Annotated in this window: 97 protein-coding genes and 1 tRNA gene (1 of these 98 running past the window's edge); 43 read left to right on the top strand and 55 right to left on the bottom strand. The window is 72.0% G+C overall.

The window, feature by feature from the left end; all coding sequences use genetic code 11:
• The 22 genes from DEI85_RS07235 to DEI85_RS07130 form a co-directional block, all read right to left on the bottom strand.
• Position 1: a 1-nt sliver of a hypothetical protein gene (locus DEI85_RS07235; protein ID WP_111123637.1), read on the bottom strand. It extends 761 nt beyond the left edge of the window; a 1-nt sliver of its 762-nt coding sequence is all that appears in the window; its start codon straddles the left edge of the window (only 1 of its three bases is visible, at position 1); its stop codon lies beyond the left edge, outside the window.
• A gap of 64 nt (positions 2 to 65) precedes the next feature.
• The gene (locus DEI85_RS07230; protein ID WP_111123636.1) at positions 66 to 2,078 is read right to left on the bottom strand and encodes a zinc-ribbon domain-containing protein; all 2,013 of its coding nucleotides are present in this window, start codon (positions 2,076 to 2,078) and stop codon (positions 66 to 68) included.
• On the bottom strand, positions 2,075 to 4,552 hold the full coding sequence (locus DEI85_RS07225) for a transglutaminaseTgpA domain-containing protein (RefSeq protein WP_111123635.1): 2,478 nt from the start codon (positions 4,550 to 4,552) through the stop codon (positions 2,075 to 2,077). The genes DEI85_RS07230 and DEI85_RS07225 overlap by 4 nt, the downstream gene beginning before the upstream one ends.
• The gene (locus DEI85_RS07220; RefSeq protein WP_258376345.1) at positions 4,549 to 5,862 is read right to left on the bottom strand and encodes a DUF58 domain-containing protein; all 1,314 of its coding nucleotides are present in this window, start codon (positions 5,860 to 5,862) and stop codon (positions 4,549 to 4,551) included. Before DEI85_RS07220 ends, DEI85_RS07225 begins: the two co-directional genes overlap by 4 nt.
• 98 nt (positions 5,863 to 5,960) lie before the next feature.
• Positions 5,961 to 6,932: an AAA family ATPase gene (locus DEI85_RS07215; protein WP_110859004.1), complete on the bottom strand. Its 972-nt coding sequence runs from the start codon at positions 6,930 to 6,932 to the stop codon at positions 5,961 to 5,963.
• Between the two features lie 58 nt (positions 6,933 to 6,990).
• Complete coding sequence (locus DEI85_RS07210; protein ID WP_284183497.1) at positions 6,991 to 12,840, bottom strand: Ig-like domain-containing protein; 5,850 nt, start codon at positions 12,838 to 12,840, stop codon at positions 6,991 to 6,993.
• The gene (locus DEI85_RS07205) at positions 12,837 to 14,249 is read right to left on the bottom strand and encodes a serine/threonine-protein kinase (protein ID WP_111124236.1); all 1,413 of its coding nucleotides are present in this window, start codon (positions 14,247 to 14,249) and stop codon (positions 12,837 to 12,839) included. Before DEI85_RS07205 ends, DEI85_RS07210 begins: the two co-directional genes overlap by 4 nt.
• Positions 14,250 to 14,379: 130 nt before the next feature.
• Positions 14,380 to 15,201 (bottom strand): PP2C family protein-serine/threonine phosphatase, encoded by an 822-nt coding sequence (locus DEI85_RS07200; protein ID WP_017885739.1) that lies wholly within the window; start codon positions 15,199 to 15,201, stop codon positions 14,380 to 14,382.
• A 3-nt stretch (positions 15,202 to 15,204) separates the two neighbouring features.
• Positions 15,205 to 15,990 (bottom strand): FHA domain-containing protein, encoded by a 786-nt coding sequence (locus tag DEI85_RS07195; RefSeq protein ID WP_258376404.1) that lies wholly within the window; start codon positions 15,988 to 15,990, stop codon positions 15,205 to 15,207.
• A gap of 55 nt (positions 15,991 to 16,045) precedes the next feature.
• Positions 16,046 to 16,603 (bottom strand): hypothetical protein, encoded by a 558-nt coding sequence (locus tag DEI85_RS07190; RefSeq protein ID WP_111124235.1) that lies wholly within the window; start codon positions 16,601 to 16,603, stop codon positions 16,046 to 16,048.
• A 107-nt stretch (positions 16,604 to 16,710) separates the two neighbouring features.
• Positions 16,711 to 17,463, bottom strand: a complete 753-nt coding sequence (locus tag DEI85_RS07185; RefSeq protein ID WP_258376405.1) for a YaaA family protein — start codon at positions 17,461 to 17,463, stop codon at positions 16,711 to 16,713.
• Positions 17,464 to 17,477: 14 nt separating this feature from the next.
• Positions 17,478 to 17,741 carry a F0F1 ATP synthase subunit epsilon gene (locus DEI85_RS07180; RefSeq protein WP_027465776.1) on the bottom strand — a complete coding sequence of 88 codons (264 nt, stop codon included), beginning with the start codon at positions 17,739 to 17,741 and terminating at the stop codon, positions 17,478 to 17,480.
• Between the two features lies 1 nt (position 17,742).
• Positions 17,743 to 19,197, bottom strand: coding sequence for a F0F1 ATP synthase subunit beta (gene atpD / locus DEI85_RS07175; RefSeq protein ID WP_017885744.1), 1,455 nt, complete (start codon positions 19,195 to 19,197; stop codon positions 17,743 to 17,745).
• Between the two features lie 47 nt (positions 19,198 to 19,244).
• Entirely contained in the window at positions 19,245 to 20,147 is a 903-nt protein-coding gene (locus DEI85_RS07170; RefSeq protein ID WP_027465777.1) for a F0F1 ATP synthase subunit gamma, read from the bottom strand.
• On the bottom strand, positions 20,148 to 21,776 hold the full coding sequence (gene atpA, locus DEI85_RS07165; protein ID WP_110859011.1) for a F0F1 ATP synthase subunit alpha: 1,629 nt from the start codon (positions 21,774 to 21,776) through the stop codon (positions 20,148 to 20,150).
• A gap of 108 nt (positions 21,777 to 21,884) precedes the next feature.
• The gene (locus DEI85_RS07160) at positions 21,885 to 22,679 is read right to left on the bottom strand and encodes a F0F1 ATP synthase subunit delta (RefSeq protein WP_111124234.1); all 795 of its coding nucleotides are present in this window, start codon (positions 22,677 to 22,679) and stop codon (positions 21,885 to 21,887) included.
• A gap of 2 nt (positions 22,680 to 22,681) precedes the next feature.
• Positions 22,682 to 23,236: a F0F1 ATP synthase subunit B gene (locus tag DEI85_RS07155; protein ID WP_110859012.1), complete on the bottom strand. Its 555-nt coding sequence runs from the start codon at positions 23,234 to 23,236 to the stop codon at positions 22,682 to 22,684.
• A 9-nt stretch (positions 23,237 to 23,245) separates the two neighbouring features.
• Positions 23,246 to 23,482, bottom strand: a complete 237-nt coding sequence (gene atpE / locus DEI85_RS07150) for an ATP synthase F0 subunit C (RefSeq protein ID WP_027465781.1) — start codon at positions 23,480 to 23,482, stop codon at positions 23,246 to 23,248.
• A 61-nt stretch (positions 23,483 to 23,543) separates the two neighbouring features.
• Positions 23,544 to 24,404 (bottom strand): F0F1 ATP synthase subunit A, encoded by an 861-nt coding sequence (gene atpB, locus DEI85_RS07145; RefSeq protein WP_027465782.1) that lies wholly within the window; start codon positions 24,402 to 24,404, stop codon positions 23,544 to 23,546.
• Between the two features lie 107 nt (positions 24,405 to 24,511).
• A complete protein-coding gene (locus DEI85_RS07140; RefSeq protein ID WP_258369795.1) occupies positions 24,512 to 25,003 on the bottom strand; it encodes a Cg1360 family ATP-synthase-associated protein in 492 nt (163 codons plus the stop codon).
• Positions 25,000 to 26,226 carry an MraY family glycosyltransferase gene (locus tag DEI85_RS07135; protein ID WP_027465783.1) on the bottom strand — a complete coding sequence of 409 codons (1,227 nt, stop codon included), beginning with the start codon at positions 26,224 to 26,226 and terminating at the stop codon, positions 25,000 to 25,002. Before DEI85_RS07135 ends, DEI85_RS07140 begins: the two co-directional genes overlap by 4 nt.
• Entirely contained in the window at positions 26,223 to 26,897 is a 675-nt protein-coding gene (locus tag DEI85_RS07130) for an L-threonylcarbamoyladenylate synthase (RefSeq protein ID WP_111124233.1), read from the bottom strand. The genes DEI85_RS07135 and DEI85_RS07130 overlap by 4 nt, the downstream gene beginning before the upstream one ends.
• 37 nt (positions 26,898 to 26,934) lie before the next feature.
• Here DEI85_RS07130 and DEI85_RS07125 point away from each other — a divergent pair, with 37 nt between their 5' ends.
• Positions 26,935 to 27,588, top strand: coding sequence for an HAD family hydrolase (locus DEI85_RS07125; protein WP_181419980.1), 654 nt, complete (start codon positions 26,935 to 26,937; stop codon positions 27,586 to 27,588).
• A 494-nt stretch (positions 27,589 to 28,082) separates the two neighbouring features.
• Here the strand turns inward: DEI85_RS07125 and prmC are convergent, their stop codons facing one another.
• From prmC to argS, 9 genes are all read right to left on the bottom strand, one after another.
• Entirely contained in the window at positions 28,083 to 28,958 is an 876-nt protein-coding gene (prmC, locus tag DEI85_RS07120; protein ID WP_111024548.1) for a peptide chain release factor N(5)-glutamine methyltransferase, read from the bottom strand.
• 25 nt (positions 28,959 to 28,983) lie between these two features.
• Entirely contained in the window at positions 28,984 to 30,066 is a 1,083-nt protein-coding gene (gene prfA / locus DEI85_RS07115; RefSeq protein ID WP_110859015.1) for a peptide chain release factor 1, read from the bottom strand.
• A gap of 3 nt (positions 30,067 to 30,069) precedes the next feature.
• Positions 30,070 to 32,403, bottom strand: a complete 2,334-nt coding sequence (gene rho / locus DEI85_RS07110; protein ID WP_111124232.1) for a transcription termination factor Rho — start codon at positions 32,401 to 32,403, stop codon at positions 30,070 to 30,072.
• 180 nt (positions 32,404 to 32,583) lie between these two features.
• Complete coding sequence (thrB, locus tag DEI85_RS07105; protein WP_027465788.1) at positions 32,584 to 33,522, bottom strand: homoserine kinase; 939 nt, start codon at positions 33,520 to 33,522, stop codon at positions 32,584 to 32,586.
• A 77-nt stretch (positions 33,523 to 33,599) separates the two neighbouring features.
• Complete coding sequence (gene thrC, locus DEI85_RS07100) at positions 33,600 to 34,679, bottom strand: threonine synthase (protein WP_111124231.1); 1,080 nt, start codon at positions 34,677 to 34,679, stop codon at positions 33,600 to 33,602.
• Positions 34,680 to 34,765: 86 nt separating this feature from the next.
• Complete coding sequence (locus tag DEI85_RS07095) at positions 34,766 to 36,073, bottom strand: homoserine dehydrogenase (protein ID WP_027465790.1); 1,308 nt, start codon at positions 36,071 to 36,073, stop codon at positions 34,766 to 34,768.
• Positions 36,074 to 36,138: 65 nt separating this feature from the next.
• Complete coding sequence (gene lysA, locus DEI85_RS07090) at positions 36,139 to 37,560, bottom strand: diaminopimelate decarboxylase (protein ID WP_110859017.1); 1,422 nt, start codon at positions 37,558 to 37,560, stop codon at positions 36,139 to 36,141.
• Between the two features lie 58 nt (positions 37,561 to 37,618).
• Entirely contained in the window at positions 37,619 to 38,374 is a 756-nt protein-coding gene (locus DEI85_RS07085) for an LmeA family phospholipid-binding protein (protein ID WP_111124230.1), read from the bottom strand.
• A 142-nt stretch (positions 38,375 to 38,516) separates the two neighbouring features.
• Positions 38,517 to 40,187 (bottom strand): arginine--tRNA ligase, encoded by a 1,671-nt coding sequence (gene argS, locus DEI85_RS07080; protein ID WP_110859019.1) that lies wholly within the window; start codon positions 40,185 to 40,187, stop codon positions 38,517 to 38,519.
• 59 nt (positions 40,188 to 40,246) lie between these two features.
• Here argS and DEI85_RS07075 point away from each other — a divergent pair, with 59 nt between their 5' ends.
• The 5 genes from DEI85_RS07075 to DEI85_RS07055 all read left to right on the top strand — a co-directional run bounded on the left by DEI85_RS07075 (position 40,247) and on the right by DEI85_RS07055 (position 47,625).
• Complete coding sequence (locus tag DEI85_RS07075; RefSeq protein ID WP_110859020.1) at positions 40,247 to 40,822, top strand: hypothetical protein; 576 nt, start codon at positions 40,247 to 40,249, stop codon at positions 40,820 to 40,822.
• A gap of 147 nt (positions 40,823 to 40,969) precedes the next feature.
• A tRNA-Arg gene (locus DEI85_RS07070) sits at positions 40,970 to 41,041 on the top strand.
• A 223-nt stretch (positions 41,042 to 41,264) separates the two neighbouring features.
• Positions 41,265 to 42,341, top strand: a complete 1,077-nt coding sequence (locus tag DEI85_RS07065; protein WP_258376403.1) for a Gfo/Idh/MocA family protein — start codon at positions 41,265 to 41,267, stop codon at positions 42,339 to 42,341.
• 44 nt (positions 42,342 to 42,385) lie between these two features.
• Complete coding sequence (locus DEI85_RS07060) at positions 42,386 to 46,282, top strand: Pls/PosA family non-ribosomal peptide synthetase (RefSeq protein WP_111124229.1); 3,897 nt, start codon at positions 42,386 to 42,388, stop codon at positions 46,280 to 46,282.
• A 14-nt stretch (positions 46,283 to 46,296) separates the two neighbouring features.
• Entirely contained in the window at positions 46,297 to 47,625 is a 1,329-nt protein-coding gene (locus tag DEI85_RS07055; RefSeq protein WP_258376402.1) for a M1 family metallopeptidase, read from the top strand.
• A 21-nt stretch (positions 47,626 to 47,646) separates the two neighbouring features.
• Here the strand turns inward: DEI85_RS07055 and DEI85_RS07050 are convergent, their stop codons facing one another.
• Positions 47,647 to 47,916 carry a helix-turn-helix domain-containing protein gene (locus DEI85_RS07050; RefSeq protein ID WP_111124239.1) on the bottom strand — a complete coding sequence of 90 codons (270 nt, stop codon included), beginning with the start codon at positions 47,914 to 47,916 and terminating at the stop codon, positions 47,647 to 47,649.
• Between the two features lie 32 nt (positions 47,917 to 47,948).
• On the opposite strand from DEI85_RS07050, the gene map reads away from it, so the two are divergent.
• Complete coding sequence (map, locus tag DEI85_RS07045; RefSeq protein ID WP_111124238.1) at positions 47,949 to 48,716, top strand: type I methionyl aminopeptidase; 768 nt, start codon at positions 47,949 to 47,951, stop codon at positions 48,714 to 48,716.
• On the opposite strand, the gene DEI85_RS07040 is transcribed toward map, so the two are convergent.
• On the bottom strand, positions 48,700 to 49,254 hold the full coding sequence (locus DEI85_RS07040) for a 4'-phosphopantetheinyl transferase superfamily protein (RefSeq protein ID WP_181436442.1): 555 nt from the start codon (positions 49,252 to 49,254) through the stop codon (positions 48,700 to 48,702). The genes map and DEI85_RS07040 overlap by 17 nt on opposite strands.
• Positions 49,255 to 49,326: 72 nt before the next feature.
• Positions 49,327 to 49,530, bottom strand: a complete 204-nt coding sequence (locus DEI85_RS07035) for a hypothetical protein (RefSeq protein ID WP_017885770.1) — start codon at positions 49,528 to 49,530, stop codon at positions 49,327 to 49,329.
• Between the two features lie 283 nt (positions 49,531 to 49,813).
• On the opposite strand from DEI85_RS07035, the gene DEI85_RS07030 reads away from it, so the two are divergent.
• From DEI85_RS07030 to DEI85_RS07010, 5 genes are all read left to right on the top strand, one after another.
• On the top strand, positions 49,814 to 51,736 hold the full coding sequence (locus DEI85_RS07030) for a TPM domain-containing protein (RefSeq protein ID WP_284183495.1): 1,923 nt from the start codon (positions 49,814 to 49,816) through the stop codon (positions 51,734 to 51,736).
• A 113-nt stretch (positions 51,737 to 51,849) separates the two neighbouring features.
• Positions 51,850 to 52,575 (top strand): PspA/IM30 family protein, encoded by a 726-nt coding sequence (locus DEI85_RS07025; protein ID WP_110859024.1) that lies wholly within the window; start codon positions 51,850 to 51,852, stop codon positions 52,573 to 52,575.
• Positions 52,576 to 52,619: 44 nt separating this feature from the next.
• Positions 52,620 to 53,441 (top strand): arginase family protein, encoded by an 822-nt coding sequence (locus DEI85_RS07020; RefSeq protein WP_111123429.1) that lies wholly within the window; start codon positions 52,620 to 52,622, stop codon positions 53,439 to 53,441.
• Between the two features lie 55 nt (positions 53,442 to 53,496).
• Positions 53,497 to 54,900: a dihydrolipoyl dehydrogenase family protein gene (locus DEI85_RS07015; protein WP_111123430.1), complete on the top strand. Its 1,404-nt coding sequence runs from the start codon at positions 53,497 to 53,499 to the stop codon at positions 54,898 to 54,900.
• A 2-nt stretch (positions 54,901 to 54,902) separates the two neighbouring features.
• Positions 54,903 to 55,259: a Fe-S oxidoreductase gene (locus tag DEI85_RS07010; protein ID WP_175330772.1), complete on the top strand. Its 357-nt coding sequence runs from the start codon at positions 54,903 to 54,905 to the stop codon at positions 55,257 to 55,259.
• Between the two features lie 1,003 nt (positions 55,260 to 56,262).
• Here the strand turns inward: DEI85_RS07010 and DEI85_RS07005 are convergent.
• Positions 56,263 to 57,081, bottom strand: a complete 819-nt coding sequence (locus tag DEI85_RS07005) for an ABC transporter ATP-binding protein (protein WP_111123431.1) — start codon at positions 57,079 to 57,081, stop codon at positions 56,263 to 56,265.
• Positions 57,081 to 57,980 carry a siderophore-interacting protein gene (locus DEI85_RS07000; RefSeq protein ID WP_258376336.1) on the bottom strand — a complete coding sequence of 300 codons (900 nt, stop codon included), beginning with the start codon at positions 57,978 to 57,980 and terminating at the stop codon, positions 57,081 to 57,083. The genes DEI85_RS07005 and DEI85_RS07000 overlap by 1 nt, the downstream gene beginning before the upstream one ends.
• A gap of 65 nt (positions 57,981 to 58,045) precedes the next feature.
• On the opposite strand from DEI85_RS07000, the gene DEI85_RS06995 reads away from it, so the two are divergent.
• The 7 genes from DEI85_RS06995 to DEI85_RS06965 all read left to right on the top strand — a co-directional run bounded on the left by DEI85_RS06995 (position 58,046) and on the right by DEI85_RS06965 (position 65,698).
• Positions 58,046 to 59,056 carry an alpha/beta fold hydrolase gene (locus DEI85_RS06995; RefSeq protein ID WP_181435505.1) on the top strand — a complete coding sequence of 337 codons (1,011 nt, stop codon included), beginning with the start codon at positions 58,046 to 58,048 and terminating at the stop codon, positions 59,054 to 59,056.
• Complete coding sequence (locus tag DEI85_RS06990; protein ID WP_111123434.1) at positions 59,053 to 60,597, top strand: ABC transporter substrate-binding protein; 1,545 nt, start codon at positions 59,053 to 59,055, stop codon at positions 60,595 to 60,597. The genes DEI85_RS06995 and DEI85_RS06990 overlap by 4 nt, the downstream gene beginning before the upstream one ends.
• Positions 60,598 to 60,643: 46 nt before the next feature.
• Positions 60,644 to 61,597, top strand: coding sequence for an ABC transporter permease (locus tag DEI85_RS06985; protein WP_110859030.1), 954 nt, complete (start codon positions 60,644 to 60,646; stop codon positions 61,595 to 61,597).
• A complete protein-coding gene (locus DEI85_RS06980; RefSeq protein ID WP_110859031.1) occupies positions 61,594 to 62,460 on the top strand; it encodes an ABC transporter permease in 867 nt (288 codons plus the stop codon). The genes DEI85_RS06985 and DEI85_RS06980 overlap by 4 nt, the downstream gene beginning before the upstream one ends.
• On the top strand, positions 62,457 to 63,284 hold the full coding sequence (locus DEI85_RS06975; protein WP_111123435.1) for an ABC transporter ATP-binding protein: 828 nt from the start codon (positions 62,457 to 62,459) through the stop codon (positions 63,282 to 63,284). The genes DEI85_RS06980 and DEI85_RS06975 overlap by 4 nt, the downstream gene beginning before the upstream one ends.
• Entirely contained in the window at positions 63,281 to 64,066 is a 786-nt protein-coding gene (locus DEI85_RS06970) for an ABC transporter ATP-binding protein (RefSeq protein WP_111123436.1), read from the top strand. The genes DEI85_RS06975 and DEI85_RS06970 overlap by 4 nt, the downstream gene beginning before the upstream one ends.
• Before the next feature lie 153 nt (positions 64,067 to 64,219).
• A complete protein-coding gene (locus tag DEI85_RS06965) occupies positions 64,220 to 65,698 on the top strand; it encodes an aminotransferase class I/II-fold pyridoxal phosphate-dependent enzyme (RefSeq protein WP_111123437.1) in 1,479 nt (492 codons plus the stop codon).
• 93 nt (positions 65,699 to 65,791) lie between these two features.
• On the opposite strand, the gene DEI85_RS06960 is transcribed toward DEI85_RS06965, so the two are convergent.
• A complete protein-coding gene (locus DEI85_RS06960; protein WP_111123438.1) occupies positions 65,792 to 67,237 on the bottom strand; it encodes an amidase in 1,446 nt (481 codons plus the stop codon).
• A gap of 70 nt (positions 67,238 to 67,307) precedes the next feature.
• Between DEI85_RS06960 and DEI85_RS06955 the strand changes: the two genes are divergently transcribed.
• From DEI85_RS06955 to DEI85_RS06945, 3 genes are read left to right on the top strand one after another with little or no spacing between them, the layout of a single operon-like run.
• On the top strand, positions 67,308 to 67,607 hold the full coding sequence (locus DEI85_RS06955; protein ID WP_110859035.1) for a hypothetical protein: 300 nt from the start codon (positions 67,308 to 67,310) through the stop codon (positions 67,605 to 67,607).
• A gap of 43 nt (positions 67,608 to 67,650) precedes the next feature.
• Positions 67,651 to 69,324 (top strand): ABC-F family ATP-binding cassette domain-containing protein, encoded by a 1,674-nt coding sequence (locus DEI85_RS06950; RefSeq protein ID WP_111123439.1) that lies wholly within the window; start codon positions 67,651 to 67,653, stop codon positions 69,322 to 69,324.
• Positions 69,325 to 69,348: 24 nt separating this feature from the next.
• Positions 69,349 to 70,260, top strand: a complete 912-nt coding sequence (locus tag DEI85_RS06945; RefSeq protein WP_111123440.1) for a L,D-transpeptidase — start codon at positions 69,349 to 69,351, stop codon at positions 70,258 to 70,260.
• Between the two features lie 7 nt (positions 70,261 to 70,267).
• On the opposite strand, the gene DEI85_RS06940 is transcribed toward DEI85_RS06945, so the two are convergent.
• From DEI85_RS06940 to DEI85_RS06930, 3 genes are read right to left on the bottom strand one after another with little or no spacing between them, the layout of a single operon-like run.
• The gene (locus tag DEI85_RS06940) at positions 70,268 to 71,563 is read right to left on the bottom strand and encodes a cytochrome P450 (RefSeq protein WP_110859038.1); all 1,296 of its coding nucleotides are present in this window, start codon (positions 71,561 to 71,563) and stop codon (positions 70,268 to 70,270) included.
• Positions 71,564 to 71,590: 27 nt separating this feature from the next.
• Positions 71,591 to 72,163, bottom strand: a complete 573-nt coding sequence (locus DEI85_RS06935) for a gluconokinase (RefSeq protein ID WP_110859039.1) — start codon at positions 72,161 to 72,163, stop codon at positions 71,591 to 71,593.
• Complete coding sequence (locus tag DEI85_RS06930) at positions 72,160 to 73,716, bottom strand: GntP family permease (protein ID WP_220036872.1); 1,557 nt, start codon at positions 73,714 to 73,716, stop codon at positions 72,160 to 72,162. Before DEI85_RS06930 ends, DEI85_RS06935 begins: the two co-directional genes overlap by 4 nt.
• 207 nt (positions 73,717 to 73,923) lie before the next feature.
• Here DEI85_RS06930 and DEI85_RS06925 point away from each other — a divergent pair, with 207 nt between their 5' ends.
• Positions 73,924 to 74,622 carry a FadR/GntR family transcriptional regulator gene (locus DEI85_RS06925; RefSeq protein WP_181430093.1) on the top strand — a complete coding sequence of 233 codons (699 nt, stop codon included), beginning with the start codon at positions 73,924 to 73,926 and terminating at the stop codon, positions 74,620 to 74,622.
• 124 nt (positions 74,623 to 74,746) lie between these two features.
• Here DEI85_RS06925 and DEI85_RS06920 read toward each other — a convergent pair whose 3' ends face one another.
• The 5 genes from DEI85_RS06920 to DEI85_RS06900 all read right to left on the bottom strand — a co-directional run bounded on the left by DEI85_RS06920 (position 74,747) and on the right by DEI85_RS06900 (position 78,182).
• Entirely contained in the window at positions 74,747 to 75,352 is a 606-nt protein-coding gene (locus tag DEI85_RS06920) for a GNAT family N-acetyltransferase (RefSeq protein WP_110859041.1), read from the bottom strand.
• Positions 75,353 to 75,361: 9 nt separating this feature from the next.
• Complete coding sequence (locus DEI85_RS06915) at positions 75,362 to 76,045, bottom strand: uracil-DNA glycosylase (protein WP_110859042.1); 684 nt, start codon at positions 76,043 to 76,045, stop codon at positions 75,362 to 75,364.
• 5 nt (positions 76,046 to 76,050) lie between these two features.
• Complete coding sequence (locus tag DEI85_RS06910) at positions 76,051 to 76,770, bottom strand: Type 1 glutamine amidotransferase-like domain-containing protein (RefSeq protein ID WP_110859043.1); 720 nt, start codon at positions 76,768 to 76,770, stop codon at positions 76,051 to 76,053.
• Positions 76,767 to 77,294, bottom strand: a complete 528-nt coding sequence (locus tag DEI85_RS06905) for a phosphoribosyltransferase (RefSeq protein ID WP_051596753.1) — start codon at positions 77,292 to 77,294, stop codon at positions 76,767 to 76,769. The genes DEI85_RS06910 and DEI85_RS06905 overlap by 4 nt, the downstream gene beginning before the upstream one ends.
• 114 nt (positions 77,295 to 77,408) lie before the next feature.
• Positions 77,409 to 78,182, bottom strand: a complete 774-nt coding sequence (locus tag DEI85_RS06900; RefSeq protein ID WP_110859044.1) for an SDR family oxidoreductase — start codon at positions 78,180 to 78,182, stop codon at positions 77,409 to 77,411.
• Positions 78,183 to 78,305: 123 nt separating this feature from the next.
• On the opposite strand from DEI85_RS06900, the gene DEI85_RS06895 reads away from it, so the two are divergent.
• The 6 genes from DEI85_RS06895 to DEI85_RS06870 all read left to right on the top strand — a co-directional run bounded on the left by DEI85_RS06895 (position 78,306) and on the right by DEI85_RS06870 (position 85,828).
• Positions 78,306 to 79,394, top strand: a complete 1,089-nt coding sequence (locus tag DEI85_RS06895; protein WP_110859045.1) for an acyltransferase family protein — start codon at positions 78,306 to 78,308, stop codon at positions 79,392 to 79,394.
• A 279-nt stretch (positions 79,395 to 79,673) separates the two neighbouring features.
• On the top strand, positions 79,674 to 81,005 hold the full coding sequence (locus DEI85_RS06890; protein WP_071404574.1) for a bifunctional o-acetylhomoserine/o-acetylserine sulfhydrylase: 1,332 nt from the start codon (positions 79,674 to 79,676) through the stop codon (positions 81,003 to 81,005).
• Between the two features lie 252 nt (positions 81,006 to 81,257).
• On the top strand, positions 81,258 to 82,460 hold the full coding sequence (metX, locus tag DEI85_RS06885; RefSeq protein ID WP_110859046.1) for a homoserine O-acetyltransferase MetX: 1,203 nt from the start codon (positions 81,258 to 81,260) through the stop codon (positions 82,458 to 82,460).
• A gap of 133 nt (positions 82,461 to 82,593) precedes the next feature.
• Positions 82,594 to 83,751 carry a sensor histidine kinase gene (locus DEI85_RS06880; RefSeq protein WP_110859047.1) on the top strand — a complete coding sequence of 386 codons (1,158 nt, stop codon included), beginning with the start codon at positions 82,594 to 82,596 and terminating at the stop codon, positions 83,749 to 83,751.
• Positions 83,748 to 85,070, top strand: a complete 1,323-nt coding sequence (locus tag DEI85_RS06875; RefSeq protein ID WP_111123441.1) for a hypothetical protein — start codon at positions 83,748 to 83,750, stop codon at positions 85,068 to 85,070. Before DEI85_RS06880 ends, DEI85_RS06875 begins: the two co-directional genes overlap by 4 nt.
• Before the next feature lie 86 nt (positions 85,071 to 85,156).
• Positions 85,157 to 85,828 (top strand): response regulator transcription factor, encoded by a 672-nt coding sequence (locus DEI85_RS06870; RefSeq protein WP_017888182.1) that lies wholly within the window; start codon positions 85,157 to 85,159, stop codon positions 85,826 to 85,828.
• 169 nt (positions 85,829 to 85,997) lie between these two features.
• Here the strand turns inward: DEI85_RS06870 and DEI85_RS06865 are convergent, their stop codons facing one another.
• Both DEI85_RS06865 and DEI85_RS06860 read right to left on the bottom strand, forming a co-directional pair.
• A complete protein-coding gene (locus DEI85_RS06865; RefSeq protein ID WP_110859049.1) occupies positions 85,998 to 87,263 on the bottom strand; it encodes an MFS transporter in 1,266 nt (421 codons plus the stop codon).
• Between the two features lie 399 nt (positions 87,264 to 87,662).
• Positions 87,663 to 87,848 (bottom strand): hypothetical protein, encoded by a 186-nt coding sequence (locus tag DEI85_RS06860; RefSeq protein ID WP_111123442.1) that lies wholly within the window; start codon positions 87,846 to 87,848, stop codon positions 87,663 to 87,665.
• Positions 87,849 to 87,973: 125 nt separating this feature from the next.
• Here DEI85_RS06860 and DEI85_RS06855 point away from each other — a divergent pair, with 125 nt between their 5' ends.
• On the top strand, positions 87,974 to 88,162 hold the full coding sequence (locus tag DEI85_RS06855; protein ID WP_111123443.1) for a hypothetical protein: 189 nt from the start codon (positions 87,974 to 87,976) through the stop codon (positions 88,160 to 88,162).
• Between the two features lie 3 nt (positions 88,163 to 88,165).
• On the opposite strand, the gene DEI85_RS06850 is transcribed toward DEI85_RS06855, so the two are convergent.
• Together DEI85_RS06850 and DEI85_RS06845 are read right to left on the bottom strand one after the other, a co-directional pair.
• The gene (locus tag DEI85_RS06850) at positions 88,166 to 88,474 is read right to left on the bottom strand and encodes a thiamine-binding protein (protein ID WP_071404568.1); all 309 of its coding nucleotides are present in this window, start codon (positions 88,472 to 88,474) and stop codon (positions 88,166 to 88,168) included.
• Positions 88,471 to 89,784 (bottom strand): glycosyltransferase 87 family protein, encoded by a 1,314-nt coding sequence (locus DEI85_RS06845; RefSeq protein WP_111123444.1) that lies wholly within the window; start codon positions 89,782 to 89,784, stop codon positions 88,471 to 88,473. The genes DEI85_RS06850 and DEI85_RS06845 overlap by 4 nt, the downstream gene beginning before the upstream one ends.
• A gap of 83 nt (positions 89,785 to 89,867) precedes the next feature.
• On the opposite strand from DEI85_RS06845, the gene DEI85_RS06840 reads away from it, so the two are divergent.
• A complete protein-coding gene (locus tag DEI85_RS06840) occupies positions 89,868 to 90,578 on the top strand; it encodes a YceI family protein (RefSeq protein WP_111123445.1) in 711 nt (236 codons plus the stop codon).
• A gap of 265 nt (positions 90,579 to 90,843) precedes the next feature.
• Here the strand turns inward: DEI85_RS06840 and DEI85_RS06835 are convergent, their stop codons facing one another.
• Positions 90,844 to 91,704 carry an ADP-dependent NAD(P)H-hydrate dehydratase gene (locus DEI85_RS06835; RefSeq protein ID WP_111123446.1) on the bottom strand — a complete coding sequence of 287 codons (861 nt, stop codon included), beginning with the start codon at positions 91,702 to 91,704 and terminating at the stop codon, positions 90,844 to 90,846.
• A 24-nt stretch (positions 91,705 to 91,728) separates the two neighbouring features.
• Here DEI85_RS06835 and DEI85_RS06830 point away from each other — a divergent pair, with 24 nt between their 5' ends.
• The 4 genes from DEI85_RS06830 to DEI85_RS06815 all read left to right on the top strand — a co-directional run bounded on the left by DEI85_RS06830 (position 91,729) and on the right by DEI85_RS06815 (position 96,085).
• Positions 91,729 to 92,361, top strand: coding sequence for an HAD family hydrolase (locus DEI85_RS06830; RefSeq protein WP_111123447.1), 633 nt, complete (start codon positions 91,729 to 91,731; stop codon positions 92,359 to 92,361).
• A gap of 9 nt (positions 92,362 to 92,370) precedes the next feature.
• Positions 92,371 to 93,453, top strand: a complete 1,083-nt coding sequence (locus DEI85_RS06825) for an NADH:flavin oxidoreductase/NADH oxidase (protein WP_110859056.1) — start codon at positions 92,371 to 92,373, stop codon at positions 93,451 to 93,453.
• A gap of 156 nt (positions 93,454 to 93,609) precedes the next feature.
• Positions 93,610 to 94,992: a hemolysin family protein gene (locus DEI85_RS06820; protein ID WP_110859057.1), complete on the top strand. Its 1,383-nt coding sequence runs from the start codon at positions 93,610 to 93,612 to the stop codon at positions 94,990 to 94,992.
• A gap of 55 nt (positions 94,993 to 95,047) precedes the next feature.
• Positions 95,048 to 96,085: a hemolysin family protein gene (locus tag DEI85_RS06815; protein WP_111123448.1), complete on the top strand. Its 1,038-nt coding sequence runs from the start codon at positions 95,048 to 95,050 to the stop codon at positions 96,083 to 96,085.
• A 97-nt stretch (positions 96,086 to 96,182) separates the two neighbouring features.
• On the opposite strand, the gene guaB1 is transcribed toward DEI85_RS06815, so the two are convergent.
• Positions 96,183 to 97,622: a GMP reductase gene (guaB1, locus tag DEI85_RS06810; RefSeq protein ID WP_111123490.1), complete on the bottom strand. Its 1,440-nt coding sequence runs from the start codon at positions 97,620 to 97,622 to the stop codon at positions 96,183 to 96,185.
• A 177-nt stretch (positions 97,623 to 97,799) separates the two neighbouring features.
• Here guaB1 and DEI85_RS06805 point away from each other — a divergent pair, with 177 nt between their 5' ends.
• Positions 97,800 to 101,582 (top strand): multifunctional oxoglutarate decarboxylase/oxoglutarate dehydrogenase thiamine pyrophosphate-binding subunit/dihydrolipoyllysine-residue succinyltransferase subunit, encoded by a 3,783-nt coding sequence (locus DEI85_RS06805; RefSeq protein ID WP_181436347.1) that lies wholly within the window; start codon positions 97,800 to 97,802, stop codon positions 101,580 to 101,582.
• 79 nt (positions 101,583 to 101,661) lie between these two features.
• Here DEI85_RS06805 and DEI85_RS06800 read toward each other — a convergent pair whose 3' ends face one another.
• Positions 101,662 to 102,102, bottom strand: a complete 441-nt coding sequence (locus DEI85_RS06800) for a GNAT family N-acetyltransferase (protein ID WP_110859058.1) — start codon at positions 102,100 to 102,102, stop codon at positions 101,662 to 101,664.
• 115 nt (positions 102,103 to 102,217) lie between these two features.
• Here DEI85_RS06800 and DEI85_RS06795 point away from each other — a divergent pair, with 115 nt between their 5' ends.
• Positions 102,218 to 102,799, top strand: a complete 582-nt coding sequence (locus DEI85_RS06795) for a hypothetical protein (RefSeq protein WP_111090464.1) — start codon at positions 102,218 to 102,220, stop codon at positions 102,797 to 102,799.
• Between the two features lie 56 nt (positions 102,800 to 102,855).
• Positions 102,856 to 104,304, top strand: coding sequence for a LamG-like jellyroll fold domain-containing protein (locus DEI85_RS06790; RefSeq protein ID WP_110859060.1), 1,449 nt, complete (start codon positions 102,856 to 102,858; stop codon positions 104,302 to 104,304).
• Between the two features lie 6 nt (positions 104,305 to 104,310).
• On the opposite strand, the gene DEI85_RS06785 is transcribed toward DEI85_RS06790, so the two are convergent.
• Together DEI85_RS06785 and DEI85_RS06780 are read right to left on the bottom strand one after the other, a co-directional pair.
• Positions 104,311 to 104,553 carry a zf-HC2 domain-containing protein gene (locus DEI85_RS06785; protein ID WP_027465838.1) on the bottom strand — a complete coding sequence of 81 codons (243 nt, stop codon included), beginning with the start codon at positions 104,551 to 104,553 and terminating at the stop codon, positions 104,311 to 104,313.
• Positions 104,550 to 105,347 carry a sigma-70 family RNA polymerase sigma factor gene (locus DEI85_RS06780; RefSeq protein WP_216852363.1) on the bottom strand — a complete coding sequence of 266 codons (798 nt, stop codon included), beginning with the start codon at positions 105,345 to 105,347 and terminating at the stop codon, positions 104,550 to 104,552. Before DEI85_RS06780 ends, DEI85_RS06785 begins: the two co-directional genes overlap by 4 nt.
• Before the next feature lie 135 nt (positions 105,348 to 105,482).
• Here DEI85_RS06780 and aroA point away from each other — a divergent pair, with 135 nt between their 5' ends.
• The 4 genes from aroA (at position 105,483) to hisN (ending at position 110,166) form a co-directional block, all read left to right on the top strand.
• The gene (gene aroA / locus DEI85_RS06775) at positions 105,483 to 106,868 is read left to right on the top strand and encodes a 3-phosphoshikimate 1-carboxyvinyltransferase (RefSeq protein WP_111123449.1); all 1,386 of its coding nucleotides are present in this window, start codon (positions 105,483 to 105,485) and stop codon (positions 106,866 to 106,868) included.
• Positions 106,869 to 106,871: 3 nt separating this feature from the next.
• Positions 106,872 to 107,918: a ribosome small subunit-dependent GTPase A gene (gene rsgA / locus DEI85_RS06770; protein WP_110859063.1), complete on the top strand. Its 1,047-nt coding sequence runs from the start codon at positions 106,872 to 106,874 to the stop codon at positions 107,916 to 107,918.
• Positions 107,919 to 108,185: 267 nt separating this feature from the next.
• Complete coding sequence (locus DEI85_RS06765; protein ID WP_146248990.1) at positions 108,186 to 109,358, top strand: ABC-2 transporter permease; 1,173 nt, start codon at positions 108,186 to 108,188, stop codon at positions 109,356 to 109,358.
• A 19-nt stretch (positions 109,359 to 109,377) separates the two neighbouring features.
• Complete coding sequence (gene hisN / locus DEI85_RS06760; protein ID WP_111123451.1) at positions 109,378 to 110,166, top strand: histidinol-phosphatase; 789 nt, start codon at positions 109,378 to 109,380, stop codon at positions 110,164 to 110,166.
• A 17-nt stretch (positions 110,167 to 110,183) separates the two neighbouring features.
• Here the strand turns inward: hisN and DEI85_RS06755 are convergent, their stop codons facing one another.
• The gene (locus tag DEI85_RS06755; protein ID WP_111123452.1) at positions 110,184 to 111,743 is read right to left on the bottom strand and encodes an MFS transporter; all 1,560 of its coding nucleotides are present in this window, start codon (positions 111,741 to 111,743) and stop codon (positions 110,184 to 110,186) included.
• Positions 111,744 to 112,268: 525 nt separating this feature from the next.
• Here DEI85_RS06755 and DEI85_RS06750 point away from each other — a divergent pair.
• Positions 112,269 to 114,968, top strand: coding sequence for a helix-turn-helix transcriptional regulator (locus DEI85_RS06750; protein ID WP_111123453.1), 2,700 nt, complete (start codon positions 112,269 to 112,271; stop codon positions 114,966 to 114,968).
• Positions 114,969 to 115,343: the final 375 nt, after the last annotated feature.

Genomic DNA, 115,343 nt, shown 5'->3' with positions numbered 1-115,343 from the left:
TGTCCCCATCGCACCAGGTACGAAGGGCCCAGCGCTGGTCCGCGACGGGTCTGTGGAGAAGTCGCCTACTGCACGAGGAAGAACTGCTCACCGATGTCGACGCGGGCGCCACGCTCGACGCGGTACCGCCGACCGGGCTCGCAGCGGCGGATCGATCCATCGATGTGCCGGACCACCGTGCCGTTGCCGGAGAACCGGTCGGAGACCCACAGATCGTCGCCGTCGCGGCCGAGCTCAAGGTGGGTCTTCGACACGGACTTGCCCGGGTCGTGCACGGTCAGCAGGTCGTCGTACCGCTCCCCCGGCTGCGGTCGCGGCAGGCGTCCGAGCAGGCCGGTGCCGTGCACCCCGAGCCGTTCACCCGTGCTGAAGTGCAGGACGAACGGCGCCCGGGTCGGGGTCTTCGCGACGATGCGGGTCTCGTCGACGTCGTCGTCGTCGGCGGCGTCGTCGTCGGCGGCGTCGTCGTCGTCGAGCGCATCGGCTCCGGCGTTCGACTCCGACCGGCTCGCCGCCGGGAACGGCAGCGCGGGTCCGGTCGCTCCGGGGATCGGGGGCAGCGGTGCAGCCAAGGGCGCACCGGTGGTGGTGGCGGACGGCGCGGAGGACGGGACGGTCGCGGAACCGGGCACCGGCGGGAGTGGGGTGCGCGGCACGGCGGACGCCTCGGGCTCGCCCACCGGGGCAGCGTGCGCCCCTCGGGGGCGACGGCCCGCACCGGACTGCTCGACCCCGGCGCGGAGCGACTCGTCGTCCACCCGGACCTCGTCGTTCGGCTCGTCGCCCTGCTCGTCGCGTGCAGTGATCTCGTCGGAGCTGTTCTCGTCGGAGCCGCTCCCGTCGGACTCGTCCGAGCTCGCGGACTCAGACGATCCACCGGCCGGCTCGTCCGCATCGTCGGTCGTTCCGGACGTCTCGGTGCCGTCAGACCCCTGGGCGCCGTCAGACCCCTGGGTGCCGTCGGATCCCTCTGCTGCCCAGTCGGGTCGGGTCATCGGCAAGGGCATGACGGGGCCGGTGAAGGCCGCGGTGACCGCCGGGCGGACGGCTCCGCACTCGCCGCAGAAGATGTCGTCGGGCTCGAGCCGGTTGCCACAGACGTGGCAGATGGTCGTCTCGTGCATGCCGGGGGTGACGAGCGGGGCCGGACGCGGCGGCCGTCGATCGATGAGCGGCTCGACCACGGCGGTGTCCCCGGGCTGCGGGGGCGACACGACGGCGGGGCGGTCGTCTGCGGCACTCGTCTCCGACGCCGCCACGATCACCTCGTCGCGCTCCGGCTCGGAGCCGGCCTGGGCATCCTGTTCGCGCTGTGCGCCCTGTGGTTCCGACGCAGGAGCCGCGGCGCCTTGCTCGGCGGCCGGTTCGGCAGCTGCTCCTGGCACCGGCGGAACGACCGGCTCGGACGGCGTCTCGGCAGCCGGGGTACCGCGGCCCACCCACCAGGACGGACCGGCGGGTGCCGCTGGGGGTGCGGTGGCGGCTGGCGGCGCCCACACGGGCAGAGCGGGCTCCGCGGGGTGCGGAGGTGCGACGGGCTGCTGCGCCGTCTGCTCAGGAGCGGGCGACGCGGCATCACGCACCGGGGTCGCGGGCGTCGCTGGGCGACCGGGAGCCGGGGCGATGCGGGTGCGCTCGGGATCGTCGGCGTCGAGGGGCTCGGACGGGTAGGCGTCGGGGTCGAGAGCCGGCTCCGGATCCGACTGGCCCGGCGCACCCGACCAGTCCCCGAGTCCGGATCCGGCGCCGTGCACGTGTGAGGGCGCCTGGCGCGGTGCGAAGTCGTCGGGACGCTGCACCGGCACGGGTGCCGGCGGTTCGGTTCCACGGCGGTCGGCACCGGTGAGCCAGGCGCGGGTGGCGGGATCGAGCGTGGCTTCGGGCAACCAGGCGTCGGAGGCCGGGTCGGACCGTCGGCCATGGGCGTCGGGCTGCTGCAACGGTGGCGGCGGTGCCTGTTCGACGGGGGTCGGCGCGACCGGGCGACGGCTCGCCGCGGCGGTGACCGCGCGTCCGCACTCACCGCAGAAGATCGCTCCGTCCGGGAGCATCGATCCGCAGTGTTCGCATCTGATCACGTGGTGCCTCTGTCCTCACTCGGCCGTCCACGACGCTCGTCCGGCCTCTGGACATCGTAGTCGCCGTGCCCCGACGCAGTCTGGCCGTCGGTCACACGACGGGACCGTGGCGTCGGACGACGCCCGGTTCCCCGCAGCGACCGGAGTGACACGGCGGTGCGGAACCGTTCCCGACGGCTCCGCCCGGTCCGGAGCGAAGCGATCGCGTCGTCCGTCGCCGCCCACATGCGATCGGCGGTCGTCTGGTCGGCGTCGCTCGGACCGAACACCGCACGGTCGGCCAGTGCCGCGAGTCCGGCGCCGCCGTCACCCGGTGCACCGACCACGGCTTCACGTCGGGTGGCGGAACGCCGCACGTCGTGCCCGCGGTCGAGCAGCGCGTCGCGGTACTCGTCCCAGGCACCGACGATGCGACCCCGGTGCGTGGTGGCGTTCCGTCGTCGTCGCCGTCGCAGTCGCTTCAGCAGCACGATCACGGCGAACGGCAACAGGACGAGTGCGACCACGCCGAGGGTCCCGAGGGCCCAGGGCAGCACGGCGAGCAGGATCCGGAGCCAGAGCGGCTGCACCGGCGGCGTGTTCCGGTCGCTCTCGGGCGGCGTCTGCTGGTCCTGGTCCTGCTGGTCCACCGGGGGCGGCGGCACGACCGTCTCCGGTCGGGTCACCGGCTGCGGGGTCTGCTGCTGCTCGTCCGGGATCTCACGCACCTCGGGGTTCGGGTTGAGCATCACCCACCCCCACTGCGCGGTGTCCACCTCGATGCGTGCCGTGACGTCGGACCCACGGAAGGTCGTCGTCCCGCCACGCGCTGCGGTGCCGTCGCTGCCCGAGTCACCCCCGGCCGTGAAGCCCATCACGACCCGCGCGGGGAACCCGAGCTGGTCGGCCATCAGCGCGGCCGCCGCGGCGTACTGTTCCTGGTCACCGATCATCAGGGGCGCGGTGAGGAGCTCCTGGACGCGGTCGGCGCCGTGGCCGGACCGACTCATCCGGTCGTCACCGACACCGTGACTGACGTACCCCTTCCGCTGCAGAGCCTGCACCGCGGCGAGGAGCTTCGCGCCGGGTGCCGACACGTCCTCCGTCGTCGACTCCACGGTGTCGCGCACGGCGTCGGGGACGTTCCGGGCGGTGGGAACCGCGGCGCTCCCTGGCCGCGCGGTGGCCAGCTGCCGTTCCGTCGGCTGGTCGGGCAGCACCGCCGTCAGGTCGTAGGACGTGCCGTCCCCCACTCCGCCGACCACGGCGCCGGTGCCGGTCGATCCGTTGTAGAAGAAGGCGCCGCGCTCGTCGTCCGCGTCCTGCCCGGTGAACTCCACGCGCTCCAGGGCGCCGACCGTCGGCAGCCACACACCGCGGTACCCGTCGACCGTCACACCGACGTCGACCGTGGTGCCCCGGACGCCACGGACGTCGACCGCGGTCGGCACGCGTTCGAAGGTGCCCGAGCCCGCCGAGCCGTCGGCGCCGCCGACCCGGTAGACCACGCCGTCGTAGGTGTCGAGCGTCGCGATGCGGACGAACCCGCCCTCGGGCAAACCGGTCACCCGGAGCTGGATCGCGTCCGAGGCAGTGGATTCCTCGTAGGCGCGGAACCCGCTGAGCGGACTGACGTAGTCGCGGGGGTCGAACGGCTTCACGACGTCGGTGCGCGCGACGGTGCGGTCACCGGAGGGCGGTGCGACCAGGCCGAGGCCGGTCGCGACGACCGCCGCGGCCACGATGGTGCCGGTGCCCACGAGCGCGGGTCGGACGATGGACCGTGCGACCGGCACCCGTGAACCGATGGTGGTCGCCACGGCGACCGCACGACGCGCGTGCCGGACCGTCAGCGCCCAGACGAGGGCGAGACCGACCAGGACGACCGCCGTCACGATCGACGTGTCGAGCCGGCTCGGCCCGACGACCACCCCCACCGCGAAGAGCACCAGCGCCGGGATGCTCGCGAGTTCCTGCCGGGAGGCGCGGGTCGCCACGCTCACGGCGGTCACCGTCGCCACGAGCAACGTCACGAAGTAGGGCACGAGGAGCGCTTCGTAGGAGCCCACCGGGAGGCTGATGGTCACCAGCTGCTTCCAGCCGAGGGCGACGCCGGCGAAGAGGTCGAGGAGTCCGTGTCCGGTGGGCAGCAGGCCGTTCGCCTGGCTCGGCACGGCGGCGGGGACGCCGGTCAGCGTGAACGCGGCGACGGTCGCGATCGCCACGACGGCCGTCGGGAGCCTGAGCAGGGTGCCGAGGAGCGCGACGATCGTGCCGATGACGATCGCGGTGACCGCGGCGGTGATCATCGCGCCGTCCCGGTACACCGGCCACCAGGACGTGCTCGCGACGGCCAGCAACAGCCAGACCGCCAGCGTGCCGCCGGCGAGGCGGAACGGGACGAGCCGACGGGCATCGCGACGGTCGGATCGTCGGGTCGAGCGTCTCGCCCGGTCCGCCGCAGGGGCCGTGTTGGTCACGGGTGCGGCGCTCACGCTGCCGACGCCGATCGGTGCAGGGCGTGCCGGAGGTCGTCCAGGTAGCCGATGGTCATCACGGTCAGACCCGCGACACGCAGGAACCGCGGCTGGGCCTCGGGCTCGCAGATCACCGCGACGACCTCCACCCCGACGGGGAACCGCGTGGCGGCGAGTCGGAGCGCGGGCAGGCCGACGGTCGAGCCCACGACGAGGAACGCGACGGAGATGCCGTCGGTGTCGCTCCCGACGATCCGGGAGACCTCGGCGATCGGCAGGCACGCGTCGGCGAGGCCGACCGAGGCGAAGTCGTCGAGCAGGCGCGTCGGCGTGACGGTGGGGAGCGTCCGGACGGCGTACACCGCACGCTTCGCGAACTCCGGCGTGCGCTGGGACACCACGACCGAGACCTCACGGCCGTCGCGGATCGCCCGCGCACCGAGGGACGCGGCGGCGCTCACCGCGAGCTCGAACTCCTCGTCGTCGGCGAACTCACCGCGAGCGATGCCGAGCGCGACGACGAGGTGCGAGCGACGGGTGTCCTCGAACTGCCGGACCATGAGCGCGCCGGACTTCGCGGTCGACTTCCAGTGGATGGTGCGCGGGTCGTCGCCGGGCATGTACTCGCGGATGGCGTGGAAAGCGATGTCCGCGGGCGACAGGTCGGTCGTCGCCTGCCCCTCGAGGTCACGCACCAGGCCTGTGCTCGTCGACGGGATCGCGATGGTGCGCGGGTGCACGATGACCTGCTCGCGGGCGGTCCAGACGAGCTCACGGCGGACGAGTCCCACCGGGTCTGCGCGGACCCCCGTCACGGGCCCGACGTCGAGCACCCCGCGGCGGAGCGTCGGGACCGGGACCTGGCGCTCGAAGGTGCCGTGCGGCCCGATGGCCGGGATCGCGACGTCGACCAGCCCTGATCCGACCGGCACCTCGACGGTGGTCGGCACCGACGGCAGGCGCGTGGGGTTCTCGGCCGTGATGATCACGCCAGCGTCGTCGCCGACCGCCACACGGTGCTGCGGCAGCCGCATCCGGATCGCCAGCCGCGACCGGCCGATCAACGCCACCGCAGCGACCACCGCGAGCACGGCGCCGGCGAACCCGACGACGACGACCTCCCGCAGGCCGAACCGGTAGCCGGCCACGAACGCGACGAGCGTCAGCGCGGCGACCGTCCACCCGAGCCCGGTGACGACGGACGAGACCTCGCCCCGGAGACGCAGGACGAGCCTCCAGGCCGTTGCCCAGAGCCGGACGATCCCGATGACCGCATCCGCTGCGACGCCCTCGCGGTCACCGACGATCCTCGTCCGGACGTTGGTCATGCCGGTGACCGTCCCCGTGCGCTCGTACGCCGCTGTGCCACGACGCGACCGCGTCGAGGACGGACGGCGTGAGCGCGTGGAGACGGGCCGGCGGTCCGTCACGTCGTGACTCGGTCGGCGGGCGGCGGGGTCTCCACCAGGAGCTGCGCGATGACGCTCGGTGCGCTGACGCCGTCGAACTCGGCCTCGGCGTCGAGCACCAGGCGGTGCGCGAGGACCGGGACGGCCAGCGCCTTCACGTCGTCCGGTGTGACGTAGTGGCGACCACTCAGCGCCGCGAGGACACGGGAAGCACGGATCAGACCCATCGCCCCGCGGACGCTGACGCCGAGTCGGACCTCGCTCGCGGAGCGGGTCGCGTCCACCAGGCGGGCGACGTAGTCGGCGATCACGGCGTCGACGTGCACGGTGCGCGCCAGGGCGGCCATCTCGGTGATGGTCGCGGCGGGCACGACGCTCGCCAGCGGGACTGACGCCGACGGAGCCGACGAGGTCTCGAGGATCTTCACCGTCGCGGCGTGGTCGGGGTAGCCGATGGACGTCTTCATGAGGAAGCGGTCGAGCTGCGCCTCGGGCAGGCGGTAGGTGCCGGCCTGCTCGATCGGGTTCTGGGTCGCGATGACCATGAACGGCGCAGCGAGACGGTGGTTGACGCCGTCGACCGTGATCGCGGACTCCTCCATCGCCTCGAGCAGCGCGGACTGGGTCTTCGGGCTCGCTCGGTTGATCTCGTCGGCGAGCACGATGTTCGCGAAGACCGGCCCGCGGTGGAAGTCGAACTCCTGCGTCCGCTGGTCGTAGACGCTGATGCCGGTGATGTCGCCCGGCAGCAGGTCGGGGGTGAACTGGATGCGGTTCGTGGAGCCCTGCACGCTCTGCGCCATCGCTCGGGCGAGGCTCGTCTTGCCCGTGCCGGGGACGTCCTCGAGGAGCAGGTGCCCCTCGCTGAGCATCGCCGTGACCGCGAGACGGATCACGAACGTCTTCCCGAGGAGCACCTGCTCGACGTTGGTCACGATGCGGCCTGCGACGTCGGCGAACCAGGTGGCCTGCTCCGGGGTCATGCTCATGCGGGGTGGTCCTTCGGTCGTGGCGGAGGGCGGCGTGGGCGGGTCCGGGCGGCGGGGGTCAGCCGCCGGGGGCTGGTTCCGGGGCGGGCTGTTCGGGAGCAGGCGCGTCGGCAACCAGGAAGGCCTCGGTGGGCTCACCTTCCTGCGAAAGATCGGACCCGTCAGCTGTCCTGACGGCCGCGCGGACCTTGACGGAGCTGGCACCGACCGGAGGGGTCGGAGCGGTCTCCCCCGCGTTCCAGCTGTCGGTGCCGCGGAACACGTTGCCGCCCTCGTCGAGGAACCAGTCAGCGGTGAACCGGACCGTCCCACCGGTGGGACCCGAGACCACGAGCGGCTGGCCCTGCTGCGCCGCGGTCACGGCCACGCGGGTGTCGAAGGCGGCGGCGGCACCGGTCCAGGACTGGTCGTCCGTCGTGCAGAACGTGCTCCCCGGTCCGCCGCACGCGCGGAGGACCAGCTGCGAGGAGACGTTGCGACCGCCGGTCCCGGGAACGCCCGCCCACGTCTGACCCGGCTGCAGCCTGACCGTCTGTCCGCCGGTGTCGAGCTGGTAGTGGTCCACGCTCCGCGACGGTGCCGTCACGGAGACGTTCCAGAGGTTGGTGCTCGTCTGGATCGTCCCCACGTCCGGCCGGTTCGTCCCCGACGGACGCTCGTAGGTCACGGCGTCGACGTACTCGACGTTGCAGAAGAAGCCGTTGGAGACGGTGACGGCGTACCGCGTCGAGCCGCCACCGACGCCCGAGTCACGCGCCGGGCTCGAGCTGCCGATCGAGTTCGAGGAGGCAGCTGCGCAGTCCACGTTGCCGGATCGGAACACGGCGTACCGGAGACCGGAACCGCCAGCGGAGTCGCCGGCGCTCCAGCTCACGGTCACGGTCGAGCGACCCGACGAATCCGCCTGGTCTCCGGCGACCGCCTGGAGGTTCGTCGGCTTGCCCGGCGTCCCGACCGCGCTCCCGGTGGCGGACGCGGAGTTCCACTGCACGACGGTGCCGTTGCGGTCGGCGGCGTTGCGGGCCGACACGGTGACCGTGTACTGGGCGGCACTCTGGGCTCCAGTGAACGAGGTGCTCGTGGCGGTGCCGGTGTTGCGCGTGTCGGACAACCCCGGACCCTCGATCGTCACGACGTAGTTGTCGACCGCGCTGCCGTTGTTCGGCGCGGACACCTTGCCCCACTTGACGTCGAGCTGGTTCGGCGTCGACTTGCTGGGCGTGACCGTGATGCCCTTCGGCGGTGCCGGCACGAAGTCCGCACTCATCGGACCCGAGCGGGCCGAGGGCTTCGAGTCACCGATCGCGTTGGTCGCCACGACCTGGAACCGGTAGGACTCCTTCGGGTCGAGGCCGGTGACCGTGCACACCGTCGCGGTCCCGCAGTTCTTCGAGACGCCGTTGGTCCCGACGACGCGGTAGCCCGTGATGGGCGAGTTGTTGCCCTGCGGGGTCGCCCACGTCAGCGTGGCCTGGCCACCGTCGTAGGAGCCGGTCCGGGTGGGCGCACCCGGCGCGTCCGGAACGTCCTGCACCGAGATCGTGACGTCGCCCCAGACGTACCGGGCGGGGTCGTTCGTGGCGTCCGCCACCTGGTACTGCAGGTGCGCGTCGCCGGGCTTCGCGGTTCCGGCGACCGCAACCTGCAGACGCGAGCGATCACCGCTCGGTGTGACGGTGACACCCTTCGGGAGTCCGCCGGACAGACCGCGGATGTTCACGACGCGCAGCCGCTCGCCCGGGAACGGGTTGGTCGGCTGGTCGTTCGTCAGGACGTCGATGGTGGTGGTCGCCCCGCGCTTCGTCACCGAGCGGTCGGCGCCCGGCTGGACCACCGGCCGGGTGGAGGCGACGACGCCGACGGTGACTGTGCCGGCGCGACCGGCGTTCGCGTCGTCCGCGACACCGATCCCGATCGACGCGGTGGTGTTCTTCTTCGCGGTGTCAGCAAGCGAGATGGTGAGCTGCTGCTTCGCGATCGACGCGGTCGTCCCGGCGGCGGGCCGGCCGACGATCGAGTACCGGAGCTCCGGCAGGTCCTTCGGGTACGGGTAGTCGGTGAGCTTCGTCAGGTCGATCTTCCGCGTCTCGCCCGGCTGCATCTCGATCGAGGAGCCCGCGAACGCCGGCGGCTGGTTCGACCGGGGCGTGACCGTGATCGGGAGCACGAGGGTGGCGACGCGGCCCTTGCCGCCGTTCGCCGACGACCCGTCGGTGACCTCGAACGAGATCGACGCCTTGCCGTAGTAGAGCTTCGACGACGTGAACTGCAGCGTCGACGAGTCGACCACCAGGGTCTGCCCGTTCGCGTGGGTGGCCTTGACCGTGCCGCGGTCGGTGATCTTCGCGGTCTGGCCGTTCGCCGTCACGACGAAGTCCTGCAGCGGGATGCGAACCGTGGCCTCGCTCTTCACCGTGACCGCGCCGGCGCTGCGGTTGATCTGGGGCAGGGCGTCGTCGAAGCCCGGCACGTTGATGAAGCCGTAGGAGACGATGTCCGGGTGGTCGAGCCGGGCGACCGAGAACGGGATCACCTGCGAATCGTCGGTCAACCGAACGGTGATGCGGCCGTCGTCGGTGGGCGTCGCCGTGTCGCCGTAGCCGGGGACGACCCCGACCCGGAGGTCGGCCGCGGTGCCCTCGGCGAAGAAGACGTTGTCGAGCACGTCGACGGTCACGCTCTGCCGGCGCAGGATGTCCTGCAGGTCGAGGGTCGTGTCGTCGACCTCGGGCCGGAGGGGCTGGGCGTCCGGGTCGACGGTCACCGTGAGGAACGCCGTGCTCGATCCCCCGCTGCTGTTCGCGACGGTGTAGAGCACCGCGAAGTCACCACGCTTCGCCGACTTCGGCGGCGTGACGCGGATCTGCTGCTTCCGGAGGATCTTCGCGGAGACGTCCTCGGCCGTCGGCTGGGCCTGCGCGACGGTCAGCTGCCCACCCTCGGGGTCGGAGTCGTTCTGCAGGACACGCACCGTCACCGACCCACCGGGACGGATCGTGACGTGGTCGGCCTCGGCCACGGGGTTCGAGGCCTGCTCGGCGCGGGGTGCGATGCCCACCCGCACGGTGCCGGTCGCACGGGCACCGAGGGCGTCCACGACCGTGTAGGTGAACTCGTCGGTACCTGCCGAGTAGTCGCCGGCCTCGTAGGTCAGTGCGTCCGAGGCCACGTCGGCGACCGATCCCTTGTCGGGGTTGGAGCCCACGCCGACGAGCTGGACGGAGTCGCCGTCCGGGTCGATCCCGTTCAACGGCACGCTGATCCGCACCGACGACCCGGCGACCACGCGCGCGGTGACGGTCTGCGGGACCGGTGGGTTGTTGGTCGCGGCGTCACGCTCGCGCACCGAGATCGACACGGCGGCATCGGCGTACTGGCCGTCCGGGCCGGCGACCCGGTAGACGGCGGTGTAGTTGCCCGGCGTCTTCGGGGCGAGGTAGCGCAGGTGGTCACCGGAGACGAACAGCAGGCCGCCGTCGCCCGGCACGTTCTGCACCAGCTCGGGCTGGAGCGTCAACGGTTCGCCCTCGGGCTGGGTGTCGTTGCCGAGCACGTCGATGTTCGCGACGTCGCCGACGCGCACGGTGGCGGTGTCCGGCTGGGCGACCGGAGGCTGGATGCGGTCGGGCTTCGGGATCTCGACGACGGTGATCGTGCCCGGGGACGACGCCAACCCGTTCGTCTCCGTGTACCCGAACGACACCGGACCGTCGAGCGGCGCCGTGAGCGTCACACGGACCGTGTGCTGGTCGAGGATGCTCGCCTGCACGCCGCTGCCCCGCGCGGGTCCGTCGAGCGCCGTCACGAGCAGCACGCCGCCCGCCGGGTCGATGTCGGTGGCGGTCACGTCCGTGTCCTTGGTGGACAGCGTGTTGACGAACACCGTCTTCGGCGTGGTGATCGGCGCCGTCGAGGCGTCCGGTGGCGCGAGGACGGTCACGCGGACGATCCCGCTCGACGTCTTCACGCCGTCGGTCACCGTGTACTCGAGCTGGTGGTCGCCCGCCCGCTCCCCCTGCACCCGGAAGGTCCCGGCGTCGTAGCTCGGGGTGACGGTGAGCCCGGACGCCGACGACACGCTCGTCAGCGTCACGGTGCCGTTGCCACCACGGACGTGGTCGAGCGGCTCGACCGTGAAGGCCTTGCCGGCGTACCCGGACACGGGGAACGGATCGGCACGCAGCGGGACGGTGCCCTGCTTGGCCACGCGCACCGTCACGGCACCCCGGCCGTCGGCGCGTCCGTCGCTCACGACCAGCTGCACCGACCGCTCACCGGTCCGGCCGCTGTCGTTCCGGAAGTCGAGCAGGCCGTCCGGTGTGGTGGACACCCGGTCGCCGTTCGACGCGGTCGCCGACTCCAGGTACACCGGGTCGCCGTCCGGGTCGACCCAGTCGCCGAGGACGTCCGAGACGACGTGCCCGTTCTGGACGACGTCAGCCGAGGTGTCACGGACCTGCCGCGGCGCCTCGTTCTGACTGTCGGGGCGCACGCTGATCCGGACGGTCGCTGTGTCCGATCCGCCGTTGCCGTCGGTGATCGTGTACGGGAACGTCACGGTCCCGGAGGCGCGCGACGACAGCGTGACCTGCAGACGTTGGCCGTCGCCGACGATCGCGACGCGGCCGGCGGCCTTCGAGATGGTGCCGACCTCGCTCACGATGATCGGGTCACCGTTCGGGTCGTAGTCGTTCAGCAGGACCGGGAGGCTCGTGGTGCGTCCCGGACGAGCGCCCAGTTCGTCGTCCACCGCCACCGGCGGCTTCTGGTCCTTGTCGACCTCGGGGTCGTCGTCGGAGACCTGCTCCTGCTGCTGCTCGTCGTCCTGCTTGATCAGGTCGGCCCAGTTGTCGATGAGCTGGCCACTCCGGTCGATCGCCCAGGAACGGCCGCTCGTCGGGTCGTTGGCGACGACGGTGTCGCCGTTGTGCAGGATCTGCAGTTCGCTCGCGCCGCCGGTGCTCGCCAGGCGCTGCAACGCGCTGCCGTCACACGTGTCGATCGCCTGTCCGCCCGCCCACGCCGCGTACGTGCAGGACCCGTCGACGTAGGGCCGCGCGGGTCGCCCGGACACCTGGAGCGCGGTGGCGTCCACGGTGCCGGAGGCGCTGACGCGGACCAGGCCCGCCGTGCCCGCGACCGTGACCTCGGCCGTGCTGTCGGAGGACCGCTGGAGGGCCGGCGACGACCCCACCCGGTCGCCGAGCTCGACCGTGCGGCCGTCGACCGACAGGGCACCGCTCGTGCGGTCGAGCACGGCGAGGTGCCCGTCGAACGTGGCGACCTGGAAGTCGTCGCCCCGGTCCATGTCGACCTTCCACCGTTCGGAGACGGTGAGTGTCGCGCCGACGTCGACCAGCGACGCCGTCCCGGTCTTCGCGGAGTAGACCGCGACGTGGCCGTCGGAGGCGTCGAAGACGGTGTCGGCGCCCAGGGTCAGGTCGGCCTTGGCCGACGCGTCGAACTCGCCGAGGTCGCTCGTGGGGGTCGCCCAGAGTTCGCCCGTGTCCGCGTTGCCGATGACCGCGGTGTCGCCCGCGAAGAAGACCTGCGGCGTCCCCGCCGGCAGCGTGATCGCATCACCCACGGTGGCGTCGGCGACGTCGACCCGGGCGACCGTGCCCTTGGTCTCGTCGACGCTGTAGACGGTGGAGCCGCGCTGCAGCACCGACAGGTCGTCGCTGGCCGTCTCGACCGCGGTGTTGAGCTGCAGGATGCCGGTGTTCGCCCGGCCGACCGCGCCGTACTCGGCCGAGGGCACCCAGACGGTGCCGTCGCCGAGGTCGACGCGTTGCGTGTGGTACCCGGTGGAGACGATCGCCGTGGTCGCGACGACGGCGGCGACGAGCACCGAGGCACCCGTGGTCACGGCAGCGGAGCGGTGCTTCGCGAGGAGGGCGCGGATCACCCGGCGCTCCCGATCGTCGCGCACTTCTGCGCGCTCGCAGCACCTGTCCTGCCGTCGCGGTTCACCGCGACGGCGATGCACTCCTCGTCGCCACGTTCACCGGAGACGACGAACGTCGTGCCGGTCTGCTGGCTCGAGGACCCGTTGGACGAGATGACGTACGTGTCGCCGCTGCGCAGCCCGGGGTCGGTCCAGCTGAAGGACACGGACTGCGGCGACGGCTCGGCACGGACCTCGGCCACGACCGGGATGGCCCCGGCGCCGAGCCGACCGACGACGACGACCGTGGCGATCGCGAGGGCGGCGACCACGACGACGGCGAGGGACGTCGCCCACACCAGGGTCGAACGGGTCCGGCGCCGGGAACGGGTCACGGACCCGGTGCGGTGCACGGTGCCGACGCTGTGCGAACCGCCGGCCACGACCCCGCCCTGCACCGCGCGGCGGGTGCGACGACGCCCGCCGACCCGGGTGGGTGGCTGCAGCTCACGGATCACGGTGCGGTCACCGTGCGGGGTCGGCGTCGAGATCGCCCAGGCCTCGACCGCGACGTCGGCGGTCGTCTGCGGGATGCCGAGTTCAGCCTCGACCTGCTGGAACCCGCGCACGAGTTCGATCACCGTCGCGGGGCGTCCCTGCGGCTTGCGGGACAGCGCCGAGGCGAGCAGGCGCTCCAGCGAGGGCGGCACGTCGGTGCGACCAGTGGGCTTCACGCCGCCCTTGTCGATCCGGTGCATCAGGTCGTTCGCGCCGTTCTTGCCGCCGCGGACCTCGAACGGGCTGCGCCCGGCGAGGAGCGAGTACACCGTCGCCGCGAGGGAGTACACCTCGGACTGGATCGTGCCGCGCGACTCGTCGATCAGGACCTCGGGCGCAGACCACGGGATCGACATGCCGATCGGCTCGTCCGGGTCGGTGCCCCCGATCGTCGCGGCGATGCCGAAGTCGGAGAGCACGGGATTGCCGTAGGCCGTCAGCAGGATGTTCGACGGCTTGATGTCGCGGTGCAGCACGCCCTCACGGTGTGCGGTCTCGAGCGCCGACCCGATGCGGATGCCGATCGACAGCACCTCGGACACGGGGATCGGTTCGCGACGGTACCGTTCGCTGAGGGACGAGGAGCAGAGCTCCATGACCAGGTAGGGACGGCCGTCAGCCGCGACGCTGGCCTGGAAGACGGTGAGGATCGACGGGTGCGTGCTGAGCCGGGCCATCAGGTTGGCCTCGGCCTGGAACATCTGCCGGACGCGGTCGTCGACGACCTCGTCCAGCAGCACCTTCACCGCGACCTGTCGTCGGGGCATGTCCTGCTCGTAGAGGAAGACGTCGGCGAAGCCACCGGACCCGAGGACGTGGACGGGACTGAAACCGCCGATCACGGGCGGGGTGGACGGCAGGCGTCTCGCCATGGTCCTCTCCTCCCCCGGCCGAGCGGCCAGCTCTCTCGACGTGGCCATGTCATTGTACGAAGCGTGGGTGACGGACATTCCGCACGTCGATCCCCCACAGCTCGACGTGTTCCCCCAGTTCGGGGGCCAGCTAGTGCCGCGGCAGCGTGTCCTCGAGGTCGCCATCGTCCGGTGCGGCATCGACCTGCAGCACCACCACGGTGACGTTGTCACGACCGCCGGCCACGACGGCGTCGCCCACCAGGCGTTCCGCCAGGTCCTGCGCGCCTGGCTCACGTGCCGCGATGCGCGCGATCCCGGCGTCGCCGAGCTCCTTGGTCAGCCCGTCGGAGCACACGATGTAGCGATCGCCGGCCCGTAGGGGCAGGGTCCACCAGTCCGGCGCCGGCGGTTCGCCGAAGCCGACCGCACGCGTGATGACGTTGCTGTCCGGGTGCTGCTCGGCGTCCTCGGCGCGCAGCAGGCCGGCGTCGACCATCTCCTGCACCACCGAGTGGTCGACGGTGACGCGGCGGAGCACGCCGTCCTCGATGCGGTAGGTGCGGGAGTCACCGACGTTGAACACGAGCGCCGCGGGCTGCCCGAGCGACGCCACGAGCGCGATCCCGGTGACGGTGGTGCCCGCGCCGATGGCGTTGCCGCCGGCTGCACGCTCGATGTCGGCGGTCGCGAGGAGCAGTGCGCGCTGGATGCCCTGGCGCGTGGTGAACGGCTCGGCCGTCACCTGTTCGAGCCGACGCACGACCGCGTCGCTGGCGCGGTCGCCCGCGAGGTGTCCGCCCATGCCGTCGGCGACGACGAAGAACGGCGCCCCCACGATGTAGCTGTCCTCGTTGTGGTCACGCCGTCGACCGACGTCGGTCGCGGCTCCCCACGAGAGCGTCAGGGTGGCGCCGTCGGCACCGGGGACGTCGATGGCGTGCGCAGTGGCTGCTCGGCCGAGTTCGGTCACGTTTCAGGATCGCTCTCTGGTGGGTCGGGGCGTGCCGTGTGCTGTCTGATCGGAGGGCCACGGGGGAACCGGAGGCAGCCCCTCTGCCGTCGGTGCGACCCGGAGGTACGGCGAGAGGACCTCGATGGCGTTGCCGTCACCGATCTCGACTACCGTACCCGTCAGCGCGACGATCGACGCACCCGACGCCATGCGGTAGGCGGGCGCACCGGCCGGGCGGACGACGGTGCCGTTCGTCGACCGGAGGTCCTGCACGACGACGGCTTCGCCCTCGGCGTGGATCCGGACGTGGGACGACGACACCTGCCCGGACGCGGACCGCACGGTCGCGAGTTCGGGCTGCGGACCACGGGTGACCCGGGGCAGCGACGGCCGGCGGCCGATGACCACCGGGTGGTCGAGCCGGAAGGTGCGGCCGTCGATGCGGATCGAGGGCACGCGTGCCGCGGGTGCGGCGGGTACCGACGGGACGGCCGGGAGGCCCGGGGCAGCACCCACGAACGGGCTCGCTCCGGCGCCGGGTCGCGCCGGCACCCGGACGACGGTGTCCTCCGGATCGACGTCGTCCCCCGCTGTCGGTGGCGGGCCGGGTGCGCCGAGCGCGGGCCGGATGACCGTGTCACCGAGGACCCCGTCGTCGGATCCGGGGTCGGAGTCCGGACCGGCGCCGGGGACGACGGGACCTGAGCCGCGGATGACGGTGTCGTCGACGGCGTCCGCCGTCCGGTCGCCCGCCGCCGATCGTCGGGGTCGCCGGATGACGGTGTCCTCGATGTCGTCGTCGCGCAACCGGAGCCCTCCCAGTGTGGTCTCCCCCACCGTAGACGATCCGGTCGACCCCACGTCATCGACGCTCCCACGACGGGCCGCTGCCCGCGACGACCGAGCGCAGGACGAGCCCCGCGAGCGGATCGTCCGCGCGGGTCTCGAGGGCGTACCGGGCACGCGTCTCCGCCCGTGCCCACGACCCGAGCGCCCACGCACACCAGGCTCCGAGCGACAGGGCACCGGCGGCACCCGACGATCCGTCGAACGGGCCGTCCTGCGCCCGCCACACCCGCCACGCGTCGGCGCACCGGTCACCGGCGAGCCGCACGCGGCCCCGATCGGGAGCCGGGCCGAAACCGTGGAGCGCCGGCGGGGTCGGGTCGGCGAAGGGGTCGAACACCCGGATCGACCGGGGGTCCGGAGTGCCCTGCGCCGCGATGAACGGCACCAGGGCCATGCGGGGCGCGAGTGCGCCGCACGCCGTCACCACGGCCGTCGCAGCGGCCTTCGACAGTTCCGCGCGGCCGGGCGCGACGAGCGCGGCCGCTGCGGCTGGGAGGGTGACCGCCGCGGCGATCTCGCGAGGGAAACGCACTGCGGAGCCGGGGCCGGACTGTGCCGTGAGGGGGATCATGCACGCCATCGAAGCGTGCTGCGGGCCTCCAGGCAGGGGCGCCCCGGCCATCTGTGGACCGGAGCGGCCCCGCCCACGCCTGTGGAGGACGAGTCGGCGGAAGCCGCTCAGGCGGCGACGGGCTCCAGGCTCTCGGCGACCAGGTCCCAGCCGCCCTCGTTGCGTTCGACGGCCACGCCGTTCGCGGCCGCCCAGCCGACCAGGTCGTCCATGCTGCCGATGCTCGCACCGGTGCGGGCGAGCAACGCCACCAGGCGGCCCTTCGCGGTCTTGTTCCAGTGGTTCAGTGCACGACGACGACCGGAGCCGTCGACGCTCACCACCCGTGGTGCCACCGCTCCGGACACGGGACCGAGCTGCCGGTACCCCTCGGATCGAAGGTCGAGCACCAGGCCGTCCGCACGGGTCAGCAGGGAACGGGTCGACACCGCGGGCCAGTGCGCTGCCAGTCGGATCGACCCGAGCCGCGAGTCGTGCGACAGCCGGTAGGCCGGGATCGGGTCACCGGCACCGATCGGGCCGAACATCGCGGACTGCACGATCACGTGCTCCGCCCACCACGCACGGGTCGCCGCGTCCGCGTCCTGCGCGCCCAGGGGGTCGTAGAGGACCCCCGTGTACCGCTCGATCGCGGGCATCGTGCCCGAGGTGTCGAGCTCGAGGTTCCGGAGCCGCTCGGCGATCGACTTCGGACCGAGCTTCAGCGCCGTCCTGGCCGAGGACTCCTCGGAACTGACGAAGCGGGCCGCGGTGATCACCGCGGCCCGCTCATCGGCCAGTTCCGGGAACGAGAGTGCACGCAGATCGAGCGTGCGGCTCGTGTCCCCGCCCTCCCGCTTCGTCTCCGAAGGCGGGAGCAGGACGGTCAGTCCGGTCAGGACGCCAGCGCGGCCTGCCGCGCGACGATCGTCACCGTGTCGTGCTCGACCGACAGGAAGCCGTCCTCGGCGTCGACCGCGACGGTCGACCCATCGGCCCGCGTGATGCGGACCTGACCCTGCGCCAGGATCGCGAGCATCGGCTCGTGTCCGGCGAGGATGCCGATCTGGCCCTCTGTCGTCCGTGCGACGACCATGGTGGTGTCGCCCGACCAGACCTCACGGTCGGCCGAGACGACGCTCACGCTGAGACCCGCCATGTCAGCGGTTCTCCTTCTGGATCTGAGCCCACTTCTCTTCCACGTCGTTGATGCCACCGACGTTGAAGAACGCCTGGGTCGCAACGTGGTCGAACTCACCGTCGGCGATGGCGCGGAAGGACTCGATGGTGTCCTTGAGCGGCACCGTGGAGCCCTCGACGCCCGTGAACTTCTTCGCCATGTAGGTGTTCTGCGAGAGGAACTGCTGGATACGACGAGCGCGCTCGACCGTGATCTTGTCCTCTTCGGAGAGCTCGTCGACACCGAGGATGGCGATGATCTCCTGCAGTTCCTTGTTCTTCTGGAGGATCTGCTTGACGCGCGTGGCCGTCTCGTAGTGGTCGGCACCCAGGTAGCGCGGGTCCATGATGCGCGACGTCGACGCCAGCGGGTCGATCGCGGGGTACAGACCCTGCGACGCGATCTCACGGGAGAGCTCGGTCGTCGCGTCGAGGTGCGCGAACGTGGTGGCCGGAGCCGGGTCGGTGTAGTCGTCAGCCGGCACGTAGATCGCCTGCAGCGAGGTGATCGAGTGACCACGCGTCGAGGTGATGCGCTCCTGGAGCACACCCATCTCGTCGGCGAGGTTGGGCTGGTAGCCCACAGCGGACGGCATGCGGCCGAGCAGCGTCGAGACCTCGGAGCCGGCCTGCGTGAAGCGGAAGATGTTGTCGATGAAGAGGAGCACGTCCTGCTTCTGGACATCGCGGAAGTACTCCGCCATCGTCAGCGCCGACAGGGCCACGCGGAGACGCGTTCCCGGCGGCTCGTCCATCTGGCCGAACACGAGGGCCGTCTTGTCGAAGACACCCGCCTCTTCCATCTCACCGATGAGGTCGTTGCCCTCACGGGTGCGCTCACCGACACCGGCGAACACCGACACACCGCCGTGGTCCTGCGCGACGCGCTGGATCATCTCCTGGATGAGGACGGTCTTGCCGACGCCCGCACCACCGAAGAGGCCGATCTTGCCACCCTGCACGTACGGGGTGAGCAGGTCGATGGACTTGATGCCGGTCTCGAACATCGAGGTCTTGGACTCGAGCTGGTCGAAGGCCGGGGCCTTGCGGTGGATCGGCCAGCGCTCGGTGATCTCGAGCTTCTCGTCCGTGTTGAGCACGTTGCCGAGGACGTCGAAGACCTTGCCCTTGGTGACGTCGCCGACGGGGACCGAGATCGGAGCGCCCGAGTCACGGACCTCCTGGCCACGGACCAGGCCGTCGGTCGGCTTCAGGGAGATGGCACGGACGAGGTCGTCGCCGAGGTGCTGCGCGACCTCGAGGCCGATCTCCTGCGACGAGTCACCGATGGTGATGGTCGTGAACAGGAGGTTGTACATCTCCGGGATTGCGTCGTGGGGGAACTCGATGTCGACGACGGGGCCCGTGACACGGGCGATCCGGCCGACACCGGGCGCCGACGACGTCTCGACCGCGGTGGTTGCGGTGTCGGTCATGGCTGGTGCCTTCCTGAGGGTGGGTATCTGTCCGCGAACGACGCGGACTACTTCTTCTTCGACGAGAGGGCGTCGGCGCCGCCGACGATCTCGGAGATCTGCTGGGTGATCTCCGCCTGACGCGCGTTGTTCGCGAGTCGGGTGAAGTCACGGATCAGCGAGTCGGCGTTGTCGCTGGCCGCCTTCATCGCCTTCTGACGCGCGGCGTGCTCGGAAGCAGCCGACTGCAGCATGGCGTTGAAGATGCGGCTCTCGATGTAGACCGGGAGCAGCGAGTCGAGCACCGCATCGGCGTCCGGCTCGAACTCGTAGAGCGGCAGGGGCTCGTTGCCCTCGGGCTCGTCGATGCCCTCGACGACCTCGAGGGGCAGCAGGCGAACGACCTGCGGCTCCTGGGTCGCCAGGCTGATGAACCGGTTGAACACGATGTGGATCTCGTCCACGCCGCCGTCAGCGGTGTCCTGGAGGAACTTCGCCACGACGGCGTCGCCGATCTCCTTGGCCGTCGAGAACTCCGGCTGGTCGGTGTTGCCGACCCACTGCTGCTCGGACGGACGCTCACGGAACGCGAAGTACCCGACGGACTTGCGGCCGACCAGGTAGTAGACGACGTCCTTGCCCTCGCTGCGGAGCAGGGAGGCGAGCTCCTCGCCCTGCTTGAGGACGTTCGTGCTGAACGCGCCGTTCAGGCCGCGGTCCGAGGTGAAGAGCACGACGGCTGCACGGGTCGACGACTCCGGCTCGGTGGTCAGCACGTGGTCGACGTTCGAGAACGTCGCCACGGCCGACACCGCACGCGTGACGGCCCGCGAGTACGGACCGGACGCAGCCATGCGGGCCTGCGCCTTCTGGATCCGCGACGCCGAGATCAGCTCCATGGCGCGGGTGACCTTCTTCGTGGTCTTCGCCGACTTGATCCGCTGGCGGTAGACCCGGACCTGCGCTGCCATCTAGCGACGACCCTTGACGATCTGCTCCTGGTCGACGTCCTCGGCGTCAGCCGCGTCGAACTGCTCGGAGCCGAGGGTCTTGCCGTCGCTCGTCTGGAAGCTCTTCGTGAACTCGTCGATCTGCTTGTCCATCTCGGCGACGGTCTCGTCGCTGAGCTGGTTCGTCTCGCGCAGGGTCGTGAGGACGTCGGAGTTGCGACGCAGGTGGTCGAGCAGTTCGGACTCGAAGCGGAGCACGTCCGGCACCGGGACGGTGTCGAGCTTGCCGTTCGTGCCCGCCCAGATCGAGACGACCTGCTCCTCGACCGGGTACGGCGAGTACTGCGGCTGCTTGAGGAGCTCGGTCAGACGCGCACCGCGCTCCAGCTGACGACGCGACGCCTGGTCGAGGTCGGACGCGAACATCGCGAACGCCTCGAGCGAGCGGTACTGCGCCAGCTCGAGCTTCAGCGTGCCGGAGACCTTCTTGATCGACTTCACCTGGGCGTCACCACCGACGCGGGACACCGAGATGCCCACGTCCACGGCCGGACGCTGGTTCGCGTTGAAGAGGTCCGACTGCAGGAAGATCTGGCCGTCGGTGATGGAGATGACGTTGGTCGGGATGTACGCCGAGACGTCGTTCGCCTTGGTCTCGATGATCGGGAGGCCCGTCATCGAACCGGCGCCGAGCTCGTCGGACAGCTTCGCGCAACGCTCCAGCAGACGGGAGTGCAGGTAGAAGACGTCACCCGGGTAGGCCTCGCGGCCCGGCGGACGACGGAGGAGGAGCGACACCGCACGGTAGGCCTCGGCCTGCTTCGACAGGTCATCGAAGATGATGAGGACGTGCTTGCCCTGGTACATCCAGTGCTGGCCGATGGCCGAACCGGTGTACGGGGCGAGGTACTTGAAGCCGGCCGGGTCGGAAGCCGGGGCGGCGACGATGGTCGTGTACTCCATCGCACCGGCGTCCTCGAGCGCACCCTTGACGGAGGCGATCGTGGAGCCCTTCTGGCCGATGGCGACGTAGATGCAGCGGACCTGCTTCTCCTCGTCGCCGGACTCCCAGTTGGCCTTCTGGTTGATGATCGTGTCGATCGCGATGGCCGTCTTGCCGGTCTGGCGGTCGCCGATGATCAGCTGACGCTGACCACGGCCGACGGGGATCATCGCGTCGATGGCCTTGATGCCGGTCTGCAGGGGCTGGTGGACCGACTTGCGGGCCATGACGCCGGGGGCCTGGAGCTCGAGGGCACGACGGCCCTCTGCGGCGATCTCGCCGAGACCGTCGATCGGCGCGCCGAGCGGGTCGACAACGCGACCGAGGAAGGCGTCGCCGACGGGGGCGGAGAGGACCTCACCCGTGCGGGTGACCTCCATGCCCTCCTCGATGCCGCCGAACTCGCCGAGCACGATGGCGCCGATCTCGTCTTCGTCGAGGTTCTGCGCCAGGCCGAGCGTGCCGTCCTGGAAGCGGATGAGCTCGTTCGCCATGACGCCGGGGAGACCCTCGACGTGGGCGATGCCGTCACCGGCGTCGGTGACGTGCCCGACCTCGGCCGTGGAGGCCTTCGTCGGCTCGTAGTTCGAGACGAAGTCCTTCAGGGCATCACGGATCTCATCGGGGCTGATGGTGATGTCTGCCATGGGATTTTCCTTGTGGTTTTCCGGGGCCCTTCGGCTCCGAGAGGGTGACGCTGCCGGACTCGGCAGTTCCCGTTGTGGACTTGGGGAGGAGCGGCTTCGACCGTACGCCTAGCCGGCGAGCTGGAGCCGGAGCTCCGAGAGTCGCGTGGACACGGTGCCGTCGATGACGTCGCCGCCGATCTGCACCCGGACCCCGCCGACGACCGTGGGGTCGACGACCTGGTTGATGCTGATGTCCTTGCCGTACCGCTCGGACAGACCGCGCGTGACGCGGGCCGACTGGGCGGGGGTCAGTGGCGTCGCCGTGACGACGGTCGCGACGAGCTTGCCGGCCTGCTCGGCCACGATGCGCGAGGCGTCGCGGACGATCTCACCGATGCGGCGGCCGCGGGGCTGCTGCACCAGGGCCGACACGATCGTGATCGTCTGCTCCGATGCCTTGGCACCGAGGAGCCGCTCGACGAGCGCGCCCTTCTGCTCGGGGCTGCCGAGCTTGGTGCCGAGCGCCAGCTCGAGGCCGGCGTCCGAGCGGACCGCGGTCTCGAAGGCGAACAGCTCCGACTCGATCGACGAGTCCGGACCCGCGGTGGCAGCGACGGCGCGGATGCCCGCGTCCTCGATGCCCGCGAGCAGGTCCTGCTGCGAGGACCAGCGCGAGCCGGCCACCGCGGTCAGGACCGCACGCGTCGCGTCCGACTGTCCGGCGAAGACACGGTCGATGAGGACCTTCTTGCCGGCCGCGTCGGCCGTGGGGTCGGACAGCAGCCCGAGCAGCTGCGGCGCACCGGCGATCGCACGCCCGGAGGTGAGGATCTCGGCACCCGCGGCCAGGCCGGCGCTCGGACCGAGGTCCGACAGCACCGCCCTGGTGGACGCGAGTGCTTCTCTGGTAGCGCTGCGCATGCTCAGTGCTCCCCCGTCTTCGTGGCCTGCGAGGCCTCGAGGTCGGCGAGGAAGCGGTCGACCACTGCGGTCGACTTGGCGTCGTCCTTGAGGGACTCACCGATCACACCGGACGCGAGGTCCAGCGCGAGGGTGCCCACTTCGGACCGGAGTGCCTGGACGGCGCTCTGGCGCTCGGCCTCGATCTGCGCCTGGGCGTTGGCCGTGATGCGTGCTGCATCGGCGGCCGCCTGCTCGCGGACCTCGTTGCCGATCGCCGTGGCGTCGGCGCGGGCCTGCTCACGGATGCGCGATGCCTCGGCGCGTGCATCGGCGAGCTGCTTGTTGTACTCGTCGAGCGCAGCGGCAGCCTGCTCCTGAGCGGCCTCGGCCTTCTTGATGCCGCCCTCGATGGCCTCGGTGCGCTCATCGAGCATCTTCGTGATGCGCGGCGTGACGACACGCCACATCACCAGGAAGATGATGACGAAGGCGAGCGCCGACCACACGATGTCGTACACCGGCGGGATCAGCGGATTGTGCGCTTCCTCCGCCGCGATGATGAGTGCGTTCTGCATCGAGGAACCTTAGTTGGTGAAGATGAAGTACGTGGCGATACCGATGAAGGCCAGGGCCTCGGTGAAGGCGATACCGATGTACATGAGGGTCGTCAGGCGGCCCTGGAGCTCGGGCTGGCGAGCGACGGACTCGATCGTCTTACCGACGACGATGCCGACACCGATGGCCGGGCCGATCGCTGCGAGGCCGTAGCCAACCGTCGCGATGTTGCCGTTGATCTCCGCGAGAACGGTCGTTGCGTCCACGTGTTTTCCTTTCGAGGTGCGGGTCCGACGGTCGCCGGTCCCGTAGGGGGTCAGTGAGGAATCAGTGCTCGTCGGCCAGCGCCAGCTGGATGTAGACGGCGGTGAGGAGCATGAAGACGTAGGCCTGCAGCAGCGCGACGAGGACCTCGAAGAAGCTGAACGCGATGCCGAACGCGATGGTCCCGACGCCGAAGGCCTTGAAGCCGAGCGAAGCGTCGAAGAAGAAGAACTGCGTGGCCGAGAAGAACAGCACGAGGAGCAGGTGCCCCACGACCATGTTCATCAGGAGTCGCAGCGTCAGGGTGACGGGACGGAGCACGAAGGTGGAGACGAGCTCGATCGGCGTCACGATGATGTACAGCGGCCACGGAACCCCGGGCGGGAAGAGCGAGTTCTTGAGGAACGTGCCCGGGTGCTTGCGGAGACCGGCGTAGATGAAGGCGAGGTACGCGACGATCGCCAGGATCATCGGCATCGCGATGCGGCTGGTGCCGGCGAGGTTCATGCCCGGGATCAGACCGGTCAGGTTCATGAACAGCACGCCGAAGAAGATCGTCGCCAGGAGCGGCAGGAAACGCTTGCCGTCCTTCTCTCCGAGGTTGTCGAAGGTGTTGCGACGGACGACGTCGAACGCGTACTCGATGAACGCCTGACCGCGGTTCGGCACGAGCTTCAGTGCACGGGTACCCACGAACGCGAACACCAGGAGCACGGCGACGGCGAAGAAGCGGATGAGGACGACCCGATCGATCTCGAACGGCGTCCCGGCGAAGAAGATCGCATCCGGGAAGAACTCGTTGATCGACGGACCATGGAACTCGGCGGCCTTGCTGCTCCCCGCCGCGACGGTGTCAACCGCAGCGGAGAGGGACAGGGGAAGAGCGTGGGATAGCAGCGCTGTCTCCTGTGTCGGCGCGCGCACATCATGGCACGCGATGGTGGACGTTGTGGAGGCTCGCCCGCCCCGAGCGAAAGGCTCCGGTAGCGGACTCCGAGAAGCCTATCAGGTGCGAGAGGCTTCCCGGCTTCTCAGATGCGGGGGGCCGGGTTCCCAGGGTCCGCGGAGTCGTCGAGGCCGTCTCCTGGCAGCCGGACGCCGATCGGGATGCGGGCCTTCGCGACGGCGACGACGTCGATCACCAGGGAGCCGACGACCCCCGCGATGATCACGATCGCCAGCACCGGGAAGTCGACCCAGTCGCGGTCCTTGAGCAGGACCAGCAGCACGATGAAGACGATGAACTTGAGCAGCCAGGTCCCCATCACGATGCCGAAGAAGGCACCGGAGATCATCTGGCCCTTCGAGACGCGCAGCGCGACGAGGACACTGACCGCGGTGAGCCCGAGGAACACGACGCTCAGCACCGCGCCGAGCAGTCCCCCGACCAGTCCGGGGCCGTCCGCGACGAGGAACCCGATGAGCCCGCCGACCACCGCGAGGGCGACGGCGAGGACCGCTCCCCAGGTGATGATGCGGCGGAACACCGGCCGGACGTGGTCGAGCGCGTTCGGTGCGGTCACGTGATGTCTCCAGGGATCGTGCGGTCGTTGGCGGCCCGGTCGAGCGGGTCGAGGCTGGCGTCTACCACGGCGGCGGAACGGTTGGCGGTCTGGGCGGCGATCTCGGTGCGTTTCCGGCCGAGCGGCGCGAACGTCGCGACGGCGCAGACGGTGAAGCCGACGGACACGAAGACGACGACCCAGTACCAGTCCACGAAGAGGAACAGCAGGCACCCGAAGGCGACGGTCGCGGTCCACGCGTAGAAGATCAGCACCGCGTGGAAGTGCGAGTGCCCCATGTCGAGCAGGCGGTGGTGCAGGTGCTTCCGGTCGGCCGAGAACGGCGACTTGCCCGCGCTGAGCCGTCGGGTGACCGCGAGACCGAAGTCCAGGATCGGCACGATCAGGATCGCGAACGGCAGCAGGATCGGGATGAACGCCGGCAGCAGCGCCTGGCGTGTCTGCACCGCCGCCGGGTCGATGTTGCCCGTGACCGACACCGCGCTCGTGGCCATCAGGAACCCGACGAGCAGCGCGCCGGCGTCACCCATGAAGAGCTTGGCGGGGTGCCAGTTCAGGATGAGGAAGCCGAAGCAGGCCCCGACGAGCACCGCGGTGAGCAGCGACGGCAGGTTGAAGAAGAACTCGGTCTGCACGACCACGCGGTTGATGAAGAACGTGTAGAGGAAGAAGACCCCGCCGGCGATGATCGCGACGCCGGCCACCAGGCCGTCGAGCCCGTCGATGAAGTTCACCGCGTTCATCACGAGCACCACCGCCAGCACGGTGAAGATCAGGCTCATGTACGACGAGCCGACGCCCAGCGTGTTGCCGATGGGCAGCGAGACGATCGCGACGCCCTGCCAGGCGAGGATGCCCGCCGCGATGATCTGCCCGGCGAGCTTCGTCATCCAGTCGAGGTCCCAGATGTCGTCCGCGACGCCGAGGACCACGATGATGGTCGCTCCCCCGAGCACCGCGAGCACGCGGCCGGGTTCGGAGAACACGAGCCGGAAGTAGTCGGTCCCCGCTATCGACGGGAACAGGAACCAGGCCGCGAGCAGCGAGACGATGACGCCGATGTACATCGCGATGCCGCCGAGCCGCGGCGTCGGGGTGCGGTGCACGTCCCGCTCGCGGACCTGCGGGTACCACTTGTACTTCAGCCCGAGCTTCCAGACGATCAGGCTCATCACGAAGCTCACGACCGCGGCGATGGCCCCGGCGAGCAGGTAGTACTTCATGTGACGAGGTCGGCTCCGACGACCCGGATGATCTCCTCGTCGGGGATCACCCCGTGCCGGACGATGCGGAGCCCGCCGCCGTCCGACAGCCCGGTGGCGTCGACGATGGTCGACCCGGTGCTGGCCTCGAAGCCGTCGTGCACCTCGACGGGTCCGCCGTCCAGGTAGATCGCGACGCTGTCACCGAGCATGCGCTCGGCGTCGTCGGCGTCCATCGCGGCCGGGTCGCCCGTGGAGTTCGCGGACGAGACCGCGAGGGGCCCGACCTCCTGCAACAGCTCGAGGGCGATCCGCGAGTCCGGCATCCGCAGCGCGACCGTGCCACGCGTCTCGCCGAGGTCCCAGTCGAGCGACGGCTGTGCGTGCAGGATGACGGTCAGCCCGCCCGGCCAGAACTCGGCCACCAGGTCGCGCACCGGCTGCGGGACCTCGCTGGCGAGGGCGTCGAGCGTGGGCGGACCGGGGATGAGCACGGGCGGCGGCGACTGCCGCGTGCGGCCCTTCGCGTCGAGCAGCCGCTGCACGGCCGTCGCGCTGAAGGCGTCCGCGGCGAGGCCGTAGACGGTGTCGGTGGGGACCACGACGAGCTCTCCGCGTCCGAGGGCGGCACGTGCGAGCCGCATCCCGGTCAGGAGCCCGTCGGAGTCGGTGCAGTCGTATCGGGATGCCATGACTCGACGATGATAGTGCGACAGAATGGTGGACATCGTGAACGAGACGCCCGCACCCCCGCTCCTGTTCCTCTTCGACATGGACGACGTCCTGGTCCGGTACGACTGGCAGGTGCGCATGGCCGCACTCTCCGAGTTCACCGGACACGAGTTCCAGGAGCTCCGTCGCCGCTGGTGGGACTGCGGCCACGAGATGCGTGCCGAGGCCGGTGGGTTCGCCGACGGCGACGAGTACCTGGCCGCGTTCGAGCGTGCGATGGAGTGCGACGTCCCCGAGGCCGAATGGGCCCGGATCCGCGGCGCGGCCATGACCGAGCTGCCGGAACGCATCGAGGCGGTCCGGATCGCGAGCGAGCACGGGCGTGTCGGGCTGCTCACGAACAACGGTCCGCTCGCCGGCCGCTGGATCCACGAGTGGGCACCGTCCCTGCCCGAGGTCTTCGGCGAGCACCTGGACACGTCGAGCAACTTCGGTGCCCGGAAGCCCGAGCCCGAGGTCTTCCAGCGTGCGGTCGCGCACCACGGGGTCCCCGCGGAGCGCACGTTCTTCGCCGACGACATGCCCGAGAACGTGGCGGGTGCCCGGAGCGTCGGCATCCACGCGGTCCTGGTCGAGCACGACACCGACCTGCGCGAGCACGTCCGCGCCTTCGTCGCGGCACAGCAGCGCGAGGCCTCCCCCGTCGCGTAGCCCGCCACGCCCGTTCCTTCCCATCGCGGTCGCGCTGGAAAGCAAGAACGGGCATACCTGGTCATCCCGTACGACCCGGTACTCCCGATCCCACCAGGTACGCCCGGATCCACCCGGCACATGCACGCGCGGGCGAGCGACGGGAGGCCCGCCCCGCGCCCGCCACGCCCGTTCCTTCCCAGCGCGGTCGCGCTGGAAAGCAAGAACGGGCACACCTGGTCATTCCGAACAGCCCGGTACGCCCGATCCCGCCCGGTACGCCCGGATCCCCCCGGCACACGCACGCACGGCCGAGCGACGGGAGGCCCGCCCCACGCCCGCCACGCCCGCTCCTTCCCATCGCGGTCGCGCTGGAAAGCAAGAACGGGCATACCTGGCCTTCTCGAACAGCCCGGTACGCCCGATCCCACCAGGTACGCCCGGATCCACCCGGCACGCGCGGATCCACCCGGCACACGTACGCACGGCCGAGCGACGGGAGGCCCGCCCCACGCTCAGCGCGTCGCGGTGGTCGTGCGGTCGCGCCCCGTCAGGTCGACGTGCGTCTCCGGGGTGCGGAACCCCCGGCGCGCCAGGACCTGGCGGACGCCGGCGCCCTGCGGCTCGGCGTGCTCGACGACCAGGACTCCCCCGGGCACCAGCAACCGCCAGGCGGTCTCGGCGAGTGCCCGGACGGCGTCGAGGCCGTCCGGCCCGCCGTAGAGCGCCATCGCCGGGTCGTGGTCGCGGACCTCGGGGTCGATCGGGATCGCGTCGTCCGGCACGTACGGCGGGTTCGACACGACGACGGACACCGTGCCGTCGAGTTCCGGCAGTGCGTCGGCGAGGTCGCCCTCGACGAGTCGGACCGTCCCGCCGTGGGCGTCGACGTTGCGCCGGGTCCAGGGCAGGGCCTCTGCTGACCGCTCGACGGCGTAGACCACGGCGTTCGGCACCTCGGTGTCCATCGCGATCGCGATCGCACCGCTGCCGGAGCCCAGGTCCACGGCGATCGGCTCGGGGACCGCGGTCGCCCGCAGCGCGTCGATGCCGAACTGCACGACACCCTCGGTCTCCGGACGGGGTACGAACACGCCCGGTCCGACGGCCAGGGTGAGCGCGCGGAAGTACGCCTGCCCGGTGATGTGCTGGAGCGGCTCACGGGTGGCCCGGCGGGCGACGGCGTGCCGGAAGCGCTCGACGTGCTCCGGCGCGATGCCGCCACCGATGAGCGCACGGGCCTGGACGGCACCGCGCGAGGTGTCGGTCGCCCACGCGAGCAGCAGCTCGGCGTCGACCCGGGGCGTGGGGACGCCGACGGCGACGAGCGCCGCGGTCGCCTGCTCGAGCAGGCGATCCGCGGCGTACGTGAGGGGCGTGTCGGCGGTGATCCGGGCCTCCAGGCTGGGTGTGCGGTTACGCGTCCTGGTCGCCGATGGCGGCCAGACGTGCCTCTTCGTCCGCCTGGATGGCGGACTGGATGACGGGCTCGAGGGCTCCGTTCATCACGCGGTCGAGGTCGTACGCCTTGTAGCCGGTGCGGTGGTCCGCGATCCGGTTCTCCGGGAAGTTGTACGTGCGGATGCGCTCCGAACGGTCCATCCCGCGGATCTGCGACTTTCGCGCGTCCGAGGCGATCGCGTCGAGCTCCTCCTGCTGGCGCGCGAGGATGCGTGCGCGGAGCACGCGCATGCCGGCCTCGCGGTTCTGCAGCTGCGACTTCTCGTTCTGCATCGCCACCGTGATGCCCGTGGGCAGGTGGGTGATGCGGACCGCGGAGTCCGTCGTGTTGACGGACTGTCCGCCCGGGCCGGAGGACCGGTAAACGTCGATCTTGAGGTCGTTCTGGTTGATCTGGACCTCTTCGGGCTCGTCCACCTCGGGGAACACCAGCACGCCGGTGGTCGAGGTGTGGATGCGCCCCTGCGACTCGGTCTGCGGCACACGCTGGACGCGGTGCACACCGCCCTCGTACTTCAGGTGGGCCCAGACGCCCTGGGACGGATCGGTCGTGTTCGACTTGATCGCGACCTGGACGTCCTTGTAGCCACCCAGGTCGGACTCGGTGCGCTCGAGGAGCTCGACCTTCCAGCCCTTGGTCTCGGCGTAGTGCGAGTACATGCGCAGCAGATCGGCCGCGAACAGCGCCGATTCCTCGCCGCCTTCCCCGCCCTTGATCTCCATGATCACGTCACGGCCGTCGTCGGGGTCACGCGGGATCAGCAGCCGGCGGAGACGCTCCTGGCGTTCCGACAGCTGCTCCTCGAGCCCGGGGACCTCGTCCGCGAACGCCGAGTCCTCACGCGCGAGCTCCTGGGCGGCGGCGAGGTCGTCCCCCGCCGCCTGCCAGGCCTCGTACGCGGACTTGATCTGGTTGAGCTCGGCGTACCGCCGGTTCACCTTCTTCGCCCGGGCCGCATCGGCGTGGAGCGCGGGGTCCGACAGCTGCTGCGTCAGGTCCTCGTGTTCCGCCAGCAGCCCTGCCACCGACTCGAACACGCGTTACTCCTGGTGACCGTTGTGGTGGGCGCCGGTCGTGGGGACCGACTTCTGCACCTGCACCAGGAACTCGACGTTCGACTGCGTCTCCTTGAGGTTCCGCAGCACGATCTCGAGGGCCTGCTGCGGGTCGAGCCCGGCGAGGGCCCGGCGCAGACGCCAGGTGATCTTGACCTCGTCGGCGGAGAGCAGCTGCTCCTCGCGACGGGTGCCCGAGGCGTTCACGTCGACGGCGGGGAAGATCCGCTTGTCGGCGAGGTGACGGTTCAGGCGGAGCTCCATGTTGCCGGTGCCCTTGAACTCCTCGAAGATGACCTCGTCCATCTTGGAGCCGGTCTCGACGAGCGCGGTCGCGAGGATGGTCAGCGAGCCGCCGTCCTCGATGTTGCGCGCGGCACCGAAGAAGCGCTTCGGCGGGTACAGCGCCGCCGAGTCGACGCCACCGGACAGCACGCGGCCCGACGGCGGGGTCGACAGGTTGTACGCACGGCCCAGACGGGTGATCGAGTCGAGCAGCAGCACGACGTCGTGGCCCAGCTCCACCAGGCGCTTCGCACGCTCGATGGCGAGCTCGGCGACGGTGGTGTGGTCCTCGGCGGGACGGTCGAAGGTCGAGGCGATGACCTCGCCCTTCACCGTGCGCTGCATGTCGGTGACCTCTTCGGGCCGCTCGTCGACGAGGACGACCATCAGGTGCGCCTCGGGGTTGTTCTTGGCGACGGCGTTCGCGATGGCCTGCAGCACGACGGTCTTGCCGGCCTTCGGCGGGGACACGATGAGACCGCGCTGGCCCTTGCCGATCGGCGACACGAGGTCGATGATGCGGGTCGACAGCTTGCCCGGCTCCGTCTCGAGGCGCAGGCGCTCGTTCGGGTACAGCGGGGTGAGGTCGTTGAAGTCGACGCGGGCCGCGGCCTCGTCGGCGGACTGGCCGTTGATCGACTCGACGGCGACGAGCGCGTTGTACTTCTGGCGGCTCTGCTGCTCGCCGTCACGCGGCTGCTTGATCGAACCGACGACGGCGTCGCCCTTGCGCAGGTGGTACTTCTTCACCTGGCCGAGGGAGACGTAGACGTCGCTCGGGCCCGGCAGGTAACCGGTGGTGCGGACGAACGCGTAGTTGTCGAGGACGTCGAGGATGCCCGCGATCGGGATCAGGACGTCGTCCTCGGTGACCTCGGGCTCGAAGTCGTCGTTCTGGCCGCCACGGCCGCGCTTGCGGTCGCGCTGGCGACGGCTGCGGCCGCTCTCGGCCTCGTCGGCGTGCTGTTGCTGCTGCTGCTTCTGCTGACCGCTGGTCTGCTGCTTCTGCTGACCGGCGTTCTGCTGCTGCTTCTGGTCGGCCTTGTCGTCCTGCTTGGCCTCGGCCTGCTTCGGCTGGTCGTTCTGCTTCTGGCCGCCGTTCTGCTGGCCGTTCTGCTGGCCGTTCTGCTGCTCGCCGCCGTTCTGCTTCGGCTGGTTCTGCTGGTCGGCGCCGTTCTGCTTCTGCTGGCCGGCGTTCTGGCCGCCGTTCTGGCCGCCGCTCTGCTGGTCGGCGCCGTTCTGCTGCTCGCCGTTCTCGGCGTTCTGCCCACGGCCACGACCGCGACCACGGCTGCGACGACCGCGACGCGAGCCGCCCTCGCCCTGCTCGGAGTTCTGGTCGCCCTGGTCGTTCTGGTCGCCGGACTCGTTCTGGTCCTGGTCGGCCTGCACGGCGGACGTCGGGGCCTGCTGGCCCTGCTGGCCCGCCTGGCTCGGCTGCTCGGCCTCGGCGGGCGTCGACGCCTGCTGGCCCTGCTCGGTGCCACGCTGGTCGGTGCCACGCTGCTCGGCGTTCCGCTGGCCACGGCCACGGCGCTGCGAGCCGGACTGCGCGGCCTCCTGGGCGTCCTTCTCGGCGCGGACCTGGTCGAGCCCGGCAAGGAGGTCCTCGGTGCCGGTCTGGCCGTGGTTGGTGTGCTCGGCGGCCGAGGTGGGCGCAGCGTTCACGGTGCCACCGGACGACGCGCGGCGCGAACGACGGGCACGGCTCGGGGCTGCTGACTCGGCGGGTGCCTCGGAGTCGGCGACGGGCGCCTCGGCAGCCGGCTGCGCGGGGGTCTCGGCGGGCTCCGACAGGGTCGGCTGCTCGGTGGCGGCCGGCTCGGCGGGGGTCTCGGCGACGACGGCGGCGGCCGGGGCGGCCGGCGTCTCGTCGACGGGACGCTTGTCCTCGATGGAGGCGATCAGGTCGCCCTTGCGGAGCTTGGAGAGCCCGGTGATGCCGAGCGAGGAGGCGATGCGCTGGAGCTCCGGGAGACGGAGGGCACGCAGGTCGCTGGGGATCTCCACCTGGGCGGAATTGTTGTCGGTCAAGGTCGGTGTTTCCTTTCGAACCGCAGAACGCGGAGAGTTTCCACCGTCCCGGATGCAGGGTGAGCATCGACCGCCGTTCAGACGACGGATCGGGATTCGGTGATCAGAAAGAGATGCACACTCGCGCACCGGACCCTGCGACGTCGCAGGAGCTGTCCTGAGGACGAGCGATCCGTACGGTTACGCGGGTTCGGCTTCGAGCGCCGAGTGCGCTGCCACTGTAGCACCACCGAGATCGACGGCCAGCATGAGCGGCCGCCAGTCGGATTCGGCGTGTCGCTGCACCAGTTCGGCGGCGGTCAGGCGCTGTGCCGGGTCGCTGCCGAGGACGAGCAGGCTCGGCCCGGCACCGGAGACCACCGCGGCGAGGCCGTGCTGTCGGAGCAACCGGATCAGGGCGTCGGTCTCGGGCATGGCGCTGGCACGGTACGCCTGGTGCAGACGGTCCTCGGTCGCGGCGAGCAGCAGCTCGGGGCTCTGGATGAGCGCGGCGACGAGCAGCGCCGAGCGGGAGACGTTGAACGCGGCGTCGGCGTGCGGGACCTGCTCGGGCTGCAGGGAGCGCGCGAGCTTGGTCGAGAGCGTCGAGGTCGGCACGAACACCACCGGGGCGACACCGCGGTGCACCAGGAGCCGCTTGTAGGCCGGGCCCTCAGCGGTCATCCACGCGATCGTCAGGCCGCCGAAGAGCGCCGGCGCGACGTTGTCCGGGTGGCCCTCCATCTCGGTGGCCAGGGTCAGGAGCGTCGAGGCGTCGAGGTCGACGATGCCCTCGAGCAGCCCGCGGGCAGCCATGAGCCCCGCGACGATCGCCGCGGCGGACGAACCGAGGCCGCGGCCGTGCGGGATCGCGTTCGTGGCGTGCAGCTCGAGACCGGGCTGGTCGACACCGGCGTGCTCCAGGCCGCGACGGACCGCACGGACGACGAGGTTCGTGTCGTCCGTGGCGACCTCACCGGCACCGACGCCCTCGACCGTGACGGTCGCGCCGGGTTCGCGGCGGACGCGCACCACGACCTCGTCGTAGAGCGAGAGCGCGAGGCCGAGCGAGTCGAAGCCGGGGCCGAGGTTCGCCGACGTGGCCGGCACCCGGACGCGCACCGCCGATCCGGTCGGCAGCGCACGGACCGCCCGTCCGGCCGGTACAGCGCTGCGGGCGGTGACGCCCTCCCCCGGTCCGGACGAGCGGTCGGAGATCACTGCTCGCTGACCAGACCGAGCACGTCGGCGATCGACTTCGTGTCGACCGGCACGCTCGTCGGGGTGACCTCGCCGCCGTCCGGCGTGCGGAGGGCCCACTGCGGGTCCTTCAGGCCGTGGCCCGTGACCGTGATGACGACCTTCGCGCCCTTCGGCACGACGCCGGCGTCGGCACGCTCGAGCAGCCCGGCGACACCGATGGCCGACGCGGGCTCGACGAAGACGCCGACCTCGGCCGACAGGATGCGGTGTGCCGCGAGGATGGCCTCGTCGGTGATGGCACCGAAGTAGCCGTCGGTCTCCCGCTGCGCCTCGAGCGCGAACTGCCACGAGGCCGGGTTGCCGATGCGGATCGCCGACGCGATGGTGTCGGGGTGCCGGACGACCTCGCCGTGCACGATCGGGGCGGAACCGGCGGCCTGGAACCCGAACATGCGGGGCAGCTTGGTGCTGCGGCCGGCGGCGACGTCCTCGCGGTAGCCGCGCGAGTACGCGGTGTAGTTGCCCGCGTTGCCGACGGGCAGGAAGTGGAAGTCCGGCGCGTCACCGAGGACGTCGACGACCTCGAACGCGGCGGTCTTCTGCCCCTCGATGCGGTCGTTGTTGACGGAGTTGACGAGGTGCACCGGGTAGTTCGCCGCCAGGTCGCGGGCGATGTCGAGGCAGTCGTCGAAGTTGCCCTGCACCTGCAGCAGCTGGGCGTCGTGGGCGACGGCCTGGCTGAGCTTGCCCATGGCGATCTTGCCCTCGGGCACGAGCACCGCGGCCGTGATGCCGGCGTGCGTGGCGTACGCGGCGGCCGAGGCGCTGGTGTTGCCGGTCGAGGCGCAGATGACGGCCTTCGCGCCGTGCTCGACGGCCTTCGAGATCGCCATCGTCATGCCGCGGTCCTTGAACGAACCCGTCGGGTTCATGCCCTCGAACTTCACGTAGACCTCGGCGCCGGTGCGCTCGGAGAGCCGACGAGCCGGGATGAGCGGCGTGCCGCCCTCACCGAGCGTGACGATGGGCGTCGCCTCGGTCACGTCGAGTCGGTCGGCGTACTCGCGCAGGACTCCCTGCCACTGGTGGGCCATCAGGCTTCTCTCTCTGTCCGGTGGGGTGGATCTGGTGGTGGTCGGCTCGGTGAGCCTGCTGGTCGGCCTGGAGGCCCGTGGTCGCGTCAGCGACCGACGACGCGCAGGACGCTGGTGACGTCCAGGACGACGTCCTCGCCACGGAGGGCGACGACGGTGTCCGCCAGGTCGGCCTCACGCGCCAGGTGGGTGCCGATGACGAGCGTCGCGGTCCCCTCGGCTGCGCCGGTGGTGGTCTGCTCGACCGTCTCGACACTGACGCCGTGCTTCGCGAGCACGCCGGCGACGGTCGACAGCACGCCGGGGGCGTCCGTGACGTGCAGGGTGATCTGGTAGCTCGTGCGGACGGTGCCGATCGGGAACACCGGCAGCTCGGACTGCGTCGACTCGGCGACCCCCGGGCCGCCGATGACGTGCCGACGGGCAGCGGAGACCAGGTCGCCGAGGACCGCCGAGGCCGTCTCGACGCCACCGGCGCCCGCGCCGTAGAACATCAGGTCGCCGGCGGCCTCGGCCTCGACGAACACGGCGTTCTTCGCACCGTGCACGCTCGCGAGCGGGTGCGACTCGGGCACGAGGGCCGGGTAGACGCGGGCGCTGACGCCCTCGCGGCCGTCCTCGTCGGTCAGACGCTCCGCGGTCGCCAGGATCTTCACGACGTAGCCGGCCTTGCGGGCGGCGCGGACCTGGTCGATCGTGACGTGGGTGATGCCCTCGCGGTGCACGGCGGCGAGCGGCACCGAGGTGTGGAACGCCAGCGAGGCCAGGATCGCGGCCTTCTGCGCGGCGTCGTAGCCCTCGACGTCTGCGGTCGGGTCGGCCTCGGCGTACCCGAGCTCCGTCGCGGTGGCCAGGGCGTCCTCGAACGTGGATCCCTTGCGGTCCATCAGGTCGAGGATGAAGTTCGTGGTGCCGTTGACGATGCCCATGATCCGGACGATGCGGTCACCGGCGAGCGAGTCGTGCAGCGGACGGATGATCGGGATCGCCCCGGCCACGGCGGCCTCGTAGTAGAGCTGCGCGCCGACCTGCTCGGCCGCGGCGAAGAGCTCCGGGCCGTGGGTCGCGAGCAGCGCCTTGTTGCCGGTGACGACGTCCGCGCCCGACTGCAGGGCCTGGAGCACGAGGGTGCGCGCCGGCTCGATGCCGCCGATGAGCTCGACGACGATGTCCGCGCCGAGGATGAGCGATGCAGCGTCCGTGGTGAAGAGCTCCGCCGGCAGGTCGACGTCGCGCTGGGCGTCCACGTCGCGCACGGCGATCCCGACGAGCTCCAGCCCGGCACCGGCGCGCGAGGCCAGCTCGTCGCCGTGCTCGAGGAGCAGTCGCGCGACCTGGGAACCGACCGAGCCGGCCCCGAGCAGCGCGACACGGACGTTGCGGTATTCGATCATCTGGTAGCGGTTCCTGTCGGTGGGGGCGCGCCCTGCGGGGTGGGCGGACCCGGTCGGGTCGGGGGTCAGCGGCCGGTGCCGTCGGCGGGCACGGCGGTGACCCCGGTGTCACGGGCGAGGAGGTCGTCGATCGTCTCGCCCCGCACGAGGATACGGGCTGCACCGTCCGCGACGGCGACGACCGGCGGGCGGCCCACGTGGTTGTAGTTGCTCGACAGCGCCCAGCAGTAGGCACCCGTGGCCGCGACGGCCAGCAGGTCGCCGCGCTGCACGTCGCCGGGCAGGTACTCGTCGTTCACCACGACGTCGCCGCTCTCGCAGTGCTTGCCGACGACGCGGCTCAGCACCGCGGGGGCGTCGGAGGTGCGGGCGAGCCGGGCCGTGTAGTCGGCGCCGTACAGGGCGGGACGGATGTTGTCGCTCATCCCGCCGTCGACCGAGACGTACGTGCGGGTCGCGCTGCCGCCGTCGTCGGTCTCGAGCGTGACGGGCTTGATCGTGCCGACGCGGTAGAGCGTCACCCCGGGCGGGCCGATGATGTAGCGGCCCGGCTCGACGGCGATGTCCGGCACCGGGATGCCGCGCTCGGTGCAGGCCTCGCCGATGATCGTGGCCAGTGCGTCGGCGACGTCCTCGGGGGCGAAGGCCGAGTCGGCCTCGGTGTAGTCGATGCCCCAGCCGCCGCCGAGGTTCAGCTCGGGCACCGGACCGGAGGCCACGAGCGTCGCGTGCACGTCCATGAGCCGGCGTGCGGCCTCGCGGAAGCCGGCGTCGTCGAAGATCTGCGAACCGATGTGCGAGTGCAGCCCGACGAAGGCGAGCGAGGGCTCGGCGCGGACGGCTGCCGCGGCCTCGACGGCCTCGGACAGCGGGATGCCGAACTTCTGGTCCTCACGAGCGGTCGCCAGGTACTCGTGGGTGGACGCGTGCACGCCGGTGTTGATCCGGATGCGGACACGCTGCACGACCCCGGCGTCGGCAGCGGCACGGGCGACGCGCTGCACCTCTTCGTGGCTGTCGAGCACGATCGTGCCGATGCCGACCTCGACCGCGCGAGCGATCTCGGCGTCGGACTTGTCGTTGCCGTGGAAGCCGAGCCGGCCGGGGTCGATGCCGCCGGCCAGGGCGACCGCGAGTTCGCCGGCGGTGCAGACGTCGACGCGCAGGTCGGCCTCGGCCATCCACGCGACGACCTGCGTCGTCAGGAAGGCCTTGCCGGCGTAGTAGACGTGCGCGTGGCTGCCGATGCGCTCGAACGCCTCGGCGAACGCGTTCCGCACCCGGACGGCGCGCGACTGGACGTCACGCTCGTCGACGACGTACAGGGGCGTGCCGAACTGCGCGACCAGGTCGGTCGCGCTGATGCCGCCGATCGCCAGGGTGCCGTCGTCGGTCCGCGTCGCGGACGCGGGCCAGATGCGGTCCACCAGTTCGGAGGCGTCCGTCGGGAACCGCAGCCGCGGCGGTGCAAGGGGGTTCTCGCTCACGGGACCCGATCCTACCGACGCGAGCCGATCCTCCAGGCCGCGTTACGCACCCGTCCGCTCAGTCGCAGCTGCCGACGGTCCGCAGGCCGTCCTCGTTGAGCGGCAGCGCGTCCGCGGTGATCCGGACCGTGGCGTCCGACCTCGACACGTCGAGTGAGCGCACCCGCAGCGCCTCGGGCAGGAACTGCGCGGTGCAGACCTGTACCGGGACGCCGGTGACGCCCGGGATCGAGTCGACCTTGAGGCCGAGGTCGGAGTTCGTGATCCGGACGCTCTCCGGGGTGATGGTGATGCCGCGGCCGTCGTCCTGCGCGACGACGGCGCCCTTCGCCGCGTAGGTGATGTCGTAGCCGAGCACCGACGACGAGCCCGTCAGTTCGACGCCGCCGTCGACCAGGTTCAGTCGGTCGAACAGCGGGCTGTACTTCGCCAGGTCCTTGACGCTCGACGACGCCAGGGTGACCGTGCCGTCCACGTCGCGGACGTCGCCCTCGCCGTCCACGGGGACGTCCTGCGCGGTGACGTCGGCGGCGAGCGGGATGCCGTCGACCGTGAGCTTCGCCGAGGAGATCTCGACGCGGTCGAGCGTGCCGCTGATGAGCTGCGGGATGACGATGCCCTCGGCGTGGGCGTCGACCTCGCCGGTCGTGCCGTCCGGCAGCGACTGCTCGACCTGCTGGGCGATGATCCGGTCGACGACGCCGCGCAGCACGAACTCGGCGATCACGACGAGGGCGGCGAGCACGACGACGACCACGAGCAGGACGACGGGCCAGCGGCGGCGCGTGGTGGGACGTTCGGTGGCTGCGGGCATGCGTCCCACCCTGCCAGTCCGGTCTGCGGCCCAGCTGCGGCCCGGCTGCGGGCCGGACGCAAAACACCGGTGTTCGCGCTCGACACCGCGGAATGCGGGTGTCCGGTGCGCGAACACCGGTGTCTTGCGGACGGGGCGACCGCTACATGCGGGACGGAGCCGACACGCCGAGCAGGCCGAGACCGTTGCGGACGACCTGCCCGGTGGCGTCGTTCAGCCACAGGCGCGTGCGGTGCAGGTCGGTCACGGGCTCGTCGCCGAGGGGCGTGACACGGCAGGAGTCGTACCAGCGGTGGTACAGGCCGGCGAGCTGCTCGATGTACCGCGCGATGCGGTGCGGCTCGCGCAGCTCGGCGGCGTGCCGGACGACCCGCGGGTACTCGGCGAGGGCTCCGAGGAGGGCGCTCTCGGACTCGTGGGTCAGCAGCGAGGCGTCGAACACCGACCGGTCGACCCCGGCCGCCGCGGCGTTCCGGGCCACCGACTGCGTGCGGGCGTGGGCGTACTGCACGTAGAAGACGGGGTTGTCGTTCGTGCGCTTCGTGAGCAGGTCGAGGTCGATGTCGATCGCGGTGTCGCTGGCGAACCGGACCAGGGCGTACCGGCCGGCGTCGACACCGACGGCGTCGACGAGGTCCTCCATCGTGACGATGGTGCCGTTGCGCTTCGACATGCGCATCGGCTCGCCGTCCTTGAGCAGGTTGACCATCTGCCCGATCAGGATCTCGAGGTTCTTGCCCGGCTCGTCCCCGAACGCGGCGCACATCGCCATCATCCGGCCGACGTAGCCGTGGTGGTCGGCGCCGAGCATGATCAGGTTCCGCTCGAACCCGCGCTCGCGCTTGTCGAGGTAGTACGCCAGGTCGCCGGCGATGTACGCGGGCTCGCCGTCCGACTTGATGACGACGCGGTCGCGGTCGTCGCCGAAGTCGGTCGTGCGGAGCCACTCGGCACCCTCGGCCTCGTACATCACGCCGGCCGACCGCAGTCGGGCGATGGCACGCTCGACGGCCTTCGACTCGTGCAGCGCGTTCTCGTGGAAGTAGACGTCGAAGTCGACGCCGAAGTCGTGCAGCGACGACTTGATGTCGGCGAACATGAAGTCGACGCCCTCGCGACGGAAGAGCTCCTGCGCCTCGTCGCGCGGCAGGTCGCGGACGTCGACGCCCGGCTCGAGGGTCGCGATGACCCGTGCCGCGATCTCGGCGATGTAGGCGCCGCCGTAGCCGTCCTCGGGCGTGGGCTCACCGAGTGCGCTGGCCACGAGGGAACGGGCGAACCGGTCGATCTGCGCGCCGTGGTCGTTGAAGTAGTACTCGCGGGTGACGAGTCCGCCCTGCGCCTGGAACACGCGCGCCAGGCTGTCGCCGACCGCGGCCCAGCGGACGCCGCCCATGTGGATCGGGCCGGTGGGGTTGGCGGAGACGAACTCCAGGTTGATCCGGACGCCGTCGTACAGGTCGCCGGTGCCGAAGGACTCGCCGCCGTCCACGATGGTGCGGGCGATCTCACCCGCGGCAGCCGCCTCGAGCGTGATGTTGATGAAGCCGGGGCCGGCGACGTCGACCGAGTCCACGCCGTCGAGCTCGGTCAGCTCGCCGGCGATCTCGGTCGCGAGCTCGCGCGGGTTCGTGCCGAGCCGCTTCGCGAGCTGCATGGCGGCGTTCGAGGCCCAGTCGCCGTGGGCGCGGTTCTTCGGACGCTCGAGCACCACGTGGGACTCCTCGATCGTCACGGTCTCGGACGCGCCTCGGCGCTCGACGATCCCGGTCAGGATCGACAGGTACGCGGCGGAGAGTTCGGCAGGAGTCACGAGGATCGATCCTACCGGGACGCCCAGGTCCGCACCGATCGATGCAGCATCATGTCGGGATGACCCCCCGCAGCCGTGCCCGGGCGCTCACCGTCGCCACCCTCACCACCGCAGCAGCCCTCGTGCTCGCCGGGTGCTCGGGCGGCGGGGACAGCACCCCGTCGGCCACTGCGACCCCGGCGGGCAAGCCGGTGTCGCAGACCTGCGCGGAGCTCCTGCCCGCGAGCGCACTGTCGGTGTACGGGCAGACCTTCGAGCTCGACGACTCCTTCACCCCGGCGAAGGGTTCCCCCGCCGCGACCATCGCGAAGCAGCAGGGTCGCGTGTGCCGGTTCGTCAGCACCGACGCGGACGCCACGGCGATCACGCTCGCGGTCGCCGACCTGCCTGAGAAGTCGCTCACCAACCTGAAGGACGCCCTGTACGAGCGGGGCGGGTCCGTCCCCACCTACCGGGTGGAGGGGTACTTCGCCCTGAGCGGCGACGTCGGCCGCGCGGACGCCTTCGCCGACCCGTACTGGATCACCGCGCAGTCGACCTTGTTCACCGAGCCGGGTGGGGCGCAGCCCGTCGTCGACGCGGTGCGGGCCGCGCTGCAGCCGTCCGCGTCGGCGACGGCCACGCCCGCGGGCTGACGCGGCACTGCGGCCGCGCACCGTGCGGCCTGGAGGCCCGGGGCGGGCCCGCACCGCGCCTCCCGGGCACCCGTCGTGACGTCCACGGCGCGACACGCGCTGTCCAGGAGCACCCGCCGGACCTGCTACGGTTGTTGACACCCCTTGGCCCCCATAGCTCAGGGGATAGAGCACTGCCCTCCGGAGGCAGGGGCGGAGGTTCGAATCCTCCTGGGGGCACTGGAAATCGCCGGCCAAGGTGACGTCTCCGCTCCGCGGAGTCGGCACCGGCCGATGTCGCCTGCGGCGGCCTTCCCCCGTTGAGACTCCTCCGGGTGCGTCGCCGGCCTCGTGGCTGGGTGCTCCTCGACGGTGAGCAGCAGGACGAACCCCGTGCTCCTCGACCGTGAGCAGCAGGACGAACTGCGCGGCGCGCAGCGGGTCCGCCCGGTAGCGTTCGGGCATGACGATGACGTTCCCGGAGCCCGGAGTCCACGCACTGCGGGGCGGACCCGTGCTCCGGTGGGGTGTGATCGGCCCCGGGGAGATCGCGAACGACTTCACGACGACGCTGCACGCGAACTCCGACCAGCGCGTCGTCGCCGTGGGCTCCCGCTCCCCCGAGCGTGCTGCGGCCTTCGCCGCCCGCCACGGCGTGCCCGGCGTGCACGGGTCGTACGAGGCCCTCGTGGCGGACCCCGCCGTCGACGTGGTCTACGTCGCCTCGCCGCACCCGCAGCACCTCGGGCACGCACTGCTCGCGATCGCCGCCGGCAAGCACGTGCTCGTCGAGAAGCCGATGACGACCTCGGCGGCGGACACCCGCACCCTCGCCGACGCCGCACGGGCCGCGGGCGTCCTCGCGATGGAGGCGATGTGGACCCGGTACCTGCCGGGCACCACCGTCGTCGCCCGTCTGCTCGCGGACGGGGTCCTGGGCGACGTCCGGCTCGCGACGGTCGACGTCGGGTGGCCGCACGACCCGGACCCGGCCGACCGGATGTTCGACCCCGCCGCCGGTGGGGGTGCGCTCCTCGACGCCGGTGTGTACGGGCACTGGTTCGCACGGTTCGCCACCGGCGCCGCGGTGACCAGCAGCACGACGGGGGCGGTCTCGGATCGCGGGGTGGACCTCCAGTCCGTCACCGTGTCGACGGCGGAGGGTGGCGCGCAGTCGGTGGTGACCACGTCGATGACGGCGTGGACGCCGGGGCTGGCGGTGATCGCCGGGAGCCGGGCCACGGTCCGGTACACCGACCACTTCGTGTTCCCGGCGTCGTTCGCGGTGCACCACGGGGGCGGGGAGGACCACTGGGAGGAGCCGACGGGGCTGCGTGGTCGGCAGGGACTCGTGTGGCAGGCGGCGGCGCTCGCGCAGTACGTGGCGGACGGCCGCACGGAGTCCCCGGTGCACACGCTGGACGACTCCGTCGGGATCGCGGCGGCGCTCGACGCGGCACGTGCGGCACTCGACCCGACCGGTGCGGCACCGTCCGTTGCGGCACCGTCCGTTCCCGAGCAGGACACCTCGACCCTCTAGGATCACGGGCCGGTCGTCCCGCACGCGACCGGGAAGAGGCCTCGATGACCATCGGCACCGGGAACGCGCAGCTCGAACTCGCCCGCGGCGGCGACGCACCCGCCCCACGGACCCTGTTCGACGTCCTGGTGGCGACCGCGGCGACCCACCCGGACGCGACAGCCCTCGAGGACCCCGCCGGCAGCGTCGACTACGCCGCCCTGCTCGACCTCGTGCGCGCGCAGGCCGACGACCTGGCCCGCCGCGGTGTCCGACGGGGTGACCGGGTCGGGGTGCGGATCCCCTCCGGTGGGCGTGACCTGTACCTGTCGATCCTCGCCGTGCTCGCCGCCGGAGCCGCGTACGTGCCGGTCGACGCCGACGACCCCGAGGAGCGCGCCACCCTGGTGTTCGGCGAGGCCGGTGTCGTCGGGGTGATCGGCGCGGGCGGTGTCCTGCGCGACCGCGACGGCACAGAGCTGCCGGTGACGGACCCTGCGGCGAGCGCCGAGCTCCCGCGCGAGACCGACGACGCGTGGATCATCTTCACGTCCGGGTCGACCGGGGTGCCGAAGGGTGTGGCGGTCACTCACCGCAGTGCTGCGGCGTTCGTGGACGCCGAGGCTCGGATGTTCCTGCAGGCGGCGCCGATCGGTCCGGGTGACCGGGTGCTGGCTGGTCTGAGCGTGGCGTTCGACGCGTCGTGCGAGGAGATGTGGTTGGCGTGGGGGCACGGTGCCGCGTTGGTGCCGGCGCCCCGGTCGTTGGTGCGGACGGGGGTGGACCTGGGGCCGTGGCTCATCGCGCACACGATCACGGTGGTGTCGACGGTGCCGACGTTGGCGGCGTTGTGGCCGGACGATGCGCTGGAGCAGGTGCGGCTGGTGATCTTCGGTGGTGAGGCGTGCCCCCCGGAGCTGGCGGCGCGCATCGCGAGTCGTGACCGTGAGGTGTGGAACACGTACGGGCCGACCGAGGCGACGGTGGTGGCGTGCGGGTCCCTGCTCGACGGGAGCCAGCCGATCCGGATCGGGTTGCCGCTGGACGGGTGGGACCTGGCGGTCGTCGACGCGTCGGGGTCCCGTGTGGCGCCCGGAGGTGTCGGGGAGCTGGTGATCGGCGGGGTCGGGCTGGGGCGGTACCTCGACCCGGCGAAGGACGCGGAGAAGTACGCGCCGTTCCCGGAGCTCGGGTGGGAGCGGGCGTACCGGAGCGGGGACCTGGTGCGGTACGAGCCCGAGGGGCTGGTGTTCCAGGGGCGTGCGGACGACCAGGTGAAGCTCGGTGGCCGGCGGATCGAGCTCGGGGAGATCGATGCGGCGCTGCAGGCCCTGGACGACGTGGCGGGTGGTGCTGCGGTGGTGCAGCGGACCCCGGCGGGCAACCAGGTGCTGGTCGGGTACGTGGCCCCGGTGGCCGGGGCGACGGTGGACGTGGCTGCGGCGAACGCCCGGTTGCGGCAGGAGCTGCCGGCGGCGCTGGTGCCGTTGGTGGCCGTGGTGGGGTCGCTGCCGACGCGGACGTCGGGCAAGGTCGACCGTGCGGCGCTGCCGTGGCCGTTGCCGGGTGCCTCGGACGCGACGATGCTGCCGGACACGGTGGCGTGGATCGCCGAGCGGTGGTCGGCGATCCTCGGGGTGCCGGTGGCGAGCGTCGACGACGACTTCTTCGCGCACGGCGGTGGGTCGTTGACGGCGGCGCAGCTGGTGTCGGCCATCCGCGAGCGGTTCCCGACGACGACGGTGGCGGACGTGTACGACCACCCGCGGATCGGGGCGTTGGCGGCGGCGTTGGACGAGTCCGGCCCGGTCGAGGCGTCGTCGCGTGACGTCACGCCGGTGCCTCCGGCGACCGGGTTGCTGATGACGCTGCTCGGGCTGCCGGTGCAGGTGCTCCGGGGGTTGCGGGTGCTGACGTGGACGGCCCTGGTGGCTGCGGTGCTGCACGCGACGACGCTGCCGTTCCTGCCGGTGCTGCCCTGGCCGGTGCTGGTGCTGGTGCTCCTGGTGTTCGTGACGCCGATCGGCAAGATGGCGCTGACGGTGGTGCTGGCGCGGCTGCTGCTCGCCGGGGTCCGGCCGGGGTCGTACCCCCGTGGTGGTTCGGTGCACCTGCGGGTGTGGCTGGCCGAGCGCATCGCCGAGGCGGTCGACGGCCCGTCGACGGCGGGTGCCCCGTGGATCAGCTACTACGCCCGGGCGCTCGGTGCGCGGATCGGCAGGGACGTCGACCTGCACACGCTGCCGCCGGTGACGGGGATGCTCACGATCGGCAAGCGTGCGTCGATCGAGCCCGAGGTCGACCTGGCCGGGCACTGGCTGGACGGCGACGTGTTCCACCTGGGGCACGTCCGTGTCGACGAGGACGCCGTGGTGCGCAGCCGGACGACGCTGCTGCCGGGGGCGCACGTCGGCGCGGGTGCCGAGATCACGGCGGGTTCCGCCGTCGGCGGCCCGGTGCCCGCGGGCGAACGCTGGGCGGGGGCGCCGGCGGAGCGCACCGGGTCGGCTCGTGACGACCGGGAGGCCCGTCCCGCGACCCGCCGACGCTGGCTGCTCGCGTACGGGGCCGGGTCCCTGGCCGTTGCCGGGTTGCCGGTCGTCGGTGTCGCGGTCGGACTGCTGGTCGCCCTCGCCCTGGTCGGGCGGGCGTCGACCCTGGGCGAGGCGGTGCTCCGTGCGCTGGTGACGGTCCCCCTGGTGACGGTCGTCGCCGGTGCGGTGTACGCGCTGCTCGTGGTGGTCGCGGTGCGGCTGCTCGGCATCGGCCTGCACGAGGGGCGGCACCCGGTGCGCTCCCGGATCGGCTGGCAGGTGTGGTCGACCGAGCGGGTGCTCGACGCGGCGCGCACCCTGCTGTTCCCGCTGTACGCCTCGCTCGTGACGCCGGTGTGGCTGCGGCTGCTCGGTGCCCGGGTCGGTCGGGACACCGAGATCTCGACGGTGCTGCTCATCCCGGCGTTGACGCAGATCGCGTCGGGGGCGTTCCTGGCCGACGACACGATGGTGGCCACGTACGAGCTCGGCGGCGGTCGGGCGCGGATCGGTCGCTCGAAGGTCGGCCGGCGGGCGTTCCTCGGCAACAGCGGGATGACGGGTGCCGGACGCTCGGTGCCGCGCGAGGCACTGGTGGCGGTGCTGTCCGCGGTGCCGAAGAAGGCCAAGCGCGGGTCGTCGTGGCTCGGGTCGCCCCCGGTGCGGCTGCGGCGTGCGGCGACGGAGTTCGACGAGGCGCGCACGTTCCGTCCGTCCGGGAGGCTCAAGGTCGCCCGCGGCTGCTGGGAGCTGCTGCGCCTGGTCGCCCCGATGGTCTCCGCCGCCATCGCGCTCGGCGTGGCCGGAGCACTGCTGGCGCTGTGGTCGGCCGTCGGGATCGGGTGGACGGTGCTGCTCGCCGGGCCGGTGCTCATCGCCGCCGGTGCCGTCGCCGCCGTGGTGTCGACGATCGCGAAGTGGGCGTTCGTCGGCCGGATCACCGCTCGGGAGCACCCGCTGTGGTCGTCGTTCGTGTGGCGCAACGAGGTGCAGGACACCTTCGTCGAGACCGTCGCGCGCCCCTGGTTCGCCGAGCAGGCCACCGGGACCCCCGCGCTGGCCGTCTGGCTGCGGAGCCTCGGTGCGACGATCGGCCGCGGCACCTGGCTCGAGACCTACTGGCTGCCCGAGGCCGACCTGGTCACCATCGGCTCCGGGGCATCGGTGGCGCGGGGGACGGTCGTGCAGACGCACCTGTTCCACGACCGCGTGATGCAGCTCGACACCGTCCGACTCGACGCGGGTGCCACGCTCGGGCCGCACAGCGTGGTTCTCCCAGCGGCCGGCATCGGTGCCGGGGCGACGGTCGGGCCGTCCTCGCTCGTCATGCGCGGTGAGCAGGTACCGACGGGCTCCCGCTGGTCCGGCAACCCGATCGCTCCGTGGACATCGGCCGCACCGTCGGTGACAGCCCCACCGACGCCATGAGGTTGACTGTCCCCGTGCCCTCCGATCCCGCCGCAGACCCGTACACCCCGCACAGCGGCGACCGACGGTGGAGCGCCGAGCACTACGAGCTCCGTCTCGACTACCGCGTCGCCACGAACCGCCTGGACGGCACCGCCACGATCACCGCGCGCGCCCTCGAGCCCCTCGACAGGGTCGTGATCGACCTGCACGGGCTCACGGTCGACCGGGTCGACGTCGACGGACGCCGGGCCAAGAAGGTCTCGACCGCGACGCACAAGGTGACGGTCACCCCGGCCGACCCCATCGCCGCCGACACCGTGTTCTCCGTGCACCTGCGGTACCGCGGCACCCCGCACCCCGTGCGGAGCGCGTGGGGGCAGCTCGGCTGGGAAGAACTGTCCGACGGCGTCATCGTCGCCGCGCAGCCCACGGGAGCGCCGTCGTGGTTCCCGTGCAACGACCGACCCGACGACAAGGCCACGTACCGGATCGAGATCGCGGCCGAGACGGCGTACGACGTCCTGGCGAACGGAGAGCTGCTCGCCAAGGAGCGCGACCGCGTCGGCACCCGCTGGACCTACGCCACCACCGAGCCGATGGCGACCTACCTGGCGACCGTGCAGATCGGCCGGTACCGCACCACGAAGGTGCGCACGAGCGGGGTCCCCGTCACGCTGCACCACCCCGCCGACCTCGCCGCCGCCGCGAAGACCGACTTCGGCCAGGTGCCGGAGATGCTCGCGCTGTTCGGCGACCGGTTCGGCCCGTACCCGTTCGCGGCGTACGGCGTCGTGGTGACCGACGACGACCTCGAGATCCCGCTCGAGGCCCACGGCCTGGCGGTGTTCGGCCGGAACCACGTCGACGGCGAGCACGGCAACGACCGCCTCATCGCCCACGAGCTCGCCCACCAGTGGTTCGGCAACTCCGTGACGGTCACCCGGTGGCAGGACATCTGGCTGCACGAGGGGTTCGCCTGCTACGCCGAGTGGCTGTGGTCCGAGGACCGCGGCGACGACACCGCCGACCAGCTGGCCGAACGGTACCGGCAGGGACTGCTCGAGCAGCCGGAGGACCTGGTGGTCGGTGACCCGGGCGCGAAGGACATGTTCGACGACCGTGTCTACAAGCGCGGTGCCCTCGCCCTGCACGCCGTCCGCCGCACGATCGGCGACGACGCCTTCTTCACCGGGCTGCGGAGCATCACCGAGCGGCACCGGCACGGATCCGTCACCGTGCCCGACGTGCTCGGTGCGTTCGCGGACGCCACCGGCCGCTCCGTCGCGGACGTCCGTGCGGTGACCGGGCCCTGGATCGACGAGGCGTCGGTGCCGGCACTGCCCGCGCCGCGCGCACGCTAGCAGGCTCCGCCGCCGCGTCGGCTAGCCAGCCAGCTCGCCGTCGGCCGGGTCGCAGCCGACCTCGGACCAGACGGCGTCGAGCGACAGCCCGACCACGCCCGCGACCGACGCGATCGTCGAGAACGCCGGCGTCGCGATGCGGCCGGTCTCGATCTTCCGGAGCGTCTCCGGCGAGATCCCCGCGGCCAGGGCGGTGTCCACGATCGATCGCGGACCACGGGCACGACGGAGCAGCGCACCGAGGCGACGTCCGCGGGCGACCTCGTCGGGGCGGAGTGGGAGACGGACCATGACCACATAGTAATACCGGTATGATCATCCGCGTGATCGAGATCCTGACCCCCGCCGAGGTCGACAAGGGCCGCGCCACCGGAGCCCTCGTCGGCACGATCCTGCAGACCCTGCGCGAACGCACCCGCGTCGGCACGAACCTGCTCGAGATCGACCGGTGGGCGAAGCAGATGATCGAGGCCGCTGGCGCCGACTCCTGCTACGTCGACTACGCGCCCTCGTTCGGCCGCGGTCCGTTCGGCCACCACATCTGCACGGCTGTGAACGACGCCGTGCTGCACGGGCTGCCGCACGACCAGGTGCTGCGCGACGGGGACCTGCTCACCCTCGACCTCGCGGTGTCCCTGGACGGAATCGCCGCCGACGCCGCGATCAGCTTCGTCGTCGGCAACCCGCGCCCCGAGGACCTCGCACTCATCGACGCCACCGAACGGGCACTGGCCGCGGGCATCGCCGCCGCCGGACCGGGTGCCCGCATCGGTGACCTGTCCCACGCGATCGGCACCGTCCTCGAAGCCGCGGGCTACCCGGTGAACGTCGAGTTCGGCGGGCACGGCATCGGCTCGACCATGCACCAGGACCCGCACGTGTCGAACACCGGTCGCCCCGGTCGCGGCTACACGCTCCGACCCGGGCTCCTGCTCGCGCTCGAACCGTGGGTCATGGCGGACACCGACGTCCTGGTCACCGACGCCGACGGCTGGACGCTGCGGAGTGCCACCGGAGCGCGGACCGCCCACACCGAGCACACCATCGCCATCACCGAGGACGGCGCCGAGGTGCTCACGCTCCCCCGCTGACCGTCCCGACCACCTCGACGGACAGCCCACCCGCCGCGACGACGAGCACCACGTCCGGCGCGGGGTACAGCACGGTGAGCGGTTGTTCGACACCCTCGAACCTGGCGGTGCCGGCGGCCACGTCGACCTCGACCGCGAGCGGGTCGACGCGCAGCCCGCGTCCGTCGCGTTTCAGCACGGCCTCCTTGGCCGCCCACGCGGCGGCGAGGAGCGCCGGGTCCCCGTCGGCTCGACGGAGTTCGTCCGGGGTGAACGCGTCGAGCGGCGCGGTAGCGACCCGCGACACCCGTTCGATGTCGACGCCGAGCGCCGGAGCGCCGACCGCGAGGGCAACGACCCCCGGTGCGCGCGACAGGCTCACGCCGACCGTGGTGGCCGCGGCGGTCGCCCACGGACGACCGTGGTCGGTCCCCGCGCAGTACGGGCAGACGCGCCCCGCGCGCACCGCGACCGTCTCGACGCCGGTCGCCGAAGCGACGGCGGCGACCAGCGCCTCCCGGTCGTCCGCGCGGTCAGAAGCCGGCGTCCGGAGCGTCACCGTGACGGTCTGGAGGCGCGACCCAACGACCGGGGCAGCGCCCGTCGGTCGTGTGGTCGCGCCCAGAGCGGATCAGGCGTGCGTCAGCGCGATGAGCGCGACGTTCATGGTGCTGTACTGACCCTCGGAGCGGGTCGCCTGGCGGACTCGTCCGCGCAGGACCTCGTAGCGGCCGTCGTGCTCGCGCACGAAACCGATCACACCCGTCGCCGGCGTCGACACCCGGTGGTAGCCGTCCTCGAGCGGGACGACCTCGGTGCTCGTGGTGCGTTCCATCGTTCTTCCCCTTCCGTTCATCCTCGAACAGTGGCGCCAGTCTACCCCGTCCGGGGGACAAGACGTCCACAGGAAGCACGGTCCGGAGCGTTCCCCCAGAGTCTGTCCGTGCCCCTGCGTGGCCTGGATAGACTCCGGGCGACAGCGCACTCGTGGCGCGGTCCGGTGCGGTGCCACGGGGTACCGACCGGCGACGGACGGAGGACGGATGCGAGCGGTCCAGCACGGATCGGGCACGGACGGATCGAGCGGGCACAGGGGGACAACGCGGCTGTGGAGCCGTGTGACGGCGGCCCTGGTCGCGATGCTCATCGTCCTGGCTCCGGCAGCGACCGCCCACGCCACGGCGCCCGTCGACCTGGGCGGCGCGTACGTCCTCGACGAGGCCGACGCGCTCACCGCATCCCAGCAGGCGCGGGTCGAGCAGGCCGTGCAGGACCTGTACTCCGAGACCCAGACGCAGCTGTTCGTCGTGTTCGTGCCGTCCTTCACCGATCCCACCGACCACACCGAGTGGGGCCGGGCCGTGCTCGAGCAGAACCAGATCGACACCGACGGCATCCTGCTCTCGGTCGCGGTCGACGAACGCAACTACGACGTCCAGCAGACGAACGAGACCGCGATCTCCTCGTCCGACGTGGAGAACGCCGTCAACGACTCGCTGCTCCCCCGGCTCAAGCAGGGCGACTGGTCCGGCGCCGCCGTGGCCTTCGCCGACGGGCTGACCCAGTCGCAGGCCCCGGTGGACCTCACCTGGCTGTGGGTCCTGCTGCTCGCCGTGGTCGTCGGGCTCATCGTCGTGGTCCTGGTCATCCGGACCCGGAACAAGCGCCGCACCGCCGCGGCGACCAAGGCGCAGGAAGCCTCGCTCGCCGACCTCGAACGCACCGCCGGCGGCGCGCTGGTCACCATCGACGACGAACTCCGCACCGCCGAGCAAGAGGTCGGGTTCGCGAGCGCGCAGTTCGGCCCCGACGCCGCCAAGCCCTTCGCCGACGCCGTGCAGGCCGCTCAGCGCGAGGTCCGCAAGGCCTTCACGATCCGGCAGCAGCTCGACGACGAGATCCCCGACACCCCCCAGCAGCGCGCCGAGTGGGCGAACCAGATCATCGTGATCTGCGAACGGGCGCACGCCGCCATCGAGGAGCAGACCGAGGCGTTCGACCAGCTCCGGTCGCTCGAGGACGGCATCGAGGACGCGGCCGCGTCGCTCGCCCAGGCCGTGGCCGCCGCACCGGCCTCGGTCGGAGCCGCCGCCGCTGCACTCGACCGCGTCCGCGCCCGCTACACCGGACGCACCCTCGCGACCGTGGCGAACAACGTCGACCAGGCTCACCAGGTGCTCGCCTTCGCCACCGAACGCTCGAACGCGGCCACCGCCTCGATCGCCGCCGGTGACAAGGGCGAGGCCGTCGTCGCCGTCCGTGACGCCCAGCACGCGCTCGCCCAGGTGCAGCAACTCACCGACGGCGCACTCGCCGCCGAGCAGTCCTTCGACGAGGCCACCGCCCGCGCCGAGGCGATGCGCATCGACATCCAGGGGGACGTCGCCGCCGCCCGCAGCCTGCGCTCGGGCGGGCCGGACCTCGCCGCCGCGGTCACCCGCGCCGAGGCCGTGCTCCGCCAGGGGCTCGACCCGAAGGACCCCGTGGCGGCCGTCGACGCGCTGACCCGGGCGAACACGGAGATCGACCAGGCCATCGCCGCGGCCCGCGGTGCCGAGGAACAGCGCCAGCGCGCCACCCAGGCGCTCGACGCGGCCCTGCGCGACGCCCGGAACCGGATCAGCCAGGCCCGCGACTACGTCTCCCTGCACCGCGGCGGCATCGGCCCCACCGCCCGGACCCGGCTGTCCGAGGCCCAGCGCGCCTACGACGACGCCCTTGAGCTCGCACCGAACAACCCGGGCCAGGCGCTCAACGCCGCCCGCGCGGCCGAGCAGTACGCCGCTGCAGCGATGGACGCCGCCAACGACGACCTCGGCGGCTGGGGTGGCGGCCAGGGCGGTGGCGGTGGTGGTGCCCAGCTCGGTGGACTCGTCACCGGACTCGTCCTCGGCGGCCTGCTCGGCGGTCGCGGCGGCAGCTACGGCGGCGGCTCCTTCGGGGGCGGTGGCTTCGGCGGCGGCGGGGGCTTCAGCGGCGGTGGCGGCTTCGGCGGAGGCGGCGGTGGGGGCGGCGGCTTCTCCGGCGGCGGCCGCTTCTGACGGGCACGCTCTCCCGCTCCCGACACGACCGGACCCGACCCGACCTCCGGCACCCCAGAACCAGACACGACCCGACAACACCGTCCACAGGACTTCCACGAAAGGGAACAGCAATGGCCAAGCAGACCATCTTCGGACGCATCTCCACCCTCGTGCGCGCGAACATCAACCAGATCATCGACGACGCCGAGGACCCGCAGAAGATGCTGGACCAGCTCGTCCGCGACTACACGAACAACATCGCCGACGCGAAGACCGCGATCGCGCAGACCATCGGCAACGTGCGCCTGCTCGAGCAGGACCACGAAGAGGACAAGAAGGCCGCGGTCGAGTGGGGCCAGAAGGCCGCCAACGCCTCGGCCGCCGCCGACAAGTACCGCTCCGAGGGCAAGTCGGCCGAGGCGGACAAGTTCGACAACCTCGCCAAGATCGCGATCGGCAAGCAGATCGCCGCCGAACAAGAGGTCAAGGACGCGGAGCCGAACCTGGCGTCGCAGAACGAGGCCGTCGAGAAGCTCAAGACCGGCCTCGCCGGCATGGAGCAGAAGCTCGAGCAGCTCCGCGCGAAGCGGGACAACCTCGTCGCCCGCTCGAAGACCGCCGAGGCGCAGTCCCGCGTCAACGACGCACTCGGCAACATCGACGTGCTCGACCCGACGAGCGACCTCGGCCGCTTCGAGGAGAAGGTCCGCCGCGAAGAGGCGAAGGTGCTCGGCCAGCAGGAGCTGCAGTCGTCCAGCCTCGACGCCCAGTTCGAGAGCCTCGAGGACGTCGGCAAGGACGCCGAGGTCGAGGCACGGCTCGCCGCGCTGAAGTCCGGCGGATCCTCGAGCATCTGACGAACGCCCTGACGACGCCGGACCCCAGCTGACAGACTGAGACGATGCACTTCCTCGTGGTCGGTCAGTGGCAGGGTTCGGCGTCGTCGCGCGCGATGCGGCTCGGGGACGGCGCGTCGGCGATCGCGGCCGACCTCCCCCGGGCGTCCACCACCGTGGTCGACGTCCCGGCCGGAGCGGGTGACCGCCTCGAGACCGCCGTCGCCCGCTACACCTCGGTGCTCGCCGTCGCCGAACGCGTCGCCGAGGAAACCGCCGTCGCCACCGAACCGGTGCTCGTCGTCGGCGGCGACGGCGCCAGTGTCCTCGGCGCGACCGCCGCCCTCGCACCGGACACCGCGTTCGTCCGCATCTCCGGGTCCAGCGGGTACCGCGCGCTCAATCGAGCCCAGCCCGTCGCCGCCGAGACCGCCGCCCTGCGCCTGCTGGTCGACCGCCCCGACGACCTGTTCCCCGGCCTGCCCGTGGTGCCGGCGTCCTCGGTCGTCGTCGCCGGGGTCCGCGGGGTCGAGGACGCCGAACGGGCCGCCCTCGACAAGGCCGGGATCGTGCACCTCGACGTCGACGCCGCCACCTCGGACGCCCTCGCCGCAGCGGTCGAGCGGACCGGTGCCGCATCGGTCTTCGTGCACGTCGACCTCGACGTCCTCGACCCGTCCGAGGTCGACGGACTCCTCGAACCCGTCCCGTTCGGCCTCGACGGCGCAGCGCTCGTCGAGCGCATCCAGGCCGCGACGCGCGGCCGCCGCCTCGTCGGCGCCGCGCTCACCGGCTTCGCCCCCGTCGACCCGGACCGGGCGGTGGACGACCTCGGCGTGATCCTGCGCGTCGTCGGAGCGGTGACCAGCGCCTCCCGGGTGGGCTGAGCACGGGCACGACGCGACCGGCGGACCCCCTGCCGGCCCGCGTACGCTCGGCAGCATGACGGACTACGACCTCATCGTGATCGGAGCCGGCGCTGTCGGCGAGAACGTGGCGGACTACGCCAGGAAGCGCGACCTGTCGGTCGCGATCGTGGAGGCCGAGCTCGTCGGCGGCGAGTGCTCCTACTGGGCGTGCATGCCCTCGAAGGCGCTCCTGCGCAGCGGACACGCCCTCGCCGCCGCCAAGCGGCTCGACGGTGCGAAGCAGGCCGTGACCGGCACGCTCGACGCCGCACACGTGCTCGCCCGCCGCAACTCGTTCACCTCCGACTGGAAGGACGATAGCCAGGTCGCGTGGCTCGAGTCCGCCGGCATCGACCTGATCCGCGGGCACGCCCGCATCACCGGCCCGAAGACCATCGACGTCGACGGCGAGACGCACACCGCGCGCGCCGCCGTCGCGGTCGTCACCGGTTCGCTGCACACGCTGCCCCCGGTGCCCGGTCTCGCCGAGGCGAAGCCGTGGGGCACCCGCGAGGGCACCAGCGCCCAGCAGGTCCCCAAGAGCCTGCTCGTCATCGGCGGCGGCGTCTCCGGCTCGGAACTCGCGACCGCGTGGGCGTCCCTCGGCGCGAAGGTCACCCTCGTCGCCCGGCACGGTCTGCTCGGCGGCATGGAGCCCTTCGCCGGGGAACTCGTCGCCGACTCCCTGCGCGAACTCGGCGTCGACGTCCGCACCGGCGTCAACCCGGTCCGGGTCGACCGCGACGAGCACGGTCTCGTCACCACGGAGCTCGACGACGGCACCACGGTCATCACGAGCGAGGTGCTCGCCGCCACCGGCCGCGCCGCGCACACGCGTGACCTCGGGCTCGAGACCGTCGGCCTGACCGCGGGCGACTGGCTCGACGTCGACGACACCATGCTCGTGCACGGCACCGACTGGCTGTACGCCGTGGGTGACGTCAACCACCGCGTCCTGCTCACCCACCAGGGCAAGTACCAGGCCCGTGCCGCCGGCGAGGCGATCGCGGCCCGGTACCAGGGCACGCCGCTGCACACCGAGCCGTGGGGTGCACACGTCGCCACCGCCGACCACGCCGCCTCGCCGCAGGTCACCTTCACCGACCCCGAGGTCGCGAGCGTCGGCCTGACCGAGGCGAAGGCCCGCGAGCAGGGGCTGAACGTCCGCGCGGTCGAGTACGACCTCGGTGCGATCGCCGGGTCCTCCCTGCAGGCCGACGGCTACACGGGCCGCGCGAAGATGGTCGTCGACGAGGACCGCGGGGTCGTCGTGGGCGTCACGTTCGTCGGCCAGGACGTCGCCGAGATGCTGCACGGCGCCACCGTCGCCGTCGTGGGCGAGGTCCCGATCGACCGCCTGTGGCACGCGGTGCCGGCCTACCCGACGATGAACGAGATCTGGCTCCGCCTGCTCGAGACGTACGGCCGCCCGGCCTGAGCGTGCGCAACCCGCTGCTCGACTCCCCCGTGTCCCGTGCGGGGTGGGTGTTCGCGACGGCCGTCGGGCTCGCCGTGGGCGTCCCCCTGTCGACCGGGCGGATCCGGGTGGAGGACGGGCTCGTGGTCTGCACGGGGCTGCCGCGCTGGGTCTTCCGGCGCGGAGGCACCTGCGTCGGGTCCGTGTACCTGACCCGCGACAACGACGGCCCGCGGGTGCTCCGGCACGAGCGGGTGCACGTCGAGCAGTGGCGCCGGTACGGCATGCTCATGCCGCTGCTGTACGCCGTCGCCGGGAGGGATCCCCTGCGGAACCGCTTCGAGGTCGAGGCCGGCCTGGAGGACGGCGGCTACCGCTGACGGATGCGGCGGGCGCTGCGTCCTGCGTCCCGCCGAGGTCGCTTGCGGTCGCCTGCGGTGGCCTGCGGTGGCTTGCGGTGGCACGACACGCCGTGTGCGCGTCGTCGTGGTCGCGCGAACTGTCGTCCCGACGCCGGTCGGGCGGCAGTTCGTGCCACCTCGGCGGGCGTGCCGACCGGCGGCTCGGTCGGTCGCGACACCCCGCCGGGTGCGCTGCGAGCGGTCACAGACCGTCGCCCGCGGCGCCCCCAGCCGACGGTTCGTGACCACTCGGCGCCCGGCCCACGACGTGTCCTGACCACTCGGCCGCGGGCCGGCCAGGCGACGAAACGCGACCGGCCCACTGCCTGGAGGCGCGTGGCGCCGCCGCCCCGGCCTCCAGGCCGCCGCGCCCCACGCCCACTGCACCCGCCTGCCGGTCACAACACCCCGCCGGGTGCGCTGCGAGCGGTCGCAGACCGTCGCCTGCGGCGCCGCCAGCCGACGGTTCGTGACCGCTCGGCGCCCGGCCCACGACGTGTCCTGACCACTCGGCAGCAGGCCGGCCAGGCGACGAAACGCGACCGGCCCACTGCCTAGAGGCGCGTGGCGGCGCCGCCCCGGGCCTCCAGGCCGCCGCGCCCAACGCCCACTGCACCCGCCTGCCGGTCACAACACCCCGCCTGGTGCGCGGCGAGCGGTCGCAGACCGTCGCCTGCGGCGCCCCCAGCCGACGGTTCGTGACCGCTCGGCGCCCGGCCCACGACGTGTCCTGACCACTCGGCCGCGGGCCGGCCAGGCGACGAAACGCGACCGATCGACGGCCTGGAGGCGCGTGGCGGCGCCGGAACAGGGTCACGGCCGGTCACAACACCCCGCCGGGTGCGCGGCGAGCGGTCGCAGACCGTCGCCTGCGGCACCCCCAGCCGACGATTCGTGACCGCTCGGCGCCCGGCCCACGACGTGTCGTGACCACTCGGCGGCGAGCCGGCCAGGCGGCAGCAGCGGCAGCGCCGCAAGCGCGTCAGGCCGCGCGCCGCCGGGGCACCACGAGGGGTGTGCCGGTCTCGGGGTCGGGGACGACGACGCACGGCAGGCCGAAGACGTCCTCGACGAGGTCCGCGGTGAGCACCGACGCCGGCTCCCCCGCCGAGACGATCGCCCCGTCGCGCATCGCGATGACGTGGGTGGCGTAGCGCGCAGCCTGGTTCAGGTCGTGCAGCACCGCGACGACCGTGCGACCGGCGGCGTGCAGCGTGGAGGCCAGTTCGAGCACGTCGTACTGGTGCGCGATGTCGAGGAAGGTCGTCGGCTCGTCGAGCAGCACGATGTCGGTCTGCTGCGCGAGCACCATCGCGATCCACACCCGCTGCCGCTGCCCGCCGGAGAGCTCGTCGACACTGCGGTCGGCGAGTGACACGGTCTCGGTCTGCTCGAGTGCGGCCTGCACGGCCTGCCGGTCGGACCCGGACGACGGGTGCAGCAGGTCCTGGTGCGGGAACCGGCCCCGGGACACGAGGTCGCGCACGGTGATGCCGTCAGGGGCGATCGGGGTCTGCGGGAGCATCCCGACCCGCCGGGCGACGGCCTTCGGGCGGTACGAGTCGATCGGCGCCCCGTCGAGGAACACCGTGCCGGCTCGCGGCTTCAGGGTGCGGGCGAAGGACTTCAGCAGCGTCGACTTGCCGCAGGCGTTCGGCCCGACGATGACCGTGAGCTCGCCGTCGGGGATGTCGACGTCGAGCGTGTCCACCACGACCCGGTCGTCGTAGGCCAGGGTCAGCCCTCGGGCCCCCAGCGCGGTGGTCGGGACCGGACCGAGGGCGGTGCCCGCGGCCGGCATCAGTGCTCGGCCCTGCCGTGCCGCCAGTACCCCATGAACGCGACCTGCTTGCGGTCGATGCCGACACCGCGCACCAGGTGGCGGCGGAGTTCCTTGACGCAGCCGGCCTCGCCAGCGATCCAGGCGTACACGGGGCGCTCGTCGACCGGGGCGGGGACGTCCCACAGCACCTGCTCGTCGACGTCCACGTCGGTGAGCTCGACAGCGGGACCGCGGCCGACGGACGTCGGCGCGACGGTGGAGGCCCAGGCGTGCACCTGGTCGGTCATCCGGACCCCGTGGGTGGCGCCGTTGCGGGCGATCCAGCGGACCTCGACCCCGGCGGGCGCGGTGACCGGCAACCGGTCGGCGTCGGTGGGCACCTCGATGAAGACGTGGCCGACGGCCGAGACGTCGAGGGCTTCGAGGATGGCGCAGATGGCCGGTGCGGCGGTCTCGTCCCCGGCGAGCAGGATCCGGTTCGCGTGCCCGGGAGCGAACTCGGCGGCCCCGGTCGGCAGGTCCTCCGGCGACTCGGGGACCCGCGGCCCGACGATGCGCAGCTCGTCACCGACGCAGCAGGCCGACACCCAGCGCGACGCCGGACCGGTGTCGCCGTGCGCGACGAAGTCGATGTCGAGCTCGCGGGCGTCCGGTCGGAACGAGCGGACGGTGTACGTGCGGAGCGGGTTGCGGGTCTCGTCCGGCAGAGCACGCCACGCGGCGTACCAGTCCTCGTCCTCCGGCAATTCGGAGAAGCCGATGCCGGGCAGGGGCAGCACGATCTTGATCCGCTGGTCGAGACCGACCGAGGAGAAGTCGGCGAGCGCCTCGCCCGTCAGGGTCACCCGGACGAAGTTGGGGGTGAGCGACGTGACGGCGGCCACGCGGACGGAGAAGACGCGATACCGGGTTGCCACGGAATCGAGTATGGCATGCCTTACCTCACGTCTCCAGGCCCCGGAACGGTGCGAGGATCGTCCCCGTGTCCGAAGCCCCCGACGACGAATTCGCCGACCTGCCCGCCCTCGCCAGCGCGAGCGGCGTGCATGCGCCGCTCCGCGCCTCCAGGCAGGTGGTCCGCACCACGGACGGCCAGGAGATCTCCGCGATCAGGTGGGGCGACGACGGCCAGGAGGCCCGGATCACCTACCTGCACGGGCTCGGCATCGACGCCCACAGCTTCGACACCACGGCACTCGCCGTGGGCGAGCCGGCGGTCGCCCTCGACCTGCCCGGCCACGGCCGGTCGTCGTGGCGGGAGGACGCGGACTACGCGGCGGCCGCGACGGCGCCCAGCGTGCTCGACGCGCTCGACGCGCTCGCGGTGCCGCCCGGGATCGTCGTCGGCCACTCGCTCGGCGCCATCCTGTCCGCTCGACTCGCGGCCACCGCGCCGGAGCGGGTCACCGGACTCGTGCTCGTCGACATGTCGCCGGACTTCGCGCAGCGTGCGGTCGACCGGATCGCCCGCGCGCTCGAGGCCGAGGAGCCGTTCGAGTCCCTCGATCAGGTCGTCGACCGGGCGATCGAGGCACGGGTCGGCGACGACCGGCAGGTGCTGCTCCGTGAGGCCCGGCACACGACGGCCCTCGGTGCGGACGGGCGACTCGTGCGCCGTCACCACTTCCCGCACCTGCCCGCCGGGCGGACGTCGTCGGTGGGGCGCTTCGCTGATGCGTGGCCGGACCTCGAGGCCCTGCGCGTGCCGATCCTGCTCGTCCGGGGTGACCGCGGGTACGTCTCCCCGAAGCTGCACGCCGGCTTCGCCGAACGCCTGCCGGACGCCGAGATCGTGACGGTGACCTCGCGGCACGCGGTGCAGAACCAGGCACCCCTCGAACTGGCTTCGGCGATCCGGGCATGGGCGGAGCGGCACGGATTGTTGCACCCGATCGAAGAACCGTCGCCGGACGGCACCAGCCGCCGGTACCCTCGTGCGAGCGCGAGGCCCGATCCCAGCCCTCGCGCCCGGAAGGAACCCACAACCCCATGAGTCCGCTCCTGCCCCGTCGCACCGCGCGCACCTCGCGCATCGGGCGTGCTGCCCTCGCCGCCACTGCGATCGCCGTCGTCTCCGCCCTGGCGTTGACCGGCTGCTCCGGCTCATCCGACACCACCGGGGGCAAGGACGCCACGGTGCGCGTCGGGCTGGTGCTCGAGCCGACGAGCCTCGACATCCGCACCCAGTCCGGGGCGGCGCTCGACCAGGTGCTCATCGACAACGTGTACCAGGGGCTCGTCGGCCGGACCGCCGAGGGCGACGTCCGCGACGTGCTGGCCTCGTCACACGAGGTCTCGGACGACGGCCTGACCTACACGTTCACGCTGCGCGACGGCACGACGTTCCAGGACGGCAAGCCGGTCACCGCGGCCGACGTCGTGTGGTCGCTCGAGCAGGTCAAGTCGAACGACTCGTACGTCGACTCCGCCAAGCTCGCGGGCGTCACGTCGATCACCTCGCCGTCGGAGGACTCCGTCGTGCTGCAGCTGGCGAAGCCGGACTCCGACCTGCTCTGGAACCTCACCGGTCGCTCGGGCCTGGTGCTCGAGAAGGCCGCGGGGAACGACCTCTCCGACAGCGCCAACGGCACCGGCCCGTTCGAGGTGACCGACTGGAAGCAGGGCGACTCGCTCACCTTCGACCGCAACGAGGACTACTGGGGCACGAAGGCGAAGGTCGCGAAGATCGTCTTCCGGTACATCACGGACCCGTCGACCGCCGTCAACGCGATGGCGAACGGTGACCTCGACGTCCTGAACCCGGTCGACGGCACGCTGCAGAGCCAGCTGCAGGGCAACGCCGACATCGCGCTGCACAGCGGCAAGACGACCGACAAGTACACGCTGGCGTTCAACAACCGCAAGGAACCGTTCACGGACGAGCGCGTGCGCCGGGCCATCCGGCAGGCGATCGACGCGAAGGCGCTCATCAAGGCGATCGGCGGCACCGGCGTGGAGCAGGGCGGCCCGATCCCGGAGCTCGACCCCGGCTACGAGGACCTGACCGACATCGACGCGTACGACCCCGCGAACGCGAAGAAGCTCCTGGCCGCCGCCGGTCAGCGGGACCTGAAGCTGACGCTCACCTACGCGAACATCTACCCGACCACGATCGGCGACGTGCTGAAGTCGCAGCTCGCCGACGTCGGGATCACCCTGACGGTCAAGCGTGTCGACTTCGCCACCTGGCTGTCCTCGGTGTTCCAGGCACCGAAGTCCGGCGAGCGGGACTTCGACCTGTCGATGGTCGACCACGTCGAGGCCCGTGACTTCGGCAACTGGGCGAACCCGGACTACTACTTCGGGTACGACAACGCGACGGTGCAGGCGCTCTACGCCCAGTCGATCGCGGCGACCGACGAGGCCACGAAGACCGAGGCACTCCGGAAGGCGGCGCGCATCGTCAGCGAGGACGCGGCCGGCGAGTGGCTCTACACGGCGACCGAGATCACCGCGGTGCGCTCCGGCGTGACGGGCTTCCCGGTCGACGGCGGGAACTCGCGCCTCGACCTGGCGAAGCTCGCGGTCAAGTGAACCGGAGCGGCCGCGGCGCGGGGTGCGTCCCCGTAGCATCGGTGTCGTGACCCGGTTCCTCATCGGGCGGGTGCTCCTGCTCGTCGTCGGCCTGCTCGTGGCGAGCGTCATCATCTTCGCCACGCTCCGCGTGCTGCCCGGTGACGTCGCCCAGGTCGTCGCCGGCACGCAGTCGACCCCCGCGCAAGTGGAACAGCTCCGGCAGCAGCTCGGACTCGACCGGCCCGTCGTGGTGCAGTACCTCGACTGGATCGGTGGCGTGTTCCGCGGTGACCTCGGCCGCTCCCTGGTGACGAACGGTGCCGTCGCGCCGGAGATCGCGCAGAAGCTCGCGATCACCCTGCCGCTCGCCGCGATGTCCCTGGCGACCGCGCTGGTGATCGGCGTCCCGCTCGGGGTGATCGCCGCGGTGCTCCGTCGCCGCCCGGGTGGCGCGGTGATCGGGTTCGCGGCGCAGGCGGTCGCCGCCGTGCCCGTCGTGTGGGCCGGCATGCTCCTCGTCGCCCTGTTCGCGGTGACGCTGCACTGGCTGCCGACGCAGGGCTTCCCGCTCGACGGCTGGTCGGAACCCGGGCGGGCGTTCGCGTCGCTCGTGCTGCCCGCGCTCACGATCGGTGCGGTCGAGGGCGCCGTGATCCTCCGGTTCACCCGATCCGCCACGCTCTCCGTCCTCGACGCCGACCACCTGCGCACCGCCGCCGCCGTCGGCCTCACCCGCACGCAGGCGCTGCTCCGCCACGGTCTGCCGAGCGTCGCCCTCACGGTGCTCGCCGTGCTCGGCGTCCAGATCGCCGGGCTGCTCGTCGGAGCCGTCGTCGTCGAGCAGCTGTTCTCCCTGCCCGGGGTGGGCCGGATGCTCGTGACCGACGTCGGCCGCCGCGACATCACGAAGGTGCAGTCGGAACTGCTCGTGCTCACCGGACTCGTGCTGCTCGTCGGGTTCGCCGTCGACGTCGTGCACCGCACCCTCGACCCCCGACAGCGCGAGGTGCAGGGATGATCCGCCGCCTGGTGTCCCGGCCGACCGGGGTCTTCGCCGTCGTCGTGCTCGGCCTGCTGCTCGTGCTCGCCGCCGTGTCACTCGTCTGGACACCGCAGAACCCGTTCCGCGCCGACCCGTTCCACCAGTGGGAGGGGCCGAGCGCCGCGCACTGGTTCGGCACCGACGCCGCCGGCCGGGACATCGCGAGCTACCTGCTCGCCGGCACCCGCACCACCGTGCTCGTCGCGGTCGGTTCCGGGGTGATCGCGAGCGTCGTCGGCATCGTCCTCACCGCGATCGGGTCGCTCACCGCCCGCTGGGTGCGCGAGGGCACCGCGGTCCTGCTCGACATCCTGGTGGCGTTCCCGACCCTGCTCACCGCGATGCTCCTGACCGCGGTGTTCGGCGGGTCGCTCGGCGTCGTGATCGTCAGCGTCGGGCTGTCCTTCGGCGTGACGATCGCCCGCGTGGCCCGCGGTGAGATCCGCCGGATCGCCCGGAGCGACTACGTCACGGCGGCCCGGGCGTCCGGCGTCGGCGGTGCCGGGGTGCTCTTCCGTCACCTGGTGCCGAACGCGGCGCCGCTGTTCACCGTGCAGCTTTCGCTCGCGATGGCCACGGCCGTGCTCGCCGAGGCCGGGCTGTCCTACCTGGGCTACGGCGCCGGATCGGACACCGCTTCGTGGGGCAGCCTGCTGTCCGACCTGCAGACCTACATCGGGGTCCACCCGTGGAGTGCGACCTGGCCGGGAGCCGCCATCGCCCTCGTCGTCGCGGCACTGTCGTTGCTCGGCGACGCGGTGCGTGACGCCTCGGACCCGCGGCTGACGACGAGCGACCGGACCGATCCCGGCACGACCACGCCGGGGGTGACCGCATGACCGACCACGCAGCCAACACCGACGCAGCCGGCACCGCCCACGCCACCGCAGCCTCCGGGCTCGAGGTGCGCGGGTTGTCGGTCCGCATCACGGGGCGGACGATCCTCGACGACGTCAGCTTCACCGTGCCTCCCGGCCAGCGCGTCGGCGTGATCGGCGCGAGCGGATCCGGAAAGTCGATGACCTCGCTCGCCCTGATGGGCCTGGAGCCCACCGGCGCCGTCGTGACCGGCAGCGTCCGCCTGGACGGCACCGAACTCGTCGGCCTGCCCGACCGCGAGCGCGCGCGACACCGCGGATCGGGCATCGCGATGGTGTTCCAGGAGCCGGGCACAGCGCTCGACCCGCTGCGACGGGTCGGCGCGCAGATCGCGGAGCCGCTCCGGCTGCACCGCGGGCTCGACCGGCGTGCGGCCCGCGCGGCAGCGGTCGACCTGGCGGCGTCCGTGGGCCTCCCCGACCCGGAGTCGCTGCTGCGGCAGTACCCGCACCAGCTGTCCGGCGGGCAGCGGCAGCGGATCTGCATCGCGATGGCGATGGCGGGCGAGCCGTCGTACCTGGTGGCCGACGAACCGACCACGGCGCTCGACGTCACCACGGAGGCCCGCATCCTCGACCTGTTCGAGCACCTGCCGGCGGGCATGGTGTTCGTCACCCACGACCTCGCCGTGCTCGCGCGCATCGCCGACACCGCGGTCGTCCTCGACGCCGGTCGGGTGGTCGAGCAGGGCCGCGTCGCGGACCTGCTCGCCGCACCGCAGCACCCCGCCACCGCCGCGCTCGTCGACGCCGCACGTGCCACCGCCAGGAGGACCGCCCCGTGACCCTCCCCGTCCTCGAGGCCTCCGGTCTCCACCGCACCTACCGACTCCCCCGCCGCGGCCCGTTCGAGCCCGGTCCGGTCCGCACCGCCGTCGACGGCGTCGACCTGACGGTCGCTCCCGGCGCACGGCTCGGCATCGTCGGCGAATCGGGATCCGGCAAGTCCACGCTGGTCCGGTTGCTCGCCGGCCTGGAGGCCCCTTCCGCCGGCACCGTCGCCGCCTCCGGCCGTCCGGTGGTCGCGTCCCGGTCCGCGCGGGCGTTGCGCTGGTTCCGTCGCGAGACCGGGGTGGTGTTCCAGGACCCGTACGCGTCCCTCGACCCGCGGATGCGCGTCGGGGCGATCATGGCCGAGCCGTTGCGGGCGCTGCAGGTCCCGGGGTCGCACGACGACCTGGTGCGTGCCGTGCTGGAGCGAGTCGACCTGCCCGCCGACACGGTCGACCGGTACCCGCACGAGTTCTCCGGCGGGCAGCGACAGCGGATCGCGATCGCCCGGGCCGTGGTGCACTCGCCCCGGATCCTGTTCGGCGACGAGCCGATGAGCGCCCTCGACGTGGTGGTCCGTGCCCGGGTGATCGAGCTGTTCCGGTCGCTCGCCGACGACCTCGGGCTGACGCTCGTGCTGGTGTCGCACGACATCGGCGTCGTGCAGCGGCTGTGCGACACGGTCGCGGTGATGTCCGACGGCCGCATCGTCGAGCACGGACCGGTGTCGCTCCTCGACGATCCGCAGCACCCGGTGACGCGGGCGTTGGTGGCGGCGGCACCGACGCTGCCGTAGGGCGGCCGGCGCGGCCCGGGGCGAACGTGGGGGTACCGACGCGGAGCGACACCGTCGACGTCGTACGACGACGACTCCGTCGCACCTCCCGCCGCGCCCACCGAGTCCGGCGTCCTGAGCCGACGGTGCACGCCGCCCGGGTAGACGGGATCCATGAGCGGCGACCTCGACCAGACCCAGGCACCCTTCCTCGACGCGCTCCGGGACTACCACGCCCGAGACCGCTACGGCTTCTCGCCACCGGGCCACCGGCAGGGCCGCGGCGTCGACGCCGACACCCTGGCCGTGCTCGGCAAGGACCCGTTCCGCGCCGACGTGCTCGCCAGCGGCGGACTCGACGACCGGAAGTCCTCGAACGGGTACCTGACCACCGCGGAGTCCCTGATGGCCGAGGCCGTCGGTGCCGACACGGTCTTCTTCTCGACGTGCGGGAGCTCCCTGTCGGTGAAGGCGGCGATGCTCGCGGTCGCCGGCGTCGAGGGCGGGATCCTGGTCAGCCGTGACGCGCACAAGTCGGTGACCGCCGGCCTGGTGTTCTCCGGGCTGCAGCCGTACTGGGTGGAGCCGCGACTCGACCGTGACCAGGGGATCTCCCACCCGCCGTCGCCCGCCGACTACGCCGCGGTGTGGGACGAGCACCCGGACGCCGCCGCCGCACTCGTGGTCAGCCCGACCCCGTACGGCACCTGCGCGGACATCGCCGGCATCGCGGCGGTGTGCCACGAGCGCGGCAAGCCCCTCATCGTCGACGAGGCCTGGGGTGCGCACCTGCCCTTCTCCGAGCAGCTGCCCTCGTGGGCGATGGACGCCGGCGCCGACGTCTGCGTGACGAGCGTGCACAAGATGGGCCTCGGCTTCGAGCAGGGGTCCGTGCTGCACCTCCGTGGCGACCTCGTCGACCACGACCACCTGTGGTCCTGCGCGGACATGCTCATGACGACGAGCCCGAACGTGCTCGTCTACGCGGGCATGGACGGCTGGCGTCGGCACATGATGCGCGACGGCGCTGGGCTGATCGCGCAGACCATCGCGCTCGCCGAGCAGACCCGGCAGCGCATCGAGGCGATCGACGGCATCCACGTCCTGCACGACGAGCTGCTCGGGGCGGAGGCATCGCACCAGCTCGACCCGATGCGCATGCTGCTCGACGTCGAAGCGCTCGGGATCACCGGGTACCAGGCGCACGACTGGGTCCGCGAACACCACCGGCTCGACCTCGGTCTCTCCGACCACCGGCACCTCGGCATCGACGTGTCGCTGGCTGACGACGACTTCACGACCGACCGGCTCGTGCACGCCCTGCAGTCGCTCGCCGTGGCGGCACCGGACCTGCCGCAGACGCCGCCGGTCCGCATCCCGGAACCGTCGGGCCTGCTGCTCGAGTCGGTGATGACACCCCGCGACGCCTTCTTCGGCGCGGTCGAGCTCGTGCCCGCCGACCAGGCAGCGGGGCGGATCGCGGCCGAGCAGGCGACCCCGTACCCGCCCGGGATCCCGGCGTACGTGCCCGGAGAGCGGCTGACGGCCGAGGTGATCGACTACCTGCGCAGCGGGCTCGACGCCGGGATGGTCATGCCGGACCCCACCGACGGGAGCCTCGGCGTGATCCGGGTGGTGCAGGAGACGAGCTGAGCGGGCGCACGAGCCCTGCGACATTCCACGCGTCGTTCGACTGGTGGTCTGTCGGAGAACGCGTGTTTGTGGGACCCGGCCCCGGGCCTCCCGTCAGGCGGTCCAGGCGGCCGGGTGCCGCCGCTGCCAGCGCAACCGGCGCTCGAGCTGCGCGCCGATCGCGAGCAGGACGCGCTCACCGCCGGGGCGTCCGATCAGCTGCACGCCCATCGGCAGCCCGCCACCGTCAGGGTGGTCGTCGTCGGTCACGCCGACGGGCAGGGTGATCGCGGGGAGCCCGGACACGTTCGCCATCGACGTCCACGGCGAGTAGGCGCACTGGCGGCGGAAGTCCTCGTCCGGGTCGTCGCCGTACCAGCCGAGGGGCCGCGGCGTCATCGCGAGGGTCGGCGTGAGCACCGCGTCGAACCGGTCGAAGGCGCCGATGAGCGTCGTCGAGAAGGCGTCGAGCGTCGTCATCGCGTCGAGGACCTGCGTGCCGGACAGTGCCTGTCCGCGGGCCACGAGCCACGCCACGAGCGGGGTCAGCGACGTCGGGTCGATGCCGGGCACCTGCGGCAGGCGGGCGGCGGAGCTCTCCCACGCCACCCGGAACGCGTCGGCGTACGGCACCCGGGGCATCCGGACGTCCTCGACGCCGTGCCCGACCTCGCCGAGCACCCGCACGGCGGTCTCCACGGTGGCCCGGGCCGCGGGGTCGACGACCACGTCGACGGTGTCGTCCCACGGCGACCCCTCGAGCACCCCGACGACGAACCGGCCCTCGCCGCGGACGGCTGCCGCGGTGAACGGCCCCTCGCCGACGTCGGGGGTGACGAGGGCGTAGGGCGACGGCTCCGGCAGCCCGGTCGGCGCGACCAGCGCGTCGAGCAGCATGCCCGCGTCGGCGACGGAGCGGGTGAGCGGCCCGGCCACGGACAGGCCGCCGACGCCGGAGCGGCCGGGCATCGACGGCACGCGGCCGCGGCTCGGCTTCAGCCCGACGAGTCCGGTCGCCGCGGCGGGGATCCGCACCGATCCGCCGCCGTCCGACCCGACCGCGGCCGGCAGCAGTCCGGCGGCGACGGCGACGGCCGCACCGCTCGACGACCCGCCCGGCGCGCGCGCGGTGTCGTAGGGGTTCCGCGTCACGCCGAGCCGGGTCTCGGACGACGAGGACATGCCGAACTCCGGTGACGCGGTCTTACCGAGGCTGACGGTGCCGGCCGCGTCGAGCGCGGCGACGAGCGGGTGGTCGGCCGACGCGGGCCGCTCCGGCAGGCTCGCGGTGCCGTTCCGCGTGGGGACCCCGGCGCGGTCGTACAGGTCCTTGTCGGCCGACGGGAGGCCCCACAACGGTCTCGACGTCGGCAGCAGGTGACCGAGGCGATCGGCTCGGGCCCGGGCAGCGTCCGCGGTGACCGTCACGAAGGCGCCGAGTCCGGCGTCCAGGCGTTCCACGCGGGCCAGGTAGTGCTCGGTGACCTCGAGGGCGGTCGCCTCGCCCCGGCGGATCCAGTCCCAGAGTTCCTGTGCGGAGAGGTGGTGGAGTTCGAACACGGCTCCGAGCCTAGGCGGCGGTGGCCCGTGCGTGCCCGGCCGGTGCTCCGGTGCCCCGTATCCTTCGACGGTGGACACCACTCTCCCCTCCGGCACGACGAAGCGCCGGATCGAACTCCGGCTCGTCCGGCCCCTGTTCGCCTGGTTCGCCCGGCCGACCGTCACCGTCGACGGGGTGGGGCACCCGGCCCAGTGGGGCACCGGCACGTGGGCGGTGCCGGACGACGGCGACACGGTGATCGGCGTGTACCTGTTCAACCGAGCGTGGCGGTTCGGGGCGGCATCGGTGTCGGTCGGCGGCGCGACGGCGCTCGAGTACCGGAGCGGGCTGCTGCCGGTGGGTGCGGGTCGACTGGCGCCCAGGGGCTGAGGGTCACGCCGGGGGTGCCGCTTCCGCGTGGGACGATGGGCGCATGACCGCCACGCTCGTCGCCAAGGGCCTGTCCGGCGGGTACGCCGCTCGCACGCTGTTCGACTCCCTCGACCTGACGGTGGCGCCGGGCGACGTGATCGGGGTCGTCGGCGTGAACGGTGCCGGCAAGTCCACGCTGCTCCGGCTGCTGGCCGGGGTCGACGAGCCGCTCGCCGGCACGGTGTCCCTGGCGCCGACGGACGCGTTCGTGGGGTGGCTCCCCCAGGAGCACGAGCGCATCGCGGGCGAGACCGTCGCGGCGTACCTCGGGCGGCGGACCGGCTGCACCGAGGCGACCGTGACGATGGACGCGGCGGCGGCGGCGCTCGGGGACCCCGATGCCGGCGACGCAGCGGCCGACCGGTACTCGACGGCGCTCGACCGCTGGCTCGCCGCGGGGGCCGCCGATCTGGAGGACCGGATCCCGGCGGTGCTCGCCGACCTCGGGCTCGAACCCGGCACCGGCGACTCCGGTGCGGACGGCGTCGGCCCGGACTCGCTGATGACCGCGCTGTCCGGTGGGCAGGTCGCCCGCGTCGGGCTCGCTGCGCTGCTGCTCTCGCGGTTCGACATCGTCCTGCTCGACGAGCCGACCAACGACCTCGACCTGGACGGCCTCGACCGGCTCGAGGCGTTCGTGCGCGGGCTGCGCGGCGGGGTGGTGCTCGTCAGCCACGACCGTGAGTTCCTGGCGCGCTCGGTGACCTCGGTGCTCGAGCTCGACCTGGCGCAGTCGTCGAACCGGCTGTTCGGCGGCGGGTACGACTCGTTCCTCGAGGAGCGCGAGATCGCCCGGCAGCACAAGCGTGACGCGTACGACGAGTTCGCGTCGACGAAGGCCGACCTGGTCTCGCGGGCACGGACGCAGCGCGAGTGGTCGAGCCAGGGTGTCCGGAACGCCATGAAGAAGAACCCGGACAACGACAAGATCCGCCGCCGTGCCGCCTCGGAGTCGAGCGAGAAGCAGGCGCAGAAGGTCCGGCAGATGGAGTCTCGCATCGCCCGGCTCGACGAGGTCGAGGAGCCACGCAAGGAGTGGCAGCTCGAGTTCACGATCGGCAGCGCACCCAGGTCGTCGGCCGTCGTCGCGACGCTGTCGGACGCCACGTTCACCCAGGGCGACTTCACCCTCGGCCCGGTCTCGCTGCAGGTCGACGGCGGTGACCGGATCGGCATCACCGGTCCGAACGGCGCCGGCAAGTCCACCCTGCTGCGGGCACTGCTCGGCAAGCAGGCGCCGACGACGGGCACGGCCTCGCTCGGCTCGAGCGTCGCGGTCGGCGAGGTCGACCAGGCGCGTGCGGCGTTCACCGGTGACCAGCCCCTGGCAGCGGCGTTCGAGGCGATCGTGCCCGAGTACACCACCGCCGACGTCCGGACGCTGCTCGCGAAGTTCGGGCTGAAGGCGGACCACGTCGGCCGACCGGCCTCGGCGCTCTCCCCTGGCGAACGCACCCGGGCCGGGCTCGCGCTGCTGCAGGCCCGCGGGGTGAACGTGCTCGTGCTCGACGAGCCGACCAACCACCTCGACCTGACCGCGATCGAGCAGCTCGAGCAGGCGCTGGAGTCCTACGACGGGACCCTGCTGCTCGTCACACACGACCGGCGCATGCTGGAGACCGTCCGACTCGACCGGCAGTGGCGGGTCGAGGGCGGAACCGTCACCGAACGCTGACGGATCGACCGAGGGGGACGCACCATGCGACGCAGCACCTGGATCGCGACGACCGCCGGGGTGGTGGTGCTCGCCGTCGCCGCCGTCGTGGTGGGGGCGACCGTCGGGTCACCGGCGCCGGAGCCGACCCGGGCGGCACGGGCGACGACGACACCGACCCCGAGCGCCACGCCGACGCCGACGCTCGCGGCCGTCCCCGCTGCACCGTCCGACGCGACCCTGGCCGCGCTGCCGTTGGCGTTCCACGACGCCGTCGTGCCGCAGTTGCTCGACGGCGGGGACGTGGAGCCCGAGGACACCTGGCAGATCGCGACCCCGCGCACGCCGCTCGTCGCCCTGTACGCGAGCCCGTCCAGCCGCGCCCGACCGGTGGCGACCCTGTCCCACCTGGTGTCGACGATCAACCGACCCGCGGCGACCGCGGTGTGGGGTCGCTCCCCCGGCCGGGACGGCGGGATGCTCCTGGTGTCGACGCCGTCCCGGAACCGCACCCCCGGTGACGGCGGCGACCCGGACGCTCCGAGTGCGACGTTCGCCTGGGCCCGGGCGGCCGACTTCACCGTGACGCGGACCGACCGGATGATCCGGGTCGACGTCGCCGCCAGCACGGTGTCCGTCGTCACCCGGACTGGCGAGGTCACCGCGACCGAGGCCGGCCGGCTCGGGACGCCCGAGGACCCCACACCGGTCGACATCGCCACCTACGTCGAGGCGGCGTACGTCGACACCCGCGTCGCGTACACGCAGGGCAACCCGATCATCCTGACCGGGGCGCACTCGTCCCGGATCCCGTCGTACGGCGGCAACGCCGCACTGACCGCGTTGCACTACTACCCGGACCCGACCGGCAGCTCGCACGGCTGCGTCCGGATCTCGGCGGAGATGACCCGGACCCTCGCCGCGCTGCCCGTCGGCACGCCGATCCGGTTCAGCTGAGACCGGGTCAGTGGAAGGGGCAGCGGCCCCGGACCTCGCCACCCGAGGCCGGCTTCGTCGGCAGCCGGCGGCGGTCCACCTGCAGCCCGTCGTCGAGGATCGTCAGCCGTGGGTCGCTCAGCACCGAGACCGCGGCCGCGAGCGCGGCGACGGCGACCTTCTCGCCGGGGCACCGGTGTCCCGTGGCGACGTCGGCGCCGCCGTGCGGGACGAACGTCGTGATCGCCTCGGAGTCGTCCACGCCGAGGAACCGCGACGGGTCGAAGTCGCCCGCACGGTCCCACGAGCGCTCGTCGGTGTCGGTCCCGGTGATGTCGAGCACCACGCGCCCGCCGGCGGGCAGGTGCTCGCCGTCGAGCTCGACGTCCGTGGTGGCCCAGGCGGGCAGCATCGGCACGAACGGCGCCGTCCGGCGGATCTCCTGCGCGAAGGCGACGGCGAGCGGGCCGTCGACGCGCGGCCCGTCGACGCGCGGCCCGTCCGCGGTGTCGGCCGCCCCGCTCTCGGCGGCGATCCGTGCCCGCCACTCCGGCCGGTCGTGCAGCTCCTTCGCCGCGAACGCCACGAACCGGGCCACCGCGATGGCCGGCCGGATGCTGTTCTGCAGTTCGATGCCGGCCAGCCGCGCCGGCAGCAGCGCCCCGGAGGGGTCCCGGTGCCACGCCCACTCGTGCAGGGCGGTGTGCGGCTCGGGGGCCAACCGGCCACCACGCACGGCCTCGACCAGCCGCCGGGCGTGTCGGTCCGACCAGTGCCGGTTCAGGACGGCCTGCAGGTACTCCGGTGAGTAGGGCACCCCGAAGCCGTCGACGACCTGGGCGAGCCGTGCCGCCCACCGGGTCTTCGCCGCCGGCGTCCCCGGCAGTCCGGCCCACCGCATGACCGCACGGCCGATCGCGCCGACGGCAGCGTCGTACGCCGACCGGGTGCCGCCGGCGAGCCACGCGTCGCGTTCGGTCGCCCACTCCCGGGTCAGCAGGGGTGCGAGCCGCCGGACCTGCTCGTCCTCGTACGCGACGTCGACGAAGGTCGCCTTGCGGTGGTGGTGCTCCGCCCCGTCGAGGCTGTGCACCGACCCGACACCGAACAGCGTCCGCTGCACGATCGCCGGCATCGCGCCGTGGCGTGCCGTGCGGTCGCCGTCGTAGAACAGCCCGACGCCCTCGGCGCCACGCACGAGCAGCGCCGGACGTCCGAGCAGTCGGAAGCCCACCGCTCGCGCCCCCGGACGGGTCCGGCGCCACAGGTGGGCACCGAACCCGTAGCCGCGGGTCAGGAGCGAGAGGGAGTCGTCGATCGCCATGCCGCCATGCTGCCGAGCGCCACCCGATCAGGCTCTCGGGATCCGGACCAGTCCGAGCCGCGCCACGACCTCGGCGCTCTCCGCTTCGGGGGTGCGGTCGGCGGCGATCGTCACGTGGGCCTCGTCGGGTTGCGGCGGCTCGAGCGTGGCGAGCTGCGACTGCAGCAGCGACGTCGGCATGAAGTGCCCGGAACGCTCGGACATCCGCTCCTCGATGAGCGCACCGTCACCGGCCACGTGCACGAACACCACCCCGGGGGCCCGCAGCACGTCGCGGTACGAGCGCTTCAGGGCCGAGCAGGTCACGACGCCGTTCGTGCCGGCGTCCAGGTGTCCGCGGATCCAGCCGGCGACGACGTCGAGCCACGGCCAGCGGTCCTCGTCGGTGAGCGGGGTGCCCGCGTGCATCTTGTCGACGTTCGCCTGTGGGTGCATCGCGTCGCCCTCGGCGAACTCCCACCCGATCTGCTCCGCCACCATGGCGGCGACGGTCGACTTGCCGGACCCGGAGACCCCCATCACCACCAGGACACGTGCGTCCAGCCCGGTGTCGGCCGCCCCGGCAGCATCGGCCGCACCGAGGTCTGCTGCGCCGCTCATCGGATGAACACCCCGGCCAGCAGGACCCCGACCAGACCGAACACCGAGATGAGGCACTCGAGCACCGTCCACGTCTTGAACGTCTGCCCCACCGTGGTGCCGAGGTACCCCTTCACCAGCCAGAACCCGGCGTCGTTGACGTGCGACAGGAACACCGAGCCGGCTCCGATCGCGAGCACGAGCAGCGACGTCATCGGCGTCGACAGGTCGGCGGCGATCGGCGCCATGATGCCGGCGGCGGTCACGGTGGCGACCGTGGCGGACCCGGTCGCCACGCGGACCAGGGCCGAGACGACCCAGGCGACGAGCAGCACCGAGACGCCGGAGTCCTTGACGGCGTCGGCGATCACGCCGCCGATCCCGGTGTCGATGAGCACCTGCTTGAAGCCACCGCCGGCGCCGACGATGAGCAGCACCCCGGCGATCGGGGGCAGCGCGCTCTCGAGCGACTTCGACACCGCCGAGCGGTCCATGCCACCGCCGATCGCGAAGAAGACCATCGCGTAGACGGCCGCGATGCCGATGGCGATCATCGGCGAACCGAGGAAGTCGAGCAGGCTCACCCACGAGCCGGCGGCGTCGGGGGCGGTGGCCTCACGGATCGCCTGGGCGAGCATGAGCACGACCGGCAGCAGGATGCCGACCAGGGCGACGGTGAACGACGGGCTGCGCGGTTCGCTGATGACGCGCGTGAAGTCGCTCTTGCCGTTGGGCAGGGACGCGGTGTCCTGCGTGACGGGGCCGCGCCGGGCCTGGCGTCCGGGGTGTGCCGGGTCGTCCACGAATGCGGCGGACCCGGAACCCGACCCCGAGCCCGGGCCGGCGGTGGCGACCGCCCCGCGCGACCCGAACATGTCGGGGACGGGGATGTCGACCCAGCGGGCCGCGAACCGGGCGAAGAGCGGCCCGGCCAGGATGATCACCGGGATCGCCAGCACGATGCCGAAGGCGAGCGTGGTGCCGAGGTTCGCGCCGACGGTGGAGATCGCGACGAGCGGGCCGGGGTGCGGCGGGACGAACGCGTGCATCGTCGACAGGCCGACCAGGGCGGGGACGGCGATCTTCATGATCGGCACCTCGCTCCGCTTGGCGACCAGCACGATGATGGGGATGAGCAGGACGAGGCCGACCTCGAAGAACATCGGCAGCCCGATGAGCGCCCCGATCAGGGCCATCGTCCACGGCAGCGCCGCCTTCGACGACTTCCGCACCAGGGTGTCCACGACACGGTCCGCTGCGCCCGAGTCGACGAGCATCTTGCCGAACATCGCCCCCAGCCCGACCAGGATGCCGACGCTCGTCATGGTCGCGCCGAAGCCGTCGCCGAAGCTCGTGACCGCCTTGTCCGGCGCGAGGCCTGCGCCGATCCCGACGCCGAGCGCACCGATCGTGAGCGCGATGAACGGGTGCACCTTGAGCCAGGTGATGAGCACGATGATCACCACGATGCCGACGAGCGCCGCGATGATCAGCTGCGGGATGGAACCGGACGGGTCGACCGTCTCGGTGGTGCCACCCGCGGCGAGCAGGTGGTCCGGGAGAGCGTGAGGCATCAGCGCCCCTTCCTGGAGTCGCTGCTGCGCGGCTCCGTCGCCTTCGTGTCGAGGGTGGACTGGCGCGACGAACGCCGACCCTCAATAATCTGATTAATCAGACTATACGACGTCGTCCCGCGCGCCGACCGCCCGTCTCCGGAGTCTGCCGCTTCGATGGGACCGGCGTCACGGCGACCGCGTGACCCGTACTGCACGGAGGAAACGATGCCCACCGCACGCGGACTGCACGCCCACGTGCTCGACACCCTGGGCCAGCGGATCGTCGACGGCGACCTGGCCGCGGGCGCCGTCGTCCGACCCGAACTGGTGGCCGACGAGTTCGGGGTGTCCCGCTCGGTCGTCCGCGAGGCCCTGCGCGTCCTGCAGTCCCTCGGCCTGGTCGAGCCCCGGCAGCGGGTCGGCACGCTCGTCCGCGACATCACCGCGTGGGAGCTGCTCGCCCCCACGGTGATCCGGTGGCGCGGCGGATCACCGGCGTACTTCGTGCAGCAGCGGGAGCTCGTCGAACTCCGACTCGGCGTCGAACCGGTCGCGGCGTCCCTGACCGCCGGCTCCGAGGGCGCGGACGCCGTGCTCGCCGCCGCCGAGGACATGCTCGACGCCTGCGGGCGCGAGGACAGCCGCGCTTACCTGGAGGCCGACGTCCGCTTCCACCGTGCACTGCTCACCGGCTCGGGGAACGCCGTGTTCGCGCACTTCGCCGGGACGGTCGAGGCCCTCCTGCGCACCCGCACGTCGGAGTCGCGCGACCCCATCACGCGCTGGACGCGCGAGGCGGCGCTCCGGCACGAGGCCGTCGGGCGCGCAGCGGTCGACGGTGACGCGGACGCCGCGGCGGCGGCGGCCACCGCGCTGCTCCGCGTGACGCGCGACGAGTTCATCACCGAGGCCCCGGCGGGCTGACCCGGCCACGGCGGTCCGGCGCGACCCGGAGACGGCCTGGAGGCGCGTGCCGGGCCCGCCACGGGCCTCCCGTCCGCACCGCCCACGTTCTCGTGCGTGACGCCCGTCGACCGCGTCGGGTCCGTCAGCGTCGTCGTGCGAACAGCCGCGGGCCGCGCAGGCGGAGCCGCATCGTGACGGTGCCGAGCCAGCGGTCGTACTTGTAGCCGACCTTGCCCATCCGGCCGACCTCCTCGAAGCCGAGCCGCTCGTGCAGCCGGATCGACGCCTCGGCCTGGCGGTCCGCGATGACGGCGACGACCTCGCGCACGCCGGCCGACCGGCACTCGTCGAGCAGCGCCTCCATCAGTGCGCGGCCGAGCCCCTTGCCACCGGACGCGGCGCCGAGGTAGATCGAGTCCTCGACGACGTGGTTCGAGCGGTCCCGGGGGTTCCACGCGTCGACCAGGGCGTACCCGAGGATCTGTCCGGCAGGGTTCTCCGCCACCAGGAACGGCAGGCGGCGCTTCCGGATGTCGTCGTAGCGCTTCTTCCACGCGGCGTAGGTGAACGCCGCCGGGTCGAAGGTCACCGACGAGTTGCGGACGTAATGCGTGTGGATCTCGCGCACGTGGGGCAGGTCCCCCACCTCGGCCGCACGGATGCGGTACTCGAAGGCCGTCTCGGTCGCCACGGGGGCACGCAGGTGTCGCGGCAGGACCCGCCGTCGCTGGTATTCCTCCTCGAGCACGTGCCGAGCCTACTGAGCGGGCAGCGTCCAGTCGACGGGCGGTGCGCCCTGCGACTCGAGCAGGGCGTTCACCTGCGAGAACGGGCGGCTGCCGAAGAACCCGCGCGACGCGCTGAGCGGGCTCGGGTGGGCCGACGCGACGACCGGGGTGTCACCGAGGAGCGGTCGCACCGACCCGGCCTGGGCGCCCCAGAGCACGGCGACGAGCGGGCCGCCACGGGCGACGAGGGCACGGACGGCCTGGTCGGTCACCGCCTCCCAGCCCTTGCCGCGGTGACTGCCGGCCTCGCCCGCCTGCACGGTGAGCACCCGGTTGAGCAGCAGGACGCCCTGGTCGGACCAGGCCCGCAGGTCACCGTGCTGCGGCGGCGTCACCCCGAGGTCGTCGGCGAGCTCGCGGTAGATGTTCGCCAGGCTGCGCGGCACCGGACGGACGGCCGGGTCGACCGCGAACGACAGGCCGATCGGGTGGCCGGGCGTCGGGTACGGGTCCTGCCCGACGACCAGCACCCTGACGGCGTCGAACGGGGTCGTGAAGGCACGCAGGACGTCGCCGCCAGCGGGCAGGTAGTGACGGCCCGCAGTGGTCTCGTCCCGCAGCCATGCGCCGATCCGGTGCACGTCGGGCTCCACGGGTGCGAGCGCCGACGCCCAGCCGGGGTCGACCAGGTCGGCGAGCGGCCGGGGTTCCACGTCGGCTACGCGCCCATGGTGGCGACGGCCACCGACTCCTCGCCGGCCATCACGCGCCAGACGCTGCCGGTCCCGCGGACCTCGAGCGCGCCCTCGCCGACGACGAGCGTGGTGTCCTCGTCGATCGCGAGTCCGGCGGTGACGAACTCGGCCTCGGCGCTGGCGATGAGCCGCGCGAGCGTGCCGGCCTGCACCGCGTGCACGTCGATGGTCAGGTCGACCAGGCCGAGGCCCTCGCGGAGCTCGACCTCGTCCAGGCCCTCGGACGCCGCTTCGGGGCAGATCTCGACGCCGCCGATGCGCCAGCCGCCCACCAGGGCACGGTCGGCGGCGATCATCGCACCGGCCGAGTAGCCGAGGTAGGGCAGACCGTCGGAGACGAGCAGCCGGAGCTGGTCGACGAGCGGGGCGATCGCCGCCAGGTAGTCGGGGGTGACGCCGCCGCCGACCACCAGGGCGTCGACGTCGCTCAGGACGGTGGTGTCGAAGACCTGACCGGCTGCGACCTCGGTGACGAGCACCTCGGCCGTGCGCGGGCCGCCGAGGACCTCGGCGATGTCGGCGGTCGACGACGGGCTGCCGCCGTCCGGGCCCGCCACGGAGAGCAGGGCGATGCGCGGGGTGCTCCGGCCGACCGCTGCCGAACGGGCGGTGGCCTCGGCGAGGAACGGCGCTGCGGCGTCCGAGGCGGCGAACAGACCGCCGCCGACCAGGTGGATGCTCACGACTCGGCCGTCACGGGGGCGAGGGCGCTCCACGGGAACGTGATCCAGCCGTCGACCCGACGCCACACGTGGTCGGGTTCGAGGACGGTGCCGGGCTTCGAGTACAGGCAGGCGCTCCGGACGTCGGCACCGGCGTTCCGGATGATGTCGACCACCAGGCGCAGGGTGCGGCCGGAGTCCGACACGTCGTCGACGACGAGGACCCGCTTGCCCGCCAGGCTCGGGGCGTCGAGGGCGGGGGCGAGCACGACCGGCTCCTCCAGCCGCTGCTCGACGTCGGTGTAGAACTCGACGTTGATCGAGCCGCACTCCTTGGTGCCGAGCGCGTACGCCACGGCGCCGGCGATGATCAGTCCGCCGCGGGCGACGGCGACGACGACCTCGGGCTCGAAGCCGCTGGACAGGACGTCCTTGGCGAGCAGGCGTGCGGCGTCACCGAACTCGAGCCAGCCGAGTACCTCGGGCCCGCTCGTCACGGTCACGGTGGACGGAGCCGCGGGCTCGGGTTCGCTGCTGATCGGCATCCGACCACGGTACCGGCAGGGAGCCCACGCCCGCGACCCGCGCCCGCCGCCCGGGCGCTGCGTGGGGCCGGCGCGGGTCCGGCGCGGGTTGGGCGCGGGTCGGGCGCCGTCCGCTCAGCGGGGCGTCAGCGGGCCGCGGGCCAGCTTGTGCTGCGCCGACTGCGCCACCGGCCGGATCGTCACGAGGTCGAGGTTCACGTGGGCCGGCAGCTCCACGGCGTGCACGATCGCCTCGGCGACGTCGTCGGCCACGAGCGGCTCCGGCACGTCGTCGTACACCGCGGCGGCCTTCTGCTCGTCCCCGCGGAACCGGGTGAGCGCGAACTCGTCGGTCTTCACCATGCCCGGCGCGATCTCGACGACCCGGATCGGCTCCCCGTTCAGCTCGAGCCGGAGTGCGCCGACCAGGGCGTGCTCGGCGAACTTCGCGGCGTTGTAGCCGCCACCGTTCTCGTACGCGACGAACCCGGCGGTGCTGGTGACCGTGACGATGTCCGCTCCCCCGGACGCGCGAGCGCGATCGCGCAGGTGCGGCAGCAGCGCGGAGACGACACGCTTCGTGCCGATCACGTTGACCTCGAACATGGCGCGCCAGTCGTCGACGTCGGACTCCTCGACACTCGCCGAACCGAACGCCCCACCGGCGTTGTTCACGAGCACGTCGGCGCCGCCGAGGTCCGCCACCCGCGCGGCGAGCGCCGCCACGTCGTCGGCGTCCGTGATGTCGGCGACCAGGGTCTCGGCCCCGGTCTCCGCGGCGAGCGCCTCGAGCTTCGCGGCGCGGCGGGCCACGGCGAGCACGTCCCAGCCCCGCGACCGGAACAGCCGAACGGTGGCCGCCCCGATGCCCGAGCTCGCTCCGGTGACGACTGCGCGCCGTGCTGCCATGTGATCTGCCTCCTGCGTCGGTGACCGGGGCACGTCGTGGCCCGGTCCGTCCACCGTACCGAGCGGGACGGTTCCGGCACCGCACCGGGCCGTCCAGGTCACGATCCGGTAACGTGACCGGCGATGACGACGGATGCCGCCCCTCCCGCCCCCTCGGCCCCGGCGACGCAGCTCGAACCCGGTCGAGCCCCGCGCCGGATCCCGATGTGGGACACCGCGCGGTTCGTCGCGGTCACGCTCGTGGTCATCGGGCACGCGATCCAGCGGCAGACGCCGGCGAGCGAGCACGCCCTGGCCCTCTACACGTTCATCTACGCGTTCCACATGCCGGCGTTCGGCGTGATCAGCGGCTACTTCTCGTCGGCGGACACCCCGACCGCGAAGCGGATGCGCCGGACGATCACGGACATCGTCGTGCCGTACATCATCATGCAGACGATCTGGACCGTGGTGCAGGGCCTCGTCGAGGGCGGCAAGGACTTCAACCCGACGAAGCCGACGTGGACCCTGTGGTTCCTGCTGGCCCTGGGCATCTTCAAGCTGATCCTGCCGTACCTGGCGCAGCTGCGGTGGCCACTGTTCTGGGCGGTCGTGTTCAGCATCGGCGTCGGCTACTTCGACAACGTCGACTCGACGCTCTCGCTGTCCCGCGCGATCAGCCTGCTGCCGTTCTTCCTGCTCGGGTGGCAGGTCAAGCAGTGGGGCGTCTTCGACCGCTGGTACGAGGCGTCCCGTCGCACGGTCGTCCGGGTGCGGATCGCCGCCGTCGTGGTGTTCGCCGCCTGGGCGGTGTCGTGCGCGGTCTGGATCCCGCAGTTCAAGGAGTTCGACCTGCACCACTGGTTCTTCTACGACGACTCCTACTCGGGGCTCGGCGAGGACGCCTGGTGGGCGGGTGCGGTGCGGTTCGGCCTGATGCTGCTCGCGACCCTGCTGACGGCGTCGTTCCTGGTGCTCATCCCCCGTCGGAACATCTGGATCACGCAGTTCGGCGCCGCGACGATGTACGTCTACCTGCTCCACACGTTCGTCCTCTACCCGATCCGGGAGTCCGGCGTCCTGGCCGGCGAGCACTCGGCCTGGCCGTTCGTGCTCCTCATGGTCGTCATCGCGTGCGTCGTCAGCCTCTTCCTGGCGCAGCCCTTCGTGCGGCGCGGGATGCGGTGGCTGCTCGAGCCGAAGGTCGACTGGCTGTTCCGCCGCGACGCGTGACATTGCCGCGCAAGCAGTCGTCTTCGCTGCGCTCAGTCGGCAGCGCGCGACGTCGCGGCAGGCCGCGACCGATCCCCGTGGTCGCCGCCGTCAGCCCCGGGCACCATCCTGGCCTGGAGGCGCGGGGCGGGCCCGGCGGGTGCGTTACGTCCCGAGGCGGGTGCGGTGGTGCGGGCCCGGCCACCTGCGTACCGTGACACCCGACGCACAGCAGCGCCGAGCCTCCGGGCCGAGCGCAAGGCGACCCGACGACCAGCCGCACCGGACAGGAGCACCAAGATGACCGAGCACGACGCCGCGCAGTGGCAGTTCGAGACCACCCAGGTCCACGCCGGCGCACAGCCGGACCCGACCACGGGCGCCCGAGCGACGCCGATCTACAAGACGACCTCGTACGTCTTCGCGAACTCGGACGAAGCGCGCGACCTGTTCGCGCTCGCCAAGCCGGGCAACATCTACTCCCGGATCATGAACCCGACGAACGACGTCGTCGAGCAGCGGATCGCCGCGCTCGAGGGCGGGTCCGGGGCCCTGCTCGTCGCGTCCGGCCAGGCTGCCGAGACCTACGCGGTGCTGAACATCGCGGGGGCGGGTGACCACATCGTGTCGTCGTCGTCGATCTACGGCGGCACGTACAACCTGTTCAAGTACACGCTGGCGAAGCTCGGCATCGAGACGACGTTCGTCGAGGACCAGGACGACCTCGAGGAGTGGCGCCGCGCGGTCCGCCCGAACACGAAGCTGTTCTTCGCCGAGACCATCGGCAACCCGAAGATCAACGTCCTCGACATCACGGGTGTCAGCGACGTCGCCCACGAGTCCGGCGTCCCGCTGATCGTCGACAACACGATCGCGACGCCGTACCTGATCCGTCCGTTCGAGCACGGCGCCGACATCGTGGTGCACTCGGCCACGAAGTTCCTCGGTGGCCACGGCACGGTCATCGGCGGGATCATCGTCGACGGCGGGAAGTTCGCCTGGTCGCAGCACGCCGACCGGTTCCCGGAGTTCAACACGCCCGACCCGTCGTACCACGGTGCGGTCTTCGCCGAGGCGGTCGGCAACGAGCTCGCCTACATCGTGAAGGCCCGGGTGCAGCTGCTCCGCGACCTCGGTGCGTCGAACTCGGCGGACACGGCGTTCGCACTGCTGCAGGGCATCGAGACCCTGTCGCTCCGCATCGAGCGGCACGTGTCCAACGCGCAGGAGATCGCGGAGTGGCTCGACCAGCACCCCGACGTCGCCACGGTCGCCTACGCCGGTCTGCCGACGTCGCCCTGGTACGCCGCCGCGAACCGGTACGCGCCGAAGGGCGTCGGCGCCGTGCTGTCGTTCGAGCTCAAGGGCGGGGTCACCGCGGGCAAGGCGTTCGTCGACAACCTGCAGCTGTTCTCGCACCTGGCGAACATCGGCGACGTCCGCTCGCTCGTCATCCACCCGGCGTCGACCACGCACTCGCAGCTCACTCCCGAGCAGCAGCTCACCACCGGGGTCACGCCCGGCCTGGTGCGCCTGTCGGTCGGCATCGAGAACATCGCCGACCTGAAGGCCGACCTCGAGGCCGGGCTCGCCGCGGCTCGGGCGATCGCGCAGGAGAGCCAGCGCGCGTAGGGCTTGCACGCCGCCTGTCGATGCGCGTGCATGTTGCGACGTCCCACGTGTCGATCGACGCGTGGGACGTCGCTCGTCGCACACGCATCCGGTACGTGCGCATCGTGCGACGATCCACGAGTCGAACGACGCGCACGATGTCGGAACATGCGTACGCACGCAACGGCCTGCGCGGCCCGGAGCCCGGCCGCGCGACGGGCGTGACGTAACACGGCGGCGGCGACCCGCGCCTCCCGGCAGACTGGACCCACGATGGACTGGCAGACGACCCCCGAGGACTCCGTGCCGTCCACCCTGGTGCCCGGCACCGAACTCGGCACACTCGGCAAGCCGCCCGTGACCGGTGCCTGGCGTCCCGGTGACCACCCGGGTGCACGCCACTTCGAGTCCCTCGGCGAGCAGTGGGTGCGCGGCGGTCGCCTCCCGTCCGTGCGCGTGGCCTACGAGACGTGGGGCACGCTCAACGCCGCCCGCGACAACGCGGTGCTCGTCCTGCACGCACTGACCGGTGACTCGCACGTCGCGGGCGCCCCCGGCCCGGGCCACCGCACAGCCGGCTGGTGGGGTGACGTCGTCGGGCCCGGCCGGGCGATCGACACCGACCGGTGGTTCGTGATCGCGCCGAACATGCTCGGCGGCTGCCAGGGCACCACCGGGCCGTCGTCGGTGTCGCCGACGGGCGCTGAGTGGGGCTCGCGGTTCCCGTTCGTGACGGTGCGCGACCAGGTCGAGGTGCAGGCGCAGCTCGCCGACCGGCTCGGCATCGAGACCTTCGCGGCGGTCGTCGGCGGGTCGATGGGCGGCATGCACGCCCTCGAGTTCGCGGTCTCGCACCCCGCGCGTGTGCAGCGTCTGGCTGTCCTGGCGTCGACGGCGCAGACCACCGCCGACCAGATCGCGGCGAACTCGCTGCAGCGGGCGGCGATCCAGATGGACCCGGCGTTCGCCGGCGGCGACTACTTCGAGGCCGAGGCCGGCGAGGGACCGCACCGGGGACTGTCACTGGCCCGGCGGATGGCGCTCATGACGTACCGCGCGTCGGACGAGCTGAACAGCCGCTTTGCGCGGTCCTGGCAGAGCGACGTCTCCCCGCTCGGCGACGACGGCCGGTTCTCCGTGGAGAGCTACCTCGACTTCCACGGCAACAAGTTCACGCGGCGGTTCGACGCCTCGAGCTACGTCACGCTGACGTACGCGATGGACTCGCACGACGTCGGTGCCGGGCGCGGCGGGGTGTCGGCCGCCCTCGGGCTGGTGACCGCGCGGACCCTGGTCGTGGGGATCTCGAGCGACCGGCTGTTCCCCGTCGAGGACCAGCACCGGATCGCCGCGGGCGTGCCGGACGCGCTCGACGGGGACACCGCAGCGGTGATCGAGAGCGAGTTCGGACACGACGGGTTCCTCATCGAGCACGAGCAGGTCGGGGCGCACCTGCGGCGGTTGCTCGAGCCCTGAGCGGGGCCTGCCGTCACCGCGGCGCGCCGAAGACCCCCCAACGGGTGGCGCGCGTGGAATGATGGCGTGGAGCCCGGCACTGACCGACGCTCGGTTTCCCGCACCACCCAGATCGTCACCAACCAGGACATCGATGGACTTCATCGCACAGGAACGCGACCGCTTGCTGCGGTCGGCGACCCGTGTCGTGGGCATCGTCTGCGCGCTCGTCAGCGTCGTGGGCATCCTCTCCGCGGCCGCCGTGCCCACGGCGTCCCTCATCGGCGCACTCCTCTGCATCGCCGCGATGATCACCGCGCTCGTGTGCTTCGGCCGCGGCGGTGAAGTGTGGTGGACCGCCGCCATCGTCGTCGCCGGGCTCGCCACGATGGTGTTGCTCTTCACCGGCGTCGACGACTCGGCGCGGCCCCTCGTCGCCAGCGCCGTCATGCCCCTGGCTGCCGGCGGGCTCTCGGCACCGCTGATGGCACAGCGCGGGCACCCGGTCGGTCTCGGCATCACCATCGCCGGCGGCGGTGCCGTGGTGGTGCTCATGGTCTGGGGATCGGGCTCGCTCCTGTCGACCCCGGTCAGCGGCGCACTGCTCGGGTGGATCCTGATGGCCGTCGTGGCGATCTGGATCTCGCGCAGCATCCCCCGCGTCGCCCGCCGCATCTACAGCATCGGCACCGCCCACCGCGCCGAACGGCAGGCCAGCGAGACCGAGGCGCAGCGCCGCCAGGGTGCCCGCCTGCTGCACGACACCGTGCTCGCGACCCTGACGCTGCTCGCGCACTCCGGCGTCGGCGTCTCCGAGCAGGCGATGCGCGAGCAGGCCGCCGAGGACGCCCGACTGCTGCGGCACCTGCGCCTCGGTGCGACCCCGCAGCCCTCGCAGTCCGGTGACTACTCGCTCACCCGTGAAGAAGAGTCACCGCTCGGGCAGACCCTCGAGTCGGTCAAGCAGCGCTTCGGCCGGATGGGGCTCGAGGTCAGCTGGCACGGCACCGGGCAGGTCCTGCTGCCGTCGAACGTGCTCGACGCGTTCCTGCTCGCGCTCGGCGAGTGCCTCGAGAACGTCCGTCGGCACGCCGGCGTCGGCGAGGCCCACGTCACGATCGTCCACGACAACGAGGTCGTCCGTGCGATGGTCACCGACTCCGGCGTCGGCTTCGACCTCACCACCGTCAGTGCCGAGCGACTCGGCTTCAAGGAGAGCGTCGTGAACCGCCTGCGCGAGGTCGGCGGCGACGCCAAGCTCTTCTCCGCGCCGGGCTCCGGCACCACCGTCGTCCTGGAGGCACCGCGATGACCCGGGTCCCCGAGGACACCATCGGCCGCCGCCTGCCCGGTGAGACGGCTCCGCCCGCACCCCGCACCCGCCGCGAGGCGCGTGAGCGGTACCGCACGAGCGAACGCCGCCAGGCCAGAGGGCTCCCGTCGACGTCCACCGGCGCCCGGTCCCTGCGGCAGGCCGCGAAGCCCGGCGCCTCGCTCGGTGCGGGGTACCTCGGCCTCGGCGCCGCGGTCCTCACCGCGATCGAGGCCGTCGCCGGCATCGCGTTCTTCCTGGTGCGCTGGAACGAGTACTCCGACCCGTGGCTGCCCGCCGTCGCCTGGGCGCTCTACCTCGTCGCGGCCGTCGGGGTCGGACTCAGCGTCCTGACCTACGGCGAACGCCTGACGGGTCCGGCCTTCGCGCTGATCTGCGTCGTGCTGGCCTGCGTCGTCACGCTCGACTTCATCGGCATCTGGCCCGAGCACGACATCGCACACACCGCCACGGCGTCGATGGCCGCGGGCTTCGCCCTGCTGCCGATCGCCACGCTCCGACCCGCCCGCGAGGTCGCCGCCGCCATCGGCGTGCTCGGCATCGCGTTCATCGTGATGGCCGTCGCGTCGACGCCGATCACGCACGACACCATGCCCGGCATCGTGTCCCTGCTATCACTCGTCGTCGTGCCGCCGGCGCTCGCGCTGTACGTCGTGCAGCGGTTCCGCCAGCTCGTGCAGCGCGAACTCGACCGGGTGCTCGTGCAGAGCAACGTGCAGGCGCCGCAGTTCGCCGTCGGCATGCTCGCCTCGGACGAGCTCGCCCGGCTCGACCTGGCCGCCGAGAAGCTGCTCGACGCCGTCGCGAACGGCACCGACCCCCTGCCGTTGTCCGACGCCTCGAGCTCCGTCGCCGCGTCGCTCGCCACCGAGCTCCGCCTGCACCTGATCGAGGGACGCCGCGAGACCTGGCTCTACCACGCCATCACCGAGTCCGACCGCCTCGGTCGCTCGGTGAGCGTCGCCGACCCGACCGCCCTGGCCGGGCACCTCTCCCCCACGCAGCGCGACGGGTTGCTGCAGGCGATCTGGCAGATGGTCGGCGACGGCCGCACCGCGCAGCCCGGCATGCCCGTCGTCTCCGTCACCCTCGGCCCGATCGGCTCCGACGGTCACCCGGTCAGCGACGACACGATGGACGTGCCCGTCGTGATCGAGTCCCGCGGGGTGCCCCGGCGCAGCCTCGGCCCGACGGCCTGGAGTGCCCTGCAGCGCATCGGCCCGTACACCGAGACCGTCCGCGACGGCACGCTGCACATCGTCGCCCACTGCGTCGTGAACCGACATCCGTCGATGTAGCTGCCGGACACCCGCACGCCTCACCGACTTCCGGCCCGCATCCTCCTAGGATCGGCCGAGCAACCGCACCGAGAAAGGACGCCAGCATGGCGACTCCAGAGGAACCGATCCGACTCGCACTGGTCGACGACCACAGGATGCTCCTCGGCGCGCTCACGGAGTGGATCCGGAACGCCGCCGACGACATCACCCTGGTGGCCGCCGTCACGACCTGGCCCGAGCTCCTGACGAGCCCGGCGTTCCCGGTCGACGTGGTGCTGCTGGACCTGGACCTCAAGGACTCCATCCCGGTGTCGCTGAAGATCTCGACGCTCAAGACCGCGGGCGTCAAGACCGTCGTGATGAGCACGTACTCGGAGCCGAACGTCGTGCGCGAGGCCCTCGGTGCCGGCGCCCTCGGGTACCTCGTCAAGAGCGAGGACGCCGACATGATCGTCGAGGCGATCCGCTCCGCCCAGCGCGGCGAGCAGTACGTCTCGGCCGAACTCGACCTCGCCATCAACAGCGGTGACGTCGGCGGTGTCCCGAAGCTCAGCGCCCAGGAGCGTCGCGTGATGGCCCTGTACGGCGGTGGCGAGCCCGTCAAGAGCGTCGCCTACCAGCTCGGCATCTCCGAGGAGACCGCGAAGAGCTACCTCAAGCGCATCCGCGAGAAGTACCGCGTCGCCGGCTTCGACGTGGGCACGAAGGTGGCGCTCCGGAAGCGTGCGATCACCGACGGCATCATCGTGCAGGACGGCAGCCCCCTGGGCCTGTAGCGCCGCGTGCACGCTGCGCTTCGTGCGCACAGATGGTCGGGTCCCGTCACGGGAACCGACCATTTCTGCTCACCATGGGCGGTCTCCCGCACCCACCGGACGGACGGGAGGCCCGTGGCGGCGTCGCCACGGGCCTCCCGTCCGTCGGTGCGCGCGCGCACCCCGCGTGTCAGGCCGTCGGGACCGGTGCGGTGATCGGACCGGTCGACGGCGACGAGGAGCGCAGCGACGCGCGACGGGTGCTCCGCCGCTCGACGGCGTAGCTCACCATCGTCACCAGCACACCGAGCAGCGCCAGGCCGATGCCCAGCCAGCCCGGTGCGAGGAACCCGAAGCCGGCGGCGATGACGGCGCCGCCCAGGGCCGCACCGATCGAGTTGCCGATGTTGAACGCCGAGTGGTTCAGCGCCGCCGCGATCGTGCGGGCATCCCCCGCGACGTCCATCAGGCGCGACTGCACCGCCGGCGGGATCGCGGACGAGGTCGCCCCGAGCAGGAACGCGCCGAGCAGCATGCCCCAGAGCCACTGCGCCGTGAGGACGGTGAGGAGCAGCGCTCCGATCAGCGCGAACATGCCGACGTAGATGGTGCGCTTCACGCTGTGGTCGGCCAGGTGTCCGCCGAGCACTCCGCCGACGACCATGCCGATGCCCACGACGACGAGCACGATCGGCACGAACGACTCGGGCATGCCGGTGACGTTCTGCACGAGCGGCGAGATGTACGAGTACACCGCGAAGAACCCGCCGAACCCGACGGCGCCGAGACCCATCACGATCCACACCTGCGGCACACGGAACGCCCGGAGCTCACGACCGATCGTTGCGTGCTCGTCGCGGGCGCTCTTCGGCACGAAGGCCGCGACGGCCAGGAACGTCAGGGCGAACAGCGCGGCGACCACGCCGTAGGCGACCCGCCACCCGGCCACCTGTCCGACCCAGGTGATCGCCGGGACCCCGACGACGTTCGCGACCGACAGGCCGAGCAGCACCATGGCGATGCCCTTGCCGCGCTTGCCCGGGCCCATCATGTCGCCGGCGACGATCGACGCGATGCCGAAGTAGGCGCCGTGCGGCAGGCCCGCGACGAAGCGGGCGACGAGCACCAGACCGAACGAGGGCAGCAGCGCGCTCGCGATCGTCGCGACGACGAACCCGACGAGCAGCACGAGGATCAGGCCCTTGCGCGGGAACCGGGCGGACATCGCCGCGATGGTCGGCGCACCGACGACGACCCCGAGGGCGTACGCGCTGACGAGCCAGCCGGCGTGGGCGATCCCGGCGTCGGGGTCGATGCCGTACTGCTCGGGGAGCAGGGCCTGCGCGATGTTCGGCAGCAGTCCCATCGCGACGAACTCGGTCGAGCCGATGGCGAACCCGCCGAGGGCGAGCGAGATGAGCGCGAGGGTGCGACGCGCAGGCGTGAGCTGTGACATGGGGCCTGTTCTCGTGACGGGAGGGTCTGGGCGGCCGTCACAGCGGGACTGCCGTTCGGGCAGCGCGGTCACGGCGGGGAGTGCCGGTCCGGGTTCAGCGGCGAACGGGACTGGCCGGGCGGTGTCGATCACCCGGTCTTCGCAGTGTAGACCGCTCCAAAGCCTCAACGGAAGCCGGACTGCGCCCGGTGGTCGCCGCGCTGGCAGCCGCGCTGCGCACGCCGGAGCGGTCAGCGGGTCGGCGGCGGCGGGTCGGCGGCGGCGGCGGCGGGAGTCTCGGCCAGGCGGACAGTTCTTGCGGTCTGCGACACGTGCAGTGCCCGTCGGCGCGAGACTCGGGTCAAACCCCTCGGCAAGCCCCGGGGGCGAGCACGACCGTCGGCCCGCCAGCGCGTCAGGTCAGGCCGCCTGACGCTCCGCGTGGGCCGGACGTGCGGTGGTGACTGCGGGCTCGGGCAGCTCGTCGCGGTGGACCCATCCGGTGCCGCACTCCGCGCAGGTCGCCCAGGCGTTGTCGCCCTGTTCATCCGTGTCGATGACGACCGTTCGCAGGTCGCAGTCGGGGCACCAGCCGTCGTGCATCATCACGCGCTCCTCGTCGTCTCGCAGGCCACCCGGTGTGGCTCGATGCAGACAATGAGACACCCGACCACCGACATCCGAGGGAGGGCACCGGCGTGTCGTCCGCGCCGAGGACGCAGGATGGCGACGTGCCCACCGTCACGACCGTCCTGGCCTCCTGCGCCGCCGGCGCGCCTGCGAACTGCGAGAACGTCACCGACCCGGTCGGGATCGTCGTCGTCGTGGTGTTCGCGGTCGCCGGCCTCGTCCTGCTGACGGTCGCCGCGGTCTTCGGCACCGACCCTCGTCGCCGTAGGCGTCCGCGTCGGCGCCGCTGACCGCTACTCGCCGAGCGCGGCCTCGAGCCGTTCGAGCTTGCCGTCGATCTCCCCGGTGTGCCCGGGGCGGATGTCGGCCTTGAGGACGAGCGACACCCGCGTGCCGTACTCGCCGACGGCCTCGGTGGCGCGCTTGACGACGTCCATGACCTCGTCCCACTCCCCCTCGATCTCGGTGAACATCGACGAGGTGCGGTTCGGCAGCCCGCTCTCGCGCACCACGCGCACGGCGGCCGCGACGGCGTCGTGCACGGACCCGTCGGACGTTGCAGCGGGACCACCGGACGGAGCGACGGAGAAGGCGACGATCATGCGTCCATCCTGCCCGGCTCGGGCTGGTCGCGCACGGACGGCGACGAGCGCGCCGGCACCCGTGCGGACCCCGCAGCCCGTCCCATCCGCACCAGCACGACCACGCTCCACACCAGGATCGCCACCTCGAGCGCGTTCCGCAGCGTGAGCACCACGAGGATCCACGGCTGCACGGTGAGCACCTGGTCGTAGTACCCCGGGTAGACGAGCTGCGTGAGCAGGGCCATCGGCAGCGCGAGCACCGCGATCGGCACGAACCGACGCGCACTCGGGGTGCCCGCCGCGAGCCCCCACACGATCGGCACCGCGAACCAGCCGATGTACTGCGGCGACCCCACCTTGTTCGTCGCGATGAGCGCCGCGACGAACAGGAGCGCGAGGACCGGTGCGAGCTCGGCCCGACGGGCGCCCAGGTGTGCGGCCCAGAGCGCGAGCACGACCCCGGCCACCACGACGACGGCCATCAGCGGCGTCGACACCGCGGCGGCGGCGGACGTGCCGGCACCGGACACCTCGAACGTCAAGATCTCCTGGTCGTAGAACACCGCTGCGCCCGGGACGCCGAAGGCTGCGGCCCACATGAAGGGCGTCGCGAGCGGTGACTCGATCTGCAGCGCACGGCCGGTCTGCTCACTGACGAAGGACAGCAGGTACGGCGCACCGCCCCACAGCACGTCGACGAGCACGATCAGGGCGCTCAGCACCAGGGCTCCGGCGAGCACACCGCGGCGGTGTCCGCGACGCAGGAGCAGCAGCACCGCGACGAGCGCCGCGGGCCACACCTTCGTCCACGCGCCAGCGGTGAAGAGCGCGGAGGCGACGGCCGGCCTCGAGGCCACGAACGCCACGCCCACCAGCGCGAACACCGTCGCGACGGTGTCGATCCGACCGAGCGCGATCGGCCCGAGCGCGAGCAGGAACAGCAGCCACCACCAGACGACCCGCACGCCGTGCACGCCGAAACGGTCGGACGACCCCACACGCGCCCGGAACCGCCACAGGGACGCGCACGCCACGGCGTCGAGCAAGACCATCAGCAGCAGCCAGCCGGTGCCGATGGACTCGACTCCCCCGAGCGCCGCAGCCGCCATCGGCACGATCGCCAGGATCGGGTACACCCACGCGCCGTCGATGCCGACCCAGAAGTCCGCGGTCCGCCCGGTCTCGATCCAGCGACTGTAGGTGATGGTCACGTCACCGAGCGGCAGGTTCGCCGACACGAGGGTCAGCCACCACAGGAACCCGTGCACGGCGACGAACGCCAGGACGAAGCCGGCGAGTTCGAGCCACCGGGTCGAGGTCCTCTGCACCGGACGAGCGTAGCGGCCGGACCAGGGGCGATCGATGCCACGATCTCAGGCTCTCCCGAGCATGACGTGTCACCGTTCCTTTCGTGACCTCCGACACCCCGCGCAAGCGCCGCAAGGCCGTCATCTGGATCTCCGTCATCGCCGCCGTCGTCGTCCTCGGCGTCGTTGGCGCGGTCGTCTTCACGAACGTCTACACGAGCACCGAGAACGCGAAGGCCTCGGCCGCGCCGTCCGTCGCCGCCACCCGCGAGGCCTCCACCCTCGACGACACGGACCTGTCCGGCGAGTGGACGGTCGGCGGCGACTCCGAGGCCGGGTACCGCGTCCACGAGGTCCTGAACGGCTCCGACGTCACCGTCACCGGCCGCACCGACAGCGTCGCCGGCACCGCGACCGTCGACGGCACGAGCATCACCGCCGCGAAGATCACGGTGCAGGTCGCCGACATCACCACCGACTCCGACCAGCGCGACGCCTACTTCCGCGACTCCGCGATGGACGCGGCGGCGTTCCCCGAGGCCACCTTCGAACTCACCGAACCGATCGCCGACGCGGTCCCGAGCGGCTCCGACACGACGACCGTGACGGCTCCGGGGAAGCTCACCCTGCACGGCGTCACGAAGGACGTCACCGCGAAGCTGCAGGTCGGCCTGAACGGCGACGGCGTCGACATCTCCGGTTCGGTCCCGATCACCTTCTCGGACTACGGCGTGCAGGCCCCGAGCCTGGGGTTCGTCAAGGTCGACGACGCCGGTTCCGTCGAGTTCCTGGTGCACGCGACACCCGCGAGCTGACGTCCGCGACGCGCGTCACGCCCGTGAGGTGACCGCCGACGGCCTGGAGGCACGGTGCCAGCTGGCACCGCGCCTCCAGGCCGTCGGTCGCTTGCGTCCTGGGGCCGCACCCGCTCGCTCATGCGTGCGCATGTTGCGACCTTCCACCTGTCGAACCCGTGGTGTCCTGTCGGAACATGCGCACGAACCTATTGCGTGCGCATCCGGCGACAGAACACGCGTCGATCCCCTCGTGGATCGTCGGAAGGTGCACGCGCACCGACCGCTAGCCGCGCGCGTCCCCGTCCACCACCAGGTCCCGCACGACCCCCGGCAGCTCGGCGATGAGCGTCGTCATCGGGAACGGTCCGCCGCCGGAGGCCCGCCGCGCCGCGAGCCCGTGCACCACCGCGGCCGACGCGGCCAGGTGGGCGAGGTCCGACGGCGCGAGCGACGACCCGGCCGCCTCGACGGAGCCCTGCCGCGCGGCGACGAGCGCACCGAGCAGCCCGCCGAGCACGTCCCCGGCACCGGCCGCCGCGAGCCACGGCGTCGCCGAGGACGCCACGAGCCGCACCGACCCGTCCGGGGTGACCACGTGGGTCCGCTCCCCCTTGAGCAGCACGACGCTGCCGGTCTGCTCGGCCGCACGGAGCGCTGCGGCGGCCGGGTCCTGCTCGATCTCGGCGCGATCGACTCCCAGGAACGAAGCGAGCTCACCGGCGTGCGGGGTGAGCACGGCGAGCGGCCCGAGGTCGACGAGCGGGATCGCCCCGGCATCGACGACGACCGGTACGCCGTCGTCGGACGCATGCGAGAAGCCCGACGCCGTCGTCGCGTCCAACTCTCCGAGCGACGATGCCGAGACACCGGAGCCGACGAGCCAGGCCTGCACCCGGCCGACGCCGGACACGACCTCGGGGCGGCGGGTGAGCACGTGGTCGGTGGCGCGTTCGGGTCCGACGTACCGGACCATGCCGACGCCGGTGTGCACGGCGGCGTCGACGCCCAGCACCGCGGCGCCCGGGTACTGGTCGGAGCCGGTGGCGACGCCGAGCACCCCGCGGCGGTACTTGGTGGACTCCCCCGTCGGCGCGGTGACCCACGCGGCGGCATCGGACGGTCGGACGGGCACGAAGTCGTTCACCGGCCCCACGTTACGGTGGAGCACATGAGCCTGTTCCTGCTCGGTCGCGTGGTGGTCTTCGACTACGGCGAGGTGATCAGCCGGACGCCGCACGCCTCGCGGGACGCACTCGTGGCCGCCACCGGGGTGCCGGCCGACGAGCTGTTCCCGGTGTACCAGGAGCTCCGTCACGACCTGGACCGCGGCGACCTGTCCGTCGTGGCGTACTGGCGTGCCATCGCGGAACGGACCGGACGGACCTGGAGCATCTCCGACATCCACCGGTTCTGGGCGATCGACTTCACCGGGTGGTTCGAGGTCGAGCCGGAGACCCTCGAGATCGTCGAGGAGCTGCACGACGCCGGCACCCGTGTGGCCCTGCTCTCGAACGCGGGCTTCGACTTCGGCGACCCGTACCGCCGGTCCCCGATGGGCTCGTTGTTCGAGACCGTGGTGGTGAGCGCCGAGGAGCACGTCCTGAAGCCCGCGGCATCCATCTACCGCGACACCTGTGCGCGCTTGGGAATCGACCCGGGTCAGATGGTGTTCGTGGACAACAGGGCCGAGAACGCCACCGGTGCGGAAGCGATCGGGGCGGTCGGCCACCACTACACGTCGCCGGCGTCGCTGCGGTCGTTCCTGACGGGACTGGCCGAGGCGCCGGCACCCGTCCTCTGAGGAGCCCGCGTGACGCACGCCCTGTTCGACCCGATCACCGTCCGTGACCTGACCGTCCGCAACCGCATCTGGGTCTCCCCGATGTGCCAGTACTCGGTGGACCAGCAGGACGGCATCCCGACCCCGTGGCACCTCGTGCACCTGGGCGGCTTCGCCAAGGGCGGTGCCGGCGCGGTCGTGGTCGAAGCGACGGGCGTCGTGCCGGAGGGACGGATCACGCCGCAGGACCTCGGGCTCTGGAACGACCAGCAGCGTGACGCCTACAAGCCGATCGTCGACTTCCTGCACGAACAGGGCGCCGCCGCGGGCATCCAGCTCGCACACGCGGGCCGCAAGGCGTCGACCTACCGGCCCTGGGACACCACGCACGGCACCGTCCCCGCCGACCAGGGCGGCTGGACCACGGTCGCACCGTCCGCCGTGGCCTTCGACGGCTACGACGTGCCGCGCGAGCTCGCGGTCGAGGACATCCGCGTCGTCGCCCTCGCCTTCGCGCAGTCCGCCCGCCGCGCGGTGGAGGCCGGGTTCGACCTGGTCGAGATCCACGCCGCGCACGGGTACCTGCTGCACCAGTTCCTCTCGCCCCTGAGCAACCAGCGCACCGACCAGTACGGCGGCTCGCTCGAGAACCGTGCCCGCGCGCTGCTCGAGGTCGTCGACGCCGTGCGCGCCGAGGTCGGCGAGGGCTTCCCGATCGTCGTCCGCTTCTCGGCCACCGACTGGGTCGAGGGCGGACTCACCCTCGACGAGACCACCGTCGTCGCCCGCTGGGCCGCCGAGCACGGTGCCGACCTGGCCGACGTGTCGACCGGCGGCAACGTCGCGAGCGCCCCGATCCCGGTGGGGCCCGGCTACCAGGTGCCGCACGCGGCGGCGATCAAGCGCGACGCCGGCATCCCGACGATCGCCGTGGGCATGATCTCCGAGGCGTTCCAGGCCGAGCAGATCGTCGCGACCGGCCTCGCCGACGTCGTGATGATCGGTCGCGAGATGCTCCGCGACCCGTCGTTCGCGCTCCGTGCCGCCGTCGAGCTCCGCGTGCCGGTGGACTACGAGCCGCAGCAGTACCACCGCGCGCGGATCACGGCCTAGGCGCGGTCGGTTCTGTACGGATTCACGGTTCAGGGACCGCGCAGGCAGTACGATTGGCAGCACTGTGGACGATCCCCCGAATAGTTCTTCGCCTCACTCATCCGCCGCTCACTCGGTGAGCTGCACGTCATCCCTGTGCGCGAACGGGGGTGAATCATGAGTCCGATCGACATCGTCATGCTGATCGGCGGCATCCTGCTGACCCTCGGCACGGGTGTCTTCGTCGCGTCCGAGTTCGCACTGGTCAACCTCGACCGCGCCGACGTCGAAGCGCGGCGCGACCGGGGTGAAGCCGGCCTCGCACCGGTCATCGGCGCGCTGAAGGTCACCTCGACGCACCTGTCCAGCGCGCAGCTCGGCATCACGCTGACCACGCTGCTGACCGGCTACCTGCTCGAACCCTCGATCGCGAAGCTGCTCGAGGCACCGTTCCTGGCGATGAACCTGCCAGAGGGCATCGTCGAGACCGTCGGCTCGATCGTCGCGCTCGTCATCGCGACCCTGCTGTCGATGATCCTCGGCGAGCTCGTGCCGAAGAACTTCGCGCTCGCGCTGCCCCTGCAGACCGCCAGGCTCGTGGTCCCGCTGCAGATCGCGTTCACGACGGTCTTCAAGCCCGCCGTCGCGCTGCTGAACGGCACCGCGAACGCCGTGCTCCGGTCGCTGGGCATCGAGCCGCAGGAGGAACTCTCCGGTGCCCGCAGCGCCGAGGAACTCACCTCGCTGCTGCGCCGGTCGGCGTCCGAGGGCTCGCTCGAACAGGACACCGCGACGCTCCTCGAGCGCACCATCTCGTTCTCCGAGCTGAGCGCCAGCGACGTGATGACCCCGCGCCCGAGGCTCTCCACCATCCGCGTGTCCGAGTCCGCCGAGGACGTCATCGCCCTCGCCCGCAAGACCGGCTTCAGCCGCTTCCCCGTCATCGAGGAGGACGCGGACGACGTCGTCGGCATCGTGCACGTCAAGCAGGCCGTCGCCGTGCCGCGCGAGAAGCGTCCGGAGGTCCCCGTCGGGGCGCTCATGACCGACGCCGAACGCGTGCCGGAGACCATGCCCGGCGACACCCTGCTCGCCGAGGTCCGCGGTCGCGGCTACCAGATGGTCATCGTCGTCGACGAGTACGGCGGTACCGCCGGGGTCGTCACGCTCGAGGACCTGATCGAGGAGATCGTCGGCGAGGTCTCCGATGAGCACGACCGCGCCCGAATCGACGTGGTCCGCTCCCGCGACTGGCTGACCTTCCCCGGTCTGCTGCGTCCCGACGAGCTCGAGGACCGCGCCGGCGTGAAGGTGCCCGAGGAGGGCCCGTACGAGACCGTCGGCGGGTTCGTCATGTCGACGCTGGGCCGTCTGCCCGTCGTCGGCGACGAGGTTCCCCTGGACGGCGGCGTGTTCCGCGTCGAGCGGCTGGACGGCCGTCGGATCGACCGCATCCGCTGGACCCCGACGCGCCCGTCGACCGACACGGCGGCGACCGCGATCATCATCCCGTCCACCGGGAGCACCCCGACCACCACGACGAAGGGCAGCACCCGATGAGCTCCGATTCGGTGATGGGCGCAGCGGGATCTTCTGGCTGCAAGGAGGGACTGCGATGAGCTCCGATTGGTGGGGCATCTTCTGGCTCGTCGTCCTCTTGATGGGCAACGCGTACTTCGTCGCGGCGGAGTTCGCGGTCATCTCCGCACGCCGCTCGCAGATCGAGCCACGCGCCGAAGAGGGCTCGAAGGCCGCGCAGATGACCCTGTGGGCGATGGAGCACGCCACCCGCATGCTCGCGACGACCCAGCTCGGCATCACGGTCTGCTCGCTGCTCATCCTGAACGTGTCCGAGCCGGCGATCCACCACCTGCTCGAGGTCCCGCTGCACCTGACCGACTGGAGCGCCGAGGTGATCGGCACCGTGGCCTTCGTGTTCACGCTGCTGCTGGTGTCGTTCCTGCACGTGGTGTTCGGCGAGATGGTGCCGAAGAACATCTCGTTCTCGATGCCGGACCGCGCCGCGCTGCTGCTGGTCCCGACGCTCTGGTACATCGGTCACGGCCTGCACTGGGTCATCGTCGGCCTGAACGAGGTCGCGAACGCCGTGCTGCGGCTGTTCCGCGTCGAGCCGAAGGACGAAGCGGTGAGCGCGTTCACGGTGGAAGAGGTGCAGACCATCGTGGAGCAGTCCCGCCGCGAGGGCACCCTGACCGACGACGGCAAGCTCGCCCTGGCGTTCGAGTTCACCGAGAAGAAGGTCCGTGACGTCGCCGTGCCGATGGCCGAGCTCGTCACCCTGCCCGACGACGCCACCCCGGCCGACGTCGAGCACGCCGTGGCCCAGCGCGGGTTCTCCCGCTACGTGCTCGTCGGCGAGGACGGCTCCCCCACGGGCTACGTGCACGTCAAGGACGTCATCGACCTGCGGCCGGACGAGTTCGACGATCCGGTGCCGCCGAAGCGCATCCGCCAGCTCATCTCGCTGTACACCGAGATGGACCTCGAGGACGCGCTCGCGACCATGCGGGCCGCGGGGCGCCACGTGGCCCGCGCCTTCGACGCGGACGGCCGCACGATCGGCGTGCTGTTCCTCGAGGACATCCTCGAAGAACTGGTGGGCGAGGTCGAGGACGCGACCCGACGCCGGTAGACGCACCGGCAGGACGGACGGGAGGCACGGGGCCAGCTGGCACCGTGCCTCCCGTCCGTTCGTGGTCGCGACCAGGGCGACGCGCGCCCCGCCCGCGCTACCAGCTGACGGGCAGGGGCTTGCCTTCCTCGTACCCGGCGGCGGACTGGATGCCGACCAGTGCACGCTCGGAGAACTCGGCGAGGGACGACGCACCCGCGTAGGTCGCGGAGCTGCGGACGCCGGTGGTGATCATGTCGAGCAGGTCCTCGACGCTCGGGCGCTCCGGGTCGAGGTAGACCGTCGACGACGAGATCCCCTCGGCGAAGAGCGCCTTGCGGGCACGCTCGTACGGGTCGAGCCGCTCGAACCGCTCACGCACGGCCTTCGCCGACGCCATGCCCCAGCTCTCCTTGTACGCCTTGCCCGCGGCGTCACGACGCAGGACGCCGGGGGCCTCGAGCGTGCCGGCGAACCACGAGCCGATCATGACGGCGGACGCCCCTGCTGCCAGCGCGAGGGCGACGTCGCGCGGGTAGCGCACCCCGCCGTCCGCCCAGACGTGCGCGCCGAGGGAGCGGGCCGCCGCGGCGGTCTCGAGCACGGCGGAGAACTGCGGACGACCGACGGCCGTCATCATGCGGGTGGTGCACATGGCGCCCGGGCCGACGCCGACCTTGATGATGTCCGCTCCGGCCCCGACCAGGTGCGCGACGGCGTCGGCGGTGACGACGTTGCCGGCGACGAGCGGGATGCCGAGCTGCAGCGACGCGACCGTGCGGAGCGCGCGGAGCATGCCGTCCTGGTGGCCGTGCGCGGTGTCGAGGACCAGGACGTCCACGCCCGCGGCTGCCAGCGCCTTCGCCTTGGCTGCGACGTCGCCGTTGATGCCGAGCGCGGCGGCGACCCGGAGCCGCCCGGAACCATCGACGGCGGGCGTGTAGATGTCGGAGCGGATCGCGCTCGTCTGGCTCGTGGTGCCGACGACCCGGCCGTGCCGCACCACCGGCGCGAAGTCGACCTCGGCGGCCGAGAGCACGTCGTAGACGTGCCGGGGCGTGCCGGCGTCCTCGGCGTCGATCGCGGTCGAGGCGCCGTGCAGCAGGTCGCCGAGGACGGCGTCGGGGCCGGCGGTGCCGAGGCGGGTCGCGGGCACGCAGCCGAGGTACTCCCCGTCGGCGTCGCGGACGACCACACCACGGCCGGCCACCGGCAGGAGCTGCTCGAGGGCCTCGGCGACGGTGGTCTGCGCGCCCATGTCGTAGGCGGTGTCGAAGTCGACCGGCTGGTCCTTCACCCAGCGGATCGCGGCGTCGAGGTCCTGCAGGTGCATGTCCTGCGGCAGCACGCCAAGACCACCGCGGCGGGCCAGGGTGGCGGCGAGCCGGGGGCCGGTGACGGAGTTCATGTTGGCACTGACGATCGGGATCGTGGCACCGCTGCCGTCGTTCGCCGCGAGGTCGACGTCGAAGCGGCTCGTCACGCCGGAACGGCTCGGGACGAGGAAGACGTCGGAGTAGGTCAGGTCGTGCGTCGGCCGCGTCTCGTAGAACCTCATGCGCTCCACTGTACGGCTCCCGTCAGGGCCCCGACCGGGTGCTCGGGGGCTGCCGACTCGCGTCGCGGCTGACACGGAACGGACATGTCAGAGCGGCTAGGCTTGGCACCTGTGCGGCGCAGGGTTGCTCCGCACGACACACACGAGCATCTATCGACGGAGAGTGGGCGATCGGCTGTGTCGAGCCATCTGACCGGAACGGACGAGACCGCGGGCGAATTCGGGGCGAACGAGTGGCTCGTCGACGAGCTCTACGAGCAGTTCGTCGCGGACAAGGAGTCGGTCGACAAGTCCTGGTGGCCGGTCCTCGAGAGCTACCACCGCACGCAGGTCGGTGACGCTCCGGCTCCGGCGGGGTCCCCCGCACAGCAGGCAGCGGCTGGGCAGCAGGCAGCGACTGCACAGCAGGCGCCGACGCAGCAGCAGTCCTCGACGCAGCAGCCGGCCACCGGGGACACCCCCGGCGAGGCGAAGTCGGGTCCGATCCAGGCGAAGACCACCTCGCGCCAGCCGGCACCGCAGCCGATCCCGGCGGAGGCGAACGACGCCGCCGACGACCACGAGGAGACCCACGAGGACGTGGCGACCCCGCTCCGGGGCATGGCGAAGACGCTGGCGTCGAACATGGACGCCTCGCTGACGGTCCCGACCGCGACCAGCGTCCGGACCATCCCGGCGAAGCTGATGATCGACAACCGGATCGTCATCAACAACCACCTGCGACGCGCCCGCGGCGGCAAGATCTCCTTCACGCACCTGATCGGGTGGGCGATGGTGCAGGCGCTCAAGGACTTCCCGAGCCAGAACGTCTTCTACGAGGAGCGCGACGGCAAGCCGTTCGTCGTCGCCCCGGCGCACGTGAACCTCGGCATCGCGATCGACGTCCCGAAGAAGGACGGCACCCGCTCGCTCCTGGTGCCGAGCATCAAGCGCGCGGAGACCCTGACGTTCGGCCAGTTCCTCTCCGCCTACGAAGACCTCGTCAGGCGTGCCCGCGACAACAAACTCACCCCGGCGGACTTCCAGGGCACGACGATCTCGCTCACCAACCCGGGTGGCATCGGCACCGTGCACTCGGTCCCCCGCCTGACGAAGGGGCAGGGCTCGATCATCGGTGCCGGCGCCCTGGAGTACCCGGCGCAGTTCCAGGGCTCGGCGTCGAAGACCCTGGTCGAGCTCGGCATCGGCAAGACCATCACGCTGACGAGCACCTACGACCACCGCGTCATCCAGGGCGCCGGTTCGGGCGAGTACCTCAAGCACGTGCACGAGCGCCTGATCGGCGAGCACGGCTTCTACGACGGCATCTTCGCCGCGCTCCGGATCCCCTACAAGCCGATCCAGTGGGCGAACGACATCAACGTCGACCTGGCGCACCGGGTGAACAAGACCGCCCGCGTGCAGGAGCTCATCAACAGCTTCCGAGTCCGTGGGCACCTGATGGCCGACATCGACCCGCTCGAGTACCGCCAGCGCACGCACCCGGACCTCGAGATCGAGAGCCACGGGCTGACCTTCTGGGACCTCGACCGCGAGTTCGTCACCGGCGGGCTCGCCGGCACCACCTCGGCACCGCTGCGCGACGTCCTCGGGATCCTGCGCGACGCCTACTGCCGCACGGTCGGCATCGAGTACATGCACATCCAGGACCCGGAACAGCGTCGCTGGGTGCAGGAGCGCATCGAGGTGCCGTACTCGAAGCCCTCGAAGGAAGAACAGCTCCGCGTCCTCGGCAAGCTCAACGAGGCCGAGGCGTTCGAGACCTTCCTGCAGACCAAGTACGTCGGCCAGAAGCGCTTCTCGCTCGAGGGCGGCGAGTCCACCATCGCCTTCCTCGACACCTTGATCCAACACGCCGCCGGAGCCGGGCTGGCCGAGGTCGCGATCGGCATGGCCCACCGTGGCCGCCTGAACGTGCTGACGAACATCGCCGGCAAGACCTACGGGCAGATCTTCCGTGAGTTCGAGGGGTCTTCGCTGCCGGGCACGGTGTCCGGTCAGGGCTCCGGCGACGTGAAGTACCACGTCGGCACCGAGGGCGTGTTCCGCACGTCCGACGGCTCGAGCATCCCGGTGACGATCGCCGCGAACCCGTCGCACCTCGAAGCCGTCGACGGCGTGCTCGAGGGCATCGTCCGCGCCAAGCAGGACCGCGAGGCCCCCGGTAGCTTCGGTGTGCTCCCCGTGCTCGTGCACGGCGACGCGGCGATGGCCGGCCAGGGTGTGGTCGTCGAGACGCTGCAGATGTCGCAGCTCCGCGGCTACCGCACCGGCGGCACGGTCCACCTCGTCATCAACAACCAGGTCGGGTTCACCACCCCGCCCGAGTCGGCGCGCAGCTCGGTGTACTCCACCGACGTCGCGAAGACGATCCAGGCGCCGATCTTCCACGTGAACGGTGACGACCCCGAGGCCGTCGCCCGGGTCGCCGAACTCGCCTTCGCGTACCGCGAGGAGTTCCACCGCGACGTCGTGATCGACCTGATCTGCTACCGCCGTCGTGGGCACAACGAGGGCGACGACCCCTCGATGACGCAGCCGCTGATGTACAACCTCATCGAGGCGAAGCGCTCCGTCCGCACGCTGTACACCGAGGCCCTCGTCGGCCGTGGCGACATCACGCAAGAGGAGTACGACGAGGCGCACCGCGACTTCCAGGACCGCCTGGAACGCGCCTTCGCCGAGACGCACGAGGCGCAGACCGGCACCATCCCGGTCATCGAGGTCGACGACGACGGCGCGGTGCAGGGTCTCGAACGCCCGGCCGCGCAGCGCGACGACTCCGAGGTCGAGGTGCACGAGACCGCCGTGTCCGAGGAGCTCGTCCGAGCGATCGGCGACGCGCACAGCAACCCGCCCGCCGGGTTCTCCATCCACCCGAAGCTGCAGCAGCTGTTGACCAAGCGCACCGAGATGACGCGCAACGGCGGCATCGACTGGGCGATGGCCGAGCTCATGGCGATCGGGTCGATCCTGGTCGAGGGCAAGCCCGTCCGCCTCGCCGGACAGGACGCCCGACGTGGCACGTTCGTCCAACGTCAGTCGGTGTTCCACGACCGGGTGAACGGCCAGGAATGGCTGCCGCTGTCGAACCTCACCGAGGACCAGGCCCGGTTCTACGTGTACGACTCGCTGCTGAGCGAGTACGCGGCGATGGCGTTCGAGTACGGCTACTCGGTGGAGCGCCCCGAGTCGCTCGTGCTCTGGGAGGCGCAGTTCGGCGACTTCGCGAACGGCGCCCAGATCGTCATCGACGAGTTCATCTCGTCCGCCGAGCAGAAGTGGGGGCAGCGCTCCGGCCTCGTCCTGCTGCTGCCGCACGGGTACGAGGGCCAGGGGCCAGACCACTCGTCGGCGCGCATCGAGCGCTACCTGCAGCTGTGCGCCGAGGACAACATGATCGTCGCGCGCCCGTCGACCCCGGCGTCGTACTTCCACCTGCTCCGCCGTCAGGCCTGGGCCCGTCCGCAGAAGCCGCTCATCGTGTTCTCGCCGAAGGCGATGCTCCGGCTCCGCCAGGCGACGAGCGCGGTCGAGGACTTCACGACCGGTACCTTCGAGCCCGTGCTGGACGACGCACGGATCACCGACAAGGGTGCCGTGCGCCGCGTCGTGCTGCACTCCGGCAAGGTGCACCACGACCTGCGCGCCGAGGTCGACAAGCGCGGCATCACCGACGTCGCACTGGTCCGCCTCGAGCAGCTCGCCCCGCTCCCCCTCGACCGCATCCTCGAGGTTCTGGCGGGCTACCCGGACGCCGACGTCGTGTGGGCGCAGGAGGAACCGGAGAACCAGGGCGCCTGGCCGTTCGTCTGCATGAACCTGTCGCCGCACCTGGGCGGCCGGCAGCTGTCTGTGGCGGCCCGCTCGGCGAGTGCCGCACCGGCCACGGGTTCCTCGAAGCGCTCCGCGCAAGAGGCCACCGAGGTCATCAACACCGCGTTGAGCGCATCGGCCTAGCCACGAGGAAGCGCCCCGTGCAGGAGTCCGAGGGACTCCGGCACGGGGCGCTTCGACGTTCGCGCGGAAGGCGGCGGCGCTACGCGATCTTCGTGTACCGCACCCCGGCGTCGTGGTACCCGCGCTTCTGGTAGAAGCGGTGCGCGCTGTCGGTGGCGGCCGCACTGACGGCGCTGAGGCGACGCGCTCCCTGCTCGACCGCCCATGCCTCGAACGTGCCGATGAGCGCCGAACCGGTGCCGAGCCTCCTGGCCGTGTCGTCGACGACCAGCAGCAGCAGCTGCGCCGTCGGCTCGTCGCTCGCGTACGCCCAGGTGACCTGGGCACCGGCGACGGCGACCACGCGACCGTCGTCACCCCGCACCACCCAGGTCCGGTGGCCGGCTTCGGGTGTGAGTCGAGCGAGGCGCGCACGCATCGACGCATCGTCGACGTCGTGACCGAGCAGACGGACGAGGGCGGCGACGTCGGCGACGTCCGTGTCGGACCAGGTGGAGGTCGACTCGACGGAGAGGGTCATGTCGGCCAACCTACCCGTGCGTTCGGTCGTGTTGCGACGGGGTTCCGTTGCAACTGATATTCATATACCCTGTTTGCATATCACCCGCCGGGTGATCCCGACCGACAGGACAGCCATGCACATCACCTCCCGCCACGGCCGCACCGCAGCCTGGATCGCGTTCCCGCTCGCCGTCGTCGCCAGCGGCGCACTCATCGCCACGGCCTCGTACGCCGCCTTCTCGAGCAGCACCGACAACGCCGCGAACAGCTGGCGCACCGGTGCCGTCTCGCTCACCGACGACGACCAGGGCCTCGCGATGTTCGACGTCGACGACCTGGTGCCCGGGTCCGCCGGCTCCAACTGCATCACCGTCACGGCGAACACCACCAACGCCTCGACCGTGAAGCTCTACGCCGCAGACGCGGCCGACGCCGACTCCCTCGCTGAGCACGTCGGGCTGACCGTCGAGCGCGGCAGCCTCGGCACCGCGGGCGACTGCAGCACCTTCACCACGGGGACGACCGTGCACGACGGCACGCTCGCCGGTCTGATGGAACTCGAGTCGTTCGGCACCGGGGTCGATGCGTGGCAGCCCACCACGGGGACGACGAGCACGACCTACCGCTTCAGCTACGACCTGGGCGAGGGCGCGCCGAACACGGTTCAGTCGTCCGAGGCCGGCACCACGTTCGTGTGGGAAGCGCAGACCGACTGATCCCCGTCCCCATCCCGATCCCTCCCGCCCGACCCGACCGAACCGAGGAGCAGCCGATGTCCACCGCCACCCACCGACACGTCCGGTGCACCGGCGACGTACCACGGCTGCTCCTCGCGGTCGCGTCGCGCACGGTCCTGTGGTCCGTGCTGCTGCTCGCCGTCTGGGCCGCACTGCCGGCATCCCTCGGCTGGCACGTCACGACGGTGGTCTCGGATTCGATGGCCCCGGGCATCCGGACCGGTGACGTCGTCGCCGCCATGCCCGCCGGTCCCGATGCCGTCGATCCCGGTCGCGTGCTGCTCGTCGACGACCCCGATCACGCCGAGCGGCTCCGGCTCCACCGGCTGGAGCGCATCGAGCAGGACGGCCGCCTGCGGCTCCGGGGTGACGCGAACCCGACCGCGGACCGGACGGCGGTCATGCCCGAGGCCGTCCTCGGCGTCGGCGTGCTGCGCTTCCCCGGCATCGGGCTCCCGACCGTGTGGTCACGGCAGCAGTCCTGGGTGCCGATCGGCATCGCCGTCGTGGCGGCGCTCGCGCTCGTGCGGGCGGCACGGGCCGATCGCGACATCACCGCTGGCCGACCCTGTCGACGGTGTGGGACGCCGCGTTGGGACCTCGGCACGGCTGCCCTGACGCCCGGCACCGGAGCACCCGTGTCCGGAGCAGGGGGTACCGGCGCTCCGGACGTCGCGGCGAGCCTTTCGCTGTCCGTCGTCGCCGCGGTCACCGTCCTGACCATCGCACTCGCCGCCGGCTCTGCAGGGGCGGGGTTCAGCGGCACCACGGCGACCGCCACGACCCTCGGCACCGGTACGTTCCCGTGCTTCCACGAACCCGCTCCCGCCGGCAGCCAGCTGGCGTGGGACTTCGCCGAGAAACAGGGCGACATCGTGCAGGACAGCAGCGGACACGGCGCGGACGGACGCTTCGTCGGCGACGCGTCACGTGTCGACGGAAGCTGCGCGGCGAACCCGTGGAGCACCTACCCGGGCGCGGGCACCGACGACTACGCCGTCACCGACCGGCCCACCACCGGACCGCAGGTCTTCTCACTCGAGGTGTGGTTCCGGTCCGCCGATCCCGCGGGCGGCCGGGTGTTCGGCTTCACGTCCGACACCGCCCCCGCATCGACCTACCGCGACCGGCACCTGTACATCGACTCCGGCGGCGGCCTGCGCTTCGGCGTGCAGGGCGCCGGCAACCTCTTCAACTTCACGGTCGGCGGCGGTGACGTCGCGGACGGCGAGTGGCACCACGCCGTGGCGACGTTCGAGTCACGATCGATGACCCTCTACGTCGACGGCCAGCGCAAGGAGCGACGAACCGATGCCGTCGCCGCTCGGCAGTACGACGGACACTGGCGCACCGGCCGCGGAACCCTGGTCGGCTGGCCCGACTCGGGGAACTTCGGGTTCACGGGCGACATCGACTCGGCAACCGTCTACGACCGTGTCCTCGACGCCGAGACCGTCGCAGCCCGGTTCACCGCCGGCCGCTGACACCGGTCAGTGCGTCGCCTGCTCCACCCGGATGCGCGCAAGGATCTCGCTGCGCAGCTGGTCGGGAGCGGTCTCCTTGCAGGCGCGACGCACGGTCTCCATGAGCACGACGCCGACGCGGTGCTCGGTCTGGCAGTCCTCGCACCCGTCCATGTGCTCGCGGATGTCCGCGGCGTCCTCGTGCCGGAGCTCGTCGTGCAGGAACTCCTCGAGCTCGGCCTTCGCCTTCGAGCAGTCGCAGCCGCTCATCGTGCGTCCTTCCGTCCGGTGCGACCCGTGGCCGCGGTTGCCTTCGTCGTCTGTGCCGCGCCTCGGCCCCGTCCACGCATCGTCGCCGTCGACGCTGCGTCCGGGACGATGCCGGTCTCACGGGCGTGGTCCGCCAGGAGCCCACGGAGGAGCCGGCGGCCACGGTGGAGGCGGCTCATGACCGTCCCCACGGGGGTCTTCATGATGTCGGCGATCTCCTGGTACGAGAAGCCTTCGACATCGGCGAAGTACACGGCCATCCGGAAGTCCTCCGGGATGGCCTGCAGTGCGTCCTTCACGGCGGAGGACGGCAGGTGGTCGATCGCGTCGGCCTCGGCGGACCGGGCGGAGATCGACTGAGTGACGCTCTCCGCGCCGCCGAGCTGCCAGTCCTCGAGCTCGTCGATGGTGCCCTGGTACGGGTTCCGCTGGTTCTTGCGGTACGTGTTGATGAACGTGTTCGTGAGGATCCGGTACAGCCAGGCCTTCAGGTTCGTGCCCTGCTTGAACTGGCGGAACGCGGCGAAGGCCTTGACGAACGTCTCCTGCACCAGGTCCGACGCGTCGGCCGGGTTGCGGGTCATCCGCATGGCCGCACCGTAGAGCTGGTCCATGAAGGGCAGCGCCTGGTCCTCGAACAGGGACCGCAGCTCCCCCTCGGAGACGGTCTTCGCGTCCACCGGCTCGTCTGCGGCGTCGTCGAGGGCTTCGTGCTCCTCTTCGACGGCGTCGAGCTGCACCTCGGTCTCGTCGACCAGGTGGTGCGGAGCTGCCTGCGGTTCGTCGGTCGTCATCGCCGCCAAGTCTAGGCCGAGCGTGCCGAGCGTCGTCGGCACCGCGGTCAGCACGGTTGCCGTGCCGGTCCGCTCTCGTGCGAGTGTTGCTGTCGCCACTGATCCTCCCGGTGCGTTCAGTACCCTGGTGAACCGATGGCAGACACGACGCATTCCCACAGCGGGCTCCGGCCCGCCGACCCCTGGATCGCCCCGGTCGCAGGGGGTCCGCTGCGCGGTGACGTCGCGCTGCCCGGGTCGAAGTCGCTGACGAACCGGGAGCTCGTGCTCGCGGCCCTCGCGGACGGCCCCTCGACGATCCGGCTCCCGCTGCACTCCCGTGACTCGGCGCTGATGATCGCGGGCCTCCGTGCGCTCGGCGTCGGCATCGAGGAGCTCGAGCCGGCGACCGGCACCGCCCCGAACCCCTACGGTCCGGACCTCCGGATCACGCCCGCCCCGATGCACGGCGACGTCCGCTTGGACTGCGGGCTGGCCGGCACCGTGATGCGCTTCCTGCCACCGCTCGCCGCCCTGGCCGTCGGGCCCGTCACGGTCGACGGCGACCCCTACGCCCGCAAGCGACCGATGCACGCCATCGTGCAGGGACTCGTGGACCTCGGTGTCGACGTCACGGACGACGGCGGGGGTTCCATGCCGTTTTCGTTCACCGGCACCGGCTCGGTCCGCGGTGGGGCCCTGACGATCGACGCGTCGGCGTCCTCGCAGTTCGTCTCCGGGCTGCTGCTGTCGGCGCCCCGCTTCGACGAGGGCCTGCACCTCACCCACGTGGGCGAACGCCTGCCGAGCATGCCGCACATCGAGATGACCGTCGCGGCGCTCCGTGCCCGCGGCGTCCGGGTCGACGAGCCGTCGGTCGGCGAGTGGGTCGTGCACCCCGGCCCGATCGGCGCGCGTGACGTCACGATCGAGCCCGATCTGTCGAACGCGGCGCCGTTCGCCGTCGCCGCGCTCGTCGCCGGCGGCACGGTGCGCATCCGCACCTGGCCCACCGAGACGACGCAGGTCGGTGCCGACCTCGAGACGCTCCTGCCCCTGTGGGGGGCGAGCGTGGTCCGTGACGGTGACGACCTGGTCGTCGACGGCGGCGTCGGGATCCGGGGTGGGGCCTCCTTGCCGGGTCTCGAACTCGACCTGAGCCGCGGCGGCGAACTCGCCCCGGCGCTCGTCGCGCTGGCCGCGCTGGCGGACGGCCCGAGCGAGATCACCGGGATCGGCCACCTGCGGGGGCACGAAACGGACCGCCTGGCCGCGCTGGCGGCGGACCTCAACCGGTCTGGAGGCGCGGTGCACGAACTCGACGACGGCCTGCGGATCGAGCCGGCGCCGCTCCACGGCAGCGCCTGGGGCGCGTACGACGACCACCGGATGGCGACCGCGGGGGCGATCGTGGGCCTCGTCGTCGACGGCGTCGCCGTCGACGACATCGGGTCGACCGCGAAGACGCTGCCGCAGTTCCCGGAGCTGTGGGCGGCGCTCGTGGCGTCCTCGGTGGCCGCGGCACCGGTGAGTGGGGACTGACGCATGAGCTGGTGGGACGACACCGACGGTGACGACTCCGACGCGGACGAGCCGTACGGGCAGTACGACGAGTCGAGCGTGCGGGTGCGGCCGAACCCGAAGGGCAACCGACCGCGCACGAAGACCAGGCCGACGTACGACGACGCCCCGGTCGGCTGGGTGACGAACGTCGACCGCGGGCGGTTCGGCGTGCTGATCGACGACCACGTCATCACCGCGACGAAGGCCCGCGAGCTCGGCAAGAAGTCCGTCGTCACGGGCGACCACGTGTCGCTCGTCGGGGACGTCTCCGGTGACCCGGGCTCGCTGGCACGCATCGTGAAGGTCGCCGAGCGCACCACACTGCTGCGGCGGAGTGCCGACGACTCCGACGAGGTCGAGCGCGTCATCGTGGCGAACGCCGACCAGATGCTCATCGTGGTGGCCGCCGCCGACCCCGAGCCGCGCACCCGCCTGATCGACCGGTACCTGGTGGCCGCGTTCGACGCCGGCCTCGACCCGATCCTCTGCATCACGAAGACCGACCTCGCCGACCCCGCTGCGTTCCTGGCGCACTTCGCGTGCCTCTCCTTACGGATCGTGACGAGCCGCTCGGACGACGTCCCGTTCGAGGCGCTGCACGAGCTGCTCGACGACAAGGTGACCGTGACCGTCGGGCACTCCGGTGTGGGCAAGTCGACCCTGGTGAACGCCCTGACCGGGTCGACGCGCGCGATCGGCGTCGTGAACTCGGTGACCGGTCGGGGGCGGCACACGTCGTCGTCGTCGATCGCGCTGCGGGTCCGTGACGGCGGGTGGATCATCGACACGCCGGGCGTGCGGTCGTTCGGCCTCGGGCACGTCGACCCCGCGAACGTCTTCCGGGCGTTCGCGTCGCACGCCGTGCCGGTGCTGCCCGCGCGGGACGGCATCCCGCTGGCGCAGGCGCACGACTGGGAGATCGTCGACCGGGTGCAGGACGGGGAGCTGGGGCCGACCGGTGTCGAGCGGCTCGACTCGTTCCGGGCGCTGCTGACCGGGATGGGTGCGTCCGACCCCGGTTCCGAGTAGCGCGCGGCGCGGTGGCGCCGGCCGGTCGACTGCTGGTCGGCAGCCGGTCGGCGGCCGGTCGGCGGCCGGTCGCAACAGCCCGCGGTGCGTGCGGCGAGTGGTCACGAACTGTCGGCTGGAGGTGCGGCAACCGACAGTTCGTGACCACTCGAGCGCCGGCGCGCGGTGAGTCGTGACCACTCTGGTTCCCGCGCAACCTCGCACCGGACGGCGCCTCGGCACCGGCCGCCGTCGACAAGCACGCATCGGGGTTGTACAGTTGCGGTCGTGTCTGAAGTTGCAAAGTACAACTTTGCGCCGACCCCCGCTGTCGACGCCCCGTCCCCGAGCACGACGACGACGTCGCACGCGCACCACTCCCCCACCCACAAGTCCCCACGGGCCACGAAGCCGCAGCGCTCCGACAGCGTCCTGCGCCCCGCCGGCCTCGGTCGCGTGCTGCTGACCTTCGCCTCGCACATCCTCGTGCCGCTGTTCCTGGCCGCCGGCATGGGCCTGGCGTACCTCGGCGCCTTCCACGCCCCGGCACCGCAGGAACTGCCCGTCGGCATCGTCGGCCAGGGCGCGGCCACCCAGGTGTTCGCCCAGACCGTGACCGACCAGTCCGACGGGGCCCTCGTGGCCCACGTCGTCGCCTCGACGAAGGCGGCCGAGCAGCAGGTGCGCGACCGCGACCTCGCCGCGGTGTACGCGCCGACGGCGACGGGTGCCACGCTCTACGTCTCGACCGCCGCGTCGGAGACGACCGCGAGCGCCGCGCAGAAGGTGTTCCTGCCGATCGCCTACGACCAGCACGTGCCGTTCCGGGTCGTCGACGTCGTGCCCACGGGCGACCAGGACACCACCGGCCAGGGGCTGTTCTTCCTGCTCGTCGCCCTGAGCGTCGGCGGGTACGCGTCCGCGATCGCCGTGGCCTCGGTCGCGACGAAGCTCCGTGCCGTGTGGACCGCGGTCATCGGGCTCGCCACCGCGGGGGTCGTCGCCGGCATCGGCGTGATCGTCGCCGGACCGATCTACGGCGTCATCACCACCCACCACTGGCAGGTGTTCCTGTTCGCCTGGCTCTACGACGCGACCATCGTCGCGCTCGGCGTCGGGCTGCACCCCGTGCTCGGACGGTGGACCACCCCGATCCTCACGATGCTGTTCGTGATGCTGAACTTCACGTCGTCCGGCGGGATCTTCCAGCCGGCCTTCCAGCCCGGGTTCTTCGCCGCCCTGCACACCTTCTGGAGCGGTGCCGCGTGGCTGCAGGCCGCACAGGACCTGCAGTACTTCCCGGACGCCTCGCTCGGCCGGTCGTCGCTCGTGCTCGCCCTCTGGCTGGCCGCCGCGCTCCTGCTCTGCGTCGTCGTGCACGGGCTCGTCGCCCGCCGGACCCGCATCGCCCGCGAGCGCGAGGTCACCCGGCTCGAGGAAGAAGAGGTCGTCGCCGCGTAGCGACGGTAGGTTGGGCGACGTGGACCTCAGCGCCGACCTGGACTTCGCCCGCTCCCTCGCCGACACCGCCGACGCGATCAGCCTCGAGCGCTTCCGTGCCGCCGACCTGCACGTGACGAAGAAGGCCGACAGCACCCACGTCACCGACGCCGACCAGGCCGTCGAACGGGCCCTGCGCGAGCGACTCGCCGCCGAGCGACCGGACGACGCGTTCCTCGGCGAGGAGACGACGGCGGACACCGGGGCCGAGGCCGTCAGCGAAGGGCACCGCCAGTGGGTGGTCGACCCGATCGACGGCACCGCCAACTACCTGCGTGGTGTGCCGGTGTGGGCGACCCTCATCGCACTCGCGGTCGACGGCCGCCCGGTGCTCGGCGTCGTCAGCGCTCCCGCCCTCGGCAAGCGCTGGTGGGCGGCCGAGGGCTCCGGCGCGTTCTCGCTGGACGGGCCGCTCCGGGTCTCCGGGGTGTCCGAGCTCGCCGACGCGAGCCTCAGCTACAACAGCATCCAGCAGTGGGACGACGACGACCGCCTCGAGCCGCTCGTCGACCTGTCGCGCCGGGTCTGGCGAACCCGGGCCTACGGCGACATGTGGTCGTACATGATGGTGGCCGAGGGCGTCCTCGACGTCGCCGGCGAACCGGACCTGAAGCCGTGGGACATCGCGGCCCTCGTCCCCATCGTGGAAGAGGCCGGTGGCCGCTTCACCTCGCTCGACGGTGACCCCGGGCCGTGGCACGGCAGCGCCCTCGCCTCGAACGGCCTGGTCCACGACGCCGTCGTCGAGGTCATCCGCCGCGACGCCTGAGCACGGTCGGCGGGCGATCAGCCGCGCTCGGCGGGACCCGACGCCTCGGTCTGCTCGGCGGACCCCGCAGCCGAGCTGGAGTGCTCGGCCTCACCGTCGGAACGCCGCGCCGCGCGCCGACGCGCCACCAGGTCCGCACCGGCCAGCACCAGCGCCAACGCCATCAGCGACACCGTGAACGTCGTGCCACTGCGGAACGCGTCGTGGTACGCGTCGAGACGCCCGCCCGACCCGCCGGATCCCGACCCCGCCGCCTCGCTCCGCACGATGCCGTAGAAGATGCTCGTCGCGACCGCGGTGCCGATCGCGGTGCCGACACGCTGTCCGAGCTGCTGCATCGAACCCGCCACCCCGGACTGCTCGACCGGGATCTCGGCCAGGGTCAGGGTCTGGTTCGGCGACACCACGAACCCGCCACCCAGTCCGCCCACCAGGAACGCACCGGCCATCGCCCACGGCGTGACCTCCGGAGGGGTGGCGACGGCGGCGACCATGAGCAGCAGGAAGCCGACGACGACCATCCCGAGCCCGGCGACGACCAGCGCCCGCCCGACCCGGTCGACGATCCGTCCGCCGATGTAGGAACCAACGGCACTCGTCGCGGCGAAGGGGATGCTCACCATGCCGGCGAACAGCGGTGCGAGCCCGAGGCCCTCCTGCAGGTACAGCGTGACCATGAGGAACGACGCCGGCAGCGCCGCGAAGTAGACGGCGACGATCGACAGCCCGTTGCGGTAGGACGACAGCCGGAACAACTCGAAGTGCACCACGGGCGACTTGCCCTGCCGCTTGAACCGCTGCTCCCAGAGCACGAACAGCACGAGGAACACCGCGAAGCCGACGAGCCAGAACCAGCGGGTCGCGGAACCGCCGCCGCCGCTGGTCAGCACGAACGGCAGCATCAGGGTGATGATGGCTGCGCCGAGCAGCAGGATGCCGACGACGTCCAGTTCGCGGTCCTGCGCCTTCCCCTGCGCGCCCTTCGGCAGCAGGCGGACGGCGAAGAGCAGTGCGGCGATCCCGAGGGGCACGTTCATCCAGAACAGCAGCCGCCAGCCGGACTCCTCGCCGCCGATCGCGATGAGGCCACCGCCGATGGTCGGCCCGAGGGCGGTGGAGATGCCGATCATCGCCCCGAACAGTCCGAACGCGCGGCCCCGCTCCGGCCCGCGGAACAGCTGCTGCACCAGTCCGATGACCTGGGGCATCTGGATCCCGGCGGCGAAGCCCTGCAGGATCCGGGTGACGATCAGGACCTGGATGTTCGGTGCGACGGCGCACAGCAGGCTCGATCCGGTGAACGCGCTGAGCCCCACGATGAACATGACGCGCCGGCTCTTCAGGTCCCCGAGCCGACCCGCGGGCACGAGGGCGAGGCCGAACGCCAGCGCGTACCCCGCCACGATGAGCTGGAGCGACGAGCTGGTGGCCCCGAGCGACTGCTCGATCGAGGGCAGCCCGACGTTCACCTTGGACAGGTCGAGGATCGTCAGGGCCGCGACCGCCACGCACACGGCGAAGGCACGCCACCGGGTGCGGTCATCGAGGCGGGCGTCGGTCGGTTCGGCGTTGGACATCCCGTCCGTGCTACACCTGCGACGACGAACGAGGTCCGGACAGACCTGTACCCCGGTTCCGTCCGGCGGACCCGGATCGGGGTGCAGAGGGCGGGTGTCACACCCCCTCGTGGCCCCCCCGTACTGGGGGCACCGTTCTGGACATCTGCTCGCCGGAGTCCGCTCGGCGGGCCGGTACCTGAGTTATCGTGCTCCAGACGGCAGGTCACGTGATGCTCTCGGATTCCCTAGATCCGGACGGCGGAACAGACCGGTCGTGTTCGTCCGAAGACCCTAACCCGAGGGGTGATACAGACGATGACATCATCGTTCCCGAGCGGAACCGAGTGCACCCACACTCGTCGACCGCATCCAATCCACGACAGTTCCGGCGCGCGCTCAGTCGCCGCCGCTCGTCCGCACTCCGCCACGGTCACCCGCCGTGCAGCAGTCCGGTCCGCCTCCGTGCGCCCCGTCGCAGCGACCCCCGTGTTCGCCGACGCCCTCCTCGCAGCATCCACCTCCGGACCCGGAGGCCGGTGAGTCATGGCACTCACCGGTCGACGTCTCGAGGTCGACCGGATCGCGACCCTCGCAGTGCTCCCACGGGAGTCCGCGATGGTCGTGGTCGGCGACCCTGGTTCCGGACGCAGCAGCGTCCTCGACGCGGTCTCGAACCGCGTTTCCCTCCCCGTCGTCCGGGTCGGTGTCAACGGGAGTGAATCCCGCTGGCCACTGGCCGGGGTGACCTCCCTGTTCACCGCGCTCGACGACCCCCGAGCGACCGCGCACATCGCCCACCTGCTGCAGGCAGGCGGGACCGCGGCCGCCGTGACGGCCGGGCTGGCGGCGGCGCACGACTTCCTCGACGCCGTGCACGCCCTGACCCTCCCGCCGACGCTCGTCCTCATCGACGACCTCGACCGGATGGACACGGAGAGCCAGGAACTCATCGCGTTCCTCGCCGGACGACTCGCGGGCACCGCCCTGCGCGTGGTGGCGACGGTCCGCTCGGTGCCGTCGGACGGTCCGCTCGCGGCCCTGCCGACCCTGCGCATCGAACCGCTGCCGTCGGACGAGGCCCTGGTCCTCGCCCGGGCCATGGCACCGGCCGAGGCGAACGACGGCGTCCTCGCCGTCCTCGCCGAGGAGACCGGTGGCAACCCCGGCGCGCTCCGCGAACAGCTCGCGGTGCTCACCCGGGAGCAACTCACCGGTGCGGAGCCGATCGTGCTCCCGCTCCGACCCACTCCGATGACCGAGGCCATCGCGGCGCTCGCACTCGGGCCCGCCGCGGGACGCGATCTGGACGTCCTCGCGAAGCTCGCCCTGGTTCCCGTCGCGAAGACCACGGCGTGGGACCGGGACGAGCTGGACGACCTGGTCGGGGCCGGTCTCGCGACCGTCCGCGGACAGAGCGTCACCGTCCGGCACCCGCTGGTCCGTTCCGCGCTCTACTGGCGGATGCCCGCCCGTGACCGTCGTGCGGCACACGCCGAGCTGGCCACGGCGAGCGCGGAGAGCGACCCGCGGTCGGCCGCGTGGCACCGGAGCTTCGTCGACGACGTCCCCGACGTGGTCGCACTGCTCCAGGCTGCACGGTCGTACGTCGTGGACGGCAACGTGCACGCAGCGATCGCGCTGACCGAGCGTGCCCTGCACATCGGTGGCGGGACCGAGGACGAGCACGTCGCGCTCCTCGGGGTCGCGGAGGCCATGCTCGGCAAGCGTCTGCTCGGCTTCGCCGCGCGGTACCTCGCGGCGCTCCGTCCGTTCCGGACGACGCCGGACGAGGTCCGCCGGCTCCGCCTGCAGTACTCGGCCGAGTACCTCAGCGGTGACGCCGTGCACGCGGACGAGCTGCTCGTCCCCGTCGACGCGACCGACCCGGCGGAGGTGGACGCCGTCGCCGGGCTGATGGCCATGGTGGCGTGCTTCCGTGCCGAGGCGTGGGAGCTCGACCAGGCGAAGGACCTGCTGCACCGGATCGAACCGCTCGAGGGGTCGGCGTCCGCGCACACCCTCGAGATCGCGACGACCGCGCGGGAGCTCATCGCTGCCGTGGACGGCGTGCTGCCGCCCGACACGGAGCTGCACGACGGGCTCGCGACGTCGGAGCTCGTGGCGATGTCCGACCCGGCCCTGCTGCTCCTCGCCCACGCGCTGAGCATCGGCGAGCGCTACCGGAGCGCGCGACGGGTGTTCGCACTCGTGCTCGCCCGGGGGCAGGAGACCGCGGCGGTGTGGACCGAGGCGGCGCGCTACCTGACGGCCGAGAACGAGGTGCGCTCCGGCAACTTCCGCCAGGCGCTCCGCGCGATCGACGTCTGGGAGTCCGGTTCGTCCGTCGCCGAGCGGTTGCGTGAACCCTCCCGCGCGATCGCCGTCGCGTGGCGGCACTTCGCCGAGGGGCGTTCCGCCGAGGCGCTCGACGTCGTGGACCGGTGCCTCGAGCACCGTTCGACGAGTCGGCTCTGGGGTGCGACGGCGAAGCTACACGCGCTCCGCGGCAAGGTCCTGCTGCTCGACGGCCGCCTCGACGAGGCAGCCACCGCGCTCGAGGCCGCCGACGCAATCGGTCGGTCGCTCCGGAACCCCGCGGTGCTCCGGCACCTCGGTGACCTGGTCGAGGCGTACGTGCGTCTCGGACGGATCGACGACGCGCGGACGATCACGGCCCGTCTGGCGGCGGACCACCATGCCCGTCCCGGGCGCTGGGGTGCCCTCGTGCTGGCGCGGAGCCTCGCACTCGTCGCCGACGACACCACCCGCGAGACGGCTCGTCGCCGTGCGCTGGAGCTGTTCCAGCCGCACGACTCGCAGTACGAGCGGGCTCGCACGTTCGCGGCGCTGGCCGCGGTCGGCAACCCGGCTGAGCGTCCGCGCCTCGGTGCGGCGGCCGCAGCGGCGTACGAGGCGGCCGGCCTGCGTCGACCGCTGGTGACGCCGGCGCCGGCTGCGGCGATGCCGCAGTTCGGCACGGGCTCGTCATCGATCCGGTCCGCACCGGTGCTCTCGCCGGCGTTCCCGGGGACGCCGCGCAGCGCCCCCGACGCGTCGGCGGTGCTCACGTCGCTGACCGCCGAGGAGCGTGCGGTGGTGCAGAAGGTCACCGAGGGCTACCGCAACCGCGAGATCGCCTCGTCGCTGTTCATGTCGCAGCGCACGGTGGAGCTGCGGCTCACGCAGATCTACCGCAAGGTCGGCGCGCGGTCGCGATCGCACTTGGTCGCGCTCCTCACGTAGGAGACGCACCACAGGACGGAGGGGAGGCCCGGTACCAGCTGGTACCGGGCCTCCCGTCCGTCGTCCCTCGCTTGGTGCGCCGGCGGTTGCGGGAGTCCGCACGCGACCGCAGCGCGGTGTGCCCCCGCACGCGGGGAACCGCAAGAGCGTCCGACGGGTGTTGCCGTGTGGTCGGCGGCGGGTGAGGCTTCTCCTGCACCGACCGCCGTGCCCCTCCCCCGGGGGCCAGCCCGCGGTACCTCGTCCGGTACCCGAACCCCTCGGCCCAACGACACCGACGTCCGTCCTCGCCTGATCCGAGGACGGGCGTCGGTTCCCGGGCCGGGAGGCCCCGGACGCGCGGAAGACCCGACGGCGGTCGGTGCCGCACCAGTC

The organism is Curtobacterium sp. MCBD17_026, from assembly GCF_003234895.2.
GTDB classification, from domain to species: Bacteria; Actinomycetota; Actinomycetes; order Actinomycetales; family Microbacteriaceae; genus Curtobacterium; species Curtobacterium flaccumfaciens.
The sequence above is the reverse complement of the archived record's forward strand: the minus strand, read 5'-3'. Positions and strand labels throughout refer to the sequence as shown.

What these genes read in the sequence shown, in the direction of transcription:
- DEI85_RS07085 (WP_111124230.1), bottom strand. Translation starts at nt 38,374, where the DNA reads ATGCCCGCAGCCACCGAACGTCCCACCACGCGCCGCCGCTGGCCCGTC.
- DEI85_RS07135 (WP_027465783.1), bottom strand. Translation starts at nt 26,226, where the DNA reads ATGAAGTACTACCTGCTCGCCGGGGCCATCGCCGCGGTCGTGAGCTTC.
- DEI85_RS06900 (WP_110859044.1), bottom strand. Translation starts at nt 78,182, where the DNA reads ATGGCAGCACGGCGCGCAGTCGTCACCGGAGCGAGCTCGGGCATCGGG.
- DEI85_RS07180 (WP_027465776.1), bottom strand. Translation starts at nt 17,741, where the DNA reads ATGGCGGGTCTCAGCGTGAGCGTCGTCTCGGCCGACCGTGAGGTCTGG.
- DEI85_RS06940 (WP_110859038.1), bottom strand. Translation starts at nt 71,563, where the DNA reads ATGGCGATCGACGACTCCCTCTCGCTCCTGACCCGCGGCTACGGGTTC.
- DEI85_RS06930 (WP_220036872.1), bottom strand. Translation starts at nt 73,716, where the DNA reads ATGCCTCACGCTCTCCCGGACCACCTGCTCGCCGCGGGTGGCACCACC.
- DEI85_RS07220 (WP_258376345.1), bottom strand. Translation starts at nt 5,862, where the DNA reads ATGACCAACGTCCGGACGAGGATCGTCGGTGACCGCGAGGGCGTCGCA.
- atpA (WP_110859011.1), bottom strand. Translation starts at nt 21,776, where the DNA reads ATGGCAGACATCACCATCAGCCCCGATGAGATCCGTGATGCCCTGAAG.
- DEI85_RS06755 (WP_111123452.1), bottom strand. Translation starts at nt 111,743, where the DNA reads ATGTCCAACGCCGAACCGACCGACGCCCGCCTCGATGACCGCACCCGG.
- DEI85_RS06865 (WP_110859049.1), bottom strand. Translation starts at nt 87,263, where the DNA reads ATGTCACAGCTCACGCCTGCGCGTCGCACCCTCGCGCTCATCTCGCTC.
- thrC (WP_111124231.1), bottom strand. Translation starts at nt 34,679, where the DNA reads ATGGCCCACCAGTGGCAGGGAGTCCTGCGCGAGTACGCCGACCGACTC.
- DEI85_RS06820 (WP_110859057.1), top strand. Translation starts at nt 93,610, where the DNA reads ATGAGTCCGATCGACATCGTCATGCTGATCGGCGGCATCCTGCTGACC.
- DEI85_RS06850 (WP_071404568.1), bottom strand. Translation starts at nt 88,474, where the DNA reads ATGATCGTCGCCTTCTCCGTCGCTCCGTCCGGTGGTCCCGCTGCAACG.
- DEI85_RS07095 (WP_027465790.1), bottom strand. Translation starts at nt 36,073, where the DNA reads ATGATCGAATACCGCAACGTCCGTGTCGCGCTGCTCGGGGCCGGCTCG.
- DEI85_RS06780 (WP_216852363.1), bottom strand. Translation starts at nt 105,347, where the DNA reads ATGACGACCGACGAACCGCAGGCAGCTCCGCACCACCTGGTCGACGAG.
- DEI85_RS06880 (WP_110859047.1), top strand. Translation starts at nt 82,594, where the DNA reads ATGGACTTCATCGCACAGGAACGCGACCGCTTGCTGCGGTCGGCGACC.
- DEI85_RS06815 (WP_111123448.1), top strand. Translation starts at nt 95,048, where the DNA reads ATGAGCTCCGATTGGTGGGGCATCTTCTGGCTCGTCGTCCTCTTGATG.
- DEI85_RS06890 (WP_071404574.1), top strand. Translation starts at nt 79,674, where the DNA reads ATGACCGAGCACGACGCCGCGCAGTGGCAGTTCGAGACCACCCAGGTC.
- DEI85_RS07035 (WP_017885770.1), bottom strand. Translation starts at nt 49,530, where the DNA reads ATGGAACGCACCACGAGCACCGAGGTCGTCCCGCTCGAGGACGGCTAC.
- DEI85_RS07015 (WP_111123430.1), top strand. Translation starts at nt 53,497, where the DNA reads ATGACGGACTACGACCTCATCGTGATCGGAGCCGGCGCTGTCGGCGAG.
- DEI85_RS07020 (WP_111123429.1), top strand. Translation starts at nt 52,620, where the DNA reads ATGCACTTCCTCGTGGTCGGTCAGTGGCAGGGTTCGGCGTCGTCGCGC.
- DEI85_RS06945 (WP_111123440.1), top strand. Translation starts at nt 69,349, where the DNA reads ATGCGACGCAGCACCTGGATCGCGACGACCGCCGGGGTGGTGGTGCTC.
- DEI85_RS06870 (WP_017888182.1), top strand. Translation starts at nt 85,157, where the DNA reads ATGGCGACTCCAGAGGAACCGATCCGACTCGCACTGGTCGACGACCAC.
- DEI85_RS07075 (WP_110859020.1), top strand. Translation starts at nt 40,247, where the DNA reads ATGACCCCCCGCAGCCGTGCCCGGGCGCTCACCGTCGCCACCCTCACC.
- DEI85_RS06980 (WP_110859031.1), top strand. Translation starts at nt 61,594, where the DNA reads ATGATCCGCCGCCTGGTGTCCCGGCCGACCGGGGTCTTCGCCGTCGTC.
- metX (WP_110859046.1), top strand. Translation starts at nt 81,258, where the DNA reads ATGGACTGGCAGACGACCCCCGAGGACTCCGTGCCGTCCACCCTGGTG.
- DEI85_RS07155 (WP_110859012.1), bottom strand. Translation starts at nt 23,236, where the DNA reads ATGCAGAACGCACTCATCATCGCGGCGGAGGAAGCGCACAATCCGCTG.
- DEI85_RS07005 (WP_111123431.1), bottom strand. Translation starts at nt 57,081, where the DNA reads ATGCCGGCCGCGGGCACCGCCCTCGGTCCGGTCCCGACCACCGCGCTG.
- DEI85_RS06860 (WP_111123442.1), bottom strand. Translation starts at nt 87,848, where the DNA reads ATGATGCACGACGGCTGGTGCCCCGACTGCGACCTGCGAACGGTCGTC.
- DEI85_RS06895 (WP_110859045.1), top strand. Translation starts at nt 78,306, where the DNA reads ATGACGACGGATGCCGCCCCTCCCGCCCCCTCGGCCCCGGCGACGCAG.
- DEI85_RS07205 (WP_111124236.1), bottom strand. Translation starts at nt 14,249, where the DNA reads ATGGCGAGACGCCTGCCGTCCACCCCGCCCGTGATCGGCGGTTTCAGT.
- DEI85_RS07050 (WP_111124239.1), bottom strand. Translation starts at nt 47,916, where the DNA reads ATGGTCCGTCTCCCACTCCGCCCCGACGAGGTCGCCCGCGGACGTCGC.
- DEI85_RS07170 (WP_027465777.1), bottom strand. Translation starts at nt 20,147, where the DNA reads ATGGCAGCGCAGGTCCGGGTCTACCGCCAGCGGATCAAGTCGGCGAAG.
- DEI85_RS06935 (WP_110859039.1), bottom strand. Translation starts at nt 72,163, where the DNA reads ATGAGCGGCGCAGCAGACCTCGGTGCGGCCGATGCTGCCGGGGCGGCC.
- DEI85_RS06750 (WP_111123453.1), top strand. Translation starts at nt 112,269, where the DNA reads ATGGCACTCACCGGTCGACGTCTCGAGGTCGACCGGATCGCGACCCTC.
- DEI85_RS06875 (WP_111123441.1), top strand. Translation starts at nt 83,748, where the DNA reads ATGACCCGGGTCCCCGAGGACACCATCGGCCGCCGCCTGCCCGGTGAG.
- DEI85_RS06925 (WP_181430093.1), top strand. Translation starts at nt 73,924, where the DNA reads ATGCCCACCGCACGCGGACTGCACGCCCACGTGCTCGACACCCTGGGC.
- atpD (WP_017885744.1), bottom strand. Translation starts at nt 19,197, where the DNA reads ATGACCGACACCGCAACCACCGCGGTCGAGACGTCGTCGGCGCCCGGT.
- DEI85_RS06965 (WP_111123437.1), top strand. Translation starts at nt 64,220, where the DNA reads ATGAGCGGCGACCTCGACCAGACCCAGGCACCCTTCCTCGACGCGCTC.
- DEI85_RS07065 (WP_258376403.1), top strand. Translation starts at nt 41,265, where the DNA reads ATGACGATGACGTTCCCGGAGCCCGGAGTCCACGCACTGCGGGGCGGA.
- DEI85_RS06795 (WP_111090464.1), top strand. Translation starts at nt 102,218, where the DNA reads ATGCACATCACCTCCCGCCACGGCCGCACCGCAGCCTGGATCGCGTTC.
- DEI85_RS06990 (WP_111123434.1), top strand. Translation starts at nt 59,053, where the DNA reads ATGAGTCCGCTCCTGCCCCGTCGCACCGCGCGCACCTCGCGCATCGGG.
- DEI85_RS06950 (WP_111123439.1), top strand. Translation starts at nt 67,651, where the DNA reads ATGACCGCCACGCTCGTCGCCAAGGGCCTGTCCGGCGGGTACGCCGCT.
- rsgA (WP_110859063.1), top strand. Translation starts at nt 106,872, where the DNA reads ATGAGCTGGTGGGACGACACCGACGGTGACGACTCCGACGCGGACGAG.
- DEI85_RS06785 (WP_027465838.1), bottom strand. Translation starts at nt 104,553, where the DNA reads ATGAGCGGCTGCGACTGCTCGAAGGCGAAGGCCGAGCTCGAGGAGTTC.
- DEI85_RS06800 (WP_110859058.1), bottom strand. Translation starts at nt 102,102, where the DNA reads ATGACCCTCTCCGTCGAGTCGACCTCCACCTGGTCCGACACGGACGTC.
- guaB1 (WP_111123490.1), bottom strand. Translation starts at nt 97,622, where the DNA reads ATGAGGTTCTACGAGACGCGGCCGACGCACGACCTGACCTACTCCGAC.
- DEI85_RS07025 (WP_110859024.1), top strand. Translation starts at nt 51,850, where the DNA reads ATGGCCAAGCAGACCATCTTCGGACGCATCTCCACCCTCGTGCGCGCG.
- DEI85_RS07190 (WP_111124235.1), bottom strand. Translation starts at nt 16,603, where the DNA reads ATGATCCCCCTCACGGCACAGTCCGGCCCCGGCTCCGCAGTGCGTTTC.
- DEI85_RS07215 (WP_110859004.1), bottom strand. Translation starts at nt 6,932, where the DNA reads ATGAGCATGACCCCGGAGCAGGCCACCTGGTTCGCCGACGTCGCAGGC.
- DEI85_RS06790 (WP_110859060.1), top strand. Translation starts at nt 102,856, where the DNA reads ATGTCCACCGCCACCCACCGACACGTCCGGTGCACCGGCGACGTACCA.
- DEI85_RS06975 (WP_111123435.1), top strand. Translation starts at nt 62,457, where the DNA reads ATGACCGACCACGCAGCCAACACCGACGCAGCCGGCACCGCCCACGCC.
- DEI85_RS06905 (WP_051596753.1), bottom strand. Translation starts at nt 77,294, where the DNA reads ATGCCGATCAGCAGCGAACCCGAGCCCGCGGCTCCGTCCACCGTGACC.
- aroA (WP_111123449.1), top strand. Translation starts at nt 105,483, where the DNA reads ATGGCAGACACGACGCATTCCCACAGCGGGCTCCGGCCCGCCGACCCC.
- DEI85_RS07130 (WP_111124233.1), bottom strand. Translation starts at nt 26,897, where the DNA reads ATGGCATCCCGATACGACTGCACCGACTCCGACGGGCTCCTGACCGGG.
- DEI85_RS07060 (WP_111124229.1), top strand. Translation starts at nt 42,386, where the DNA reads ATGACCATCGGCACCGGGAACGCGCAGCTCGAACTCGCCCGCGGCGGC.
- DEI85_RS07160 (WP_111124234.1), bottom strand. Translation starts at nt 22,679, where the DNA reads ATGCGCAGCGCTACCAGAGAAGCACTCGCGTCCACCAGGGCGGTGCTG.
- DEI85_RS06830 (WP_111123447.1), top strand. Translation starts at nt 91,729, where the DNA reads ATGAGCCTGTTCCTGCTCGGTCGCGTGGTGGTCTTCGACTACGGCGAG.